We start from the raw sequence: 112,538 nt of genomic DNA on the forward strand, positions 1-112,538 counted from the left end.
CGGCTTGTTCAGCGTGCGGGTGATGTAGCTGGCCTGGGCGCCGCCGGCCAGCAGCAGGAGGGAAAGGGCAAGCAGGGGCGCGAGCAGGCGGGGCATGTGTCAGTCCAGAAGTGAGAGGGTGACCGGGGTCAGGTGGTTGTCTTCGACCCGCACCAACAGCTCGCCTTCGTTCAGGCGGGCGGTCAGGCGCTGGCCATTGCGGGTCTGTTCGGCGCTGCGGATGGCCTGGCCCTGTTCGTCCAGCAGGATGCTGTAGCCGCGGGCGAGGGTGGCCAGCGGGCTGACCACCTGCAGCGTCTGCAACTGGGCCTGGAAGCGCTGGCGGCGGTCCTTGAGCACCTCGCGCATGGCCCGTGGCAGGCGCTCGGCCAGGCTGTCCAGGCGTTGGCCCAGCAGTTTCAGGGTGCGCCCCGGGTGCTGCGCGGAGAGGCGGGTGTCCAGGCGTGCCAGGCGCTCGTGGCGCTGGTTGAGGTTGAGCATGAACGCGCGGCGCAGGCGCATGTCCAGGTCGTCCAGGCGTTGGGCCTGCTGGCGCAGGCGCTCGCCCGGGTGGCGCAGGCGCCGGGTCAGCGACTCCAGGCGCAGGCGGTCGTGGGTCAGGCGGTTCTGCATGCGCAGCAGCAGGCGCCGTTGCAGGCCATCCAGGCGTTGCTGCAGGCCACTGTTGTCGGGGGCCAGCAGCTCTGCGGCAGCAGAGGGTGTGGGCGCGCGCACGTCGGCGACGAAGTCGCTGATCGAGACATCGGTCTCATGGCCCACGGCGCTGACAATCGGCGTGACACAGGCGGCCACGGCCCGCGCCACGGCTTCTTCGTTGAAGCACCACAGGTCTTCCAGCGAGCCGCCGCCCCGGGCCAGGATCAGCGCATCGAACCCCAGGCTATCGGCCAGGCGGATGGCGCGCACGATCTGTGCAATGGCTTCGCGGCCCTGTACTGCGGTGGGGATCAGGTTCAGCTCCACCTGCGGGGCGCGGCGACCGAACACACTGATGATGTCGCGGATCACTGCTCCTGTGGGCGAGGTAATGATGCCGATGCGCTGCGGGTGGGCTGGCAGCGGCTGCTTGCGTTCGGCGCTGAACAGCCCCTCGGCACCGAGCTTTTCCTTCAGTGCTTCGAAGGCCAGGCGCAAGGCGCCATCACCGGCCGGCTCGACGGTGTCGAGAATCAGCTGATAGTCGCCACGCCCTTCGAACAGCGAAACCTTGCCGCGTACCCGCACCGCCAGGCCGTCGCGCAGGGCCTGGCGCACCCGCGTGGCGTTCTGCCGGAACAGCGCGCAGCGCACCTGTGCGCCGCTGTCCTTGAGGGTGAAGTACATGTGGCCGGACGCCGGGCGGGCGAGGTTGGAAATCTCGCCTTCCACCCACACGCTGCGGAACACGTCTTCCAGCAGCACGCGGGCGCGGCCGTTCAGTTGGCTGACGGTAAGGACCTCGCGGTCCAGGCCGAGTCGTTCGAAAGGGTCTCTGATCATGGCGGGCATCATAAAGGACATCGGCCCCGGTTGTCTGTCCCGGCCCTATCGCCGGCAAGCCGGCTCCCACAGGTATCGCGCTGGCTTGGGCCTCATGCTGTCCCTGTGGGAGCCGGCCCAGCCCTTTGGGCTGCGCTGTCGCGTAGATAACTGAAAGTGCAAGCAGTCCGCATACCCTGTGGGAGCGGCTTTAGCCGCGAAGAATCCAACGCGGTGCATGGCACCGGCTGCGCCGGTGTTCGCGGCTAAAGCCGCTCCCACAGGGCACCTGCTAATTCAATGAGTTATGTGCAGTTCTATGGGGGCAGGCCCTTCAGGCCTGCATCGCCGTCACGAACTGGCGCACCATCGAACCTGCATCACGCCTGCAAGCCATCGCCACAGAACTCTCACACCCTCCTTCCAGCACCACGAAGCTGACTGAGGCTGGCGCAATCTCGCGCATGCACGCCGGCAGCAATGCCACCCCAAACCCCGCCTGAATCAGCTGCAACTGGGTGGTCTTGCGCGACAGCACCTGCGCCGCGCGCGGGAAAAAGCCTGCCTCCATGCACATCGAGGCCGACAGGTAGCTCAGCCCGCCACGGTCCCGGTGCGGAATGGAAATGAAGCGCTCCTCCCGCAGTTGTTCCAGTTTCACCTGTGACGCGCTGGCCAAGGGATGCGCGGCGGCGACCGCCAGCAGCAGCGGTTCGCTGAACAGTTCATGCAGCACCACCCCTTCATGCTGGCGCAGCACCGGCAAGCGCAGCAGGCCGATATCCAACCGCCCGGCAGCGATATCCTCCAGTTGCGCCTCCGACGACTGCTGGGCAATTTCCAGCGAAACCCCTGGGTTGTCGCGCAAGTAGCCGCCCAGGCGAGCCAGCAACGGGCCGGTCAGCGGTACGGTGCTGGAGTGGTTCAGGCGCAGGCTGCCCTGCAACCCTTCGCCAATATCGCGGGTAACCCTCTCGGCCTGCGCCAGGTCGGCCAGCAAGCGCCGCGCCCGTTCCAGGAAGGCCTGGCCAGCCAGTGTCAGGCGCGGCAGGCGCGCGGTGCGCTCGAACAGCGGCGTGCCCAGTTGCTGCTCCAGTTCCTTGATCTGCCGGCTCAGCGCCGACTGGGCGATGTACAGCCGCTCGGCGGCAGCGCTGAAACTACCGCATTCGGCGATTTCCACGAAGTAACGCAATTGGCGGATCGACGTCATGTCATGCCTTTTCGAGATGAGTGTGGCGACAAAGGCATATTAGTCGGCATGGCTCATGGCTGGCTAACCTTTGCCTGTCTTCCCAGGAGCTGCTGCCATGCTCGCCCAACTGTCGTTTTCCGGCCTTGACTGGCTGCCCATCCTGCTTGGTGTCGGCGCTGCCTACATCGTCTTCGGCATCGCCGGTTTCGGCACCGCGCTGGTGGCCGGCCCAGTGCTGATCCACTTCATGCCGCTGTCGCGGATCATCCCGCTGCTGGTGCTGCTGGACTTCGTCGCCGCCTTCGGCAACCTGCTGCCCTCGCGCCGCGATGTCGTGCGCGGCGAACTGCTGCGGCTGCTGCCGTTCATGGCCATTGGCTGCACGCTGGGCGTGGTATTCCTGCTACAGCTGAAGTCCGACCTGTTGCTGCTGCTGATGGGCCTGTTCGTCACGGCCTATGCCCTGTACGGGCTGGCGGTGAAGGTGCGGCCGGCCAGTTTGTCGGGTTTCTGGGCAATGCCGATGGGCACGGCAGGCGGGCTGTTCGGTGCCTTGTTCGGCAGCGGCGGCTTCCTTTATGCCCTGTACCTGAGCGCGCGGCTGGAGGTGAAGGAACAGGTGCGCGCTACCCAGAGCGCGCTGATCAGTTGCAGTACGGTGGTGCGCCTGACGCTGTTCCTGATCGCAGGCGTCTATGCCGACCAGAACCTGCTGCTGCTCGCCGCCTGCCTGTTGCCGGTCATGCTCGTCGGCCTCTGGGTAGGGCGCAGGCTCACCCACCGGCTGTCCCGCGAAGCTTTCGTGCGCCTGGTCACCTGGCTGGTGCTGGCCAGCGGCCTGGCGCTGATCGGTCGCTACCTGAGCGCCTGAGCAGGCGGTAGAATTGCGGCAATACCGCAGTTTTTTCAGGCTTGTCCCGTTCATGAACACCCAGAGCATCATCGTTCCCAAGCTGTCTACCGTCCCGGTGCACGAAGCCCGTGCCCGCGCCATCCTGCGCTGGCTGGTGCGCGAGAAAGTCGTCGAGGAACAGTTGACCACCTGTGGCCGCACCGGCAACCGCATGGGCCATGCCCTGGCCGAAGGTGCCCGCAAAGTGGCCCTGCACCCGCAGAAACTGCCCTTCGGCGAGCAGGTCAACGGCCTGGAGGTGATGCTCAAGCGCTGCATCTATACCCCGACCGAAGGTTTCCTCGAAGAGGCCGGTTGCCCCGAGTGCCGGCGCGAGGTGGGTGAGCCGCTGTTTGAAAGCCTGGAAGAATGGATGCCGGCGGTGAGCGACAACTTCACCTGCCCGTTGTGCGGCTTCGAAGATGACATCAATGGCTTCATTTACCTGCAGCCATGTGCCTTTTCCAACCTGGGGTTCATCTTCAACAACTGGGGCGAGGCCGGGTTCACCCAGGCCTTTCTCGACAGCTTCGCCGACTGGCTCGACCAGCCGGTGACCGTGGTACAGGTAAAACTGCCACAAGGCTGACCGAAGGCCCTTATTTTGCATTGAGCGGCGCGCCGTGCATGAGTATAATGGCGCGCTTCCATTTTTCCCGCCCGGGAGCCCCCGCGATGCTGCGTATCAGCCAAGAAGCCCTGACCTTCGACGATATCCTCCTTGTACCTGGCTATTCCGAGGTACTGCCCAATGAAGTCAGTCTCAAGACCCGTTTGACCCGCGGCATCGAGCTGAACATTCCGCTGGTTTCCGCTGCCATGGATACCGTGACCGAAGCGCGCCTGGCCATTGCCATGGCCCAGGAAGGCGGCATCGGCATCATCCACAAGAACATGACCATCGAACAGCAGGCCAGCGAAGTCCGCAAGGTCAAGAAGTTCGAGGCTGGCGTGGTCAAGGACCCGATCACCATCGACGCCGACGCCACCGTGCGCGACCTGTTCGACCTGACCCGCCTGAACAACATCTCCGGCGTTCCGGTGCTGGCGAACGGCGACCTGGTCGGCATCGTCACCTCCCGTGACGTGCGCTTCGAAAGCCGCCTGGACGCCAAGGTCCGCGACGTGATGACCCCGAAAGAGCGTCTGGTCACCGTCCGCGAAGGCGCCGACAAGAACGAAGTCCGCGAGCTGCTGCACAAGCACCGCCTTGAAAAAGTCCTGATCGTTGACGACAAGTTCAACCTCAAGGGCATGATGACCGTCAAGGACATCGAAAAGGCCAAGGCCTACCCGCTGGCCAGCAAGGACGACCAGGGTCGCCTGCGCGTCGGCGCCGCGGTCGGCACCGGCAAGGACACCGGCGAGCGCGTTGCCGCCCTGGTGGCTGCTGGCGTTGACGTGGTGGTGGTCGACACCGCCCACGGTCACTCCAAAGGCGTGATCGACCGCGTTCGCTGGGTCAAGGAAACCTACCCGCAAGTGCAGGTGATCGGCGGCAACATCGCCACCGGCGCTGCCGCCAAGGCTCTGGCCGAAGCTGGCGCTGACGCGGTCAAGGTCGGTATCGGCCCGGGCTCGATCTGCACCACCCGTATCGTTGCCGGTGTCGGCGTGCCGCAAATCAGCGCCATCGCCAACGTTGCCGCTGCACTGGAAGGCACTGGCGTGCCGCTGATCGCCGACGGCGGCATCCGCTTCTCGGGTGACCTGTCCAAGGCCATCGTCGCCGGTGCTTCCTGCGTGATGATGGGTTCGATGTTCGCCGGTACCGAAGAGGCTCCGGGTGAAGTCGAACTGTTCCAGGGCCGTTCCTACAAGGCCTACCGCGGCATGGGCTCGCTGGGTGCCATGGCACAGGCGCAAGGCTCGTCCGACCGCTACTTCCAGGACTCCTCGGCCGGCGCCGAGAAGCTGGTACCGGAAGGCATCGAAGGCCGTGTTCCCTACAAGGGCGCCCTGGCCGCGATCATCCACCAGCTGATGGGCGGCCTGCGTTCGTCCATGGGCTACACCGGCAGCGCAACCATCGAAGAGATGCGCACCAAGCCGGAATTCGTGCGCATCACCGGTGCCGGCATGGCCGAGTCCCACGTGCATGACGTGCAGATCACCAAAGAAGCCCCTAACTACCGCGTAGGCTGAGGCTTCAAGCAATACAAGCATGCGGGGCTGTCATGACAGCCCCGCGTCGTTTCCGATTTCCACTGACGAGATTGAGTCATGGCCCTCGACATTCACGCTCACCGCATCCTGATCCTCGATTTCGGTTCCCAGTACACCCAGCTGATCGCCCGCCGCGTGCGCGAAATCGGCGTGTACTGCGAGCTGCATCCGTTCGACATGGACGATGAAGCGATCCGCGAATTCAACCCGCGCGGCATCATCCTCGCCGGCGGCCCCGAGTCGGTACACGAAGCCAACAGCCCGCGCGCCCCGCAGGCGGTGTTTGACCTGAACGTACCCGTGCTGGGCATCTGCTACGGCATGCAGACCATGGCCGAGCAGATGGGCGGCAAGGTCGAAGGTTCCGACCTGCGTGAATTCGGTTATGCCCGCGTGGACGTGGTCGGCAAGAGCCGCCTGCTCGACGGCATCGAAGACCACATCGACGCCGACGGCGTACTGGGCCTGGACGTGTGGATGAGCCACGGCGACAAGGTCACCCAGATGCCGGGCAACTTCCACGTACTGGCCAGCACCCCGAGCTGCCCGATCGCCGGCATGTTCGACGACGCGCGCGGCTACTACGGCGTGCAGTTCCACCCGGAAGTGACCCACACCAAGCAGGGCGGTCGCATCCTGTCCCGCTTCGTGCAGGACATCTGCGGCTGTGAAGCCCTGTGGACTCCGTCCAACATCGTCGAAGACGCCATTGCCCAGGTGCGTGAGCAGGTTGGTTCGGCCAACGTCCTGCTTGGCCTGTCCGGCGGCGTCGACAGCTCCGTTGTTGCCGCACTGCTGCACCGCGCCATTGGCGACCAGCTGACTTGCGTATTCGTCGACAACGGCCTGCTGCGCCTGCACGAAGGCGACCAGGTGATGGCCATGTTCAAGGAGAACATGGGCGTCAAGGTCATCCGCGCCGACGCTGAAAAGCAGTTCCTCGACAACCTGGCCGGTGAAGCCGACCCGGAGAAGAAGCGCAAGATCATCGGCCGCACCTTCATCGACGTGTTCGATGCCGAAGCCAGCAAGCTGGAAAACATCCAGTTCCTTGCCCAGGGCACCATCTACCCGGACGTGATCGAATCGGCTGGCGCCAAGAGCGGCAAGGCCCACGTGATCAAGTCGCACCACAACGTCGGTGGCCTGCCTGAGGAAATGAACCTCAAGCTGGTCGAGCCGCTGCGTGAACTGTTCAAGGACGAAGTGCGCAAGATCGGCCTGGAGCTGGGCCTGCCGTACGACATGGTCTACCGCCACCCGTTCCCGGGCCCGGGCCTGGGCGTGCGTATCCTCGGTGAAGTGAAGAAGGAATACGCCGACATCCTGCGTCGCGCCGACCACATCTTCATCGAAGAGCTGCGCAAGGCCGACTGGTACCACAAGACCAGCCAGGCATTCGTGGTGTTCCAGCCGGTCAAGTCGGTTGGCGTCGTTGGCGACGGCCGTCGCTACGCCTGGGTCGTGGCCCTGCGTGCCGTCGAGACCGTGGACTTCATGACCGCGCGCTGGGCACACCTGCCGTACGAGCTGCTGGAAACCGTCAGCGGCCGTATCATCAACGAAATCGACGGTATCTCGCGCGTTACCTACGACGTGTCGAGCAAGCCGCCAGCGACCATCGAGTGGGAATGATCCCGCGTCCGGCACTGCCCGGCACGATCTAGCAAAAAATGCCCTGAAGCCCGCGTAATTGCGGGCTTTTGGCATTTTGGGTCTGGCAAATTCGGGTAGCGTTCTGCATCGCCAAGCACGGTGTTTGTGTGGCATGGTACGGGGTATTGACTGCATCTAATGCCATGCATGACGCTCAATACCATGTCCTTTGCCTCAGTGTTGGCATGGTATTGAGTTGGCCTAAAGGCCCGGTTTTACTGGGGATTAGCCCCATTTTTCCGCGCTTTTCAGGGCATGCCGGCGCGGGGCGCCTCCGCCCTGATCGACAATGCCCGTTGGTGCGGCTTCGTCGCCAAAATGACAGAGGAACAGGCCAAGACCCTCAGCGACCGTGCCTATGATCGACAGCCGATCGGCGATGACCGAAGGAGCTTGTTTGTCCGCCTCGGTGTCAGCAAACAGAACTACGACGCCACCCCAGTCGACCAATGGTACAAGCGCCATGACGGCGGTGTCCTTGTGCCAGTGGAACTGCTGGAGACGAAGAAGGGAGGAGCTCTGCACATCGTCAATGGAGGCGACGATGAGCGGTGGTAATGCGGTGACCCCCACTAGTACAAGCGCGCAGGCGCGCGTGATGCTCTATCAACCTAGCCAGCGCCCTCGATTACGGGAAAGTGACTGGACCGATATGTCATTCGGTCGCTGCCGTGTGACAGGCAGACTAGGCCAGAGACACGCCGATATAGTCGAAGCGATCTTGTATTGCGCGGAGCGGCGACGCGATGTTTCTGATGGCGGTGTAGAGCTTCTGGTAGACCCCGCTCGGGTGAGAAAAACACTGTCCGACAGCCGCTACAGCTTTACACAGATCGAAAAGCTGTTGGCCGAACTGCGAGCTGCGACGATCACAATCGAAACGCCACAATTCGATTTTCCAATAATCGGCGGATTGATCGATCACGTTATCCCTTCGCTGATGACGCGGCTTGATCCGCTGACAAGGGGAGAGCGGAATCTGTAGCGGGTGCGGCTTGGCGTAGCACTAGTGATGCTACTTGAGCATGATTTGAGTTTGTACTACGACCCCGCCCCCATTGCCCGCCTCCAGCATGGCATCAGCCAAGCGGTTGCGCGACACGTACTGAGCCACAAGTTCGAGCCGTCGGGTGGCTGGTATCTTGACACCGTCATCGTGGCTGTCGCCGGTGCGGTGCAGAGTAAGGCGATGCGCGATGCGCGATGCGCGGTACAAGTTGAGGGAAGACGCCGCCGAATTGAAAGCGTTAGGCCTGCTTCTGGACGGCGTGAGGGTAAAGAAAAAGGTACTGGTGAAGCTTTAAGCGTCGCATACCCGCCCGATAGCGTCGCACACCCGCTCGAAGTTAGCAGGATATTCAGGATATTCAGTTCTGCGCGGCGCAGCCCACGCTTAGGCGCGGTCCGGCCTTGCTACTCGGCCTGCGGCCGTTGGGCACCAAAAGAAAGGGCGGTTCCGTCGAACACACATCACTTCGAGCACCTGGCACATTGCGCTGGGCTAATCTGTAGTCTTTTAGGATTGAGGTCTCAGCATGGAATGTCACGTTCGTCCCGCCACGAGCAGAGATGCAGCAGCGATTAGTCATGTAGTTCTAGCTGCCCTGCGTGAGTCAAACTCACAAGACTACCCGCCTGATGTGATCGCTCAGGTTGAGCAAAGCTTTTCTCCTGAATCCATCACCACACAACTTGCTAAGCGCAGGGTTTTCGTCGCCTTGCTGGGCGAAAACATTATTGGTACTGCCGGTCTCGACGGTGACGTGGTCAGAAGTGTTTTCGTTGACCCGGCTCACCAAAAAGGCGGTATCGGTAGGCATTTGATGGATGTCATTCATGCAACTGCTGCCAGCGCTGGAATTGGAGTTGTACGTGTGCCGTCGTCGATTACAGCTGAAAAGTTTTATGCCACGTTGGGCTATCAGAAAATCCGCGACGAGTTTCATGGGGCTGAACGCACCATCGTTATGGAAAAACGGCTCTAGGATTAGTCCAGGCTGCTTACCCTACTGATGCGGCAACAAAGTAGTGATCCCACTTGCCCGCTTGTGAAGGACCGATAGAGTCGCTGAGAACGCAGCTCAGGGCCTTTAAGGGGGAGTATCAGGCTGTTCAAAGTCCGTGCGTATTACTAATCATGAAGCCCCGAACTGTAAACGGCCGTTGTCCGTGTTCATGATGATAGTGCTCCCGCGATCCTCCAGGACTCCTTAAGAGGCAGAAGAGGCTAGATGAAGAAAATTAATCCCCGCACTGAGGCGGGGTGTTTGGGAGGCTGGCCAGCGATCAGCGATCGCCGGGGGTTTCTCGCTTCTGTGCTTCCTGCGCAGTCAACTGCGCCCCATAGCCCTTGCTACGCAGCTACCGGCCGAGCACCCACATACCGATGGCCAAGGTCGAGGCGAGTACTACGAATCCAGCGAACATGAGAATGTCATTCATGGTTATTTCTCCTGTTGGTCGTCGCTTGGGGTCATGCTCGTAACGTCGACGCGACCGGGATTGGTGCTGGTGTTCGCATCAGGTCGGATGACGTTTGATTCCGCGCCTACCGTTTCCGCAGGCGGTTCTGCGCTTGTGGTCGATCTGGCTTCGCCGAGAGCTGATGTTGGAACACCAGCACCAAGAGACGCTGAGTGCGCATTCTCCATGCCGGGCACTGACAGCGAGGCGACCACGCCGAGTGCTTTGGTATTGGTGGCACGTACTAGATACTCCGTGTTACAGAACGCGATGGCAGCTGCCATAAATTTGAGGCCGCTGGCGCGGGAGAGCTATTGTTCGAAATTGTGATCCCGGATTTCGCCTAAGCGGTTGAATAAGGCTGCAATCGTCAGCGAATTCCGTTGTGACAAAGCCCCTCAACCCTTACGGAAGGACCCATATGACAAACCCATTCCAGGACCGCGAGCCACACATCGAGAACAACGAACGTATCCGTACGCCCCAGAAAGGCGTGTTCCTCGCGCTGAACGAGGTTTTCGCGGCGGGTGGCGAAGAGCGTGAGTTCGCAGTAATACTGCCGGTCGGATGTGGCAAGTCCGGGAGCATCACGATATCGCCTTTTGCCTTCCGCTCGCGGCGGACGCTGGTGGTCGCGCCAGGCGTGGCCATCGCTCAGCAGTTGGCCGGTGATTTCGACCCGTCCAATCCCAACATGTTCTACCAGAAGTGCGCGGTGCTCGTCGGCGCGCCCTATCCTGAGCCTGTCGAAATCCGAGGGACGACGACCAACCGGGCTGATTTGGACGAGGCGCACGTCGTCATTACTAATATTCAGCAGCTCCAAGGCGGCGACTCGAACCGCTGGCTGCGCCAACTGCCGGCCGACTACTTCGACCTGATTCTCGTCGATGAGGGTCACCACGGTGTAGCCGACAGCTGGCAGGCTCTCAAGGCGCAGTTTCCCGAAGCGCAGATCGTCAACTTCAGCGCGACGCCGATGCGCGCCGATGGCCAGCTCATGGAGGGGCGCGTTATCTATACGTACCCTATTTTCGAAGCTATCCGCGAAGGCTATGTCAAACGCCTTAAGGCCGTGCAGCTGAACCCTCGCACGCTCCGGTACGTGCGCCGTGAAGACGGTCAGGAGATCGAGGTAGGGCTTGACGAGGTACGCAGGCTGGGCGAGGAGGACGCTGATTTCCGCCGCAGCATCGTAACTTCTACCGAAACGCTGAACACCATTGTGGATGCTTCAATCCGTGAGCTGCGCCGGCTGCGCGACGAGACTGGCGAAGTCCGACTGAAGATTATCGCCTCGGCCCTCAACTACGAACACTGCCGACAAGTCGTCGAAGCCTACGTCGCACGGGGCCTGCGCGCTAGTTACGTGCATTCGCGGGAGAACGCGCCGGCGAACCAGAGAGTGATGCAGCGGCTGGAAAGCCACGAGCTCGATGTGATTGTCCAGGTGCGCAAGCTCGGCGAAGGGTTCGACCATCCGCACTTGTCCGTGGCCGCAGTGTTCAGCATCTTTAGCAACCTGTCCCCGTTCGTTCAGTTCGTCGGCCGCATCATGCGCGTCATACGGCAGAACTCTCCCGGCGACGTCCTCAACCAGGGCGTCGTCGTGTTCCATGCTGGCGCGAACATCGCCAGCCGCTGGGCTGACTTCCAAGAGTTCAGTGAAGCCGACCGCGATTATTTCGACCAATTGCTGCCGATAGAGGAAGTCGATCCAGATCATGCTCCCGCTGAGCGACAGGTGGAACCGGTTCCCCATGATCTGGACGGAGTGGAGGTGCGTAGCCAGTCCGATGTGCATATCGAGGAAATTCCACTGCTGATGGACGATGAAGCTTTAGCTGCCCTTCGTGTACTGCAGGAGCGTGGATATACCGCAAATGACGTGGCGGCTGCTTACCAAACTCTGCAGCCACTACCAACAACTCGGGTACGCGAGCGGCAGGCGATGCGTGGCGGGCTTCCGATTAGAGTTCAAACCGCAGCTGGACGGATTCTCGGCGAGCGGGAAATTAACCCGAATGGTCACGAGCTTGATACGCGACGTCTCGGCAGGACGAACTTGATCGTGATGATTGCTGCCATCAATAGTCAGGTAAATACTTTTGTCGGTATGAGAACGGGACAACGGCACGAGTTCTCGCGCGAGATGCTCGAGCGGATTGACCAAGGATTCGACAACATACTCGCGGCAGCTGTAGTGGAGGTGTTCGGTGGCAATTAAGTCGCTCGTTACCCACGTCGAGATAGATACCGCTGGCAAGGCCCATAACTGTCAAGCCAGCGCCAAGCATCGTATCGAGAAGGGCGATGTGCGGCTAAAGGTCAGAAACGGCCGGAGTTGGGATCACTATTGCCTCGACTGTGCGAAGAAAATAATTGGGCGGGACATAGAGAAGCTCAAGGCGATCCAAGACATGAGACCTCCGGCCTAGCTGTATGGAAAGGAGCAGGCCGGAACATGGCAATGCAGTTGGCCCGCCAGGCCTAGCATCGTAAGAGCCGTCGCGCTGAAGTGGCATGCCTAGTTTGCCGCGCTGTGGGAGTCCAGTCACAGCATCAGCAAGGCGGCGAGCTGGCCGGGCTGGAAACGGTCTGCGGTCAGCAGGCCGAAGCGAAGCGCGGGGCGCGCTCGGTGACGATAAGTTGACGAAAACCTCTGCGATGGCTGCGTGGGACAGGATGAACGCCATAGGAACGAGCATAACAAGTGCGCTGAGCCGTTTTTCATCATCGAAGAAGTGGCCTTCTTAGTAGCATAAGGAAGACAAATTTTAAGGAAGTACTATGCAAGAAAGTAAGGATTATATTTCGCTTTACCTAGAGAATGAGTCTTCGAAACTTCGTGCGGAGTTGCTTAAGGAGAACTATGATCTACGTCTCCAGCTTGAGAAAATAAAGTCGGAAACTGTAGAAATTCTTTCTAATGTGAATAGCAGCATCTCAAATGCAGAAGACAAGATCACTGAGAAGGCTATCGATAAGACGCTCGGAATAATAAGTCAAGTAAAAAACTGGCTTGCCATTGCTGCCTTGGTGATTTCTGCAATTTTTGGTTTGGGCGTAATTCTTGGCTATAATAATTTGTCTAATACCTTGATTGCATTGTTTAACGATAAAGTTAATCAGTGGATGCGATTTGAAGATGACCGAAGCGGTGGCAAGCAAGCGCTAGATGAGCTACGAACTGAAGCGATAATTAATGCTTATATGATTCGGTTGGCGAGAAATTACGCCTCGGTTAGTGAGTCACTGTTTCAGTTAAATGGGCCGGAAGAAAAACGGTTGCTTAGTGTTTTACTAGCGCCTGAAAGTAAGTATTCGGATTTTTCCGATGCTTTGACAATTATCATAAAAAATCGTGGGCCGTTCCGGCTTGCACTCTCAGAAGATGATGTAGGTCGGAAAATAGCCTCTCTCCTCACAGTGTCTGATATATCGCCTGAGAAAAAGTGGCTGGTGCTTGAAAAGCTAAAAGGGGATGCCGCGCTATTACCATACTCAAAGTCCATATTGAATGATGAAAGTCAAAGCGTTTACGCGCGCATGGCTGCATGGGAGAACGTTAAGGTTTTCGACAAAGAAATGGCCATAAGTTTTGCTGAGGAAAATGTTGATATTGTCAAGCCTAATCTAAAAAGTGATCTGGTCCTGTATTTGGCAAAAGAGTCGGCGCGCTACGATGCAGCATTGCAGTATGTGCGTGATCAAATTTCTCAGAAGCCTGATTTCTGGGAGTCTGGCGTATTGGGAGTAATATCTGGTCTCGGAGAAACACTTCCGGCTACTCTAGATCCTGGTGCAGAAAAGCTTGCCGACCTTTTCGCAGAAATTGTAAGCCTTGGTGGTAAGATTGAAATTTCGGATGAAAGATTTGGACCTAAACGGATAGCACTTCAGCTTGATGGCGCGTCCAGGATGCTAGAGAAACCTGGGCGTTTATTAAAAAGTTCTAGCTTGGTGAAGGCAGTTATTGCTAAGAGCGATTCGCTTGATTGGGTTTTGAAAAGTACAAGCTTTTTTCAGGTTTCCGATCAAGGTGTTCTGTTGACTACTTTGACCGTTGCGCTTGGAGATAAATCAAGCATCGAAACACAGAATAATTCAAGGCTATCCAATGGTAACGTGCTGGATTCCATCTGGTTGCGAGTTCAAAACTACCCCGGCGGCAGCCTATTGATTGCCACGTGGCGTGACAGAAATACTGGGGTTGTTCAGGTAGACCCTGTTACTAAGTTTAATGAGTTAGAAGACATGAGCTTTCGAATATCCTTTGATGAAAAACTCTTAGAGTCGCTATCTTATGACTACCATTCGCCAACCGACCGCCTGTAGATCATGTTTAAATTAGATGTATGATTGTGAGGGTTAATAGAGGAGGGTATTCGGAGCAAAGCAAAGCACTGGATGCGGCTGTTTGAGAGCTATCGGAAGGCTGTGAGCATTCGCTGGCGTTGACTCTGTCATACCTACGCTAAGGGACGCCAGACAGCGGGCATATCTAGCGCTGATGTGAGCGCTTTATGGTATTTCAATGGTATTTTTTTGTGTCTGCGTAGATCCCGTGTTTTAATATTTTTTTGTCCGCTATTAATGATGGAGTGGGGGTGACCCCTCTTGGCTATAAACAAAAGTCCGCGTAAACAGCGGGCTTTTGTTTTCGTTGTGGTGCAGGAGTTAAATGTTAAGATTCGGGTTTTGGTGCGAGTGCCCCAATGTAAACGTAAGGATCAAGGTTAAACGCCTCTTTTAGCTGGCGAGAATTGTACACTGTGACTTGGGGGGAGTCAGATAGCGCCGACGTCACCATAGCCAATCTCCAGTCTGGGTTAAGCATTAATCCTGTATTGTGTTCGTTGCGCGTAAGGAAAAAGCGCGGTGTCGTGCCGGCCGTACCCTTAACTTCGAGATGCAGCGCTGATTCTCCGCGGGTGAAGATAAAGTCATATCCGCAGGGCAGGTGTGTTGTGCGCTGGTAGCTGTAGCCTTGTTCTATGTAATGTTCAATCACAGCGTCTTCTGCGGCCAACTCCACTGCTTTACGATGTTCAGGGGTACCAAACCCCCGAAGTGGATCGACCTGATCCAGTTCTGGGTCAAAAACGCTGTGTTCATTGGGGTTGTGAATTGCAACTGAGGCCAAGCGATTCATTAAGCTCTCAAGCCGAGCTTGAACCCTTGATTTATTCTCGGTCTTAGTAACGTTAGGACCGTCGAGAAACGAGTATTTCCCCTGTTTCACGGATGGATCCGAGAACGGCAGAATTCGCTCCTCAGGCGGGATGAAGTAAGCGGAATTGCTGGTTATGCAATATGACCAGTCGTAAGCAGGATGAGGGAAAATTTGCTGCCGCGGATCGGCATTATTGGGGCGGACTATCCACTCACCATGAAGCGTTGCATTTTCGTACCAACCAACCACGTGTATGCCTGGAGTTGCCGGATTTTTGGCCAAGCACACAACCGTCCATCCTTCCGGGTCATCGTGATACGGCGCGTAGTTACCTCCTTGTGGGGGCACATAGCAGTAGTAAGTCCCATCGACATCGGGCATAAAGTTGTAGGCTTCATGACCTCGTCCTTCGTTTTCCGTACCCCTGTGCTGATTCAGCCAAGCAAAGTTACCGGCGATGTCGCCACCTCGATAATATTCTGACCACCCAAATTTGACCCACAATACCTTGTTCATGTAATGCCGCTCCTTTGGGCTAGTGTTTTGAGTTTTCGCAATCGAGGCAAATGGTGGAGTGACGATCTGGCGTAAGTTGCCGAACCGAAAATCTGCTCATGGGGCTGGTATTTGAGGTTCGTGGATTTCGACCGGAGCCAAAATAGGCTTTGACGTACTCCAAAAAGTGAGCCCGGCGATGGCAACGGTGCACACTAATGCCAAGCCACACAGTCCGGCCAGGAGCCGACGCTGTTCGCGGCGAAAGCGTAGTTCGCCATTGCTCTGTTCGCTGCGTAAGACATGCAGCTCGGCTTGGTGCTCGGCCCGCTCCTGTTGTCGTTCGTTGCGTTCGTTAAGCAGCGTTTGGGCCTGTTCGGCCAGCACTTCGCGCAGTTCCGAGAGCTGGCGATCCAGGTCGCGGTGCTTCTCGTCCCGCTGCTGCGCTTGGAGGGCCAGGTCGGCATCGAGCCGTTCGGTCTGGCGGGCGGCTTCGCGGCGCTGTTCGTTAAGTGTAGCGAGCAGATCTTGCTCGACAGCCTGGAGACGTTGTTCCAGGGTTGAGTCGACCGCCTGCTGCAACTGCGTGAGGCGCTGTTCCAAGGAGCTCGCCTGCTCATCGATGACTTCCCGGAGTAACTGCTGCTGTTCGTCTAGCGCGTCCTGGATCTGTTGCATGCGATTGTCGAAGTCCGCCAGCAGGCGATCTCGGGTTTCCATTACTTCTTTGGCGATGCTGATCAGTATCTCGCCGTGTTCATCGGTCAGCCCCTGGACTTTCAACAGGTCGGTGACGTATTGGCGCAAGCCAGCGGCCTGGTGCTTGATCACGGCCTGGTGCTGTTCGAGGCGTATGTTCTGTCGGGCCAGTTCCTCGGCCTTGGCATCCAGGGTCTTCTGCTGGTCGGCCAGTTGCACCTGCTGCTCGGTCAGTTGCCGGGCTTGCAACGAGCTGATCACCATCAATTGGGCGAGAGTCTTGGAGAATTCCGCTTGCACTTGCTGGGCGTCGAGCTGGGCGTTCTTCAGTTCGCCGCGATTGAACAGCCGACCGAGAAAGTTACGCTGCTCGTGTTCGTCGCGGACCCGCTTGAAATCGTCGAGGCGCTTGAAGGTGCTGTGGAACTTCTCGTACACCTCAGCGATGTCGATCTGGGCGAGCAGGTCGTCGCTGGGGACGGTGCCGGCAAGTTGGGCAATGACCTTAGACATCCCTTATGTTTCCTTCCTGAACTGCTGAAGCAAAGAACCGAGGCGTTCGTTGAACTGTTTCTTGCTATCGATGGCCTGTGATAGCGAGGCGATAGTCGCCGCCTGTTCTCTTATAGCGCCTTGCGCGTGCTGTACTGAGGCTTGCGCGGCCTCGGTTGCCTGGTCGAAGCGCACGGCAATGCGCTGATTGACTTGGGCCATCATCCGGTAGCGCGCCGAAAGTCGAAATTGCAGCTCTACCTGTTCGATCATGCGCTCGCCCAGTTCGGCGGTGGCTTGCAGGACATCGATCTGCGCGTTGATGAAGTCGGTGCCCTTATCCAGCATCCAATCGATCAGCGAGTCGATGGCGTACATCAGCAGGGCGTTGGCCAGGCCGGTCATCAGGCCGGTGAGCACTGGAGCGATCATGCCGGCCAGCGGTGCGAGCAGCGGGATGCCGACGATGAAGGTGTTCACCGATTGCTCCAGGAGCATGCCGACACCCAGGGTGAACAGGCCGGCTAGGCTCTTGCTGACCGCACGCATGACCTCGGCGCCGGACATCTCCTCGGGCGGCCAGAGCAGCAGTTTGAGGGCTTTGAACAGCTCTTGCATACCTTCGCGGATGATGGTTACGACCTTGGCCGAGGTGGTAATTAGGTTGTTGATCAGGAAGGTCAGCAGATTGCTTACCAGGCCTTGCAGGCCTCCATCGAAGAAGGCTTCGAAGGCTGTTTTTAACTTGCCCTGCACGCGCTTGAGCACGCGCTCCACCCCTGCCACCACTCGATCGAGGAGGGGCTGCTGGTCGTTGCGCTGACTGACCACCTTATGCACTTCGACGAAGCTGCCGTTTACCACTTCGAACAACAGCACACCCATTGCTCGGCGTAGGCCGGTCTTACCGAATTCCTTCGCGCCTGTGATGCCCAACTCCTTGCCGTGGTAAAGCAGGCGGTCCTTGGTATCGGGCTGATGCTGGTCGATGGCCGCGCGGGCCTTATCGATCAGCGGCTTGGTGATGGATTCGTCGTAACCGTTTTCAGCAGAGAGCGCGATCTCAGCGGCGATATCGCTCTTTTCCCGGTTATTTTCGAAGGTAGTGAAATGTAGGTTGTCTTCTTCCGAGGCCAGCTTCTTGCGCTGCTCCGGTGTCAGCATCCAACCGCCTTCCTTATGCGCCTGTTTCAAGGGGATGGTGTGGTCCAGCTCTGCGTTCATCCACGGCTTGTCGCTGGACTTGGTAAACCGTTTGGTCGGTGCTTTCTCATTGGTATAGGCGTCGACAAAGGTCTGCGAGTTCATCGTGCCGTTCTTCACCGCGTCATTCTTCTTCTTCGTTTTCGCGGCGGAGTAGTCGTAGTCGGCTTTTCGGTCGTAATGCTCGGAATTCTTGGCGTAGATGTCCTGGTTGGCATTGTGCTGGGTGGTGACGTTGCCGCCGTCAATATCCGAGAACATCGCTGGGGTCAGGCCGAAGGGGCCGACTACCTGCTGCAGGGCTTCTTCGCGGCAGCGGTCGAGCAGTTCCTGAAGGCGCTTGTCCTTCAGCGCCTCGCGTCCGGAGCGAGGGCCACCGGGCACCTGCAACTGGCGTTGGTCGGCATCGACCACGGAGCTAAGCAGGGCATCGAGGTTGGCGGTGAGCAGCGGATCGACTTGTAGAGTCGGTCGGGAGGTCATGGGGCAGTCCTTGTCGAAAGAAGCCTGTGCAGCAGAGAAAAAGGCGACAAAGACATCATTAGGCCATTATTGATTGCCTTGACACAAGCTGCAGAATTTGGGGGCTGCCGGTCCGTGAATGTTAGAGATTCCCGCACCAGCGCAGTCGAGTCAGTAAAGGGAACTACTCCCGAGAGCGACGGGATAATCTGCGACAGATAAGGGATTATGCGTTGAGATGCGACATGGCATTTTTCATGGTCTTGTGCGGTGAATCCCGCAAGAAGTGCCGTTTTTGCTGAAGCATACCTGTTCGTTAATAATAGAGTGGGAATGATCCCGCCTCGCGGTTAATGAAACGGGCCTGCATTGCAGGCCCGTTTTTTTTGCCAAACCCTACTCGGCCCCGGGAGAATGCCCGAAATACGCCTTGTAGGCATGGCAGAAATTGGCAGGGTTGGCGTAGCCGACATGGTAGGCAACCTGCGATACCTGCCATCGACGCTCCAGCAGAAGGGCGCGGGCCAGTTCCATTCTTTGTTGCCGAACGTATTGCAGGAGCGACCGGCCGTATTCGTGGCTGAACGCGCGGCGCATGGTGGTTTCGCTCACCCCCAATTGGCGAGCGAGGGCTGCAGCAGTGGGCGGGGCGTTCAGGTTTTCGTCGAGCTGGCGGCGCGTTTCAACGGCGAGATCGCGGCGCCCCCGGTCCTGAATCTTCTCGGCAGACCTGTGCCCGATCAGGTGGCTGGCCAGCTCCAGCACGATGGCCAGGCTCAGGCTCTCGCAATGCAGGCGCCTGAGCCCGCCGGTGTAGGGCGACAGATAGAGCTGCTGAAACAGGCGGCTCACCGCTGGGCACTGCGGCAACTGGTCGAAGCGCATGCCATCGGCGACCAGCGCCAGCAGAGGCTTCAGCTGCGCGTCGTCCCGGGCCAGCTCGTGCAGGTAATCGCCAGCAATACGTACCCCGGCCATACGGGCGTGACTGTTGGCGGGCAATTGGTCCTGCGCCTCCAGGCTTTCACCAAGGCCCAGCATGTGCAATTGGCCAGGGGCATAACTGTTGAGCCTTCCGTCCACCGTGTGCTGCCACGCCCCGTCGAACACCTGCACGATGCACAGGCTTTGCGGCAACACCTTGTCGATCCTCAGCGGCTCCGGAAATTGCAGGTTGCAATCGAAGTACTGCAACCCGTCGTGTACCGTCTGCGCCCGATAGTGGCCGGACGCGCTGCCCATCACCCGGGCGCTGTTCGCGTCCAGCACACCGGCCTCGGCGAGTGACCCGGGGCTATCGAATGAAAAGTCGGTGTCGAGGTAGGGGCTGATCGATCGCATGTGCGCTAGGCATCCTTGGCTGAGGGCGGCATGGCCGGAAATGGTAACGCGTGCACATTTTCAGCGACAGCCATTGTGCGCACGGCGCTGTCTGTTGTGCGAACCGGTCAGCGGGGTTGGCTATTCGGACCAGGCTTATTTCAATGGGCGTTTGTTCCGATTCAGGATGGAAAAGACATGCTCGCTTATCGCAAATGGACTGCCCTTCTGGTGGCTGCGCTCAGCCTGTGGCTGGGCCAGGTTCACGCTGAAGAACGGCCGGAAGTGGCTGACCAGGTAATTGCCTACACGGGGACGCAAGGTGCCAAGGTGTGGACGCTGCGCATCGGTGCACGCGCCGCCAACGAAGCGCTGGTACAAATCGAGGGCGTCGATCACGAATGGAACATGCGCATCCAGAAAATGCAGGTGGAGAAAACCAGCAGGGATACCCGTTACTCCACCACCGTGGACGGCAAGAAATACGTTGTGCTGATCATCCAGGGCAACTGGGGCGGCGAACTGTATCTGCCGGGTGAGGCTCAGGCAATGCAGGTCGGCTATTCGGAAGGGCTGTCGCATCAGGGCAATGCCCAGGCATTCCTTACCGATTACCTGGCAGCACAGAACACGGAGGTGCAATGACCATGGGCGAGTTCAACGACCCGCTGTCCGAACTGTCTGGCTCGCTCGGTCAGGACTATGAGCAAAGCCGTGCCGCCCAGCGCGACCGAGTGATCGCTGAGCTCAAGCAAGTGATCGAGCGTGTGCCCGAGCAGAGCGAGTTCACCAACTCCCGGCGTTACCGGGTCTGGGGGCCAATATTGTTGCTGGGTTCCCTGATCATCACGGCCGTGACATTCAACCCTGAGCGCTTGGGGGCGGTTGCAGCCGGTGTCTTCATCACCTTGATTGCAGCAGCGGTGACCTGGCAACACCGTAATGCCGGTACCCAGGTATTCATGCGCCTGACCCGCCGGCAATTGTTTGTCGATACGCTGGATGCACCGGTAGACCTGGCGGAAGTGGAAGACGTTTCGGTCAAGGATGAAGGGCTGGTCATGGTGCAGACGCTGGAAATGAGCAGCGAAGCCGTCCTGCCAAAGCATCATGTGGTGAAACTGCAGTTCTTCGGTAACCAGGCCATGGTGTTGAAGAAACCGCGACCGCAGATCCGCATCATGTCCGCAGGCCTGGCCAGCAACGGACGCAAGCTGGGGAACGAGGAAGTGCTCGCCCTGCTGGCGGCCTACCGCGATGCGGCACATGCGCAACGGCAACTGGATCTGTTGCAGACCGATGGATAACGGCGAACGCGAAGCCCACCTCGCGTACCTGCAGGAGCAGGCTGATGGCCCCACCGACAGCTTCGTACTGCTGGAGCGCTCGCTCGGCAAGGCGCTGGCCTGCGCTGTGATTGGCCTGTTGTTCGGCGCACTGGGAATATGGCTGACCGCTCTGGCGGTGCACTTCAGTCCCGGTGCCAGCAGCGGTGTCATCTGGCTGATGTCTGGTTTCGGCCTCGGCCTGGCCGGCCTCGGGGTGGCGGGACTAGCCTGCGCCGTCGTGCTATACCGCCGGCACGGCAAGCGGGTGCTGAGTGTGACGCCAGATACCCTGTGCTTCGCCAACGCGCAGGCGCCGACCCCACTGCATTCCTTCGACGGCTTCGAGGTCGAGCAGGGTTACTTCACCACCCGGCTGATCTTTACCGTGTCGGCGTTCAGCCATGCACCAGCGCTGGCACCGGCCTGTTTCAGGGCGCTGGCCTCGCCTGACGCGGTGGTCGTCGCGGGCGGCTTGCGCGTCAGGCTGTGGTTGTGCACGCCCGTCGTGGCCGGGCGCCGCCTTGGCCTGCAGGAACTGGTGGATCTGCTTTATGCCTATGTGCAAGCGGCCCAGGCCAGGCGTACGTTGGCGCAGTTGTATCCGGGCGTGGCGCGTCTGGGTGAAGCGGCCAGATGAGCCTGATCGTGACCATTGGCGCTATGGGGCAATGAGGCGCTTCGGTTGGGGCCTGATCCTGCTGCTGTTGCCACTGGTGCTGTTTGGCTGGGGTAAAGTGCAGTACTGGCGGGCTGACACGGCGCAGGATCAGGCCCGGACCATACGGCAATGGCTGGCTGCCCCCAATGAGACGTTGCTACGCCAATTGCCGTGGGAAGCCCGCAAGCAGCTTGCCAGGCATCTCGATCCGCGGCAGGCCCTGCAGCGCCAACTGGACCTGCTCGATGCGGATCGCCACTGGGTAAGCGTACGCAAGATGATGGCCAGTGTGAGCTGCTGGCTGGCAGTGGCCGCTCTGCTGGCAGGCCTCTGGGCCTGGTTCAAGCTGAAGTTGGACGCCTGGCGGGCGCTGCGCTCTGCGGCCTACCTGCATGAGCGCATGATGGCCAGCTGGCAGGGCCTGGGCTGTTGCTTGAGCATTTACATGGTCATGCTTGCCGGTTCGCTTTGCCTGTCGTTGCTCTACGAGGCCAGTTCCGGAGCAAGCCGCGCAGCGCAGGGCGGCATGACGGTGCTGATCGTGGTGCTGCCGCTGGCCTCTGTTCTGGTTGTGTGTGTTCGCCAGGTCTGGCGAATGCGTCGGCAGTGGCCGCTGATGCAGTCTCCGACCGCCAGTTTTCTAGCCCGCCCGCTCGGCAGGCAGGCGACCCCAGCGGTGTGGCAGTGGATCGAGACCTTGGCAACGCAACTGCACGCGCCGGCCCCGGACCATATCGTGGTCGGGCTTGACCAAGGGTTTTTCGTCACCAGCGTTCCGATCCTGCTGCAGCCCGACGGGCAGGTCCTCAGGGGGCGCACATTGTATCTGCCTCTACCTTGCCTGGCCGCCTTGAGCCAGGCCGAGGCGGCCTCGATCATCGGTCACGAACTGGGCCATTTCAGGCGCCGTGATACGGAGCGGGGCAGCGAAACCAGTGCGCGTTTCAGCCTGATGTGCGCGCATTATTCGGCCATGGTCGGCGACGAGGATGCTCCGCGCTGGGTGGTTCGGCCCACCTTGTGGCTGACCGGGCAGTTCTTGCACCATTTCCAGCTTGCGGTTCATCACTGGGGGCGTGCACAGGAATTGCTGGCTGATCGGGCAGGTGCCGAAGTCGCTGGCCCGAAGCTATTCGTACAGGCGCTGTTACGGGTGATGGCCCTGGGCAGGGTGATCGACGGCTTGTTGGTCGCACACGGTGGCAGCAACCTTTTGCAGGCGCTGGCGGCGCACCTGCAAGGCACGCCGTTGCAACTGGGCGAGGAAGTGCTGGGGCTGGCCACTACCCATCCGTTCGATACGCACCCCGACCTCGCCACGCGCCTGAACAACCTGGACATCCTGCTCGACCCGCAATTGCTGCAGGCGGCCTTGCGCGTGCCGTCCGTTGGGGACCAGCAATGGTTCAACGACCTTTGTCTGGCCCCCGACAGCACGTGCGATAGCAAGGCTGCGGGCAGCATCGAAAGAGACTTCACTTAATATTTCCCATTTGCAGGTGTATCGTATTCGCCCTTCATCGTCAGCCATGCTGGCAGCTTGATTGCGCAGAACACGAGGTACCCGCACCGATGTCCTTCACCCGTCGACAAATGCTCAAGGGCCTGACCGGCCTGGTTGTGGTTGGCCTGGGCGCCGGTGGCGCGGCGCGTTACTGGCTGGGCAAGGTCGAAGACGACAATGCCGGCCATGACTACGAGCTGATCGCAGCGCCCTTGGACGTCGAACTGGTGCCGGGGCACAAGACCGAGGCCTGGGCCTTCGGCCCGTCGGCACCGGGTACCGAACTGCGCGTGCGCCAGGGTACCTGGCTGCGGGTGCGCTTCATCAACCACCTGCCGGTCGAAACCACCATCCACTGGCACGGTATCCGCCTGCCGCTGGAAATGGACGGCGTGCCCTATGTGTCGCAACTGCCGGTCAAGCCCGGCGAGTATTTCGACTACAAGTTCCGTGTGCCGGACGCCGGAAGCTATTGGTACCACCCGCACGTCAGCAGCTCCGAGGAGCTGGGCCGTGGCCTGGTCGGCCCGCTGATCGTCGAGGAGCGCGAGCCGACCGGCTTCCAGCATGAGCGCACGCTCAGCCTGAAGAACTGGCACGTGGACGAGCAGGGCGCCTGGTTGCCGTTCAGCATCCCGCGTGAGGCGGCGCGCAACGGCACCGCCGGGCGCCTGATCACCATCAATGGCCAGGCCGATTCGGTCACCGAGCTGCCAGCCGGCCAGGTTGTGCGGGTGCGTCTGCTTAACCTGGACAACACCTGGACCTACCGCCTCAACCTCAAGGGCAACTGCGAGGCAAGAATCTATGCTCTGGACGGCAACCCGGTAACCCCGCGCCCATTGGACGATGACTACTGGCTCGGCCCAGGCATGCGTATCTGCCTGGCTATCCGTATTCCCGAGGCGGGGGAGGAGATCTCCCTGCGCGACGGTTTCGTGCGCCTGGGCACCCTGCGTTCGGTGGCCAGCAACGACGCGCCGAGCGACTGGCCGCCGGCGCTACCGCCCAACCCGATCGCCGAGCCGGACCTGGAGAATGCCGAAAAGCTCAACTTCAATTTCGAGTGGGCGGCGAAAGTCTCGGTCACTACGGACCAGGACAGGCCGTCGAGCATGTGGCAGATCAACGGCCAGGCCTGGGATATCACCGACAAGACTTGCGCCGAGCGGCCGATTGCCACGCTGAAGAAGGGCAAGAGCTACATCTTCGAGCTGAAGAACATGACCCAGTACCAGCACCCGATCCACCTGCATGGCATGAGCTTCAAGGTGATCGGCTCCAACCGCCACGACATCAAGGAGCCGTGGTTCACCGATACCTACCTGCTGGGCAAGAACGAGCGCGCCCAGGTGGCGCTGGTGGCGGATAACCCGGGCACCTGGATGTTCCACTGCCACGTCATCGACCACATGGAAACCGGCCTGATGGCCGCGATCGCGGTGGTCTGATGCGCCCGCAGATCATCGATCGCAGCCGCGATCAGGAATTCATGCGCCTGGCCCTGGCCCTGGCCGCCGAAGGCGCGGCCATGGGCGAGGTGCCGGTGGGCGCGGTACTGGTGCAGCATGGGCAGGTGATCGGGCAGGGCTTCAACCGGCCGATCATCGACAGTGACCCCAGTGCGCACGCCGAGATGGTGGCCATTCGCGCGGCGGCGAAATCCGCCAGCAACTACCGGCTGCCCGGCAGCACCCTGTATGTGACCCTGGAACCGTGCAGCATGTGTGCGGGGTTGATCGTGCATTCGCGGGTGATGCGGGTGGTGTACGGCGCGCTGGAGCCCAAGGCGGGCATCGTGCAGAGCCAAGGGCAGTTCTTCGGGCAGGGCTTCCTGAACCACCGGGTGATGGTGGAAGGCGGGGTGCTGGCGGAGGAGTGCGGGCAGATCCTAAGTGACTTCTTCAAGGCCCGCCGGGCCAAGCGTTAACCTGTCAGGGCCCTATCGCCGGCAAGCCAGCTCCCACAGGATATCTGCAGGCCTGGGGGCAGTGGATAACTTGTGGGAGCTGGCTTGCCGGCGATAGGGCCCTGACAGGCCTACATCGGCGGCGATTGCTCTGCCGGCTTGTCCTTGTTCACCCCGGGCACATGCAGGCTGCCCTCGGCCACCTGGCCTTCGAGCTGCGGCTGGGTCACCCAGGTGAGGATGTCGTAGTAGCGACGGATGTTGGCCACGAAATGCACCGGCTCGCCGCCACGTGCATAACCGTATTTGGTCTGCCGATACCACTGCTTCTGCGAAAGCCGCGGCAGCATCTTCTTCACGTCCAGCCACTTGTTCGGGTTGAGCTTCTCGCGCTTGGCCAGGGTGCGGGCGTCTTCCAGGTGGCCGGTGCCGACGTTGTAGGCGGCCAGGGCGAACCAGGTGCGGTCCGGTTCCTGGATGCTGTCGTCGAGCTCTTCCTTGATCTTCATGAAGTACTTGGCGCCGCCCTGGATGCTCTGCTTCGGGTCCAGGCGGTTGGACACGCCCATCGCCTGGGCGGTGCGCTGGGTCAGCATCATCAGGCCGCGCACGCCGGTCTTGGAGGTGACCTCGGGCTGCCACATCGATTCCTGGTAGCCGATGGCGGCCAGCAGGCGCCAGTCCACCTGCTCGACCTTGGCGTAGCTCTTGAAGTGCTTCTCGTACTTGGGCAGGCGCTGCTGCAGGTGCTGGGCGAAGGTGTAGGCACCCACATAGCCCAGTACGTCGACATGGCCGTAGTAGCGGTCCTTCAGGCGTTGCAGGGTGCCGTTCTTCTGTGCCTTGTCGAGGAACTCGTTGACCTCGTTGAGCAGGCTGTTGTCTTCACCGGCCGCCACCGCCCAGCGCTGGTCGCGGGTGTCGCCCAGGTCGAAGGCAACCCGCACGTTGGGGAAGTACACCTGATTCATCGCCAGCTCGTTGGAGTCGACCAGGGTCAGGTCGATCTGGCCTTCGTCGACCATGCGCAGCAGGTCGACCACCTCGACGGCGTCGGATTCTTCGTATTCCAGGCCCGGGTACTGCTTTTTCAGCTCGGCCAGCTGGTCGGCGTGGCTGCTGCCCTTGAGCACCATGATCTTCTTGCCGACCAGGCCCTTGGCGTTGGTGGGGCGCGTGCGGCCGTTGCGGTAGATGACCTGTGGGGTCACTTCCAGGTAAGGGTGGGAGTACCTGACCTGGGCCTTGCGCCGTTCGCTGGTGACCAGGCCGGCCGCTGCCAGCACCGGGCCGGAGGGCTTGCCGAGGCTGTCGTACAGCTCGTCGAGGTTGTCGGCGGTCTCGATCTGCAGCTTTACGCCGAGATCCTCGGCGAAATGCTGGACCAGCTCGTACTCGAAGCCGGTTTCGCCGTTGCGGTCCTGGAAGTAGGTGGCCGGGCTGTTGCGGGTGATCACGCGCAGCACGCCATCCTCCTTCACGCGCTCGAGGGTGCTGGGTTTTTCAACGCAGGCACCGAGCAGCAGAAAGAGTCCGGTTGCGAAAAGCCATCTGGCGCAACGCTGGCGCAAAGCAGTGTGGGCGAACATAGGTTGCAGTATACGCAAAGGACTGGCCCAACCATATCTCGACAACTGTTAGCTTGTCTGGTAGCGCTTTATGTGCAATGGCGGCCTAGTCCCCTTGTAGGAGCGGCCTTGTGTCGCGATGGGGCGCGCAGCGGCCCCCAGATGTTAAGCTCTGCCGCAGATATCCCTGGGGCCGCTGCGCGCCCCATCGCGACACAAGGCCGCTCCTACAAGGCGAGCGAGGCAGGTGTATTTTTTTGACCCGCAAGTCCGGTTCCGCCGCCCGGCAGGCGTGGCTTAGAGCGGGTGCCGAAACCCTTCGAATTAGGCTAGAATGCACGGCCTCTAAGCACACCCCTTCCTGAGGCTGTCCCGACGATGTTGATCCTGCGCGGCGCTCCTGCCCTTTCTGCCTTTCGCCACGGTAAATTACTCGAGCAACTGAGCCAGAAAGTCCCCGCTGTTACTGGTTTGTATGCCGAATTTGCCCACTTCGCCGATGTCGACGGCGAGCTGACCGCCGACCAGCAGCAGGTGCTGGGGCGTCTGCTCAAGTACGGCCCGAGCGTGCCGGTACAGGAGCCGAGCGGCCGCCTGTTCCTGGTCGTGCCGCGCCTGGGCACCATTTCGCCGTGGGCCAGCAAGGCCAGCGACATCGCCCACAACTGCGGCCTGCAGTCGATCCAGCGCCTGGAGCGCGGTATCGCCTACTACGTTGCCGGCAACCTGAGCGAAGCCGACGCCGAACTGATCGCCGCCGAGCTGCACGACCGCATGACCCAGCGCGTGCTCGGCCAGCTGGAGCAGGCCGCTGACCTGTTCAGCCATGCCCAGCCCAAGCCGATGACCTCGGTGGACATCCTGGCCGGTGGCCGTGACGCCCTGGCCAAGGCCAACATCGACCTGGGCCTGGCCCTGGCCGAAGACGAGATCGACTACCTGGTCAACGCCTTCCAGGGCCTCAAGCGCAACCCGAACGACATCGAACTGATGATGTTCGCCCAGGCCAACTCCGAGCACTGCCGCCACAAGATCTTCAACGCCAGTTGGGACATCGACGGCCAGGCTCAGGAAAAGAGCCTGTTCGGCATGATCAAGAACACCTACCAGATGCACAACGAAGGTGTGCTGTCTGCGTACAAGGACAACGCCTCGGTGATCGTCGGCAACGTTGCCGGCCGTTTCTTCCCGAACCCTGAAACCCGCCAGTACGGCGCGGTGCAGGAGCCGGTGCACATCCTGATGAAGGTCGAGACGCACAACCACCCGACCGCCATCGCCCCGTTCTCCGGCGCCTCCACCGGCTCCGGCGGCGAAATCCGCGACGAAGGCGCGACCGGCCGTGGCGCCAAGCCCAAGGCTGGCCTGACCGGCTTCACCGTGTCCAACCTGCGTATCCCGGGCTTCGAACAGCCGTGGGAGCAGGCCTACGGCAAGCCTGAGCGCATCGTCGACGCCCTCGACATCATGATCGAAGGCCCACTGGGTGGCGCTGCGTTCAACAACGAATTCGGTCGCCCGGCGCTGACCGGCTACTTCCGTACCTTCGAGCAGGCCATCAACACCCCGCACGGTGAAGAAGTGCGCGGCTACCACAAGCCGATCATGCTGGCCGGTGGCATGGGCAACATCCGTGAAGACCACGTGCAGAAGGGCGAGATCACCGTCGGCGCCAAGCTGATCGTGCTCGGTGGCCCGGCCATGCTGATCGGCCTGGGCGGCGGCGCCGCTTCGTCGGTGGCTACCGGTGCCAGCTCGGCTGACCTGGACTTCGCTTCGGTACAGCGCGAAAACCCGGAAATGGAGCGCCGTTGCCAGGAGGTCATCGACCGCTGCTGGCAGCTGGGCGACAACAACCCGATCGCCTTCATCCACGACGTTGGCGCCGGCGGTATCTCCAACGCCTTCCCTGAGCTGGTCAACGACGGTGGCCGTGGTGGCCGCTTCGAACTGCGCAACGTGCCCAACGACGAGCCGGGCATGGCCCCGCACGAAATCTGGAGCAACGAATCGCAGGAGCGTTACGTGCTGGCGGTCAGCGCCGTCGACTTCGAGCGCTTCAAGGCAATCTGCGAGCGTGAGCGTTGCCCGTTTGCCGTAGTGGGTGAAGCGACTGAAGAGCAACACCTGACCGTAAGCGACAGCCACTTCGGCAACACGCCGGTAGACATGCCGCTCGACGTACTGCTGGGCAAGCCGCCACGCATGCACCGTTCGGTTACCCGCGAAGCCGAGCTGGGCGATGACTTCGACCCGAGCAAGCTGGACCTGGACAACGCCGTTCAGCGCGTCCTCAGCCACCCGGCCGTGGCCAGCAAGAGCTTCCTGATCACCATCGGCGACCGCACCATCACCGGCCTGGTAGCTCGTGACCAGATGGTCGGCCCGTGGCAGGTACCGGTGGCCGACTGCGCCGTCACCGCCACCAGCTTCGACGTCTACACCGGTGAAGCCATGGCCATGGGCGAGCGTACCCCGCTGGCTCTGCTGGATGCCCCGGCGTCCGGCCGCATGGCAATTGGCGAGACCCTGACCAACCTGGCTGCCTCGCGCATCGAGAAGCTGTCCGACATCAAACTGTCGGCCAACTGGATGTCTGCCGCCGGCCACCCAGGTGAAGACGCCCGCCTGTACGACACCGTCAAGGCTGTCGGCATGGAGCTGTGCCCGGAACTGGGTATTACCATTCCGGTCGGCAAAGACTCGATGTCGATGAAGACCAAGTGGAGCGACGAGGGCGTCGAGAAGAGCGTTACCTCGCCAATGTCGCTGATCATCACCGGCTTCGCCCCGGTCACCGACATCCGCAAGACCCTGACCCCGCAACTGCGCATGGACAAGGGCGAGACCGACCTGATCCTGATCGACCTGGGCCGCGGCAAGAACCGCATGGGCGCCTCGATCCTGGCACAGACCTACGGCAAGATCGCTGCCCAGGCACCGGACGTCGACGACGCCGAAGACCTGAAGGCGTTCTTCGCCGTGATCCAGGGCCTGAACGAAGATGGCCACCTGCTGGCCTACCACGACCGCTCCGACGGCGGCCTGGTCACCACCGTGCTGGAAATGGCCTTCGCCGGCCACTGCGGCCTCGACCTGCACCTCGACCCGCTGACCGACAGCAAGGGCGACGTGCCGGCCATCCTCTTCAACGAAGAGCTGGGCGCGGTCATCCAGGTTCGCCAGGATGCCACCCCCGATGTACTGGCACAGTTCAGCGCCGCTGGCCTGGGTGAAGGCTGCGTCGCGGTGATCGGCAAGCCGGTCAACAACGGTGAAGTGTCCATCAGCCTGAACGGCGAAGTACTGTTCGATGACGACCGCCGCATGCTGCAGCGCCAGTGGGCCGAGACCAGCTACCAGATCCAGCGCCTGCGCGACAACGCCGACTGCGCCGACCAGGAATTCGACCTGCTGCTCGAGGAAGACAACCCTGGCTTGTCGGTCAAGCTGGGCTTCGATGTCAACGACGACATCGCCGCGCCGTACATCAAGAAGGGCGTGCGCCCGCAAGTGGCCATCCTGCGCGAGCAGGGCGTCAACGGCCAGGTCGAGATGGCAGCCGCCTTCGACCGTGCCGGCTTCGCCGCCATCGACGTGCACATGAGCGACATCCTCGCTGGCCGTGTCGACTTCGAGGCCTTCAAGGGCCTGGTCGCCTGCGGTGGCTTCTCCTACGGCGACGTGCTGGGTGCCGGTGAAGGCTGGGCCAAGTCGGCGCTGTTCAACAGCCGCGCTCGTGACGCCTTCCAGGCCTTCTTCGAGCGTACCGACAGCTTCGCCCTGGGCGTGTGCAACGGTTGCCAGATGATGTCCAACCTGCACGAGCTGATCCCGGGCACCGAGCACTGGCCGCACTTCGTGCGCAACCGCTCGGAGCAGTTCGAAGCGCGTGTGGCCATGGTCGAAGTGCAGAAGTCCAATTCGATCTTCCTGCAGGGCATGGCCGGTTCGCGCATGCCGATCGCCATCGCCCACGGTGAAGGCCATGCCGAGTTCGCCAGCGAAGAAGCACTGCTGGCAGCCGACCTGTCCGGTTGCGTGGCCCTGCGCTACGTCGACAACCACGGCAAGGTCACCGAAGCCTACCCGGCCAACCCGAACGGCTCGCCGCGTGGTATCACCGGCCTCACCAGCCGCGACGGCCGCGTGACCATCATGATGCCGCACCCGGAGCGTGTGTTCCGTGCCGTGCAGAACTCCTGGCGCCCGGATGAGTGGCAGGAAGATGCCGCGCTGATGCGTATGTTCCGTAACGCACGGGTGTGGGTGAACTAAGGCGTGTACAAGCTCGCCTTCTTCGTCCCCGCCAGCCACGTCGAAGTGGTCAAGGCCGCTGTGTTCGCCGCGGGTGGCGGGCGCATCGGTGACTATGACCACTGCGCCTGGCAGACGCTGGGCCAGGGCCAGTTCCGCCCGCTGGACGGCAGCCAGCCGTTCCTCGGGCAAACCGGCCAGGTCGAGGTGGTGGAGGAGTGGAAGGTGGAGCTGGTGGTGGCTGACGACCTGATTGCCCAGGTCGTCGCTGCACTCAAGCAGGCCCACCCGTACGAGACGCCAGCCTACGAAGTCTGGCGGCTCGCCGAGGTCTAGACCGCATCAAGGCTATTCGCGGGTAAACCCGCTCCCACAGGGATCGCACAACCCTCGGATATTGTGCGATCCCTGTGGGAGCGGGTTTACCCGCGAAGAGGCACTACAATCCAGCCACAATCTCCTTGCCCTGCCCAGGCCGCTTCAACCACCCACAAGCCAGCAACCCCGCCTCGAACAGCACCCACATCGGCACCGCCAGCATCGTCTGCGAAAACACATCCGGCGGCGTCAGGATCATCCCCACCACAAAGCAGCCGACGATCACGTAGGGCCTGCTGCGCCGCAATGTAGCCACATCGGCCAACCCCACCCAGACCACGATAAACGTCGCCACCGGTATCTCGAACGCCAGCCCGAACGCCAGAAACAGCGCCAGGATAAAGTCCAGGTACTGGCTGATATCGGTCATCATCGCCACGCCCTCCGGTGTAACGCTGGCAAAGAAGCCGAACATCATCGGGAACACCAGGAAGAAGGCGAAGGCCATGCCGGCGTAGAACAGCACGATGCTCGACACCAGCAACGGCAGGGCAATGCGCCGTTCACGGCGGTACAGCCCCGGCGCCAGAAAGCCCCAGGCCTGGTGCAGCAGCAGCGGCATGGCGACGAACACTGCGCACATCGCGGTCAGCTTGAACGGTGTCAGGAACGGCGAAGTGACGCTGGTGGCGATCATGCTCGCGCCTTCCGGCAAGAAGCGCCGCAGCGGTTCGGAAATCAGCGTGTACAGCGTCTGGGCGAAGGGGAACAGCCCGGCGAACACCAGCGCCACCAGCGCCAGGCAACGCACCAGGCGTTTGCGCAGGTCGCGCAGGTGTTCGGTCAGCGGCATGCTCGCCGCCGGGTCCATGGCAATGCTCATGAAAGGTTTTCCTTGGGGGGAGCGACCGTGGCCGCATCATTGGCCGGCTCCGCTTTCAGGCTGATGCCTTGGCGGATCTCCTGTTCCAGGCGCTGCAAAGGCGCACTGTCGAGATTGGGTAGCTCGACAGCGGGCAGTTCGATCTCCCGCTCCACCTGCGTGCGCAGGGCGTGCATGGCCCTGCGCGCCTGGCCCAGGCCGCGCCCGAGGGTGCGTGCCGCCACCGGCAGGCGCTCCGGGCCTAGAACCAACAGCGCGACGATGCCGACCAGCAGCAACTCGCTGAAGCCTACCTCGAACATCAGGGCTGACGGTCCGCTTGCGGTTGCTGGGTACCCTGACCGGTCAGCGGGCACTGTTGCTGCACCTGCGTATGCGCTGGGGGAGTGGCGTCAGTGTCACCGCCCATGGACTTGCGAAAACCCTGGATCGCCTCGCCCACATCGCTGCCCAGGCCCTTGAGGCGCTTGGTACCAAACAGCAGGAATACGATCAGCAGTACGATCACCAGTTGCCAGATTCCAATGCCACCCATTGCGACCACTCCTGTAAGGTCATGAAAAGGAAAGACAATCCTGCCTCGCGCAGATGACGTACACATGACGAACGGTCACTGCCATCTACCTGCAACACCTGGCGTGTTGACTGGCGTCTTTATTCGGCGACAGAGGCAGGCAAGGATGGGTGGCAGGCAACAGCAGGGCGCGGCCCTGCTGATGGTGATGGTGGTGCTGACGATGCTGGCGGCGGGCATGGCCTGGCTGGTGGAAGATGGCCGCCGCCAGGTCGATGATGTGCGCCTGTTGCACCAGCGGGTGCAGGCGCGAGCGATGGAGCAGGCCGGCCTGGCCTATGCCGAACAGGCCCTGCGTGACCCCAGCTGGCGGCTTAGCCCGCTGTTCTGGCAAGCCTTGCGCGGGCAGCCGTTGAACTACGATTTTGGCGCCGGCCAGGCGCAGTTGCGGGTGCGCGACCAGCACACCTGTTTCAACGTCAATGCGCTGCTTGGCGCTGACGGCGAGCGTGCTGCGCGCCAGTTGCGTTACCTGCTGGGCGACGACATGGCTGCCGAGCGCCTGGTCGATGCCCTGGCCGACTGGCTGGATGCCGACAGCGATACCCGCCTGCAGGGCGCCGAGAGCGCCCAGTACCTGCGCCAGCAACCACCGCGCCTGGCGGCCAACCAGCCAATGCTCGATACCAGCGAGCTGAACTTGCTACTGGAGCCGGACGCCAGCCGCCAGGGCCGTTACCCGATGCTGTGCGCCTTGCCGCAGACCACCGGCTGGCGGCTGAATGCCAATGCCCTTGGGCTGGAGCATCTGCCATTGCTGGAGGCGCTGTATGAAGGGCGCTATCCGCGCTCGTTGCTCAGCCGCATCATCAGCGGTCGCCCGGCGTCGGGGTATGTGGATGCAACTGCGCTACGCCAGGCCCTGGGGGCGGTGGATGACGAAACCTTCGAGCGCTTGAGCGAAGGGCTGCTGCTGAACAGCGGGTACTTCCTGTTGCAGCTGTCGTTCGCGGAGGAGGGGCGGGTGATACGCAGCGAGTTCCAGGTGGAGGCGCTGGGGGTGGTGCAATGGCATGCCCGGGTACCGGCGCAGCAGGTGCGGGTGCGCAGCCGGGAGCCGATGGTGTGGTAGGGCTTGAGATTGCCGGGGCTGCTTTGCAGCCCTATCGCCGGCAAGCCAGCTCCCACAGGAGCTGCACATGACTTGAATCCGATGTGGTCGAGGTGGGAGCAACTGTCTTGCTCAAATTCTAAATGTTGGCGCAATCCCCTGTGGGAGCGGCCTTGTGTCGCGAAAGGGCTGCAAAGCAGCCCCAGCAATTTCAACTATTGCACATCAATCCTGGGGCCGCGTTGCGGCCCTTTCGCGACACAAGGCCGCTCCCACAGGTACAACGACAACCTCGAGAGCAACGCTGTACCTGTGGGAGCTGGCTTGCCGGCGATAGGGCCGCAAATCGATCAGGCGGTGCCGATCTCCCCGCCATCGATACGCTGGATCACCACCGTCGCAGCCCGCGGCCTTACCGTGGCACCTGCCGGGGTGGCATCGGTGGCCTTGTCGGTATACGGCCAGTTCTCCGGGTGCTGGATGTTGACGAACAGCGTCTTGTTGTCCGGGGTAAAGGTAATCCCGGTCACTTCGCAGCCATTCGGCCCGACGAAGAAGCGGCGCAGGTCCACCTGGTTCTGTGCGTTCACCGGCACCTGCTTGCCGCTGGCATCCACCAGGTTGGTGGGGATCACTGCCAGCAGCTGGTCGTTGGTGTAGTCGGTCACGGTGCTCTCGCCGTTGTCGGTCTCGAACCACAACACGCCACGGCTATCGAAGCTCATGCCGTCCGGGCTGGCGAACTGGTTCAGTTCGGTCAGGCCGGAGCGGTTGATGTCGGCAGTGCCGGCAGCGTTGGCGCCGAACACGAAGATGTCCCAGGTGAAGCTCAGCTGGTCGTCGCTGTCGTGCCAGCGGATGATGTGGCCGTGACGGTTCGGGCCGCGCGGGTTGGCTGCATCGACCTTTTCCGGCGTGCGCGCGCTGTTGTTGGTCAGGGTCAGGTACACGTCGCCGTTGAGCGGGTTGACCGTGGTCCATTCCGGGCGGTCCATCGGCGTTGCGCCCACGGCATCGCTAGCACCACGGGTGTTGAGGATGATGCCCGGCAGGTCGCCATACAGTGCGCCCAGGGTACTGCCGCCAGTGGTGGCGGTGGCCACGTCCAGCAGCAGCCATACGCCAGTGCCGTCGGCATTGAAGCGGGCCACGTAGAGCTTGCCCTGGTCAAGGTACTTGGCGCCGGTGGCCAGGCGGTCCGCCGGGTTGGCGTCGGCGGCGTCCCACACCGCAGTGGACACCCACTTGTACAGGTACTCGTTGTTCGAGTCGTCACCCATGTACCACACCAGCGGCTTGCCGGCGACAGGCAGGCCCGGGGCGCAGCCTTCGTGGCGGAAGCGGCCCAGCGCCGTGCGCTTGGTGGCCAGGGTGTTGCTGTTGTACGGGTCGATTTCGACGATGTAGCCGTAGGTGCTGGCTTCGTTGCGGTAGTCGTCTGTGGCGCTGGCGCCTTTGACCGTGACGTCGAAACGGGCGAATTCGTCGGCCACTTCGCTGCTGTCACCGGCTGCGGTTTCCCACTTGTACTGGCCGCTGGAGGTGCCCACGCCAATGCGGCGCTGGTCTTCGGGGCGGGTGCCCTTGTTGACGAAGATGCCTGGCCAGTTCTCTTCACAGGTCAGGTAGGTGCCCCAAGGGGTATAGCCGTTTCCGCAGTTGTTGTTGGTGCCGCGGCAGTGGGTGCCGGCGGTGGAGTACTTGGTCTTGACGTGCTCGGTACCCCGCAGCGGGCCGGTGATTTCCATGCGCGAGGCGGTAGTGAAGCGGCGGTTGAGCGGGTCGTTGTCGACCACCTGCCAGCGGCCGCCGATTTTCTGCAGGCGCACCACGCCGGCGCCGTGGGCGTTGATTTCCTTGCGCACTTCCTCGACCGGGCGCTTGCCGTTCACATCGGTGGTCGGGCCGGCCGGGTGCAGGGCGGCGGTGTCGATGTACTCGAAGTTGATCGCCAGCAGGCCGTCTTCGGAGCTGCCATTGATGGGGAAGAAGTGCATGCCGTCATGGTGCATGCCCATGGCGTTGGCCTGGTCGGTCGAGGTGTTGCTGCCGTCGGACTTCCACGGGTTGCCGTTGCTGTTGATCGGCGTGCCCCAGGGCGCCAGCACGTAGGCGCTGTAGCCGGCGGCAACCACGCAGGCGTCGGTGCGCGAGCCCGGGATGGACTGGAAGCCCAGTGCCAGTTTCGGCACTTCCGGCTCAGTCACGGGTGGCTCGGTGACCGGATCATCGTGATCGGAACCACCACCGTCGAAGCAGCCTGTCAGGCCGGTACCGGCAATCATGGCGATGGCGGCGCCCAGGCTGCCGCGCATCACGCTGCGGCGGCTCAGGTAGGCGTCCATGACGTTGGCCATCGGCAGGTTGCCGCTTTGGTTCCGGTCCAGGTTGTCGCCGGTATCTCGACTCATCAGGGTGTCCTTATGTTGGCTGAGTTAGAGGAAACCGCGACTTTAGTGCGCAAATATGATGATTCATTGGCAGAAATGTTAAGGGGGTTTTAAAACAACTCGCTCTTAGAAGCGTGCTCTACAGATCACTTTGGAATGGCTGTCGGATTTCTGCCATCAAACTGTAATGCCAACGCCGCAACATCCGGGGCCCTGAATGAACATGGATAAGGATGGCGGGTTCGATGGCAAGCAGTGTGCACAGGCGCGAAGTGATCGGCTGGATGGGTATCGGTGCTTTGGCTCCGTTGCTCGGCGCCTGCTCCGCCCTTCCCGGGCAGCAGGGCGGTAATGCCAGCTTCGACCTGCTGTACGTGGCCGACACCCTCGATGCCCGCCAGCCTGGCCAGGCGGTGGTGCCGGCCACCCGCCTGGGGCCGGTCAGCCACCTGGGCCGCGCCCCATGGATGACCGGCATCAGTGCCAGCATCGCCTACCCGCAACTGGCGCCACTGCTCGATGCCAGCCAGGCTGCATCTGCCCAGCTGGGCGGCTATGCGGTGCTGGCGGCGTTGCTCGAGCAGCTGCGCGGCGAGGCTGGGGCGGGCAACAGCCTGACCCTGGAAAACGGCCAGGGCTGGAATGGCAGTGGCCTGGCCTACCTGACTCAAGGCGAAAGCGGCCTGCAGGGCAGCCAGCTGCTGGGCAGTGAAGCGCGGGTCAGCAGCGACGAGCGCGTTCTGTGGCCACAGCGCAGCCCGGCGCTGTATCGCCAGGCTGGCGCCGTTACCCTGGGCGCCGGGCTGGCAGACACGCAACGCCTGGCGTTGGGCCTGGAAGCCTTGCACGTCTTCGAACGCGGCGGTGCACGTATTGCCGTTGTCGGCGTGACCGACCCCTACGCCCAGGACCAGAAAGCCTCCCTTAAACAGTGGTACCAGTCATTGCAGCCGGTGTTCGAACAAGCCCGGCGCGAGGCCGACCTGGTGGTGGCCATGGCCGATGTCGGTACCGGGCCGGGCCTGTGGCTGGCCGAGCGGGTGTCGCAGATCGACGTGCTGCTGTGCGCCCGCGGCCAGGACCTGTGGCCGGCGCCGGTCGAGGTGAGCCAGGCCAGCGGCCGCCGCGTGCCGGTGCTGTTCGCCGGTTGCCGGGGCAGCGGCGCCTTCCGCCTGCGCTGCCAGCGCGTGGCCGGGCTGTGGCAGTTCGACGGGCGTTTCTTCCCGGCCTTTGAGCAACAGCTGGCACCCGCCGCGCAACAGCGCGTCGGGGCATTGCAGGCAGAATTGCGCCAGCAGCGCGCCGGCCACGCGGCCTGGCTCGATCAACCGCTGGCCCGCGCGCCCCAGGCGCTGTGGCGCCGCGATACCCGAGGCGGCAGCTGGGACCGCCTGCTGCATCAGGCCCTGGCCGACGACAGCAGAATGCCGGTGTTGCTGCCGGGCCTGCGTTACGACTACCCGCTGCCCGCCGGGGCGGCCATTACCCGCGAACACCTGATCAGCCTCACCGGTGGCTACCCGGCACCGGTGGTCGAAGCGCCGGCCCGGCAGGTCGAGCAAGTGTTGGAAAACGCCGCGGAGCAACTGTTCGGCGACCCGCTGCTGCTGGACAACAGCCAGGACCTGCCGCGCTGGCAGGGCCAGGCCTGGCGTGTCAGCTACAGCCCGCAAGGCAAGCGCATCAGTGGCCTGGAACCGGTGCAGGGCCTGTGCCGCACCTTTGGCCTGCAATTCGAAACCCAGGCCGGCGAGCCGCTGTGGCAACGGGTCGAAGCCTGGCTCGCCCGCCAGGCGAGCGACTGGCAACTGGCGCCGCTGCAACTGCCCGAAGTGCGCTACGTGCAGGGGCACCCGGGCTGGCACCCAAGGCAACTGGCCTCGTGATGCTCGCCTCGCGCCTGCTGACTGGCGCTGGCCTGACCCTGGCCGGCTGGCTGGCCGCCCAGTGCGTGCTGCAACTGGGCCGCCAGCCGCAACCGGCCACTGCGCCCGCCGCGCCCGACAAGCCGCTGCCTGGCTTGATGGTCGGCCATTGGCAGGTACCCGTCGACGACGGCGCCATCGCCATCACCCGTCTGCCATTGCAATACCTGGGTGGCCTCAAGGCCCAGCCGCTGGCCTCCAGCGTGGTGGTGCTGCGCTATGGCGAGCAGGTGCGCACCTTGGCCCGCGGCCAGCGCCTGGCACCAGGGATCGTGCTGCAGGACATCGACAGCGATGGCCTGATTTTCAACAACCAGGGGCGGCGTGAACGCCTGCCCTGGCCGCCACGCCCCGCCGTGACCGGCTTCAAGCGGCAAGGATGAACGATGCCTGTTAGATATTGCGTGGCGGCCGCGCTGAGCCTGGCCCTGTCCATGGCCTGTGCTGAAGAGCCGGTGTTCGACGACAACGGTACGCCGATGTACGAGGTGAACTTCGTCGACACCGAACTGGGCGAGTTCATCGACAGCGTGTCGCGCATCACCGGCACCACCTTCATCGTCGACCCCCGGGTCAAGGGCAAGGTCACCGTGCGCACCGTCGACCTGCACGACGCCGATGCCATCTACGACATCTTCCTGGCCCAGCTGCGTGCCCAGGGCTACGCCACTGTCGACCTGCCCAACGGCAGCGTGAAGATCGTTCCCGACCAGGCCGCTCGCCTGGAGCCTGTGCCGGTGGAGGCGGGAGGGCAGCAGGGGGAAGGCAGCGACAGCGTGGCCACGCGGGTATTCAATGTGCGCAACGCCGCCAGCGAGCAGGTGCTGGGCATTCTCAAACCCCTGATCGACCCACGGGTCGGTGTGATCACACCTTATCCGGCGGCGCACCAGTTGGTAGTTACCGACTGGCGCAGCAACCTGGAACGTATCGCCAGCTTGCTGCGCCAGCTTGACCGCCCCCAGGACGCACCAGGCAGCGGCAGTACCCAGGTCATCTACCTGCGCCATGCCAATGCTGGCGAAGTGGTCAAGGTGTTGCGCGGGCTCAGCCAGGAAGGCATGGCGCCTTCTGAAGGTGCGGGCGAAGCAGAGGGCAAGGACAGGCCCGTAGTGCCTGTCGCCGGAGGTTCGGGCATCCGCCTGGAATACGAAGAAGGCACCAACGCCGTGGTCATGGTTGGCCCCGACAGCGAGCTGGCCGCCTACCGTGCGATCGTCGAGCAGCTGGACATCCGCCGTGCCCAGGTAGTGGTGGAAGCGATCATCGCCGAGGTGTCCGACAGCAGCGCCCAGGAACTGGGCGTGCAGTGGCTGTTCGCTGACGAGAAGTTCGGTGCCGGTATCGTCAATTTCGGCAGCAACGGGGTAAATATCGCCAGCATCGCCGGGGCCGCTGCCAGTGGCGACAACGAGGCCCTTGGCGATTTGCTGTCCAGCACCACCGGCGCCATGGCGGGTATCGGCCATTTCGGCGGCGGCTTCAACTTCGCCATGCTGGTCAACGCGCTGAAGGGCAAGAGCGGCTTCAACCTGCTGTCCACGCCCACCCTGCTGACCCTGGACAACGCCGAGGCGTCGATCCTGGTCGGCCAGGAAGTGCCCTTCGTCACTGGATCGGTGACGCAGAACAACGCCAACCCGTACCAGACCATCGAGCGCAAGGAAGTCGGGGTGAAGCTGCGCATCAAGCCGCAGATCAATGTCGACAACAGCGTGCGCCTGGACATCGTCCAGGAAGTGTCGTCGATTGCCGACACTACGGCTGCCAGCGACGTGATCACCAACAAGCGCGAGATCAAGACCAAGGTCATGGTCGAGGACAACGGCCTGGTGATCCTCGGCGGCCTGATCAGCGACGAACTGAGCACCAGCGACCAGCGTGTGCCGCTGCTTGGCGATATCCCTTACCTGGGCCGGCTGTTCCGCTCCGACGCCACCAAGAACACCAAGCAGAACCTTATGGTGTTCATCCGCCCGCGCATCCTGCGTGACGGGCCGAGCCTGGCCGGGCTCAGCGAAGACAAGTACCGCACCTTGCAACAGACCACACCGCTGCAGTTGCCCGACCTTGCGGATGCGCAAAACGCTACGCCGTTGCTGCAGGTGTTCCCCTCCAGCCGTGCACGGCTGGAAGGCGGTGACTGGTGATGCTGCCTTATCGCCAGGCACGGCAGAGCGGGGTGGCCATGGCCCCTGCGGAGCAGGGCTGGCAGCTATGGTTGCGGCACGACGCCGACAGCGCCCAATTGCAGGAGCTGCTGCGTGTACACGGCCAGCCCAGTCTGCTCGAATACCTGGAGCCTGCACTGTTCGACGAACGCCTCGGCCAGCTGTACCAGGCCGGCGATGCAGCCACCGAGGCGCTGATCGAAGGCATCGGCGACCAGGTCGACCTGGACAGCCTGATGAGCGAAATGCCGCGCATCGAGGACCTGCTGGAAAGCGACGACGAAGCCCCGGTGATCCGCCTGATCAACGGCCTGTTCGGCCAGGCCCTGCGCCTGCGCGCTTCGGACATTCATATAGAAACCTTCGAGCAGAGCCTGGTGGTGCGCCTGCGGGTCGATGGCCACCTGCGCGAAGTGTTGCGCCCACCGCGTGCGCTGTCGGCCATGCTGGTGTCGCGGATCAAGGTCATGGCCCGTCTGGACATTGCCGAAAAGCGCCAGCCCCAGGATGGCCGCATCACCCTGCGCGCGGCGGGGCGCGAAGTGGATGTGCGGGTCTCGACGCTGCCCGGCATCCACGGCGAACGGGTGGTGATGCGCGTGCTCGACAAGCAGGCCAGCCTGCTGGCGCTGGTCAACCTGGGCATGCCGGCAGCGGTGTTGCAGGGCCTGCGCAGTTGCCTGGCGCGGCCCAACGGCATCGTGCTGTCCACGGGGCCGACCGGTTCGGGCAAGACCACTACCCTGTATGCCAGCCTCAACAGCCTCAACGACGGCAGCCGCAACATCCTCACTGTCGAGGACCCGGTGGAATACGCTATCGCCGGCATCGGCCAGACCGCCATCAACCCGCGTGCCGGGCTGACCTTTGCCAGCGGCCTGCGAGCCATCCTGCGCCAGGACCCGGACGTGATCATGCTCGGCGAAATCCGTGACCAGGAGACCGCGCAGATCGCCGTGCAGGCCAGCCTCACCGGCCACCTGGTGTTGTCCACGCTGCACACCAACAGTGCGGTGGGCGCGGTGACCCGCCTGCGCGACATGGGCATCGAACCGTTCCTGATCGCCTCGTGCCTGCGCGGCGTACTGGCCCAGCGCCTGGTGCGGCGCTTGTGCAGTTGCGCCGTGGCGCACCCGCTGCAGCCGGCGGAACGCGACCTGTGGCCCGAGCTGGCGGCGCTGGGCAGCAGCTACCACGCGGTGGGCTGCGAGAAATGCCAATGCAGCGGGTATGTCGGGCGCCTGGGCCTGTATGAATTCATCGAGCTGGATGCCGGGCTGATCGGCCTGTTGTACGACGGCGCCAGTGAACTGGCCATGCAGGCCTACCTGGCCGAGCGCCGGCAGAGCCTGGTGGCGATGGCCAGCGACTGCCTGGCCCGTGGCGAGACCAGCCTGGCCGAAGTACTGCGCGTGGTGCAGGGCTGAGCCATGCCGACCTATCGCTACCAGGCCGTCGACCTCGCCGGCAAGACCCACAAGGCCAGCTTGCAGGCCGACAGCGAACGCCATGCCCGCCAGTTGCTGCGTGAACAGGGCCTGTTCGCCCGCCGCTTGCAGCGTCACGAAGCCGGCACCCGACAACCACGACGTCAGCGCCTGAGCCGCGCCCAGCTGTGCGAACTGACTCGGCAGCTGGCCACCCTGACCGGTGCTGGCATCCCTCTGGTCGACGCCCTGGCTACCCTGGAACGGCAACTGCGCCAGCCCGCCCTGCACAGTGTGCTGGTGGCCTTGCGCGGCTCGTTGGCCGAAGGCCTGGGCCTGGCCCGCAGCCTGGCGCGTCAGGGGGCACCGTTTACCGGCCTTTACTGCGCGCTGGTCGAGGCCGGCGAGCGCTCCGGGCGCCTGGCCCAGGTGCTGACCCGCCTCGCCGACCACCTGGAGCAGGTTCAACGACAGCAGCACAAGGCACGTACCGCGCTGATCTACCCCACCGTGTTGATGGGGGTGTCGCTTGCCGTGGTGGTAGGCCTGATGACCTTCGTCGTACCCAAGCTCACCGAACAATTCGCCCATGCCGGGCAGAGCCTGCCGCTCATTACATCGCTGCTGATCGGCCTGAGCCAAGGGCTGGTGCAGGCCGGGCCCTGGCTTTTGGGGCTGGCCCTGTTGCTCGGCGCGCTCGGCGGCTGGTTGCTGCGCAAGCCGCACTGGTGCCTGCGCCGCGACCAGCTGCTGCTACGCCTGCCACATATCGGCAGCCTGCTGCAGGTGCTGGAAAGCGCGCGCCTGGCACGCAGCCTGGCAATCCTCAGCGGCAGCGGCGTGGCCCTGCTCGAAGCCCTGCAAGTGGCCACCGAAACCGTCGGCAACCGGCGTATCCGCCTGGCCATGGAGCAGGTGCGCCAGCAGGTGCAGGGCGGCACCAGCCTGCATCGCGCGCTGGATGCCAGCCAGCAGTTCCCGCCGCTGCTGGTGAACATGGTCGGCAGCGGCGAGGCCAGCGGCACTTTGGCCGACATGCTCGAGCGCGTGGCCGACGACCAGGAGCGCGGCTTCGCCCGCCAGGTCGATACCGCCATGGCGCTGTTCGAACCCCTGATGATCCTGGTGATGGGCGCCGTGGTGCTGTTCATCGTGCTGGCGGTGCTGTTGCCGATCATGCAACTCAACCAGGGCCTGCAACTGTGACGACAAGGAGTACTGCCATGCAGCATCGACGTAACCGCCAGCGCGGTTTCACCCTCATGGAAATCATGGTGGTGATCTTCATCATCGGCCTGCTGATCGCCGTGGTCGCGCCCAGCGTGCTGGGCAACCAGGACAAGGCCATGAAGCAGAAAGTGATGGCCGACCTGGCCACCCTGGAGCAGGCGCTGGACATGTACCGCCTGGACAACCTGCGCTTCCCCAGTAGCGAGCAGGGCCTGGCCGCGCTGGTGAAAAAGCCGGCCCAGGAACCGCTGCCACGGGCCTGGCGCAGCGACGGCTACGTGCGCCGCCTGCCGGAAGACCCGTGGGGCACCCCGTACCAGTACCGCATGCCCGGCGAACATGGCCGGGTCGACGTGTACTCGCTGGGCGCCGACGGCCTGCCGGGCGGCGAAGGCCAGGATGCCGACCTGGGTAACTGGGAGCTGTAACGGGTGCGTCGTCAGCGGGGCTTCAGCCTGATCGAATTGCTGGTGGTGCTGGCAATCGCCGGGCTGATGACCGGATTGGCTGTGGCCGGGTTTGGCAACAGCCAGGCCAGTGTCGACCAGGCGCTGCAACGGCTGGCGAGCGAGACCCGGGCGCAGGCCGCGCTGGCCCGGCATGCCGGGCAGCTGCGCGGGCTGCGCTGGAATGGCCAGCGCCCGGAGTTCGTCCGGCGCGAGGGTAATGGCTGGGAGGTCGAAGCTGTCGCCCTTGGTGACTGGCCCAAGGGCTTGCGCCCGGACTGGCCGGCCGGCCCGCAGCCGCGCCTGTTGTTCACCCCGCATGGCTGGGCGCAACCGGGCAACGTGCGCTGGCGCTGGGCCGATGGCAGCCAGCAATGGGCCTGGAGCCGCGATGGCCGCTTGCAGGTGGTGGTCGCCCCATGAAGCGGCATCAGCGTGGCTTTACCCTGCTGGAGGTGACCGTGGCCCTGGCGATTGCCGCGGTGCTGGCGGTGATCACCAGCCAGGTTTTGCGCCAGCGCCTGGCGGTGCAGGACAACCTGCAGCAACACCGCCTTGGCCTGCTATGCGCGCGAGAACTGCAAACCCGCTTTGCCGTCGAGCAGTACTGGCCGGCGGCAAACCAGGCTGGCGGTGAACTGAGCCAGGGCGGCCAGCGCTGCCACTGGCAACTGCAGCTGCGCCGCACCGGCGTACGCGACCTGCGCCGCGGCGAGCTGCTGTTGTTCGCCGACCGCGACCAGCGCCTGCCGCTTGGCCAGTACACCGTGTTCCTGGCGCGGCCATGAGTTACAGAAACCGTGAAGCTTGCGCGGCCCCTGTGGGAGCGGGCATGCCCGCGAAGCCGGCGACTCGGTGTATGGCACCGGCTTCGCCGGTGTTCGCGGGTGAACCCGCTCCCACAGAGGCCCGGTTCCACCCTGCGCAGGTGCCTGCCCCTGGATCCGCCATGAGTTACAGAGATCGTGAAGCTTGTGCTGCCCCTGTGGGAGCGGGCATGCCCGCGAAGCAGGCGACTCGGTGTATTGCACCGGCTTCGCCGGTGTTCGCGGGCGCGCCCGCTCCCACAGAGGCCCGGTTCCACCCCGCGCAGGTGCCTGCCCCTGGATCAGCCGTGAGTGACAGAGATCGTGAAGCTTGCGCTGCCCCTGTGGGAGCGGGTTTACCCGCGAAGCAGGCGACTCGGTGTATGGCACCGGCTTCGCCGGTGTTCGCGGGCGCGCCCGCTCCCACAGAGACCCAGTTCCACCCCGCGCAGGTGCCTGCCCTTGGATTAGCAGTGAGTTACAGAGATCGTGAAGCTTGCGCGGTCCCTGTGGGAGCGGGTTTACCCGCGAAGCAGGCGACTCGGTGTATGGCACCGGCTTCGCCGGTGTTCGCGGGTGAACCCGCTCCCACAGAGGCCCGGTTCCACCCCGCGCAGGTGCCTGCCCTTGGATTAGCAGTGAGTCACAGAGATCGTGAAGCTTGCGCGGTCCCTGTGGGAGCGGGTTTACCCGCGAAGCAGGCGACTCGGTGCATTGCACCGGCTTCGCCGGTGTTCGCGGGTGAACCCGCTCCCACAGAGGCCCGGTTCCACCCCGCGCAGGTGCCTGCCCCTGGATCAGCCGTGAGTGACAGAGATCGTGAGGCTTGTGCTGCCCCTGTGGGAGAGGGTTTACCCACGAAGCAGGCGACTCGGTGCATGGCACCGGCTTCGCCGGTGTTCGCGGGCGCGCCCGCTCCCACAGAGGCCCAGTTTTACCCCGCGCAGGAGCGTGCGCCTGGATCAGCCGTGAGTGACAGAGATCGTGAAGCTTGCGCGGTCCCTGTGGGAGCGGGTTTACCCGCGAAGCAGGCGACTCGGTGTATGGCACCGGCTTCGCCGGTGTTCGCGGGTGAACCCGCTCCCACAGAGACCCGGTTCCACCCCGCGCAGGTGCCTGCCCCTGGATCAGCCGTGAGTGACAGAGATCGTGAAGCTTGCGCGGTCCCTGTGGGAGCGGGCATGCCCGCGAAGCAGGCGACTCGGTGCATGGCACCGGCTTCGCCGCTGTTCGCGGGCGCGCCCGCTCCCACAGGGAGGGCGCATACCCGTCAGCCTTGGACCCAGCCCAGCAAGCACCGCCAGGCCGGCCTTACCCTGATCGAGCTGATGGTCGCCCTGGCATTTACTGCTGTGCTCGGCATCATGCTCTCCGCCCTGGTAAACGGCTGGCTCAAGGTTCGCGAGCGCCTGCAGGTCACCACGCAGGAAACCTCGGTGCTGGACTTTTGCCTGGCCTTGGAGCGTCGCTTCGATAGCCCGGTAATGCGCCGGGTCTACGACCAGCGCCTGCCCTTGGCCAGCCGCTGGCTGGACTGGCAACCGGCAAGCAACCAGTTGCTCTGGGTCGCCAGCACCGGCATGCCGGAAGCCGAGGGCGGCTCGCGCCTGCAGCGCCAGCGCCTGCGCTTCGAGGCCCGCGAGCAGCGCCTGCTGCTGGAAAGCTCGGCCGATCTCTATGCCGCCGCCGCCCCACGCTGGGTCCAGCGCGAGCGGCTCGACCGGGTCAGCGCCATGAATGTTCTTTATTACCAGGGCGGCCGCTGGCTGGCCTGGCCTTCCGACCAACCTGCGCACCCCGGCCGTGGCGTGCGTCTGGAACTGCAGCGTGACGGAGCACCCTATGTCTGCACCTTCGCCCTCCCGTGGGGGCGCTCATGAAGTTTGAATGGCGGCGGCGTAGCCCGGCCCAGTCGTGGTTGTTGCTGCGACCAGGCGTTGTCTGGCACTGGGCGCTGGCCGAGGGCGGCCTTGTGCAACGCCATGGGCAGGGCGAGCCCCCGGCGAACCTGCAGGCCCGTGTGGCGTTGATCCTGCCTGCCGAGGCCTGCAGCTACTTCCGCGTGCCGGCACCGCCGGGGCTCAAGCGTGAAGAATGGCCGTTGTTGCTCGAAGACCGACTGCTGCAGGCCATCGACGAGGTGACATGCGCTTGCCTGGCCCGCGAACCCGGCCATCTTCGGTTACTGGTAGTGGCCCGTCAGCAACTGGAGAACTGGCGCGGGCAGTGCGCCGAATGGGGCTTGCAGGTGGCACGGTGCTGGGCAGAACTACAGCTGCTGCCGCCCCCCGAGTCGGGACATGCCTGGCAATGGCAGCGCACACCCGGCATGTATTTGTACAAAGGGCTGGCCGAAGACAGGCAGGAGCACTGGCTAGCCTGGCCGGACGCATTGGGCGAGGTGCCACGGCAACCGTGGGCGGAGCTGCAAAAGGTCGCGCTGAGCGGCGACTGGCCCAGTACGCTGGCACCGCTCGATACATTGCCAGGCCTGTTCGAGCGTACCCGCAAGGTGCGCTCGCTGCCGGTGATTTCCCGGCCGCAGCAACGGCTGCTCGCGGCCTGTCTGGTACTGGCTGCCGTCTGGGGCGGGCTGTGGTTGAGCAAGCAATGGGCCCAGGCGCAACTCTGGCGCAGCCAGGTCATCGCCGTGACTGGTGAGCAGGCCAGCCCCCGGCACGCCGCGCAGGCCCTCAAGCGCCTGCGCGAAAGTGAATTGCAACAGCAGCTGCGCACGCGCCAGCTCGAAGACCTGCAGACGGCGTTGCAGGCCTGGCTGCGTGACCACCCCGGCTGGCGCCTGCAAGCGGTGCGTTTCGATGGCCAGCGTTGGCACCTGCGTCTGGAGGGTGAAGGCAGTGCGCCGCCATGGAGCGAGATGGCAACAGCTGCCGGGGCCTCGGTCCAGATGCAGGACGGCCAAGTGGTGTTCGACCTGGGAGCAGCCTCATGAACCGGGACTGGATACAGCGTCATCGCTTGAAGTTCGCATGGGCACTGATTGCCCTGTTGCTGACCTCCCTGGCCCTGCGCACAGGCCTTGCGCAATGGCGCGAGCTCAGCCAGTGGCGCGGGCTGGCCGAACAGGCCGCCAGCCTGCAAGGCGGCCCTGGGTTGAGCCTGGAGCGGCTCCGACAGTCTGCCCAGGCGCGGCAGATCGAACTGGCCGAGGTCGATGCGCAGGGCAAGACCTGGCAACTGCGTGGGAATGTGGCCGACGAGCGAGTGCTGCAAGGCTGGTTGCAGACCCTGCGTGCAGAAGGCGTACAGCCATTGCAGTGGGGGCTGGAACAGCATGAAAAGAGATTGCGCTTCGACCTGGTGGTGCGGCCATGAGCCGAAGAAGTGTGGCGTGGGTGCTGCTGGTTTTCGCCGTGACATTGGTGGTGGAGCTGCCGGCCAGCTGGGTGGTGCGGGGGATAGGCCTGCCAGCGCGTGAGGTCAGCGGCAGCCTGTGGCAAGGCCAGGCGCAGCAACTGGGACCGGTCGGGCCATTGCGTTGGGCGGTGCAGCCCTGGCGCTTGCAGGCGAACGCGCAGCTGGGCTTCCAGGGCCAGGCCTGGCAGTTGCGCGCCGAAGGCTGGCCATGGCGCTGGCGGCTGGAGGCGACGGCCATGGGGGCCCAGGCGACGGTGGCGACGGATTACCGCTTGGCCGGCCAGTGGCAGGGCACGTTGCGGGTGCAGGGGGCAGGGCGGCAATGCCGTGCCAGCGAAGGCCGCATGACGGTAACCGACCTTGCCCTGAGCGAGCCCTGGTCACTGGGCTTGGGGCAGGGCTGGCTGGAAATGGATTGCCGCAGCGGCTGGCATCTGCGCGGGCAGCTGGCGCAGCAGGGGCAGCATCAGTTGGCCGTGGATGCCGACCTGCCCGCGCGACGGGCACAGGTGGTGGTCGAGTTGCAGCCGGAGGCGGCGCTGACGCCTTTGCTGCGTGGGGTGCAGTGGCTTGGGCCGCAGGCGCTGGCAGGGCAGCGAGACTTGCGCTGGTAGACTGATGTTATCGCCGGCCAGCTGGCTCGGCGTGTGTAGGAGCGGCCTTGTGTCGCGAAAGGGCTGCAAAGCAGCCCCCGGGTTTCAGCGCATATGCACAAATTGCTGGGGCTGCTTTGCAGCCCTTTCGCGACACAAGGCCGCTCCTACAACCAATCAACTGTCTGGCCCAAATGCTAAAAGAGGGCACGAAGCCCGTGCCCTCCAGCGCGGCGCCTGCTTCAGTTTTTCTTGCCCTGCACACTCGAAGCCCACTGCTCACTGCGATTGTGCCCACTGGTCCTCAACAACCCCAGGTCCAGTGCATTTTCCCCATCCGCCGCACCCTTGCCCTTGGCTAGCTCGGCCACTGCCGTGCCCAGGTCCACCGGTGAGTTGGACGCATCGATCGACACATCCCGGCGATAGTCGTTACCGCTCAGTGTTTCGCGGGTAACCGAGTTGGCGTCGAGCACCACATCGCCTTTGGCCGACTGCAAGCGTGCCCCCACCAGGTGAGCGTTGCCACCAACCTGCAGGTCGATACCGTCGCTACCTTTGAGCGTGGTCTGCTGGCCTACGCTGTCGCGCTGCGCGTGCGACACGTCGAGGCTGAAGGTGGGCGAGAGCCCCGGGTCTGCCTTGCTCAGGGCGGAGCCAGCTTTTTCATTCACCTTGCTCCCCAGCGGCCCTGCCACCGAAGTGGCCGCGTTGACGTAGCCTCGCGGGTTTTTCTCCTGGCTCAGCCGGGCATCGCCTTTCACGCTCAGAGTATTGACGTTGTCCTTGCGGCTGGCGATGCGCAGGTCGCCGTCGATCACTCCATCGATACGCCCCGTCTCCAGGGTGACGCCTTCGAGGCGGGTATCGCCACGGCTTTGCAGGTCGATGCGCTCGGCGCGCAGGTCGCTGGCGTTCCAGGTGAGGTTGTCGCGCTTGTCGAGCTCCACCTTTAGGCGGCCATGCAGGCCGCGGGTGTCGAGCGCGCCCTTGGCCATGTCGAAGCCGGCTCCGGCGGTGATGTCGAGGTTGTCACGTCGCTCCTGGCTGGAGGACGCTTCCACCAGCATGCCGCCATTCGATGCGTCGAGGGTTATCTGTTCGGCCGAGGCCTGCAGGCCTTCAAGGTGCAGGGCGATATCCTCGCGGGCGCTGCTGCCCAGGGTCACTGTGCCGTTGCTGGCGAACAGGGCATTCACCGCCTGGCGTGCCTCTTCTTCCTGCTTGCCGTGGCTGAAGTGGCCGCCGATGGCACCGCCCTTGGTGTTGCCAGCCTTGACCGCCAGCTCCACGCCGCCGCCCATCTTGGCGCCGGTAGCGTTCTGGGTGTCGCTGGCCGCCTTGACCTGCAGCCGACCGCCGCTTTGCAGTTGAATGTCGCCGGTCTTGGCCTCACGGCTGCCAATGCGGGTGCCTTCGAGCAACAGGTCGCCGCCACTGCTCAGCTGTATCTGGCCCTTGGCGTCGATCTGCGCCACCTGGGCCTTGCTCTGTGTGCTCTGGTTCTGGCCGTGGTCGAGGTAGCCCCGGCCATCGACGCCGGTGCTGCCCGGGCGGTTGCCGACCTTGGCCCAGGCATTGCCGTCGAGCTGGCGTGACTGCTGTTCGGTCTGGTCGTTTGCCTGTGGCAATGTCAGCGAACCGGCACTGCTGATGACCACGCTGCCTTCACCGCCATCGATGCGCGTCCCTTCATAATGGCCAGAGCTGCCCAGTTGCACCTGGATACCCTGTTGCCCATACAGGCTGCCGGGTACGGCGCTGCTGGCGCTGTCCTTCTTGTCCAGCGAGCCGCCTTTGCCGGCGGCGCGTGCATTCAGGTCTTCGCCGGTGCTGGTGTCCAGGCGCACATCGCCGCCGTAGGCCAGGCGTTGCACGGTATTTTCCTGGGTGTTCTCGGCCGCCTGCATCTGGTGTTGTCGGGCCTCGATCTGCAGCTTGCCGGCGTTGGCGCGCCAGGCGGTGCCCTGGTCGGTGATGTTGTCGGCCTTGACTTCGACCTTGGCCCCGGCCAACTCGCTCACCTGGGCAAAGCCGCGGCGCTGGTTTTCCAGGCGCTTGAGGTGGTCCACGGTCATGTCGGCGCCAACGCTGGGCGGCGCCATGGCGTCTTCGGGGGAGGCTTGCTGGAAGCGTGCGGCTTCTTCGCCCAGCACCAGGCGTTCGATGGGGCGGGTAAGGTCGCGGTACTCGACACTGGCGCCGAGGCTGCCCGACCAGTCGTTACGGCGTTGTTCACGTTCCTCGGTATCCTGCACCGCGCGGTTGTCGATGCGTTTGGCCGTTACCTGCAGGGTGTTGCCGGCCTTGACGCGTGCGGCCTCTGTGACCAGTTCATCGCCATTCAGCTTCAAGTCGCCGCTGGCCCGCAATGTGCTGCGTTGCACCTTGCTGTCGCGTTCGGTCTGCACCTGGCGGTTGTGATGGCCTTCGAACAAGCTGCCCAGCCGGTCGATGCCGCCGGTCACCGTCAGGCCGCCGCCACTGTTGGTGGTGCTGGTGGTTTTGTCGCGGTCGTTGCGGGTTGCCCCCAGGGTCACCTTTTGGGCCTGCACATCGAGGTCGCCTGCGACGGCCTTCACCGTGGAACCGTTGACTTGCAGGTGAGCCCCGCTGCCAAGGCTCACCGACGCGCCCTCGAGCTCACTGGCAACCTGGCTGGTGGTGCGCTGCTTGCTGCTGGTGGTGGCGACGTCATAGGCAATGCCGGCCGAATATTGGCGGGACTCGGGCTTGCCATCCTCGGCCTCCTGGGTCTGCTTGGCGCTGGCAGTGAAACCACGTTGCTGGTTGCGGGTTTCGCGCTCGTCAACCGCTTGCGCGCTGGTAATCAGCAGGTCGCCCTTGGCCTCTACCTGCAGGTGCCCGCCCGCTGCGACCTTGGCGCCCTGGATGCGCATTTCCTCGGCGCTGGCCAGGCGCAGATTGGTGGCCGAGCTGACGTCGCTGGTAAGTACCTGTTGCGTACGCTCGGTGTTCTCGTGGTCGCTGCCAATCAGGCCGAACAGCTTGCTGTCGCTGGTCCGGTCGGTGGAGGTGGTGCGGCCATGGTCGGCTTCGATGGCCAGTGCACCTTTCGTGCTGTAGAGCACCGCGTCCTCCTTGCCGTGCACGGTACTGCCCTTGATGGCCACCTGGTCAGCTACCACGGCCAGCTTGCCATCCGCCGTGACACTGCTGCCGGCAACGGCCTGGCCTTCGCTGTCGTTACCCTTGCGGTCGGCAAAGAAGGTGCCGGATACCAGATCGCCACGATAGTCGCGCCGGGTACCGCGCTCCTGCAGCGCGGTGGTACCGATGGTTGCCTCCTTGGCTTCGATTGTCATGTCGCCGCGGCTGTGCAGGCTGCTGCCTTTCACATCGACGGTATTCTTGGCCTTCAGCGTCATGCGCTGGGCCTGGAGCGCACTGCCTTGCGCGGTTTCCTTGTACTGGTCGGTATCGCTGTCACCGCGCCACAAATCCTTGCGGTGGCGAACCTGCTCTTCGGTGTGCTGGCTGTCGATGCCGGCAGCGATGGCCAGGTTGGCGCCGCTGTCGAGGGTCAGCTCATTGCCAGCATCCACCTTGGCAGCCACCAGGCGCATGTCGTCAGCGGATTGCAGCAGCACGCCGTCCTTGCCTTGCAAGCTGCTGCCCTGTTGCTGCTGCTGGGTGGTGGTGGTTTCGCGGTTGTAGGTTTCGCGGGTGACGAACAGGAACTTCTTGTTCCAGCTGTCGCTGTCGCGCTCGATGTTCTCGCGGGTCGTGGCATCCAGCGTGAGCTTCTTGCCGGCCTTGGCCTCGATTCGTCGAGCTTGCCCATCGACGGTTTCGAGGGTCAGGTCATCGGCAGCGGTCAGCCGCAGATCACCCTGTTCGCTGTGCAGTTCGACGGGGCTGTCGGCCTTGCCGCTGACTTGCAGGGCGCCGGCCGACTGGATGTCGACCCCGTCGATACCCAGCAGCTGCGATGCCCCCACACGCACACCGGCACCTTCTGCGGTGCTCACCACGCGAATGCGCCCGGCGCGCATGGCGCCGAACAGGCTGGCATCGATGCTGGACGGGGTGCCGGGCAGGTGTTCGACAATTTCGCCGCTGGTGCTGTCGATGCGGTTGCGACCGACGGTGATATCGATGGAGTTGCGCGCCATCAGCAGCCCTTTGCCGTCCACGCGCGGGGCGATCAGCTCGAGGGCGCCGTTGGGGTTTCGCTGGCCGCCCTCGAGCACTTGCAGGGTACCGCTGGCGTTCAGCGTGTCGAGGTACTTCAGTTGCTGGCCCTCGAACTCGGGGCTGCCCACCACGAAGCCGGCGCGTGTGGTGTTGATGAAACTGCCGCCGTTGAGGGTGATGCCGTTGGGGTTGGCCAGGATGTAGTCGGCCGGGCGGCCGAAGATTTCCTGCGGCCCTTCGATCAGCGAGGCGTTGCGGCTGACCACCTCGTTGAGGATGGTCGAGGCGGCCTGGCCCTGGAATTGCGGGTTGGCCGCCAGGGCACCGGCCAGCTCCGACTGCCCGGCCTGGGTGGCATTGTTCAGCACCACCCCGGAGCGGTCGACGTTGTAATCGAGGAACTGGTTGTGCGACAGCCCGTTGGCGTTTGGCGCGACAATATCGATGACCGGGACGCCGTGGCCGTCGTTGATGACCGGTGTGCCGCCGGGGCCGCTGGTTGCTGTCAGGCCGCCCTGGGCCAGTGCGGCGCCGGGCCCGAGAAGGGCGAGGAAGATGGCCCAGCGCAAGGTATCTGGGTGGGAAGACGACTGCGAGAGTGTTTGCATGTTCTCGTTCTCTTTGTTGTGGGTGAATCAGATGTTCAGGGCCAGTTCCACTACCCAGAAGCCGGGTTCCAGCAGCGGGCGGGGCAGGTCGCTGGCGTACAGCGCGCGTTGGTAGCCCAGGCGCAGGTGGCTGCCGGGCAGGCTCAGTTCGGCACCGGCGGTGGCCCCGGCAAGGCGTTGTGAAGGCTTGCCTTCGGCAGTGCGGGTCCAGCCCAGGTCCAGGCCGATGTAGGGGCGTACTTGCAGGGGAGCGGTCCAGCCCTCCGGCAGCGGCTGACTGACGGTGTTGCGCCAGGCGGCGCTGCTGGCACCGGAGTAGGTACGCAGGCGAAACCCGCGCACGGCCGAATCGTCGCTGACCAGCAACTGCTCGACGGCAGGTAGCGGGTCACTGCTGTATTGCAGACTCAGCTCGCTCTGCCAGCGCCATAAGCGGCTGGCCGGGCCCTGGCGCAGGTGCAGCAGGTTGGCGCGGTACTTGCGAAAATCCGGGCGCAGGCGTTCCGCCCCCAGCGGTGAGCGGTCAGCGCCGAAGGCGTCGATACCCTGGGCGACACCGAGGTAGCCATTCCACAGGCCTCCCTGGAGCCAAAGCAGGTTGATACCCGCCTCCACGGAGACCAGGGTGGGGCTCTGCTGGACGATCACCGCGCCAGCGCTGCGGTTGACCATTTGCTTGCGGTCCAGCCGGGCGCTGGCGCTGAGCATGCCTTGCTGGTTGCGCCACAGTACCCGCTCGACGCTCAGGCCCTGGTAGCTGCTACTGCCGTCGGTTACCTGGCGGCTGTGTGGGAGCGGCGCCTCGTAGCGCAGCTCGCTGGCGCTGAGCGCGAAGGTCCAGGCGCCGTAGGGGATGCTGTAGTACAGCGAGATGCCTTGGCTTTGCCCAGGCGCATCGAGCACCGTGCCGTTCAGCGACAGGCGCAGGTCATCATTGAGGCCCAGTGGGCTGTCCAGGCCGAAGCCGAGGTTCAGGCGATGACGCCCGGTCAGGTCGCTGCCGCGGTTGTCGAAGCGGCTGTCCAGGTGCCCGCGCGAGGCCACCTTGCGCGGCTGCACGACAACCCGGGTGCCGCCCTGCAGTTCGCCGGGCAGCAATTCTGCGGACAGGTCATAAGCGCGCAGGCGGTTGAGCTGGTCGAGGCCTTGCTCCAGGGCTGGCAGGTACAGTGGCTGCCCGAGCAGGCCGGGAAAGGCGCCGGGGAGGGACAGGGGCAATTCGGGGCCGGCCATTTCGATGGTCTCGACGAACCCCTCGACGATGACCAGGTTCAGCGGTGCGCCGTCTTGTGGCGGTTGCTGCAGGTAAGGCCGGCTGGTTGGGTATCCGGCTTGTACATAGCGCTGGGTTATGGCTTTCAGCAGCCCGTTGATTTCCGCAATGCCCATGCACGGGGTAATGAACCTGCGAAGGGTTGGCGTTAGCGCCGAGTCGGAAAGCTTGCGGTTGCCGGCCACGCGTACGCCGGTGATGGCCCAGCAGCGCTGGTCGTGCGGGAGGGGGGCGGTGGTGTCGTGGCTTTCAGCCGGGGCGGGCTGGCGCTGCCAGCGTTCCAGCCGCTGTTGCTGTTCCAGCTGTTGCAGCCCGCGCTGCTGATCGCGCAGTTGCTGGCTGGCGGGGTCGTCGGCCAGCGCCCGGGTCGCGGCCAGCAAACCGGACAGGCAGCAGGTGAGCGCCCAGCAGGTGGCGCGGTGAATGTGGAACGGCATTGAAGCACCCCGCAAATGATGTACGGATTTCGTACTCGTCTGCGTGGATGCTAAAAACTAAGGGGTTCGCCTGGATGCAGTACCCGGCCTAAGCGCTTGTAAGGCGCGTTCTTGCCTGGAGGTGGGAAGCTTCCTACAGCATCAGTTGAAAGGCCCGCTATCAGGGCCGAATTTCGATCAACGTGCCATCCCGCACCAGGTCCCACACTTCCTGCATGTCGCGGTTTCGCATGGCAATACAGCCGTCCGTCCAGTCCAGGGTGTGGAAGTACCACTCCGGATACTCGTCGTTGATCGGCGTGCCATGGATCATGATCATGCTGCCGGCGCTCACCCCTTCGCGGGTGGCACGGGCGGCATCGGTGATGTTCGGGTAATTGATGTGCATGGCCAGGTTGAAGCGGTCGCTCTGCTTGCGCCAGTCCAGCCAGTACAGGCCCTCGGGGGTTTTCTTGTCGCCTTCGCGCTCCTTGGCGCCCTTTGGCTGCTTGCCTAGCGAGATACGGTAGGTTTTCAGCGGTTCGCCACGGCTGATCAGCTGCAGGCGGCGCTCGGACTTGATCACCAGTACCTTGTCGATCAGCGGTTGCATGGCCTGCTGCGAAGGCGATGGGGTTTGCGCTGCCGGCTGGGGCTTGCGGATGATGGTCTCGGTGAAGGCCGCCTGGGACACCGAGGTAACGCAAAGGCAGAAAAGGGCAAGCAACCAGCGCATGTAACGGTATCCCTGAAGGCTTCTAGGTAATGGGCGAGACGTTCATCGGCGGCAGGTATTCATGGCCTATGGGGTAGTGCTGCCCGATGCGATCGCGATAGTAGCATTCTAGTGTGCGAGTGACGGTGCGGAAAGCCAGCTCGCCCCACGGTATCTCATGTTCCTCGAACAGCCGCACCTCCAGGCTTTCGACACCGACCGCGAAATCAAGGTCCGCCAGCTCGGCGCGGAAGAACACGTGCACCTGGTTGATGTGTGGCAAGTCGAACAGCTGGTACAGGTTCATGCTGCCGACCCGGGCGCAGGCCTCCTCGACGGTTTCGCGACGGGCGGCCTGATCGAGGGTTTCGCCGTTTTCCATGAAACCGGCAGGCAAGGTCCAGAAACCGCGGCGTGGCTCGATGGCGCGCCGGCACAGCAGCACCTGGCTGCCCCAGGTCGGCAACACGCCGGCGACGATGTTGGGGTTCTGGTAGTGGATGGTCTGACAAGACTCGCAGACATACCGCAGGCGGCTGTCGCCATCGGGGATCCGCTGAGTGACCGGCTGGCCGCACGCGCTGCAGAATTTCATGTGTCGTTCCTTTTTGCTCTGGGCTATCTTGGCGCGCCGGCCGTGCTGCCGCAAGCGCACGGGGCTTGGGTGCTTCGCGCCTTTGGTGCATCATGCAAGGCAGGCCTTGGATACGAGCGTGCGCAATGCTGGACGAGCTACTTCGCCGAATGAGCAACCACCAACCCGCATCACTGGAAACCGACCGGCGGTTCCCCGAAGCGGCGGTCCTCTTGCCCATTACCCGCAGCGAAGCGCCCGAACTGGTCCTGACCCTGCGCGCCAAGGGCCTGTCCACCCACGGCGGCGAAGTGGCCTTTCCCGGTGGCCGCCGTGACCCGGAAGACCCGGACCTGGTGTTTACCGCGCTGCGGGAAGCCGAAGAAGAAATCGGCCTGCCGCCAGGCCTTGTGGAAGTGATCGGCCCACTCAGCCCGCTGATTTCGCTGCACGGCCTGAAAGTGACGCCATTCGTCGGGCTTATCCCCGATTTTGTCGAATACCGTGCCAATGATGCCGAGATCGCGGCAGTATTCACCGTGCCGCTGGAATTCTTCCGCCAGGACCCGCGCGACCATACCCACCGTATCGATTACCAGGGGCGCAGCTGGTATGTGCCCAGCTATCGCTATGGCGAATACAAGATCTGGGGGTTGTCGGCGATCATGATCGTCGAACTGGTCAACCTGCTGTTCGATGCCGGCATAAGCCTGCACCAGCCCCCTGAGCGTTACATCGAAAACTGAGCGGGGCCAACCCCGTCGTCTGCGTTGCAGCCTGAGGAGCAAGCATGAAATACCGCCTGGGCGACCTGCGGGTCGAGAGCCACCCTACCAGTTGGGCCGCACCCAACGCCACGCTGATCGGCAAGGTGCGCCTGCAGGCCGATGCCAGCGTGTGGTTTGGCGCGGTGCTGCGCGGGGACAACGAGCTGATCGACATTGGCGAGGGTAGCAACGTGCAGGATGGCACGGTGATGCACACCGACATGGGCTCGCCGCTGACCCTGGGCAAGGGCGTGACCGTTGGCCACAACGCCATGCTGCATGGTTGCACGGTGGGCGACTACAGCCTGGTTGGTATCAACGCGGTCATCCTCAATGGCGCGCGCATCGGCAAGCATTGCATCATCGGCGCCAATGCGCTGATTGCAGAAGGCAAGGAGATCCCCGACGGTTCGCTGGTGATGGGCTCGCCGGGCAAGGTGGTGCGCGAGCTGACCGAACAGCAGAAGCGCATGCTCGAAGCCAGTGCCGCGCATTACGTGCACAATGCCCAGCGTTATGCACGGGAGTTGGTGGTTGACGATGAGTGATGTGGTAGAGCGGCCGGTGGCCTCGCCGTGCGTGAGTATCTGTGCGCTGGACGAGCAGGATATCTGCACCGGTTGCCAGCGAACCGTGGCCGAGATCGGCCGCTGGGGGCGGATGGACAACGACGAGCGCCGGGCGGTGCTCAAACTTTGCCATGAAAGGGCAGTAGAGGCCGGCCTCATCCTGTAGGGCTGACTCGCCCCCCTGTGGGAGCGGGTTCACCCGCGAACACCGGCGCAGCCGGTGCCATCCACCGTGTTGGATTCTTCGCGGGTGAACCCGCTCCCACAGGCTGCGCGTAGCCCTCGAACCTGATGCTGTACCTTTGAGAGCGGGTTTACCCGCGAACCAGCCAGCGGTAATCTGTGCGGCTTGCCCACAGACTACCCGCCATGTTCTATCTGATTGCCTACATCAGCAGCGTAGTGCTGATCAACTACGCCTTCTCCAGCGCGCCACACCTGGACATCATCTGGTCCGCCTGGGGCGGCCTGGTGTTCATCCTGCGCGACATGGTGCAGACCCGCTTCGGCCATGGCGCCCTGGTCGCCATGCTGGCGGCACTGGTGCTGTCCTATGTCACTTCGGAACCGGCCATCGCCCTGGCCAGTGCCACCGCGTTCTTCATTTCCGAACTGATCGACTGGCTGGTGTTCAGCATCACCCGCCGGCCGCTGCGCGACCGCTTGTGGCTGAGCTCGGCGCTGAGTATCCCGGTGGACACCTTCATCTTCTTCGGCATGATCGGCGCCCTGACCCCAGCCGTGATCGGCACCGCCATGGCCTCGAAATTCGCCGGTGTCACCGCCGTGTGGCTGGCCATGGCATTTCGCGCCCGGCGGGCCGCCGTGGCGGGTTGATGGTGTAGAATAGCGGTCCTTTTTCAGCGGGCGGCGCCAAGCCTGGTGCGGCCCCGGACGCCTTCGAGGACCTGAAATGACCCGTATCGGAACCCCCTTGTCGCCCACCGCGACCCGTGTACTGCTCTGCGGCTGTGGCGAGCTGGGCAAGGAAGTGGTGATCGAGCTGCAGCGCCTGGGCGTCGAAGTGATCGCCGTCGATCGCTACGCCAATGCCCCGGCAATGCAGGTGGCGCACCGCAGCCACGTGGTCAACATGCTCGATGGCCTGGCCCTGCGCGCGGTGATCGAGGCCGAGAAGCCGCACTACATCGTCCCTGAAATCGAAGCCATCGCCACCGCCACCTTGGTCGAGCTGGAAAACGAAGGTTTCAACGTGGTGCCGACCGCCCGCGCCACCCAGCTCACCATGAACCGTGAAGGCATCCGCCGCCTGGCCGCCGAAGAGCTGGACCTGCCAACCTCGCCGTACCACTTCGCCGACACCTACGAAGACTACGCCAAGGCCGTGGCCGATGTTGGCTACCCATGCGTGGTCAAGCCGGTAATGAGCTCGTCGGGCAAGGGCCAGAGCCTGCTGCGCAGCGATGCCGACCTGCAGAAGTCGTGGGACTACGCCCAGGAAGGCGGCCGCGCCGGCAAAGGCCGGGTCATCGTCGAGGGCTTCATCGACTTCGAATACGAAATCACCCTGCTGACCGTGCGCCACGTTGGCGGCACCACCTTCCTCGAGCCTGTCGGCCACCGCCAGGAAAAGGGCGACTATCAGGAATCGTGGCAGCCGCAGGCCATGAGCCCGAAGGCGCTGGCCGAGTCGCAGCGGGTGGCCAAGGCGGTCACCGATGCCCTGGGCGGTCGTGGCCTGTTTGGCGTGGAACTGTTCGTGAAGGGCGACCAGGTGTGGTTCAGCGAAGTCTCGCCACGCCCGCATGACACCGGCCTGGTGACCCTGATTTCCCAGGACCTGTCGCAGTTTGCCCTGCATGCCCGGGCCATTCTTGGCCTGCCGATTCCGGTAGTGCGCCAGTTCGGCCCTTCGGCTTCGGCGGTGATCTTGCCCGAGGGGCAGTCGCAGCAGACCAGCTTTGCCAACCTGGGCGCGGCGCTGAGCGAGCCGGATACCGGCATTCGCCTGTTCGGCAAGCCGGAAATCAACGGTACCCGCCGCATGGGTGTGTGCCTGGCGCGTGACGAGTCGGTTGAAGCGGCGCGTGCCAAGGCGACCCGTGCTTCGCAGGCGGTCAAGGTCGAGTTCTGATCCGGGATCGTAAGGGGCCGCGTTGCGGCCCTTTCGCCGGCAAGCCAGCTCCCACAGGGACTCCACAAGGCTTGAGGGCTGTGGAGGCTTTGTGGGAGCTGGCTTGCCGGCGATGGGCTGCAAAGCAGCCCCTGCTTTCTCAAAGTTCGGTATTGCGGGTCTCTTTCAGGCACAGCACGGCAATCAAGCTGATCACCGCCGCCACCGACACATAGCCCCCCACCCAGCTCAACCCACCCATGCTCACCAGCTTCTGGGCAAAGAACGGTGCCGCCGATGCGCCGACGATGCCGCCCAGGTTGTATGCCGCCGAAGCGCCGGTATAACGCACGTGAGTCGGGAACAGTTCAGGCAGCAGTGCCCCCATCGGCGCAAAGGTCACGCCCATCAGGAACAGTTCGATGGCCAGGAACAGCGCCACGCCTGCGGTCGACCCCGAAGTCAGCAGCGGCTCCATGGTAAAGCCCGAGGCCACTGCCAGCAGGCCGCCGACGATCAGCACCGGTTTGCGCCCGTAGCGGTCGCTGAGCCAGGCCGACAGTGGTGTGGCCAGGGCCATGAACACTACCGCGAAGCACAGCAGGCCAAGGAACGTCTCGCGGCTGTAGCCCAGCGTGGTCACGCCATAGCTCAGCGAGAACACCGTGGAGATGTAGAACAGCGCGTAGCACACCACCATCGCCGCTGCGCCCAGCAGGGTCGGCAGCCAGTATCTGGAAAACAGGTCGACCACCGGCATTTTCACCCGCTCGTGGCGGGCGACGGCCTTGGCGAATACCGGGCTTTCTTCAAGCTTCAGGCGCACATACAGGCCCACCAGTACCAGCGCGGCGCTGAGCAGGAACGGAATGCGCCAGCCCCACTCGCGGAACTGCTCGTCGCTGAGCACCAGGGCCAGGGTCAGGAACAGGCCGTTGGCGGCCAAAAAGCCGATCGACGGGCCCAGCTGCGGGAACATGCCGAACCAGGCGCGCTTGCCTTCCGGCGCGTTCTCGGTGGCCAGCAAGGCCGCGCCCCCCCATTCGCCACCCAGGCCCAGGCCTTGGCCAAAGCGCAGCAGGCAGAGGATGATCGGCGCCCATACACCAATGCTGTCGTAGCCTGGCAGCACGCCGATGGCCGTGGTGGACACGCCCATCAGCAGCAGCGAGGCGACCAGGGTCGACTTGCGGCCGATACGGTCGCCAAAGTGGCCGAACAGCGCCGAGCCCAGCGGGCGCGCCAGGAAGGCGATACCGAAGGTGAGGAAGGCCGCCAGCATCTGCGCGGTGCCTGACCCGGACGGGAAGAACACCGGGCCGATCACCAGGGCGGCGGCAGTGGCGTAGACGTAGAAATCGTAGAACTCGATGGCGGTGCCGATGAAGCTGGCGGTGGCTACCCGCGCGGGCGAGTTGACCGGTGCGGCAGGCGCTTCGGCATAGGTGCTGCTGGTTGTCATTGAATAGGTCCCTGACAGTCTGGTCCGGCTCCATTGGGATAAGCCCCGCGGCGTGCAATGCAAAAGGGCAGGCACGGTGGCGCGGGCGCCGGAGCGTTTTGTTGTTGTGTGCGCCCGACTGACGATAGCCCAAGGGGGATAGGGGCGGGGGCGGGCACTGTTCGGGGTGTTGAAGCAGGACCGCAGGGCGTGTCAGTGGAGCGGACTGGCCGTGGAGCGCCGGGTGCGGGTAGCAGGCGGGACGGCGGGGCTGGGTAAGCGTGACCCGAGTATAGCTATCGGGTCACGGTCCACACCAGTACCTTGCTGGCACAATTGTCCTCTGTTTCAAGGATTTCCAGGCGATAGCGGCCGATCTTCAGGCAAACGGCGCTTTCCGGGATGCTTTCCAGCGCCTCGGTGACCAGCCCGTTGAGGGTTTTCGGCCCGCCGTCGCAGGGCAGGTGCCAGCCCAGGCTGCGGTTGATCTCGCGCAGCGAAGCGGTGCCGTCGATGACGAAGGTGCCATCGGGCTGCGGGTGCACGTGAGGGTTGTCCAGGCTGTGTTCATCCTCGAACTCGCCAACGATCTCCTCGAGGATGTCTTCCAGGGTGACGATGCCCAGCACTTCGCCGTACTCGTCCACCACCACACCCATGCGGCGCTGCTGTTTGTGGAAGTTCAGCAGCTGCATTTGCAGGGGCGTGCTCTCGGGCACGAAATAGGGCTCGTAGCAGGCGCCGAGCAGCATCTCCAAGGTCAGCTCGGCCTTGGGCAGCAGGTGGCTGATCAGCTTGGTATTGAGGATTGCTTCAACCTGGTTGATGTCGCTGTGGTACACCGGCAGGCGGGTGTGGCGGCTGACGATCAGTTGCTCGATGATGCGCTCGATCGGCTCGTCGAGGCTGATGCCGTCGACTTCGTTGCGCGGTACCAGGATGTCGTTGACGGTCATCTTGTCCAGTGACTGCAGGCCGTCGAGCAGGCCGTGACGCGGTGCTTCGTGTTCCTCATCCTCGTCGAACTCGTCGGCTTCCTGCGGGTGCAGGGCCACGGCCGTGGGTTGCACGCGGAACGGACGCAGGATCAGTTTGGCGATGCCATCCAGCAGGTAGGCCAGCGGTTGCAACAGGGCGAGGGGTACTTTCAGCAGGCTGGTGCCGAGGCTGACGAACGCCTGCGGGTTGCGCCGGGCCAGGCGCCGCGGCAGGTATTCGGCAAACACCAGCAGGACGAGGGTGGCGGCCAAACCGGCCAGCCAGAAGCCGTGCTCGCCGCTATGGCGCTGGCCAACCAGGCAGGCCAGGCCCAGCACCAGCAGCTTGCCCAGGCTGGCGCACAGCACCAGGGCCTGGGCCGGCAGCACGGGCTGGCCGTCCTCGCCGGTGCGCAGCGCGCCATTGAGTTGCAGGCGGGCGGCATCCACCGCGGTGAACAGCGCCGACCACAACAGCGCCAGTGCCAGGGTGCCGAATAGCGGTGCGTACGGCAGGGTATCCATGGGCGGCCGTCAGATATGCAGGATGAATTCGCGAACCAGCTTGCTGCCGAAATAGGCCAGCATCAGCAGGCAGAAACCGGCCAGCGTCCAGCGGATGGCCTTGTGGCCACGCCAGCCCAGGCGGGTGCGGCCCCACAGCAGCACGCTGAATACCACCCAGGCGACACAGGCCAGCAGGGTCTTGTGTGCCAGGTGCTGGGCGAACAGGTTGTCGAGGAACAGCCAGCCGGAGATCAGCGACAGCGACAGCAGGCACCAGCCGGCCCAGAGGAAACCGAACAGCAGGCTTTCCATGGTTTGCAGCGGCGGGAAGTTGCGGATCAGCCCGGACGGGTGCTTGTTCTTCAGCTGGCGGTCCTGCAGCAGCAACAGCAGTGCCTGGAACACCGCGATGGTGAACAGCCCGTAGGCGAGGATCGACAGCAGGATATGCGCGAGGATGCCCGGCTCTTCGTTGACCAGCGGCACTGTGCCGGGTGGCGCGAACTGGGCCAGCAGCGCGGTCACCGCGCCCAGCGGGAACAGCAGCACCAGCAGGTTTTCCACGGGTATGCGCAAGCAGGCCAGCAGAGTCAGGGCGATGACCGCCACGGCGATCAGGCTGGCGGCACTGAAGAAGTCCAGGCTCAGGCCCAGCGGGGTGATCAGCTGGAAGAACAGCGCACCGGCCTGGGCGAGTACCGCGAAGGCACCCAGCAGGGCAAGCAGGCGCTTGTCGGCCTTGCGGTTCTGGGCAAGGTAAGAGCCCTGATAGATTGCCGCAGCTATATATAGGCCGGCGGCGATCAGGTTGGGGATGAGGCTGGGTGAGGAGAACATAAGTCCTGGTTGGCGAGCCTTAAAGAGACGGAGTTTGGCATAGATCGCGCTGGTCTAGGAAGACTGGCAGACCGCGGTGCGGCATTCGCGGGTGAACCCGCTCCCACAGGTACGGCGCCGGTTTCGAATGTGGTGCAGACCCTGTGGGAGCGGGTTCACCCGCGAAGAGGCCGGCACAGCCACCGAATATCTACCAGGCCGCCAGCAAGGTGTGCGCCGCCGCCGCACTTCGCTATAATCGCCGCCTTGCTGCGCCCGGCGGGTATGCATTCCCCCCCTGGGCGCCTGACAAACCTCGGCTTTTACTGGGCCTGAAAGGATCACCATGTTCGAAAACCTGACCGACCGCCTGTCACAGACGCTGCGCCATGTCACCGGCAAGGCCAAGCTGACCGAAGACAACATCAAGGACACGCTGCGCGAAGTGCGCATGGCCCTGCTCGAGGCCGACGTTGCCCTGCCGGTGGTCAAGGATTTCGTCAACAGCGTCAAGGACCGTGCAGTCGGCACCGAAGTGTCGCGCAGCCTGACCCCGGGCCAGGCGTTCGTGAAGATCGTCCAGGCCGAACTGGAAAGCCTGATGGGCGCGGCCAACGAAGACCTCGCGCTGAACGCCGCCCCGCCCGCCGTGGTGCTGATGGCCGGCCTGCAGGGCGCCGGTAAGACCACCACCGCCGGCAAGCTGGCGCGCTTCCTCAAGGAGCGCAAGAAAAAGAGCGTGATGGTGGTGTCCGCCGACGTCTACCGCCCGGCAGCGATCAAGCAGCTGGAAACCCTGGCCAACGACATCGGCGTCACCTTCTTCCCGTCCGACATCAGCCAGAAGCCGGTGGCCATCGCCGAAGCGGCCATCCGCGAAGCCAAGCTGAAGTTCATCGACGTGGTCATCGTCGACACCGCCGGCCGTCTGCACATCGACGCCGACATGATGGACGAGATCAAGGCGCTGCATGCCGCGGTCAAGCCGATCGAGACCCTGTTCGTGGTCGACGCCATGACCGGCCAGGACGCCGCCAACACCGCCAAGGCCTTTGGCGAGGCGCTGCCGCTGACCGGCGTGGTGCTGACCAAGGTCGACGGTGACGCCCGTGGCGGTGCCGCGCTGTCGGTGCGTGCCATCACCGGCAAGCCGATCAAGTTCATCGGTATGGGCGAGAAGACCGAAGCCCTCGAACCGTTCCACCCCGACCGCGTCGCCTCGCGCATCCTCGGCATGGGTGACGTGCTCAGCCTGATCGAGCAGGCCGAGCAGAACATCGACAAGGCCAAGGCCGACAAGCTGGCCAAGAAGCTGAAGAAGGGCAAGGGCTTCGACCTCGAAGACTTCCGCGACCAGCTGCAGCAGATGAAGAACATGGGCGGCCTCGGCGGCCTGATGGACAAGCTGCCGAGCATCGGCGGGGTCAACCTGTCGCAGATGGGCAACGCCCAGGGCGCCGCCGAGAAGCAGTTCAAGCAGATGGAAGCGATCATCAACTCCATGACCCCGGCCGAGCGCCGTGATCCGGAGCTGATCAGCGGCTCGCGCAAGCGCCGTATCGCCATCGGTTCCGGCACCCAGGTGCAGGACGTCGGCCGCCTGATCAAGCAGCACAAGCAAATGCAGAAGATGATGAAGAAATTCTCCGCCAAGGGCGGCATGGCCAAGATGATGCGCGGCCTTGGCGGGATGCTGCCGGGCGGCGGCATGCCGAAGCTGTAAACCCTATTCCGGGGGCCTGCCGTTTGTCCGGCAGGCGCCCAGACCCCCCGCCGTGGCGGGGCAATGGCCGCGGATTTCGCGGCTCAACCGGCAGATCTGGACGGCAGGGCAGGGCCTTGCCGAAAAAGTCATTTGCAAATGTCCGTGTATTCCCCGAGAATATGCGGCCTTTTGGGCACCCGTGTGCCTATTTGGCATTCAGATTTGCAGTACCAGCTGCTGTATCAACTGCAGCACCGACTATAGGAACGATGTTCACATGGTAACCATTCGTCTGGCCCGTGGCGGCTCGAAAAAGCGCCCATTCTACCACCTGACCGTGACCAACTCGCGTAACGCCCGTGACGGCCGTTTCGTTGAGCGCGTAGGTTTCTTCAACCCGATCGCTGCTGGCGCCGAAGTCAAGCTGTCGGTCAACCAAGAGCGCGTCAACTACTGGCTGAGCCAGGGTGCACAGCCGTCTGAGCGCGTTGCTCAGCTGCTGAAGGACGCTGCCAAGGCTGCTGCCTGAGTAGTATGAACGCGACGCCAGAAAAGGCTGACGACCTCATCGTCGTTGGCAAGATTTTTTCGGTTCACGGCGTTCGCGGCGAGGTGAAGGTGTATTCCTTTACCGATCCGATTGAAAACCTGTTGGATTATCCGCGCTGGACGCTTCGGCACGAAGGCAAGGTAAAGCAGGTCGAGCTGGTCAACGGTCGTGGCTCCCAGAAGGGCCTGGTCGTGAAACTGAAAGGCCTCGATGATCGTGATGAAGCCCGTCTTCTGAGCGGTTACGAAATCTGCATTCCGCGGAGCCTTTTGCCCAACCTGGCTGCTGACGAGTACTACTGGTACCAGTTGGTGGGCCTGAAGGTCATCAACCAGGACGAACAACTGTTCGGCAAGGTCGATCATCTGTTGGAGACCGGTGCGAACGATGTAATGGTGGTCAAGCCCTGCGCAGGCAGCCTGGATGATCGCGAGCGTCTGTTGCCCTATACGGCGCAATGCGTGCTCGACATCGACCTGGAAGCAGGCGTGATGCGGGTTGAATGGGATGCGGACTTCTAAACGATGGGTAACCTTCGCGTAGACGTCATCACGTTGTTCCCCGAGATGTTCTCGGCCATCACGGAGTACGGCATTACCAGCCGCGCGGTGAAACAGGGGTTGCTTCAGGTGACTTGCTGGAACCCGCGGGACTACACCACAGATCGTCACCACACGGTGGATGATCGGCCGTTTGGCGGTGGTCCGGGCATGGTGATGAAAATCAAGCCTCTGGAAGACGCCCTGGTTAGTGCCAGGCAAGCGACCGGAGCAGCGGCGAAGGTGATCTACCTTTCGCCACAAGGCCGCAAGCTGACTCAGCAGGCGGTCAAAGGCCTGGCCGAACAGGAATCGTTGATCCTGATCGCCGGTCGTTATGAAGGCATCGACGAGCGCTTTATCGAGGCTCATGTCGATGAGGAGTGGTCGATTGGCGACTATGTGCTTTCCGGTGGCGAGCTGCCGGCCATGGTACTGATCGATGCGGTTACACGGCTGCTGCCCGGAGCTTTAGGGCATGTGGATTCGGCGGAAGAAGATTCCTTCACCGACGGTCTGCTCGATTGCCCGCACTACACCCGGCCTGAGGTGTATGCGGATCAGCGTGTTCCCGACGTGTTGCTAAGTGGCAACCATGCACACATCCGGCGTTGGAGAATGAAGCAGTCCCTTGGTAGGACCTTCGAACGACGCGCCGATCTTCTGGAAAGTCGCTCGCTTTCTGGAGAAGAGAAGAAGCTGCTCGAGGAATATCTCCGCGAGCGGGACGATAGTTAAACGTATCGATGGTGGATCACGTATCCATCTTAGGAGCACAGCATGACCAACAAGATCATCCAGCAGCTCGAAGCCGAGCAGATGAGCAAGGAAATCCCGACCTTCGCACCAGGCGACACCGTTGTCGTTCAGGTTAAAGTGAAGGAAGGTGAGCGTTCCCGTCTGCAGGCGTTCGAAGGCGTCGTTATCGCCAAGCGTAACCGCGGTCTGAACAGCGCCTTCACCGTGCGCAAGATCTCCAGCGGCGTTGGCGTAGAGCGTACCTTCCAGACCTACAGCCCGCAAATCGACAGCCTGGCCGTGAAACGTCGTGGTGACGTGCGTAAAGCCAAGCTGTACTACCTGCGCGACCTGTCCGGCAAAGCCGCTCGCATCAAGGAAAAACTGTCCTGAGTGCAGTTTGCCCGGTGGCCAAGGCCGCCTAGCGAGAAAAAAGCAGCCTTCGGGCTGCTTTTTTGCGTTTTGAACCCCCGAAGATGTGATTGCCATGACTACCCGAGACCAGGAAATCCTGCGCCGCACCGAGCTGTCGGTGACCCGCGTGACCAAGGCGGTGTTCCCCAACACCACCAACCACCACAACACCCTGTTCGGCGGCACCGCCCTGGCCTGGATGGACGAAGTGTCGTTCATCGCCGCCACGCGCTTCTGCCGCCTGCCGCTGGTGACCGTGTCCACTGACCGCATCGACTTCAAGCACCCGATCCCGGCGGGCTCGATCGTCGAGTTGGTGGGATCGGTCATCAAGGTGGGTAATACCAGCTTGCAGGTGCAGGTGGATGTGTTCGTCGAGAACATGTACCTGGATGGGCGCGAGCGAGCGATTCATGGGGTGTTCAGCTTCGTCGCCATCGACGAGGACAAGCGCCCGGTGCCGGTTTTGCCCCAGGCCTGAGTTCTCCTGCACTGGCCCTTTCGCGGCTAAAGCCGCTCCCACAGGGATCGCACATACCTCGAGGGCGGTGATATTCCTGTGGGAGCGGCTTTAGCCGCGAAGAGGCCAGTACAGACAACAATTATGCTGCTGTGAAACACTAAGCCATCTCCAACACCCAGCAGCCCCGAATGCCCGCCCTAGACCACCCCCTGATCGACCAGTTCCTCGACGCCCTGTGGCTTGAAAGGGGCCTGTCCGACAACACCCGCATGTCCTACCGCAGCGACCTGGCTCTGTTCAACGGCTGGCTGCAGGAACACGGCGTCAGCTTGCCCGACGCCGGCCGCGACCTGATTCTCGACCACCTGGCCTGGCGCCTCGACCAGGGCTACAAGCCGCGCTCCACCGCACGCTTCCTGTCCGGCCTGCGCGGCTTCTTCCGCTACCTGCTGCGGGAAAAGCTGGTGGCCATCGACCCGACCCTGCAAGTCGACATGCCGCAACTGGGCAAGCCACTGCCCAAGTCGTTGTCCGAAGCCGACGTCGAAGCCTTGCTGCAGGCCCCGGACCTGGGCGAAGCCATCGGCCAGCGTGACCGCGCCATGCTCGAAGTGCTTTACGCCTGCGGCCTGCGGGTCACCGAACTGGTCAGCCTGGCCCTCGACCAGGTCAACCTGCGCCAGGGCGTGCTGCGGGTAATGGGCAAGGGCAGCAAGGAGCGCCTGGTGCCCATGGGCGAAGAGGCGGTGGTGTGGCTGCAACGCTACCTGCGCGATGGCCGCGCCGAACTGCTCAATGGCCGCCCCAGCGATGTCTTGTTCCCCAGCCAGCGTGGCGAGCAGATGACCCGCCAGACCTTCTGGCATCGCATCAAGCACCATGCCCGGGTCGCCGGCATCGACAAACCGCTGTCGCCGCACACCCTGCGCCATGCCTTCGCTACTCATCTGCTCAACCATGGCGCCGACCTGCGCGTGGTACAGATGCTGCTGGGCCACAGTGATCTGTCGACCACGCAGATCTATACCCATGTCGCCAAGGCCCGCCTGCAGCAATTGCACGCCCAGCACCACCCGCGTGGATGAATGTTTTTCATGTTCCGCCGACCGGTCCTTGCAAGGCCCTTCACCGGCGGTGTGATGTGGTAGGCTTGGGCGGTTTGCACCAAGGGCCGCACGGTCACCGCGTATTTTCCGCAGGTGGCGCCCTCCGGCCCCTGTCCGCCTTCAGGAGTTCCCATGCGCGTGACCCAGTTTTTCGCCGCCGCCGCGTTGGCGCTGGCCAGTACCTTTGCCGTTGCTGCGGCAACCGACAGCAATGCCACCGCCGAGCAGGCCATCCGTAAGTCGTTGCAGAACCTCGAGCTGGAAGTGCCCGTCGAAAGCGTGGCCAGCAGCCCGGTCAGTGGCCTGTATGAAGTCAAGCTGCAGGGCGGCCGCGTGCTTTATGCCAGCGGCGACGGCCAGTTCGTGATGCAGGGCTACCTGTTCCAGATCCAGGACGGCAAGCCGGTCAACCTCACCGAGAAGACCGAGCGCCTGGGCATTGCCAAGCTCATCAACGGCATTCCAGCCGCCGAGATGGTGGTTTATCCTGCCAAGGGCGAGACCAAGTCGCACATCACCGTTTTTACCGACACCACCTGCCCGTACTGCCACAAGCTGCACGCCGAGGTGCCCGAACTCAACCGCCGCGGTATCGAAGTGCGCTATGTCGCCTTCCCGCGCCAGGGCCTCGGTTCGCCGGGTGACCAGCAGTTGCAGGCCGTCTGGTGTTCCAGCGACCGCCGTGCGGCGATGGACAAGATGGTCGAGGGTGAGGAAATCAAGGCCGCCAAGTGCGCCAACCCGGTCAGCAAGCAGTTCCAGCTGGGCCAGTCGATCGGCGTCAACGGCACGCCGGCGATCGTCCTTGAAAGCGGCCAGGTCATTCCGGGCTACCAGCCGGCACCGCAGGTCGCCAAGCTGGCACTGGCCAAGTAATCCAATTCAGTACGCCGTCGTCATGGGGTGACGGCATGTTTCACGGTCGGCATAGGTGTCGGCCGTTCAATGGGGAGTTCACAGTGAAACCGGTCAAAGTAGGCATCTGTGGGTTGGGGACCGTCGGTGGCGGAACCTTCAATGTACTTCAGCGCAACGCCGAGGAGATCGCCCGCCGTGCCGGGCGCGGTATTGAAGTGGCACAGATTGCCATGCGCTCGCAGAACCCGAACTGCCAGATTACCGGTACCCCCATTACCGCTGATGTGTTCGAAGTTGCGAGCAACCCGGAGATCGACATTGTCATCGAGCTGATCGGTGGCTACACCGTGGCCCGCGAACTGGTGCTCAAGGCCATCGAAAACGGCAAGCACGTGGTCACCGCCAACAAGGCGCTGATTGCCGTGCACGGCAATGAAATCTTCGCCAAGGCCCGCGAGAAGGGCGTGATCGTCGCCTTCGAAGCGGCCGTGGCCGGTGGCATCCCGGTGATCAAGGCCATCCGCGAAGGCCTGTCGGCCAACCACATCAACTGGCTGGCCGGCATCATCAACGGCACCGGCAACTTCATCCTCACCGAAATGCGTGAGAAGGGCCGTGCCTTCCCGGATGTGCTGGCCGAAGCCCAGGCGCTGGGTTACGCCGAAGCCGACCCGACTTTCGACGTTGAAGGCATCGATGCCGCGCACAAGCTGACCATCCTGGCTTCGATCGCTTTCGGCATCCCGCTGCAATTCGACAAGGCCTACACCGAAGGCATCACCCAGCTGACCACTGCTGACGTGAATTATGCCGAGGCCCTGGGCTACCGCATCAAGCACCTGGGTGTGGCTCGCCGCACTGCCGAAGGTATCGAGCTGCGCGTACACCCGACGCTGATCCCGGCCGACCGCCTGATCGCCAACGTCAATGGCGTGATGAACGCCGTCATGGTCAACGGCGACGCTGCCGGCTCCACCCTGTACTACGGCGCCGGTGCCGGCATGGAGCCTACCGCTTCGTCGGTAGTCGGCGATCTGGTCGATGTGGTCCGTGCCATGACCTCCGACCCGGAAAACCGCGTACCGCACCTGGCCTTCCAGCCGGATTCGCTGTCGGCCCACCCGATCCTGCCGATCGAAGCCTGCGAAAGTGCCTACTACCTGCGCATCCAGGCCAAGGATCACCCTGGCGTACTGGCCCAGGTGGCCAGCATCCTCTCGGAGCGCGGCATCAACATCGAGTCGATCATGCAGAAGGAAGCCGAGGAACAGGACGGCCTGGTGCCGATGATCCTGCTCACCCATCGCGTGGTCGAGCAGCGTATCAACGACGCCATCGTCGCCCTGGAAGCCCTGCAGGACGTGGTCGGCAAGGTCGTGCGCATTCGCGTCGAGCAGCTCAACTAACAATAGTGCCGGCGGGCCGCCAGTGCGGCCCCGGCCCCAGCATCGAAGGTTTGCACCCATGCGCTATATCAGTACCCGCGGCCAGGCTCCGGCCCTCAATTTCGAAGACGTCCTGCTGGCTGGCCTGGCCAGCGACGGCGGTCTGTACGTCCCGGAAAACCTGCCACGCTTCACCCAGGAAGAAATCGCCTCGTGGGCCGGCCTGCCGTACCACGAACTTGCCTTCCGGGTGATGCGCCCGTTCGTCGAAGGCAGCATCGCCGACGCCGACTTCAAGAAGATCCTCGAAGAAACCTACGGCGAGTTCGCCCACGCCGCGGTTGCCCCGCTGCGCCAGCTGAACAGCAACGAGTGGGTGCTGGAGCTGTTCCACGGCCCGACCCTGGCGTTCAAGGACTTCGCCCTGCAACTGCTCGGCCGCCTGCTGGACCACGTGCTGGCCAAGCGCAACGAGCGCGTGGTGATCATTGGCGCCACCAGCGGTGACACCGGTTCCGCCGCCATCGAAGGTTGCCGCCGTTGCGACAACGTCGACATCTTCATCCTGCACCCGCACCAGCGCGTGTCGGAAGTGCAGCGCCGGCAGATGACCACCATCTTCGGCGACAACATCCACAACATCGCCATCGAAGGCAACTTCGACGACTGCCAGGAAATGGTCAAGGCCAGCTTCGCCGACCAGTCGTTCCTCAAGGGCACCCGCCTGGTTGCGGTCAACTCGATCAACTGGGCGCGGATCATGGCCCAGATCGTCTACTACTTCCACGCGGCCCTGCAGCTGGGTGGCCCGGCGCGTTCCGTGGCGTTCTCGGTGCCGACCGGCAACTTCGGCGACATCTTCGCTGGCTACCTGGCACGTAACATGGGCCTGCCGGTCAGCCAGCTGATCGTCGCCACCAACCGCAACGACATCCTGCACCGCTTCATGAGCGGCAACCAGTACGTCAAGGAAACCCTGCACGCGACCCTGTCGCCGTCGATGGACATCATGGTCTCGTCCAACTTCGAGCGCCTGCTGTTCGACCTGCACGGCCGCAACGGCGGCGCCATTGCCGAGCTGATGGCCAACTTCAAGCAAGGTGGCGGCTTCAGCGTCGAGCAAGACCGCTGGACCGAAGCGCGCAAGCTGTTCGACTCGCTGGCAGTGAGTGACGAGCAGACCTGCGAAACCATCGCCGAAGTGTTCGCCGCTACCGGCGAAGTGCTCGACCCGCACACCGCAATCGGCGTCAAGGCCGCCCGCGAGTGTCGCCGCAGCCTGGACACGCCGATGGTGGTGCTGGGTACCGCGCACCCGGTCAAGTTCCCGGAAGCGGTGGAGAAGGCCGGTGTTGGCAAGGCGCTGGAGCTGCCGGCGCACCTCAGCGACCTGTTCAGCCGTGAGGAGCGTTGCACGGTGCTGGCCAATGACCTGAAGGCCGTGCAGGGCTTTGTCAGCCAGCATGGCAACCGCGGCAAGCCGCTGTAACGGCGTTGCTTTCCGGGGCTGCTACGCAGCCCTTTCGCGACACAAGGCCGCTCCTACAGGAGAATCGCGTTCCCCTGTAGGGGCGGCCTTGTGTCGCGATGGGCCGCAAAGCGGCCCCAAAATCTAAGCCTTTTCCCACATCTCCATCAGAAACATCCTATTCGGCCCGCCCAGCGCAAAGCCTAAATTAGCCGGTCCTCCCATAAGGAGCGGCTCATGCACCAGCCCTACGTGTTGATCCATCAGGCTCGCCCATCCCATCAGATCCTCCTGCACCAGGCCCTCAATGCCCAAGGCATGTTCCATGTGCGCATCAGCGAAACCAGCGCAGACCTCGACGCCTGCCTGAACGCCGATCACCGCCCCGATCTGTTGATCCTTGACCACGCCATGCCTACCCGGGCCGGCCTTGCCTTGCTCGAACAGCAGCACCGAACCCTCGCTTTGCTGTTCGTCGGCCAGGCTATCCCCAAGCGCCGCAACCTTGCCCAAGAGGCCAGAAACCGGGGCCTGTGGGTGCTCGCCGAACTGCCCTGGCCGCTGTCGATGCCAAGCCTGCAGCGTGCCCTGCAAGCACTGCAGGTGCGCCCATGGCGGCGTATTCAAACTGTCACGTCCGCCCCGCATGCTCACTGAAGCAGCCGCGGTGTAACGAACTTTCCGCTGCGTCTGTTGGTCAGTTCCTCTATACCCCACCACGCAGCGAGTGATCCGGATGGAAAGAATCTGCAGACTGCTCAACGAAGCCCTGACCCCCTATCAGACCCACCTCGGCGTCGCCGATGCCCAGGGTAATCGCCAATTGACCATTCACGACCGCCTCGCCGGCATCACCCTGCGGCGCACGGTCAGCGAGCGCCAGTTGCAGGAACAAAGCCTGTTGATCGACCTGGTGGATGGCCTGCACCGCGACCTGCAGATCGCCGAAGGGCGTTTGCAGCCCTGTGTGATCGCGGCATTGCAGCAGCGCCAGCAACCCCATGGAACCTTTGCCTGAGTGGCATATCAGACACTGTAAGGGCAGCCGGGCCAGTGCTTTGCTCCGGCGCTGGCAAGGCTGTCACGGGAAGCCCCCAAGGGCTTTCGCTTGGCCCCGGGCGTGTTTCCCCAGCGCCCGGGGTTTCTTTTTTTGGGGGGACAGGCACATATCCTTGTAGGAGCGGCCTTGTGTCGCGACGGGCCGCAAAGCGGCCCCGGCAATCTTCGCGGCGAAGCTGAAAATGTGGAGCCGCTACGCGCCCCATCGCGACACAAGGCCACTCCTACAGGGGCCGATCGGGCAGCTAGTGGTCTTCGAAGAAGCGCTTGCTCTCTTCCAGGTAGTCTTCCTGCAACGCCGGGTCCAGCCAGCGTGCATACAACCCCGGCAACACATCCCGGCGCAAGGCAGGCAGCAGTTGGTCGATGTGCGCAATCGCTTCACGCCCCAGCTCGCTGTTCGAACAACCTACATGCAGAAACTGGTAGCGGTTCACCCCTTGCACAGGATGAAACCGGTAGTCAGCCAGTGCCCCGCCTTGCTGCTCCACCAGGTAGCGCACTTCGGGCCAGTAGCCGAGCACCATGCGCAGGCGCCCCAGCTGTTGCATCTGTAGCAGGTTGGCGGTGGCGTCGTTGCCGTAGTGGCGGCTGAACGCGCTGTCGGGCAACTGGCGCAGGATGGCGTCGATCTGCGTGCCATAGCTGCGCTCGGCGACAACCCCCAGCTTCAGCGGGGCCTTGCTCAGCAGGCCATGCAGGTCTACCTCCTGGCCGTCGAGGTAAGGCGCCACCAGCGCCTCGCTGTCCTTGCGCAGCACCAGGCCGCCACTGAGTACGCCTAGGGATGGCACGGAAAACCGCACATATTCGGCGCGCTCCGGCGTCCACAGCAGGGTAGGGTCGCAGGTGAAGCTATTCAGGTCCTGAAGCATCTGGATGCCGCGGGCGCGGTTGACCCGCACGATGCTGTGGTCGTACTCGGGCATCTGCCTGATCAGCAGGGGCAACAGCTGGTCGATCACCCCTTGGCCTTTCTCCGGCCCTTCCAGAATGGTGAACGGCGGCAGGTCGCGCACCAGCCAGAAGATGCGCTCCTTGGCACTGGCAGGCTGCAACAGCAATGCGGGCAGCAGCCCGCACAGCAGGGCCAGGTGGCGTAGGCAACGGGCAGCGCGCATGGACCAGGGCCGCGCCAGGGTCAGACCGTGCCTGCTGCGCGCAGGCTGGCGATGGCCGCCGCGTCGTAGCCCAGGTTGCCGAGCAGCGCTTCGGTGTGTTCGCCCAGCGCTGGTCCTACCCACTCGGTGGAGCCGGGGGTGTCCGACAGCTTGGGCACGATGCCCGGCATGCGGAATGGCTTGCCGTCCGGCAGCTTGGCCTGCAGGAACATTTCGCGTGCCAGGTACTGCGGGTCGTTGAACATGTCCTCGGCCGAATAGATGCGGCTGGCCGGCACTTCGGCGGTGTTCAGCACCTGTATCAGTTGCTCCAGCGGCAGGCTGTTGGCCCAGCGGTCGATTACCCCGTACAGCTCGTCACGGCGCAGGTCGCGGCCATCGTTGGTGGCCAGGGTCGGGTCGTCGGCCAGGTCGGTGCGGCCAATGGCCTGCATGAAGCGCTTGAAGATCGCATCGCCGTTGGCGCCGATCTGCACATGCTTGCCGTCGGCGCTGGTGTGGATGGAGGAGGGCGTGATGCCGGGCATGATGTTGCCGGTGCGTTCGCGGATAAAGCCGAACACATCGAATTCCGGGACCATGCTTTCCATCATGGCGAAGATCGCTTCGTACAGGGCCACGTCCACCACCTGGCCCTGGCCGCCGTTGACTTCACGGTGTCGCAGCGCCATCAGTGCGCCGATCACCCCCCACAGGGCAGCAATCGAGTCACCGATGGAAATGCCCGTGCGCACCGGTGGGCGGTCGTCGAAGCCGGTGATGTAGCGCAGGCCGCCCATCGACTCGCCCACGGCGCCGAAGCCCGGCTGGTCCTTCATCGGCCCGGTCTGGCCGAAGCCCGACAGGCGCACCATTACCAGGCGCGGGTTGAGCGCGTGCAGCACGTCCCAGCCCAGGCCGAGTTTTTCCAGCACACCCGGGCGGAAGTTCTCGATCAGGATGTCGGCCTCGGCCAGCAGGCGCTTGAGAATCTCGCGGCCCTCTGGGTGCTTGAGGTTGAGGGTGAGCGACTGCTTGTTGCGAGCCTGCACGAACCACCACAGCGAGGTGCCCTCGTACAGCTTGCGCCATTTGCGCAACGGGTCGCCGCCATCGGGCGATTCGACCTTGACCACCTCGGCGCCGAATTCGGCACAGATGCGCGAGGCGAACGGGCCAGCGATAAGGGTGCCGAGTTCGACAACTTTGAGACCGGCGAGGGGTTTGCTGGGCGTAGTCATGGGGCATCCGTGGCAGCTGGGCAGATGCGTGGTTTTATCATAGGTCCGAAGCGGCAGATACTGCTGCGGGGCAACGAAGGGCAGTATCGGTTAGACTGTGTCACTTTTTCTCTGCGCAAGAAGCCCGTCGACCATGGCCCAGCCGTCCACCACCTACAAATTCGAACTGAACCTGACCGACCTCGACCGCGGCGTGTACGAAAACGTCCGTCAGACCATCGCCCGTCACCCTTCGGAAACCGAAGAGCGCATGGCCGTGCGCCTGCTGGCCTACGCCCTGTGGTACAACGAGAACCTGTCGTTCGGCCGTGGCCTGTCCGATGTGGACGAGGCGGCGCTGTGGGAAAAGAGCCTGGACGATCGCATCCTGCACTGGATCGAAGTGGGCCAGCCGGACGCCGACCGACTGACCTGGTGCTCGCGCCGCACCGAGCGCACCAGCCTGCTGGCCTACGGCAGCCTGCGCGTATGGCAGAACAAGGTGGTAGATGCGGTCAAGGGCCTGAAGAACCTGAGCATTGCCGCCGTGCCGCAGGAGGTGCTGGAAACCCTCGCCACCGACATGCCACGCACCATCAAGTGGGACGTGATGATCAGTGAAGGCACCTTGTTCGTCACCGACGACCGTGGCCAGCACGAAGTGCAGCTGGAGTGGCTGCTTGGTGAGCGCGGCTGAAGCACCCCATGCGTATCGAACCTCGCCCGCTGCCGCCGACCCTGCCATTCCTGGGTAACCTGCCACCCTTGCTGACCCGCCTGTACGCCGCGCGCGGCGTGCAGAGCGAGGCCGAGCTGGACAAAAGCCTCGCGCGCCTGCTGCCGTACCAGCAGCTCAAGGGCATCGAGGCCGGCGTGGATCTGCTGGTCGAGGCTATCGACCAGCGCCAGCGCATCCTCATCGTCGGCGACTTCGATGCCGACGGCGCCACTGCCAGTACTGTCGGCGTGCTGGGCCTGCGCCTGCTGGGCGCGGCCCACGTCGACTACCTTGTGCCCAACCGCTTCGAATACGGTTACGGCCTGACCCCGGAAATCGTCGAGGTGGCGCTGCAACGCCAGCCGCAGCTGCTGATCACCGTGGACAACGGCATTTCCAGCGTCGACGGTGTGGCAGCCGCCAAGGCCGCCGGGCTCAAGGTGCTGGTCACCGACCACCACCTGCCTGGCGCGGAGTTGCCCGACGCCAACGCCATCATCAACCCCAACCAGCCGGGCTGCAGTTTCCCGAGCAAGGCGCTGGCCGGGGTAGGGGTGATCTTCTACGTGCTGATGGCCCTGCGTGCGCGCCTGCGCAGCCTGGGGCGCTACGAAACGCAGCCGCAGCCGAACATCGGCGAATTGCTCGATCTGGTTGCCCTGGGCAGCGTCGCCGACGTGGTGCCATTGGATGCCAACAACCGCATCCTGGTGCACCAGGGCCTCGAGCGCATTCGCGCCGGCCGCGCCCGGCCGGGGCTCAAGGCCATTCTTGAAGTGGCCCGTCGCGATCACCGGCGCATCACCTCGACCGACCTTGGCTTCATCCTGGGCCCGCGGCTGAACGCTGCCGGGCGCCTGGACGACATGAGCCTGGGCATCGAATGCCTGCTGTGTGAAGACGCGGCCCTGGCCCAGGACATGGCCCAGCAGCTGGATGACCTGAACCAGGACCGCAAGTCCATCGAACAGGGCATGCAGCGCGAGGCCCTGGCCCAGCTCAAGGACCTGCCTGTCGAGTCGATGCCATATGGCCTGTGCCTGTTCGATGCCGACTGGCACCAGGGGGTTATCGGTATTCTGGCTTCGCGCCTGAAGGAGCGTTACCACCGGCCGACCATCGCTTTCGCCGACGCTGGCGAGGGTATGCTCAAAGGGTCGGCGCGTTCGGTGCCGGGGTTCCATATTCGCGATGCGCTGGATGCCGTGGCGGCGCGCCACCCGCAGTTGATCAGCAAGTTCGGCGGCCACGCGATGGCGGCGGGGTTGTCGTTGCCCGAGGCCAATTTCCCGGCATTTGCCGAGGCGTTCGACGAAGAAGTGCGACGCCAGCTGCGCGAAGAGGACCTGACCGGTCGGTTGCTGTCCGACGGCAGCCTGGCGGTGGAGGAATTCCACCTCGACCTGGCCAAGGCCCTGCGCCATGCCGGGCCCTGGGGGCAGCACTTCCCCGAGCCGCTGTTCCATGGCGTGTTCCAGCTGGTGGAGCAGCGCGTGGTGGGCGAGCGGCACCTGAAGGTGGTGCTCAAGAGCGAGTGCGGCTCGGTGCGGCTGGACGGCATTGCCTTTGGCATTGACCGCGAAGTGTGGCCGAACCCGACGGTGCGTTGGGTCGAGTTGGCGTACAAGCTGGATGTGAACGAGTTTCGTGGCAATGAAAGTGTGCAGTTGATGATTGCCCACATGGAGCCGCGCTGACGGTAGATACCGCCGCTGCTGACGGCCTGGCGCTGGCCCGTTGTGGGAGCGGGTTCACCCGCGAATACCGGCGAAGCCGGTGCCATCCACCGCGTCGTCTGCTTCGCGGGTAAACCCGCTCCCACAGGGCCTGCGGCGGGCTTGAGACTTGCGGTGTACCTGTGGGAGCTGGCTTGCCGGCGATCACCGGCGAAGCCGGTGCCATCCACTGAGTCGCCTGCTTCGCGGGCATGCCCGCTCCCACAGAGCCTGCACCGGGCTCAAGGCTTGCGCTGTACCTGTGGGAGCGGGTTCACCCGCGAACACCGGCGAAGCCGGTGCCATGCACCAAGTCGCATTCTTCGCGGGTAAACCCGCCCACAAGGCTCTGCGGCGGGCTGGCTAATGTGCTCCATGTGCGATCGATGATCACACCAAGCTCAGCGCGCCATACCTAACTCGGCATCATCCATCAGCGCCTTGGCCATCGCACTGAGATAGTGCGCAGCCCAGATCATCATGGGTTTCTCATCCATCAGCCCGACGATGGTCAGTTCCCGTACATAGCCCATCAATTCCGAAGCCTGATCACGGGCGTCTCGGCACGGAATGCCCGCTTCGATGCGAAATAATGGGTGGGTCTGTTTTTCACCCTGAAAGAAAGTGGTCTTGCCGACGGTGAACTGGGTGTCTTCTGTGTTCATTGATCCCTCTCCTGATCATTCTGAGCGTTTTGTCGAAGGAGAAGAAATGAGGGGGGATCAGGGACTGTCATTTTCATATCAATCACTCGTATGGTTGCTGATTGACCGCCTCTCCGATTCCACACGAAGGGTGGCAGTTGTACGCGGTGTGGAATCCAGGCTACGAGTAAACCCGGTAGGCTTTGCGGCCTTCCGCGCACAACTGCCATGACGACAGCTACTCGGTAATTGATCGGGATTCCACCCCCGGCCGCTGAATGCCAGCGACCAGCAAAGGCTAGAGAGTCAGGATTCCAGTAACAATCAGACGCGAGTCGACAGGACTTGTAGGTTATTTCTTCAACCTAGGCTTCACCATATCTGGGCCGTAAGGGATATCTGAAACTCTGATCAGACATGGGGCTGGTAACGCAGAGCCGTTCAACCTCTACCAAATCCCATGGAACCTCCCCCCCAACCATTCTGGTCTAGTCTGAAGTTATGACCGGACCTGGGCCAGGGACGTGCAATTGAGTGTCCGGGCCGGATCACCATTGGAGTCCTTGGGAGGTGCCCTCATGAGCCTGCTGCTCGAGCCTTACACCCTGCGTCAGCTGACCCTGCCCAACCGCATCGCCGTTTCGCCGATGTGCCAGTATTCCGCCGTCGATGGCCTGGCCAACGATTGGCACCTCGTCCATTTAGGCAGCCGCGCCGTGGGTGGCGCTGGCCTGGTAATCACTGAAGCCGTGGCGGTGACCGCCGATGGCCGCATCACCGCTGAAGACCTCGGCCTGTGGGACGACGCTCAGATCGCCCCGCTGCAACGCATCACCCGTTTCATCACCGCCCAGGGGGGCGTGCCCGGTATCCAGCTGGCTCACGCCGGGCGCAAGGCCAGCACCTATCGCCCGTGGCTGGGCAAGCAAGGCAGCGTCAAGCTCGAAGAGGGCGGCTGGCAGCCGGTAGGGCCGTCGAAAATCGCCTTCGACCCGCAGCACACCGCGCCGCGGGAATTGAACAAGGATGAGATCGATCAGGTGATCACCGCCTTCGTCGCCTCCACCGAGCGTGCCCTGAAGGCCGGTTTCAAAGTGGTCGAGATCCACGCCGCCCACGGCTACCTGTTGCACCAGTTCCTGTCGCCGCTGAGCAACCAGCGGCGCGACGAGTACGGCAGTTGCTTCGAAAACCGCATCCGCCTGACCCTGCAGGTGGTCGAGGCCGTGCGCAAAGTCTGGCCTGCCGAGTTACCGCTGTTCGTGCGGGTATCGGCGACCGACTGGGTCGAGGACGGCTGGAACCCGGATGAAACCGTCGAACTGGCCCGCCGCCTGCGTGGTTTGGGCGTCGACCTGATCGACGTGTCTTCCGGCGGCACCTCGGTCAACGCCGAAATCCCCACCGGCCCGGGCTACCAGACGCGCTTCGCCGAGCGTGTGCGCAAGGAATCGGAAATCGCCACCGGCACCGTGGGCATGATCACCGAACCGGCCCAGGCCGAGCACATTCTGCGCACCGGCCAGGCCGACATCATCTTCCTCGCCCGCGAACTGCTGCGCGACCCGTACTGGCCGCTGCACGCCGACGACGACCTGGGCGGCAACAAAGCTACCTGGCCTGCGCAATACCAGCGCGCCACCAGCCGGGCCAACCCGATTCACGAGTCGGACCTGCGGGATTGACCTGACCCAAGCATTACGCGGTCGTTGTAGGAGCGGCCTTGTGTCGCGAAAGGGCTGCGAAGCGGCCCCAGGTTTCCAGCTCTGCCGCTGATATTGCCGGGGCCGCTTTGCGGCCCTTTCGCGACACAAGGCCGCTCCTACACGGTATTGCACCGCCTTTGAATGCGATGCTGTATCTGTGGGAGCGGGCATGCCCGCGAAGAAGGCGACTCGGTGTATGGCACCGGCTTTGCCGGTGTTCGCGGGTGAACCCGCTCCCACAGAGGTCGCGCAAAATCAGGCGTTGATACTTACTCCTGTTCTATTGGCTACTTTGCAGGAAAGCTCCTGGACTGAGGTGCCGGTCTCAGCCCAGGCATTACCCTCAATGCTTGATCATCACATGCCGCACACAGGTGTAGTCCTCCAGCCCATACATCGACATGTCCTTGCCATACCCCGAATGCTTCTGCCCGCCATGGGGCATTTCGCTGACCAACATGAAGTGGGTGTTCACCCATGTGCAGCCATACTGCAGGCGCGCCGCCAGGCGGTGGGCGCGGCCGGTGTCGCGGGTCCATACAGATGAGGCCAGGCCGTAGTTGGAGTCGTTGGCCCATTCCAGTGCCTGCGCTTCGTCGTTGAAGCGGGTCACCGACACTACCGGGCCGAACACTTCGTTACGCACGATTTCGTCGTCCTGCAGGGCGTCGGCCAGCACGGTCGGTTCGAAGAAGAAACCGTCGCCATCAATCGCCTTGCCACCGGTAACCAGGCGAATGTGCGGCTGGGCGATGGCCCGTTGCACCAGCCCTGCGACCTTGTCGCGGTGCTGGGCACTGATCAGTGGCCCCAGTTCGGTGTCCTCGGCTTCCTGCAGGCCCGGCTTGAGGCTGGCCACTGCGGCCCCCAGGCGTTCGACGAAACGCTCGTAGATGCCATCCTGCACGTACAGCCGACAGGCGGCGGTGCAGTCCTGGCCGGCGTTGTAGAAGCCGAAGGTACGGATGCCGTCGATGGCGGCATCGATGTCGGCATCGTCGAACACCAGCACCGGGGCCTTGCCGCCCAGTTCCATGTGCATGCGTTTCACGCTGTCGGCAGTGGCGCTGATGATGTGAGCGCCGGTGGGGATCGAGCCGGTCAGCGACACCATGCGCACCTTGGGGTGGTTGACCAGCGGGTTGCCGACCGTCTGGCCACGGCCGAAGAGGATGTTCAGCACCCCCGGTGGCAGCAGGTTCTGGGCCAGTTCGCCGAGGCGCAGGGCGGTCAGCGGGGTCAGCTCGGAGGGCTTGATCACCACCGTGTTGCCGGCAGCCAGGGCCGGGGCGATCTTCCACGCCAGCATCATCAACGGGTAGTTCCACGGTGCGATCGAGGCCACCACGCCCAGCGGGTCGCGGCGGATCATCGAAGTATGCCCCGGCAGGTACTCGCCGGCTGCCGAGCCGCCCAGGCAGCGCGCCGCACCGGCGAAGTAGCGGAACACGTCGGCAATTGCCGGGATCTCGTCATTCAGCGCGGCGCTCAGCGGCTTGCCGCAGTTCTGCGATTCCAGTCGAGCCAGTTCATCGCCATGGGCTTCGATAGCGTCGGCCAGCGCCAGCAAGGCTTGCGAGCGTTCCTTGGGGCTGTTTTGCGACCAGCTGTCGAAGGCCTGGTCGGCGGCGCGCACGGCGCTGTCCACCTGGGCCTCGCTGGCTTCGTTGATCTGCGCCAGGGCACTGCCCAGCGCCGGGTTGAGCACGGTCCAGGCCGGGCCTTCGCCAGCGACCAGCTGGCCATTGATCAGCATCTGCGTTTGCATCGGGGACTCCTCCAGGGTCATTTGCCACTGCCCGCGACGCTTTCACCGCCACGGGTCAGGTAATAGGCGCCAAGGATCGGCAGCATGGTTACCAGCATCACCAGCATGGCGACCACGTTGGTCACCGGCACGTCGCGCGGGCGGCTGAGCTGGTTTAGCAGCCAGATCGGCAGGGTGCGTTCGTGGCCGGCAGTGAAGGTGGTAACGATGATTTCGTCGAACGACAGGGCAAAGGCCAGCATGCCACCGGCCAGCAGCGCCGAGCCGAGGTTGGGCAGGATGATGTAGCGGAAGGTCTGCCAGCCGTCGGCGCCCAGGTCCATCGAGGCTTCGATCAGGCTCTGCGAAGTACGCCGAAGGCGAGCGATCACGTTGTTGTAGACGATCACCACGCAGAACGTGGCATGGCCGACCACGATGGTGAACACCCCGGGCTCGATCCCCAAGGTCTTGAACGCCGAGAGCAGGGCGATACCGGTGATGATGCCGGGCAGGGCGATGGGCAGGATCAGCATCAGCGAAATGCTCTCCTTGCCGAAAAAGCTGCGCCGGTACAGCGCCGCCGAGGCCAGCGTGCCGAGCACCAGGGCGATCAGCGTGGCCAGGCACGCCACCTGCAATGACAGCTTGATCGCTTCCAGCACATCGGGCCTGGCGAAGGCCACGGCGAACCACTTCAGGGTAAAGCCCTTGGGCGGGAAGCTGAATGCGGCGTCTTCGGTGTTGAAGGCGTACAGGAAGATGATCAGGATCGGGAAGTGCAGGAACAGCAACCCGCCCCAGGCCGCCAGGCGCAGCCCGGTCGAGGCTTTTTCAGAGTGCATCGAAGGCCCCCAGTCGCTTGACGATGGACAGGTACACCGCGATCAGCACGATCGGCACCAGGGTGAACGCGGCGGCCATCGGCATGTTGCCGATCGCCCCTTGCTGGGCATAGACCATGCTGCCGATGAAGTAGCCGGGCGGGCCGATCAGCTGCGGCACGATGAAGTCGCCCAGGGTCAGCGAGAAGGTGAAGATCGAGCCGGCGGCAATGCCCGGGATCGACAGCGGCAGTATCACCTGCACGAAGGTTTGCCCGGGCCGGGCGCCGAGGTCTGCCGAGGCTTGCAGCAGCGATGGCGGCAAGCGTTCCAGCGAGGCCTGGATCGGCAGGATCATGAACGGCAGCCAGATGTACACGAACACCATGAAGCGCCCCAGGTGCGAAGTCGACAGCGTGCTGCCGCCCACGCCCGGTACCGCCAGCACCGTTTGCAGCAGGGCATCCAGGTGCAGTTGCTGGACGAACCATTGGGCCACGCCGCCCTTGGCCAGCAGCAGGGTCCAGGCGTAGGTCTTGACGATGTAGCTGGCCCACATCGGCATCATCACCGCGATATAGAAAAACGCCTTGGTCTTGCCGCTGATATAGCGCGCCATGTAGTACGCGATGGGGAAGGCCAGCACCGCGCTGGCCAGCGACACCGCCAGCGCCATGCCCAAGGTGCGCAGGATGATGTCGAAGTTCGACGGGTTGAACAGCGCGGCGAAATTGCCCAGGGTCAGGTCCGGCGTCACCGCCATGGTGAAATCGTCGAAGGTATAGAAGCCCTGCCACAGCAGGTTCAGCAGCGAACCCAGGTAGATCGCGCCGAACCAGGTCAGCGGTGGGACCAGCAGCAGGGCCAGGTACAGGTTGGGGCGCCGGTACAGCAGGTTGGACAGGCCGCGCAGTGTGCTCATGTCAGCGGCCCTCGGTTTCCTGCAGCACCGTCATGGCTTCGCGGGGCCAGTGCGCCTGTACCCGTTGCCCGGGTTGCCAGGCCTGTGCCTGCGCCTGCCAGCGGTCATTGGCCTGGCTCACCGCCAGCAACTGGCCGCTGTCCAGTTGCAGCTCGTAGCGGGTGGCACTGCCCTGATACTGGATATCGCGCAGCTGGCCGCTGACCTGGACGTGCTGGCCGGCTGTGGCTGGGTCGCCGAGGCGGATGTGTTCGGGGCGGATGGAGAAGGGCGCCGGGCTGCCATTGAGGGCCATGGCCAGTTCGCCACGCACCACATTGGAGGTGCCGACGAATTCGGCGACGAAGGTGGTGGCCGGCTGCATGTACAGGTTGCGCGGGGTGTCGACCTGCTCGATACGGCCGCGGTTGAACACTGCGACGCGATCGGACATCGACAGCGCCTCGGTCTGGTCGTGGGTGACGAAGATGAAGGTGATGCCCAGCTGGCGCTGCAGCTTTTTCAGCTCGCCCTGCATCTGTTCGCGCAACTTCAGGTCCAGCGCGCCAAGCGGCTCGTCCAGCAGCAGTACCCGTGGCCGGTTGACCAGCGCGCGGGCCAGGGCCACGCGTTGGCGCTGGCCCCCGGACAACTGCGCCGGCTTGCGTGCGCCGTAGCCGGCCAGGGCCACCATCGCCAGGGCTTCTTCGGCGCGGCTGTGGCGTTCGGCCTTGGCCACGCCTTTTACCTTCAGGCCGTAGGCGATGTTGTCCAGTACGTTCATGTGCGGGAACAGGGCGTAGTCCTGGAATACGGTGTTGACGTCGCGCTGGTAGGGCGGTACGCCCGCAGCCTCGACACCGTGGATGCGGATCGAACCGCTGCTGGGTTGCTCGAAGCCGGCGATCAGGCGCAGGCAGGTGGTCTTGCCCGAGCCAGAGGGGCCGAGCATGGAGAAGAATTCGCCATCGATGATGTCGATGCTGACCTGGTCGACGGCCTTGACCTCGCCGAAGGTGCGCGAAACCTGGGTGAACTGGACGGCTAGGGGCATGCATAGGCTCCGGACAACTGGCTTACTCCTGTGCCGGCCTCTTCGCGGGTGAACCCGCTCCTACAGGTTCATCACCGCCTGTAAGGGTGGTGTGCTTTACCTGTGGGAGCGGGTTCACCCGCGAAGAGGCCGGCACAGGCATTCAGGCAACCTCAGCGCCCGCCCATGATCGCAATGTAATCCTGGGTCCAGCGGCTATACGGCACGAACTTGCCGCCCTGGGCCTGCGGGGTTTTCCAGAAGGCGATCTTGTCGAAGTTGTCGAAACCGTTGGTCTTGCAGCCCTCGGCCCCCAGCAGCTCGCTGCCGGTGCAGGCCGCCGGCACCGCCGGCAACGAACCGAACCAGGCCGCCACATCACCCTGTACTTTCGGCTGCAGCGACCAGTCCATCCATTTGTAGGCACAGTTGGGGTGCTTGGCCTCGCTGTGCAGCATGGTGGTGTCGGCCCAGCCGGTCGCGCCTTCCTTGGGAATGGTCGAGGCCACGGGCTGCTTCTCGGCCTTGAGGCCATTGACCATGTAGCCCCAGGAGCTGGAGGCAACCACGCCTTCGTTCTTCACGTCGCTCATCTGCACCGTGGCGTCATGCCAGTAGCGGTGGATAAGCGGTTGCTGCTGGCGCAGCAGCTCCAGCACGGCCTTGTACTGCGCTTCGCTCAGCTCGTACGGGTCCTGGATGCCCAGCTCCGGCTTGGCCGCCTTCAGGTACAACGCCGCATCGGCGATGTAGATCGGCCCATCGTAGGCCTGCACGCGGCCCTTGTTCGGCTTGCCGTCGGGAAGGTTCTGCGGCTCGAACAGCACGCCCCAGCTGGTGGGCGCCTGCTTGAATACGTCGGTGTTGTACAGCAGCACGTTCGGCCCCCATTGGTAAGGGGTGCCGTAGACCTGCTTGTCGACCACGTACCAGCCACCGTTCTGCAGCCGTGGGTCGATGTTCTTCCAGTTGGGGATCAAGGCGGTGTTGATCGGCTGTACCCGCTTGCCCGCGATCAGCCGCAGCGAGGCATCGCCCGAGGCGGTGACCAGGTCGTAGCCGCCCTTGGTCATCAGGCTGACCATCTCGTCCGAGGTGGCGGCGGTCTTGACGCTGACCTTGCAGCCGGTTTCCTTCTCGAAGCCGGTCACCCAGTCGTAGGCCTTGTCGCTTTCACCGCGCTCGATGTAGCCGGGCCAGGCGACGATGTCCAGGCGGCCCTCGCCGGGCCCCAGGGCCTTGGGCGGTTCGGCAGCCTGCAGGCTGGCGCTGGCCAGCACGGCGCAGGCGGTTGCGCCGAGCAATGCGGTCTTGTGCACTGACATGGTGTTCCCTCTTCTTGGAGATTTTGGTCGGGGCAGTCATCAAGCAAGCCGTGAAGCGATCGTCATGAACGTGGTGCGGTTAGCGCGGTATTGGCGATATCGAGTCTAGTTGGCTTTTTGCCAGCCAATGCAACATCCGGAAGCAAATCCCCCCATGGCGATCGGGCGGGCAGGGCTTAACCTGACGGCTCCCTTGGCCAACGTGGAGACCGTTTGATGAATACCCGGGGATTGCTCGACCAGTTGCTCAAGTCCGGCCAGGACTTGCTCGCCAGCCAGGCCGGCAAGGGCAGCGCTGGCAAGCCAGGCACCAGTGCCGGCGGCCTTGGCAACCTGCTTTCCGGTGCCGGTGGCGGCGCCCTGGCGGCGGGCGCCATGGGCTTGCTGCTGGGCAACAAGAAGGCCCGCAAATATGGCGGCAAGGCCCTCACCTATGGCGGCCTGGCCGCGCTCGGTGTGCTGGCCTACAAGGCCTACGGCAACTGGCAGGCGCGCCAGCAGGTGGCCGCCACCGAGCCACAGACCGTCGACCGCCTGCCGCCGGCCCAGGCCGAGCTGCACAGCCAGGCGGTACTGCGGGCGCTGGTGGCGGCGGCCAAGTCCGATGGCCATATCGACGAACGCGAGCGTGCGCTGATCGAGGGTGAATTCACCCGCCTGGACAACGACCGCGAGTTGCAGCACTGGCTGCATGCCGAGCTGAACAAGCCGCTGGACCCGGCCGAAGTGGCCCGTGCAGCGCAAACGCCGGAAATGGCCGCCGAGATGTACCTGGCCAGCGTGATGATGGTCGACCAGGAAAACTTCATGGAGCGCGCCTACCTGGACGAACTGGCCCGCCAGCTGCGCCTGGACCCGGCCTTGCGTCAGGAACTGGAAAGCCAGGCAAGGCTTGCCGCCGGCCAGTGATGGGGGCTGCGTTGCAACCCATCGCCGGCAAGCCGGCTCCCACAGGGATCGCACATGGCCTGAGGTCATGCGGTCGAGGTGGGAGCCTGGCTTGCCGGCGATGGGCCGCACAGCGGCCCCAATGGCGTTGGGCACAAATGACCGGTCTGTCGGCAAGGTTACCCGGTTACTCCACATTTCAGCCGCATGAGCACTGGGCGCCTGGGCTATACTTCGGCGATTTTTCCCGCTCGTTGTGAATTCCTGAGGGCTGAATGTGAAGAACTGGACCTTGCGCCAACGGATCCTGGCAAGTTTCGCCGTGATCATCGCCATCATGCTGCTGATGATCGTGGCCGCCTACTCGCGGTTGGTGACCATCGCATCCGCCGAGCAGGCAGTGGGGACCGACAGCATTCCCGGCCTCTACTACAGCTCGATGATCCGCAGTGCCTGGGTCGACAGTTACGTCACCAGCCAGCAGCTGGTGGGGCTGTCCAATCACCGCGAATTCACTTCGGCCGACGCAGAGCTGTTCAAGAGCTTCCAGGACCGCCTGAAAGAGCACATGGACAGCTACCAGGGCACCATTCAGGACGATGACGACCAGGCGCGCTTCGACACCTTCATCCAGATGAAAGATGCCTACCTCAAGATCGTCGACCAGGTGCTGGAAGCCTATCGACAGCGCAACTACGCGGAAGCCCAGCGGTTGATCACCGATGTGCTCACCCCGGCCTGGATCGAAGGCCGCAAGCACCTGAACGAAGTGATCGAGCACAACCGCGCCTCCGCCGACACCGACACCAACGAGATTGTCGGTGCCGTAAGCACGGCCAAGGGCAGCATGATAGTTTCGCTGCTGCTGGCGATCATCGCCGCCGGTATCTGCGGCCTGTTGCTGATGCGCGCCATCACCGCGCCCATGCAGCGCATTGTCCATGCCCTCGACAAACTGCGCTCGGGCGACCTGAGCATGCGCCTGAGCCTGGACCGCAAGGACGAATTCGGCGCCATCGAAAGCGGCTTCAACGAAATGGCCGAGGCCCTGGCCAACCTGGTGGCCCAGGCCCAGCGTTCGTCGGTGCAGGTGACCACCTCGGTGACCGAAATTGCCGCAACCTCCAAGCAACAGCAGGCCACCGCCACCGAAACGGCCGCCACCACCACCGAAATCGGCGCCACCTCGCGGGAAATCGCCGCCACTTCGCGTGACCTGGTGCGCACCATGACCGAGGTCACTTCGGCCGCCGACCAGGCCTCCAGCCTGGCCGGTTCCGGCCAGCAGGGCCTGGCACGCATGGAAGAAACCATGCACCAGGTGATGGGCGCCGCCGACCTGGTCAACGCCAAGCTGGGCATCCTCAACGAAAAGGCCAGCAACATCACCCAGATGGTGGTGACCATCGTCAAGGTCGCCGACCAGACCAACCTGCTGTCGCTCAACGCTGCCATCGAAGCGGAAAAGGCCGGCGAGTACGGCCGCGGCTTTGCCGTGGTAGCCACCGAAGTGCGCCGCCTGGCCGACCAGACCGCCGTGGCCACCTACGATATCGAGCAGATGGTGCGCGAGATCCAGTCGGCGGTGTCGGCCGGGGTCATGGGTATGGACAAGTTTTCCGAAGAAGTGCGCCGCGGCATGTTCGAGGTGCAGCAAGTGGGCGAACAGCTCAGCCAGATCATCCACCAGGTGCAGGCCCTGGCCCCACGCGTGCTGATGGTCAACGAAGGCATGCAGGCCCAGGCCACCGGTGCCGAGCAGATCAACCAGGCGCTGGCCCAGCTTAGCGATGCCAGCACCCAGACGGTCGAATCGCTGCGCCAGGCCAGTTTCGCCATCGATGAGCTGAGCCAGGTGGCCGCTGGCCTGCGTGGCGGCGTGTCGCGCTTCAAAGTCTGACTGCGATGAACGAATTGCAACCGCGCGCCGCGCGGGCGGTCAACGCCAAGGGGGCGTTGTACCTGCAGTTTCGCATCCGGGAGCAACGCTTTGCCCTGAGCGTGCACGAGGTGATCGAGGTGCTGCCGCGCCAGCCGCTCAAGCCGATCGCCAAGGCGCCTGCCTGGGTCGCAGGCATCCTTGCACACCGGGGCTTGCTGGTACCGGTGGTCGACCTGGCGGCATTGAGCTTCGGCCAGCCGGCGGCGCAGCGCACCAGTACCCGCCTGGTGCTGGTGCACTATCGAGGTGGCCTGCAGCTTGGCCTGATCCTGGAACAGGCCACCGAAACCCTGCGTTGCCACCCCGACGAGTTCCAGCCGTATGGCGTGGACAGCGGTGAAGCCCCGTACCTGGGGCCGGTGCGTCAGGACGAGCAGGGCTTGTTGCAGCGCATCGAAGTCAACGATCTGCTGCCCGATGCCGTGCACGAGTTGCTGTACGCGGATGACCCGACAGGGATGCCGACATGAACGAACAGCATTTTTTCCGCTTCCTGCGTGAACGCATCGGCCTGGACGTGGAGTCGGTGGGCGCGCCCATGGTCGAGCGTGCGCTGCGCCAGCGCTGCGTGGCCGTGAACGCTGCGGACCTGGATGATTACTGGCTGCACCTGCAGCAGTCGATGGATGAGCAACAGGCGCTGATCGAAGCGGTAATCGTCCCGGAAACCTGGTTCTTCCGTTACCCCGAATCCTTCACCGCCTTGGCCAGCCTGGCGCACAAGCGCCTGGCCGAGCTGGCCGGGGCGCGCCCGCTGCGTTTGCTCAGCCTGCCTTGCTCGACCGGCGAGGAACCCTATTCGTTGGCCATGGCCTTGCTCGATGCCGGTATCGCGCCGGGGGCGTTCATGATCGACGGCATGGACATCAGCCCCAGTTCCGTGGCCAAGGCCGAGCAGGCCGTGTACGGGCGCAATGCCTTCCGTGGCAGCGACCTGGGCTTTCGCGAGCGTTACTTCGATGCCCTCGAAGAAGGCCACCTCCTGCATGAGCGGGTGCGCGAGCAAGTCAGCCTGCAGGTGGGCAATGTGCTCGACCCGGCGCTGGCCAGCCGCGATGGCCTGTACGACTTCGTGTTCTGCCGCAACCTTCTGATCTATTTCGACGTGCCGACTCAACAACGGGTGTTCGAAGTGCTCAAGCGCTTGTTGCACCCACAGGGTGTGCTGTTCATCGGCCCGGCCGAAGGCAGCTTGCTGGCGCGATTGGGCATGCGCCCGCTGGGGATTGCCCAGTCGTTCGCCTACGTACGCCAGGAGGGTGGCGGCGCTGCGCTGGCTACGCCCCCGGTCCAGCCCTTGCGGCGCACATCGCCAGCACCGGCCAAGCCAGGCTATCCGTTACCGAGCGCAGCGTCGCCGCGCCCACTGCGGGTGCTGCCCGTGGCCGCCAAGCCAGCGCCGGTGCGCGAACACAAGCGTGAGGAGGCAAGCGAGTTGCTGGCCAGCATTGCCCGGCTTGCCAATGCCGGCGCCAGCGAGCAAGCCCGTGCCGAATGCCAGCGCTACCTGGGCCAGTTCGCGCCTTCGGCGCAGGTTTACTACTGGTTGGGGCTGCTCAGCGATACCGAAGGCGATGCGCAGCAGGCACTGACCCACTATCGCAAAGCCCTGTATCTGGAACCGCAGCACCCCGAGGCGCTGGTGCACCTGGCGGCCTTGCTGGCGGCCCAGGGTGACCTGGCCGGTGCCCGGCGCCTGCAGGAGCGCGCCGCACGGGTTGGCAGGGAGTCTGAACGATGAAGGAATCCGCGATGCAATTGCTCGCCGAGGATGACGCGCACATCGACGACTGCTGGAACCGCATTGGCGTGCACGGCGACAAGCAGTGCCCGCTGCTGGAACGTCACGTTCACTGCCGCAACTGCGAGGTATATGCCGCAGCGGCCACACGCCTGCTCGACCGCTACGCGCTGATGCAGGACCACCAGGCTGCCGCGGCGCCACCGGTCGAGGAGAACACCGGCCGCTCCATGCTGCTGTTCCGCCTGGGCGAAGAGTGGCTGGCGCTGGCCACCGCCTGCCTGGCCGAAATTGCCCCGCTGCAGGCGGTGCATTCGCTGCCGCACCAGCGCTCGCGGGTGTTGCAGGGGGTGGCCAACGTGCGCGGTGCGCTGGTGCCGTGCCTGTCACTGGCCGACCTGCTGGGTGTGCAGGCCAGCGCTGCCGAGCAACGTGGCGGCCGGGCGATGCCACGCATGCTGATCCTGGCTGCGGATGGCGGGCCGGTGGTGATGGCGGTCGAGGAAATCGACGGCATTCACCGGCTCGACCCGCTGCTGCTGGGCAGCGGCCAGGACGCCTCCCACTTCACCGCAGCGGTTCTGCAATGGCGTGGCCGCAGCGTGCGGGTGCTGGACGATCAACACTTACTGTCTGCCGTGCAGCGGAGCCTGTCATGACCCCAGAGCAAATGCGCGACGCATCGTTGCTCGAACTGTTCAGCCTGGAGGCCGAGGCGCAGACCCAGGTGCTCAGTGTCGGCCTGATGGCGCTGGAGCGTAATCCCACGCAGGCCGACCAGCTCGAGGCTTGCATGCGCGCGGCCCACTCGCTGAAGGGCGCGGCGCGGATTGTCGGGGTGGACGCTGGCGTCAGCGTCGCCCACGTCATGGAGGACTGCCTGGTGGCCGCCCAGGAGGGCCGCCTGCGGCTGAGCGCCGAGCATATCGATGCCCTGTTGCAAGGCACCGACCTGTTGATGCGCATCGCCACGCCTGGCGATGCCGGGGCGCAGGCGACCCTGCCGGTGTTCCTTGCGCAAATGGCCAACCTGCTCGACCCGGGGGCGGCAGCCGTCCCCCCCGCGCCACCAGCCGTGCCAGCGCTGCCGGAAGCGCCGGTGCAAACCGTGCAAGCCGAACCTTTGCCGCTGCCTGTCGAACCCTTGGAGCCTGAGCCCGAGCCCGAGCAGGCCCCACGTCGCAAGGCCGGCAAGCGCACCGGCGAAGGTACGGAGCGGGTGCTGCGGGTCACCGCCGACCGCCTCAACAGCCTGCTCGACCTGTCCAGCAAGTCGCTGGTGGAAACCCAGCGGCTCAAGCCTTACCTGGCCACTCTGCAGCGCCTCAAGCGCATGCACGGCCAGGGCATGCAGGCGCTTGATGGCCTGCGCATGCAACTGGAGGACAGTGGCCAGAGCAGCGAGGTGCTCGAAGCCCTGGCACAGACCCAGCGCCTGCTGGCGGAAACCCAGCAGATCCTGCAGCAGCAGGCTGCCGACCTGGACGAGTTCGGCTGGCAGGCCAGCCAGCGCGCACAATTGCTGTACGACACCGCGCTGGCCTGCCGGATGCGGCCGTTTGCCGATGTGCTGACCGGCCAGAGCCGCATGGTGCGCGACCTTGGCCGTTCGCTGGGCAAGCCGGTGCGGCTGCTGGTGGAAGGGGACAAGACCCAGGTCGACCGCGATGTGCTGGAAAAGCTCGAAGCACCGCTGACCCACCTGTTGCGCAATGCGGTCGACCACGGCATCGAGCTGCCCGAGCGGCGCCTGCTGGCGGGCAAGGCGGAGGAGGGGGTGATCCGCCTGCGGGCCTCGCACCAGGCCGGAATGCTCAGCCTGGAACTGATCGACGACGGTGCCGGCATCGACCTCGAGCGCCTGCGCAGCAGCATTGTCGGGCGTGCCCTGTCGCCCGCCGACACGGTGGCGCGGATGAGCGAGGCAGAGTTGCTGACGTTCCTGTTCTTGCCCGGTTTCAGCCTGCGCGACAAGGTCACCGAGGTGTCCGGGCGCGGCGTGGGCCTGGATGCGGTGCAGCACATGATCCGTGAACTGCGCGGTTCTATCGAGCTGACCCAGCTGGCCGGGCAGGGCTGCCGGTTCCACCTGCAGGTGCCACTGACCCTGTCGGTGGTGCGCAGCCTGGTGGTCGAGGTGGGCGGCGAGGCCTATGCCTTCCCGCTCGCTCATATCGAACGCACACTGGAAGTGAGCGCCGAAGAGATCGTGCAGATCGAGGGGCGTCAGCACTTCTGGCACGAAGGCCGGCACATCGGCCTGGTCGCGGCCAGCCAACTGCTCAACCGCCCGGCCGGGCAAACGCAGGAGAGCAGCCTGCGGGTAGTGGTGATCCGCGAGCGCGAGCAACTGTACGGCGTGGCCGTGGAGCGGCTGGTGGGCGAGCGGGTGCTGGTGGTGATGCCGCTCGACCCACGGCTGGGCAAGGTGCAGGACATTTCTTCCGGCGCCTTGCTCGACGATGGCTCGGTGGTGCTGATCGTCGATGTCGAGGACCTGCTGCGCTCGGTAGAGAAACTGCTCAGCACCGGCAGCCTGGAACGCATCGAACGCGGCAGCAGCGGCGCCCGTGGCGTGGCGCGCCAGCGCATCCTGGTGGTCGACGATTCGCTGACCGTGCGTGAACTGCAGCGCAAGCTGCTCGGCAACCGTGGCTATGACGTGGCCGTGGCGGTGGACGGCATGGACGGCTGGAACGCCTTGCGTGGCGAGGACTTCGACCTGCTGATCACCGACATCGACATGCCGCGCATGGACGGCATCGAGCTGGTCACCCTGGTGCGCCGCGACCAGCGCCTGCAATCGCTGCCGGTGATGGTGGTGTCCTACAAGGACCGTGAGGAAGACCGACGGCGTGGCCTGGATGCCGGCGCCGACTACTATTTGGCAAAGGCCAGTTTCCATGACGATGCGTTGCTGGATGCTGTGGTTGAGCTGATCGGAGGTGCTCAGGGATGAAGATCGCCATCGTCAACGACATGCCCATGGCCGTGGAGGCGCTGCGCCGGGCGGTCGCCCTGGAGCCGGCGCACGAGGTGGTATGGGTGGCCAGCAATGGCGCCGAGGCGGTGCAGCGCTGCACCGAGCAGCAGCCAGACCTGATCCTCATGGACCTGATCATGCCGGTCATGGATGGCGTCGAGGCCACCCGGCGGATCATGGCCGAAACCCCATGCGCCATCGTCATCGTCACAGTCGACCGCAAGCAGAACGTGCACCGGGTGTTCGAGGCCATGGGCTACGGCGCCCTCGACGTGGTAGATACGCCGGCGCTGGGCGCGGGCGATCCCCGTGAAGCGGCGGCGCCACTGCTGCGCAAAATCCTCAATATCGGCTGGCTGATCGGCCAGCAACGTTCGCCTGCCGCCCGCCCGGTGGCCACGCCGCTGCGCGAGGCTTCCCAGCGCCGCGGCCTGGTGGCGATCGGCTCGTCGGCAGGTGGCCCGGCGGCGCTGGAAGTGTTGCTGCAGGGCCTGCCGGCGGCGTTTCCGGCGGCCATCGTGCTGGTCCAGCATGTGGACCAGGTGTTTGCCGCGGGCATGGCCGAATGGCTCAGCAGCGCTGCCGGGCTGCCGGTGCGCCTGGCCCGTGAAGGCGAGCCGCCGCAGCCGGGGCAGGTGTTGCTGGCAGGCACCAATCACCACATCCGCCTGCTACAGAACGGCCAACTGGCCTACACTGCCGAACCTGTCAATGAAATTTACCGGCCCTCGATCGATGTGTTCTTCGAGAGTGTGGCGCGCTATTGGACCGGCGATGCGGTGGGCGTGTTGCTTACCGGCATGGGCCGCGATGGTGCCCAGGGCCTGAAGCTGATGCGCCAGCAGGGCTTCCTGACCATTGCCCAGGACCAGGCCAGCAGTGCGGTGTACGGGATGCCCAAGGCCGCTGCGGCCATCGATGCCGCAGTGGAAATCCGCCCGCTGGAACGCATAGCCGGGCGCTTGATGGAATTTTTCGCAAAATGACGAAGTGTATTGAATCACGCCGCCAGGCCGGCAGTGATCGGGTGAACAGGTATGAATGATTTACCGATCGAAGGTTTCACGACCCCCAACGAGAACTCGGCGATGGTGCTGCTGGTCGACGACCAGGCCATGATCGGCGAGGCGGTGCGGCGTGGCCTGGCCCATGAAGAGAACATCGACTTCCACTTCTGCGCCGACCCGCACCAGGCGGTGGCCCAGGCCGTGCGCATCAAGCCCACGGTGATTCTGCAGGACCTGATCATGCCTGGCCTGGACGGGCTGACCCTGGTACGTGAATACCGCAACAACCCGGCGACCCAGGACATCCCGATCATCGTCCTGTCGACCAAGGAAGACCCGCTGGTCAAGAGCGCGGCCTTTGCTGCCGGGGCCAACGATTACCTGGTCAAGCTGCCGGATACCATCGAGCTGGTGGCGCGCATCCGCTATCACTCGCGTTCCTACCTTACCCTGTTGCAGCGCGACGAGGCCTACCGCGCCCTGCGCGTCAGCCAGCAGCAACTGCTCGATACCAACCTGATGCTGCAGCGGCTGATGAACTCCGATGGCCTGACCGGGTTGTCCAACCGCCGCCACTTCGACGAGTACCTGGAACTGGAATGGCGCCGGGCCATGCGTGAGCAGCAGCAGTTGTCGCTGCTGATGATCGACGTGGACTACTTCAAGGCCTACAACGACAGCTTTGGCCACCTGGCCGGTGACGAGGCCTTGCGCCAGGTGGCCGAGGCGATCCGCGGCTCGTGCTCGCGGCCGACCGACCTGCCGGCGCGCTATGGTGGCGAGGAATTCGTCCTGGTATTGCCCAACACCACGCCGGGCGGGGCACGCCTGGTGGCCGAGAAGCTGCGCCAGACCGTGCTCGGCCTGGGCATCCCGCACACCGCGCCGGTGCCTGACTCGTATCTGACCGTGAGCATTGGCCTGGCCACCCAGACTCCGTCCATCGGCAGCCATAGCCGGCAACTGATTTCGGCTGCGGACAAAGGTCTGTACCAGGCCAAGAATGGCGGGCGCAACCAGGTTGGTATCGCCTGACAGGGCCTCATCGCCGGCAAGCCAGCTCCCACAGGTACAGCGTATGCCTGAGACCTGCGCTGTACCTGTGGGAGCTGGCTTGCCGGCGATAGGCCGGGGCAGGCGTTCACCTCATTCTGCCGACACCACTTCTACCGCCCGGCGGGTCTGCCGCCCTGCGGCGGACTCGGTTATACTCGCAGGCTTTTCACCGAATTCGTGCGAGTAGCCAGCCCATGGAAATCCAACCGATCCTGAACACCATCAAGGACCTCACCGAGCGTTCCCAGTCCATTCGGGGGTATCTTTGACTACGATCACAAGCATGACCGCCTGATCGAAGTCAACCGCGAGCTGGAAGACCCCAACGTCTGGAACAAGCCCGAGTACGCCCAGGCCCTGGGCCGCGAGCGTGCCATGCTGGCACAGGTCGTCGAGACCCTGGACAAGCTGTCCGGCGGCCTGGCCGACTGCCAGGACCTGCTCGACATGGCCGTCGAGGAAAATGACGAAGGCGCCGTCGGCGACGTCGTGACCGAACTGGAAGGCCTGGAAGAAAAACTGGCCCAGCTCGAGTTCCGTCGCATGTTCAGCGGCGAGATGGACATGAACAACGCCTACCTGGACATCCAGGCCGGCTCCGGTGGTACCGAGGCGCAGGACTGGGCCAACATCCTGCTGCGCATGTACCTGCGCTGGGCCGACAAGCGTGGTTTCGATGCCACCATCATCGAGCTTTCCGAAGGTGAAGTCGCCGGCATCAAGGGCGCTACCGTGCATATCAAGGGCGAGTACGCCTTCGGCTGGCTGCGCACCGAGATCGGCGTGCACCGCCTGGTGCGCAAGAGCCCGTTCGACTCCGGTGCCCGTCGCCACACCTCGTTCTCGGCGGTGTTCGTGTCGCCCGAGATCGACGACAAGGTCGAGATCGAGATCAACCCGGCCGACCTGCGTATCGACACCTACCGTTCCTCCGGTGCCGGTGGTCAGCACGTGAACACCACCGACTCGGCGGTGCGTATTACCCACGTACCGACCAACACCGTGGTGGCTTGCCAGAACGAACGCTCCCAGCACGCCAACAAGGACACCGCCATGAAAATGCTGCGGGCCAAGTTGTACGAGCTGGAAATGCAGAAGCGCAATGCCGCCTCGCAGGCGCTGGAAGACAGCAAGTCGGACATCGGCTGGGGCCACCAGATCCGCTCCTACGTGCTGGATGACTCGCGTATCAAGGACCTGCGTACCGGTGTCGAGCGCAGCGACTGCCAGAAGGTGCTGGACGGCGACCTCGACCAGTACCTGGAAGCGAGCCTCAAGCAGGGGCTGTAAACCGCACACAACCGCCGCGGTACCTGGCCTGGGGCCGGTATCGCGTGCCCTGCCCGAAAGGGGCACCGAACACCTGATGGAAAGAATGACGAAATGAGCGACCTCAAGACCGAAGCGCAAGACCTGCAACAGGAAGAAAACGCCCTGATCGCCCTGCGCAAGGAAAAGCTTGCCGCCGAGCGCGCCAAGGGCAATGCCTTCCCCAATGACTTCCGTCGCGACAGCTACTGCAACGACCTGCAGAAGCAGTATGCGGACAAGACCAAGGAAGAACTGGAAGCTGCAGCGATTCCGGTCAAGGTTGCCGGCCGCATCATGCTCAACCGCGGCTCGTTCATGGTCATTCAGGACATGACCGGCCGTATCCAGGTCTACGTCAACCGCAAGACCCTGCCGGAAGAAACCCTGGCCGCGGTCAAGACCTGGGACCTGGGCGACATCATCAGCGCCGAAGGCACCCTGGCCCGTTCCGGCAAGGGCGACCTGTACGTCGAAATGACCAACGTGCGCCTGCTGACCAAGTCGCTGCGCCCGCTGCCCGACAAGCACCACGGCCTGACCGACACCGAGCAGCGCTACCGCCAGCGTTACGTCGACCTGATGGTCAACGAAGAAACCCGCCACACCTTCCGTGTGCGTTCGCAGGTGATCTCGCACATCCGCAAGTTCCTCATCGAGCGCGACTTCCTCGAAGTCGAGACACCGATGCTGCAAACCATCCCGGGTGGTGCTGCGGCCAAGCCGTTCGAAACCCACCACAACGCCCTGGACATGGCCATGTTCCTGCGCATTGCGCCGGAGCTGTACCTCAAGCGCCTGGTGGTTGGTGGCTTCGAGAAGGTGTTCGAGATCAACCGCAACTTCCGTAACGAAGGCGTTTCGACTCGTCACAACCCTGAATTCACCATGCTCGAGTTCTACCAGGCCTACGCCGACTACCGCGACAACATGGACCTCACCGAGGAACTGTTCCGCGAGCTGGCGCAGCTGGTACTGGGCACTACCGACGTGCCGTACGGCGACAAGGTGTTCCACTTCGGCGAGCCGTTCGCCCGCCTGTCGGTATTCGACTCGATCCTCAAGTACAACCCGGAGCTGACCGCTGCCGACCTGCAGGACGTCGACCGCGCCCGCGACATCGCCAAAAAGGCCGGTGCCAAGGTGCTGGGCCACGAAGGCCTGGGCAAGCTGCAGGTGATGATTTTCGAAGAGCTGGTCGAGCACAAGCTGGAGCAGCCGCACTTCATCACCGAGTACCCGTTCGAAGTGTCGCCGCTGGCCCGTCGCAACGACGACAACCCGGCTGTTACCGACCGTTTCGAGCTGTTCATCGGTGGCCGCGAGATCGCCAACGCCTACTCCGAGCTCAACGATGCCGAAGACCAGGCCGAGCGCTTCCTGGCCCAGGTGGCCGAGAAGGACGCCGGTGACGATGAAGCCATGCACTACGACGCCGACTTCGTTCGCGCCCTGGAGTACGGCATGCCGCCGACTGCAGGTGAAGGCATCGGCATCGACCGCCTGGTGATGCTGCTGACCAACTCGCCGTCGATCCGCGACGTGATCCTGTTCCCGCACATGCGTCCGCAGGCCTGAGTGAATTGAATGAGCCGCCTTTCGAGGCGGCTTTTTCTTGCCCGTACACTTGAATTGCCTGTACCGGCCCTTTCGCGGCTAAAGCCGCTCCCACAGGGACCCCACTACCCTCAGGCTGGTGCGGTCCCTGTGGGAGCGGCTTTAGCCGCGAAGAGGCCGGCACTGACGAAACACTGTCCATGAGGTACCCTCCGTGACACCCGCAATGCCTCACCAGGGCGCCGCCGGCATCGCCACCGCCGTCGCCGAAAGCGTGCAATACCAAGGCCGCAAGACTGCCCGCCAGGGCAGCGAGCAGCGTCGCCAACTGATCCTCGACGCCGCCATGCGCATTGTCGTGCGCGATGGCGTACGCGGTGTGCGCCATCGCGCCGTCGCCGCCGAGGCCGGTGTGCCACTGTCGGCCACCACCTACTACTTCAAGGACATCGAGGACCTGCTGACCGATACCTTCGCCCAGTATGTCGAACGCAGCGCCGCCTACATGGCCAAGCTGTGGGCCAATACCGAGGTGGTGTTGCGCCAGTTGCTGGCCGAGGGTGACGGCAGCCCGCAGGCGCGGGCACGCCTGGCTGACGAGGTAGCGCGCATGACAGCCGACTACGTGCAGCGGCAACTGCTGAACCGCCGCGACTTCCTGATGGCCGAGCAGGCCTTCCGCCAGGAGGCGCTGCTGTGCCCGCGCCTGGCTCAACTGGTGTGCGCCCATGAACAGATCCTGCTGCATGGCACCCGCCAATTGCTGCAGGTGGTGGGCTCGCAGCAACCGGAACAGGACGCCCAAATGTTGACGGCGATTATCGAGCAGATGGAATATCAGGGCCTGCTCAAGGATGCGAACGCGCAAGCCGATGGGCAGATGCTCGCTATGCTTAGCCGATACCTGCAGCTGGTGCTGGCATCGGCCTGAGCCGAGACCGACTTTTCAAGGAGAACCTGATGAAAGCCTGGCGTGTGGTGTTGTTGACTTTGTCATTCCTGCTGCTGGGCGGTTGTCTGGTGACCTTCCACGAGCCCTTGCCGAGCAACCAGGCGGCGCCCAAGGCCCTGCTGGGCAAGTGGAGCAGCAAGGACGCCTGGGGCGAGCCGCTGAAGCTGGTGATCAGCCGTAGCGGCGGCGATTCCTACAAGGCAGTGGCCACGGCCAAGGGCAAGGCCCCCGAGGAATACGTGTTCACCGTGTCGCGCCACGGCAACCGCTGGTACCTGTCGGCTGGCGTGCCGAAGCGCCTGGGTGGCAACTTCCTGATCGGCGGTTTCGATATCGTCGATGGCAAGGAACTGGTGGTCTACAACCTGGATGTCGAGCAGGTGCAGCAGGCGGTGGACAAGAAGGAGCTGACCGGGCGCAGCACCGAGGTGCCGGAGGACAACGGCGACGGCGTGCTGATCGACAGCCCGTCGGCGCGGGTGCTGGCATACCTGGACGACCCGGCCAACTCCGACCTGTTCGTTGAAGTGGCGCGGTTCCAGCGCTCCGGCAAATGACCGTGCTGGCTTCTTCGCGGCTAAAGCCGCTCCCACAGGGATCGCATCGGTTTCGAGCCTGATGCAGTACCTGTGGGAGCGGCTTTAGCCGCGAAGAGGCCGGTACAGGTTTCTTGTACTAGAAAGGAGTCCCCGGTGGACGAATACCAGCAAACCATCCGTGCCCTGTCCGACCGCATCGTTGCGGCACAGACCCCGATCCGGGTCCTGGACGCGGTGAAGTGGGACGACAACATCCGCCAGGGTTTCCTCAAGGCCAAGGGCAAGGAGCCGCCGGCCGTCGACCGTGCCTACTACCAGTCGCGCCCGCTGGCGTTCGACTCCAGCGCGGTCAAGGCCGAGTTCCAGGGCATCGAGCGCGACATCATTCGCCAGCTCGGCCAGTTCAACCCGGTCGGGCAGATCATGAAGCGCATGTGCCGCGAATACCGCATGGTGGTGCGCATGCTCGAAGCGCGCGGCACCGAGGATTTCGGCCTGATCTCCCAGGAGTTGTACGGCGCTGCCTCGGATGCCTTCCACGCTGGTGATCCGACCTTGGCCGACCTCGGCCTGATGCTGTCGGACTACCTGAACAACATCGATGGCCGTGGCGACCTCAAGGACGAACCGAAGAACCTCACTGCCAAGGAGGCCGTGGAAATCCTCCAGCACCGCCTGAACAAGGTGTTCGGCGAGGCAGAGGGGACCATCCGTGTGTTCGAGTCCGACGGCATCGTCGCCGATGCCGCGGCCGGGGCCGACTACATCAAGGTGCGTGCCGACGCCATGTTCAACGCCCGTGACGTGCGCGCCCTGGAGGTGCACGAAGGGCTGGTGCATGTCGGCACCACGCTCAACGGCCTGAACCAGCCGATCTGTACCTTCCTGGCCAAGGGCCCGCCCTCGTCGACGGTGACCCAGGAAGGCCTGGCCATCCTCATGGAGGTGATCGCCTTCGCCTCCTACCCCAGCCGCCTGCGCAAGCTCACCAATCGCACCCGCGCCATCCACATGGTCGAGGAGGGTGCCGATTTCATGCAGATCTACAACTTCTTCCGCGAGCAGGGTTTCGAGATGGCGCAGAGCTACAGCAACGCCAGCCGGGTGTTCCGTGGGTCGGTGCCCAATGGCCTGCCATTTACCAAGGACTTGTCCTACCTCAAAGGCTTCATCATGGTTTACAACTACATTCAGTTGGCCGTGAAGAAGGGCAAGCTCGAACAGATCCCGTTGCTGTTCTGTGGCAAGACCACCCTGGAAGACATGCGTACCCTGCGACAGCTGGTCGAGGAAGGCCTGGTCGAGCCGCCCAAGTACCTGCCCGAGCAGTTCCGCGACCTCAACGCGCTGTCGGCCTGGATGTGCTTCTCCAACTTCCTCAACCACCTGAGCCTGGACCGCATTGAAGCCGATTACGCGAACATTCTCTGAGTGCTGCCGCCTGCTGGCCCTGGGTTTGATCCTGCTGGGCCTGGGCGGTTGCAGCAGCCTGCTGTTCTATCCCGAGCGCGGCCAGCCGTTCACGCCCGAGCGGGCCAAGCTCGAGTACCGCGATGTCACCTTGACCACTGCTGATGGCATCCGCCTGCACGGCTGGTGGTTGCCGGCCAAGGCCGGGGTCGAGGTCAAGGGCACGGTGCTGCACCTGCATGGCAATGGCGGCAACCTGCCTGGGCACCTGGGCGGCAGCTACTGGCTGCCGGAGCAGGGCTACCAGGTGTTGATGATCGATTACCGCGGCTATGGCCTGTCCCAGGGCGAGCCGAGCCTGCCCGAGGTGTACGAGGACATCGCCGCGGCCATGGCCTGGCTGGAGCAGGCGCCCGAGGTCAAGGGCAAGCCACTGGTACTGCTGGGGCAGAGCCTTGGCGGGGCCATGGCCATTCACTACCTGGCGGCCCAGCCGGAGCAGCGCCAGCGTTTCAGTGCCCTGGTGTTCGACGGTGTGCCGGCCAGTTACCGTGCAGTCGGGCGCTTTGCCCTCAGCACCTCCTGGATGACCTGGCCGCTGCAGGTGCCGCTGTCGTGGCTGGTGCCGGACGGTGACAGCGCGATCCGCTCGATCGAGCAGCTGAGCAGCCCGCCCAAGCTGTTCTTCCACAGCATCGACGACACCCTGGTGCCGATGGACAACGGCATACGCCTGTACCAGCACGCGCCAGCGCCGCGGGTGCTGCAACTGACCCGCGGTGGCCACGTGCAGACCTTCGCCGACCCGACCTGGCGCCAGGTGATGCTGCGTTTCCTCGACGACCCCAGCCATTTCAACGGCCTGCGGCGGCTGGCCGAAGTACCCAATTACCCTGACGAGAAGAACAAGCAATGAGTGAAGAACGCAACGCCATCCCGCTGATCCTGACCGGTGTCGGCAGCATCATCGTGACGGTGGGGGCCTTGTGGTACTACGGTTACCTGCATTTTGCCAAGCCCGAGGATGCCCTGTTGCTGCAGGACTTCACCATGCTCAAGACCATCCCCGGCGAGGACTACAAGGTCTCGCTGGACCCGGCGCCACAAGTGGCCCAATGCGTCGATGGTGTGCTGGTGCTGTTCGACACCCAGCAGAAAGGCCTGACCGGGGTGCTGGTGGACAACCGCAAGCGCGCGGTGCGTTGCATGGGCGAGGAAACCCCGCAGCAGGTGCAGTGAGCCATTATCTTTGCTGCCTGTACTGGCCCTTTCGCGGCTGAAGCCGCTCCTACAGGGACCGCGCCAGTCACTGTGGGAGCGGCTTTAGCCGCGAAGAGGCCGGAACAGGCAAAAGAAAGCCCCGCTTCGATCGCGGGGCTTGTCAGTTCAGCTAGCCAGCCTTACTGCTGTACCTGGCTCACCGAGCGCGGCGCCACCGGCTGGTTGTCGTTGGAGATGGTCACCTCCACCCGACGGTTCTGCGCACGCCCCGAATTGCTCGAGTTGTCCGCTACCGGATACTCCTTGCCATAGCCCTGGGCGACGATGCGCGCCGGGTCGACGCCGGCACGTACCAGTGCCATGCGCACGCTGTTGGCGCGGCGCTCCGACAGGCCCTGGTTGTAGTTGGCCGAGCCGACGCTGTCGGTGTAACCCTCGACGATCACCTTGCGTTCCGGGTTTTCCTGGAGGAACTGTGCCAGCTTGGTGACGTTCGGGTAGGCGTTGCTCTTGAGTTCGGCCTTGTTGAAGTCGAACAGCACGTCACCGAAGGTGACCAGCGTGCCGCGGTCGGTCTGCTTGGCGTTGAGGCTGTCCTGCAGCTTGGCGATCTGTGCGTCGCGGGCGTCCAGCTTGGCCTGGGCGCGCTGGGCCGAGGCGTTCTTTAGTTCGCCTTCGGCAGTGCGCAGGGCGATGGTCTGCTTGGCCACTTCGACGCGCTGGTTGGTCAGGTAGGCCAACTGGTCGACCTTCTTCTCGTCTTCACGGTCCATGTAGGCCTTGTCGGCCTTGTTCAGCCAGTCCTGGGCGTCCTTGGTCTCCAGCGCGGCAACCTTGCTCGATTGCGGGTCGCTCTGCAGCGAGGAGAAGTTGGTGCGGGCCGATTCGAGGTTGGCGTTAGGGTCGTGCGAGCAGGCAGCAAGGCCGACGCTCAGGGCCAGCAGGGCGGGAATCATGACGTAGTTGCGCATAGTGTTCATCCTTTGATCGTGTGCGAAGGCCGAGGTGGGCGGGGCAGGGCTCACTGAGCGCTGCGCAGGCCTTCCTCACGTACGTCCTGAACGCCCTGGCGGGCATCCTGCACGGCCTTCTGGGCCTTGGCCGCCTGGGCCTTGCGTTCGGCGAGGCGGGCGTCCCACTCGGCCTGTTCGGCCAGGCGCCTGGCGTCGTCGTACTTCTTGTCATGCATGGCGATCTCGGCCTGCTTGAACTTGTCCTGTGCCGCTTTCATTTCCACGGCGGCGAACTCGGTGCCGCCAGCGCTGACGGCGGAGTTCACGGCGGACTGGGTGACTGCATACTGCTCGGTGGGCGGGTTGCCCGCACAGCCGGCCAGGACCAGGCTGCTGCCCAGGGCCAGCGCTGCCAGCTTGAACCCGCGCACATGAGTGGATGAGGGTTTGTAGATGCGGGTGTTCTTGGTGGTCAGTTCCATTGGATCACTCCTGTTTACGACGTTGTCCGTAGCAGTCCATCGCTCGTTCCCTGACACGTGCACGCGCTTCAGCTCAACGGTGCACAACGGCAGGTGTGCAGGGTTTTAGCGTGATGGCTATTGGCTGTGACTGGCGCGTTTTTCGGATAGTTCAGAAAAAATCATCCTGAGCGGATAACTATTTCTGACTAATCGGTCAGTGCGATTCGCCCGGAACTTTCGCGGGGCGTAGCGGTATTCCGGGCCTTTGCCAGGCCCGGAGCGGGGGGCAGTGGGTTACTTCTCGCTGTCGGCTGCTGGGTTGCTCAGGGCGTGCAGATGCTGCCGCGAAAGTGACAGAAAGCGCGGAGTAGGACCGATGTCCTCGTACAGCGGGTCGCCTTCCTCGTCGGTGGCAATGACCTGGCGGCCTTGCACATAGGGGAAGCTGGCTTCCAGTTCCTCGAGGGCTGCCGCGACCAGCTCACCGAGCAGTTCCTCGGCGGTGCGCTTGGGGTACATGTCGATCAGCGCGGCCAGGCGCGCTTCGGACTCAAGGTCCAGATGCAGGACATGGCCCGTGGGGCTGAGGGTACCGGCGGCATTCTGTTCCCAGTGCTGGGCGAGTTCACGGATTTTCATGCTGACCTCTGTTGACGCCTGAAAGGGCTGCAATGCATGGGAGTGTCGTGCTTTCACTTTAGTTTGCTTTGGCCGATCACGGCTTGCCATCGGCGCCTGGCTGTGGGCACTCTTGGGGCGAACACCGCGCACCCCTGTGGGAGCGGGTTCACCCGCGAACACCGGCGCAGCCGGTGCCAGGCACCGCGCTGGATGCTTCGCGGGTGAACCCGCTCCCACAGGGGCTCGCGTAAAGGCTGAAAAGGGATGCAATGCGCCAGAGCCGCGCCGGAGAGAGGGCCAATGACCGATATCGATGTGCGTTTGCGTGAAGATGTCCATGTGTTGGGTGAGCTGCTCGGCGATACCATTCGCCAGCAGCATGGCGAGGCGTTCCTGCAGAAGATCGAGGACATCCGCCACAGTGCCAAGGCCGACCGCCGCGGTGCCGGCGAGCAACTGAGCTCGACCCTGGCGGACCTGGCCGATGAAGACTTGCTACCCGTGGCCAGGGCCTTCAACCAGTTCCTCAACCTGGCCAACATGGCCGAGCAGTACCAGTTGATCCGCCGCCGCGACGCCGACCAGCCCGAGCCGTTCGAGGCCCGGGTGCTGCCCGAGCTGCTGGCGCGCCTGAAGCAGGCCGGGCACAGCAATGATGCCCTGGCCCGGCAATTGGCCAAGCTCGACATCCAGCTGGTGCTCACTGCGCACCCCACCGAAGTGGCCCGCCGCACCCTGATCCAGAAGTACGACGCCATCGCCGGCCAACTGGCTGCCCAGGACCACCGCGACCTGACCCCGGCCGAACGCCAGCAGGTGCGCGAGCGCCTGCGCCGGCTGATCGCCGAGGCCTGGCACACCGAAGAAATCCGCCGCACCCGACCGACGCCGGTGGACGAAGCCAAGTGGGGCTTTGCGGTGATCGAGCATTCGCTGTGGCACGCCATCCCCAGCCACTTGCGCAAGGTCGACAAGGCCCTGCTGGAGGCTACCGGCCTGCGCCTGCCGCTGGAGGCGGCGCCGATCCGCTTCGCCTCGTGGATGGGCGGTGACCGTGATGGCAACCCCAACGTGACCGCAGCGGTCACCCGCGAAGTCCTGCTGCTGGCGCGCTGGATGGCTGCCGACCTGTTCCTGCGCGACATCGATGCGCTGGCGTCCGAGTTGTCCATGCAGCAGGCCGACGATGCCCTGCGCGAGCGGGTCGGCGACAGTGCCGAACCCTACCGTTCGCTGCTCAAGCAACTGCGCGATCGCCTGCGGGCGACGCGCGCCTGGGCGCATTCGGCATTGACCAGCAGCCAGCCGGCCAGCGCCGAGGTGCTGGTGGACAACCGCGACCTGATCGCGCCGCTGGAGCTGTGCTACCAGTCCCTGCACGCCTGCGGCATGGGTGTGATCGCCGAAGGCCCGTTGCTCGACTGCCTGCGCCGCGCCGTGACCTTCGGCCTGTTCCTGGGCCGCCTGGACGTGCGCCAGGACGCCGCCCGCCACCGTGATGCGTTGAGCGAGATTACCGACTACCTGGGCCTGGGGCGCTATGCCGACTGGGATGAAGAGCAGCGCATCGAGTTCCTCCAGGCTGAGCTGAAAAACCGCCGGCCACTGCTGCCCGCGCACTTCAAGCCGCAGGCCGATACCGCCGAGGTACTGGCCACCTGCCGCGAAATTGCCGCTGCGCCAGCCGCCTCGCTGGGCTCTTACGTCATCTCCATGGCCGGTGCTGCCTCGGATGTGCTGGCGGTGCAGCTGCTGTTGAAGGAGGCCGGCCTGACTCGGCCCATGCGCGTGGTGCCGCTGTTCGAGACCCTGGCCGACCTCGACAATGCCGGCCCGGTGATGCAGCGCCTGCTCGGCCTGCCAGGCTACCGCGCCAACCTGCGCGGCCCGCAGGAAGTGATGATCGGCTATTCCGACTCGGCCAAGGACGCTGGTACCACGGCTGCAGCCTGGGCGCAGTACCGGGCCCAGGAAAACCTGGTGCGTATCTGCGCCGAGCACCAGGTCGAGTTGCTGCTGTTCCACGGCCGTGGCGGCACGGTAGGCCGCGGCGGCGGCCCGGCCCACGCAGCGATCCTGTCGCAGCCACCGGGGTCGGTGGCGGGGCGCTTCCGCACCACCGAGCAGGGCGAGATGATCCGCTTCAAGTTCGGCTTGCCGGGTATCGCCGAGCAGAACCTGAACCTTTACCTGGCTGCGGTGCTGGAAGCCACCTTGTTGCCACCGCCCCCACCGCAGCCGGCCTGGCGCGAGGTGATGGACCAACTGGCCGCCGATGGCGTCAAGGCCTACCGCGGCGTGGTGCGGGAGAACCCCGATTTTGTCGAGTACTTCCGCCAGTCCACCCCGGAGCAGGAACTGGGGCGCCTGCCGCTGGGCAGCCGCCCGGCCAAGCGTCGCGCCGGTGGCATCGAAAGCCTGCGGGCCATCCCCTGGATCTTCGGCTGGACCCAGACCCGCCTGATGCTGCCGGCCTGGCTTGGCTGGGAAACGGCATTGAACAATGCCCTGGCCCGTGGCCAGGGTGAACTGCTGGCGCAGATGCGCGAGCAATGGCCGTTCTTCCGCACCCGCATCGACATGCTCGAGATGGTGCTGGCCAAGGCCGATGCGCAGATCGCCGAGGCCTACGACGAACGTCTAGTGCAACCGCACCTGCTGCCTTTGGGTGCGCACCTGCGCGACCTATTGTCGCAGTCGTGCCAGGTGGTACTGGGCCTTACCGGGCAGCCGGTGCTACTGGCGCACAGCCCCGAGACGCTGGAATTCATCAGCCTGCGCAATACCTACCTGGACCCGTTGCACCGCCTGCAGGCCGAGTTGCTGGCCCGCTCGCGCAGCCGCGAAGCCGCTCTGGACAGCCCGTTGGAGCAGGCCTTGCTGGTGACTGTGGCGGGTATTGCAGCCGGCCTGCGCAACACCGGCTGAGGGTAGGCCCGGGGCGCACAGGGCAGGTGCCGTGCGGGGGATGCAAGTGGGCGAAGAGGGTGGTTGCGCCGGGCGCAACCGCCTGCCAGGCCAGCCGTAGGTGGCGCATTCCTGCAACTTTGGGACGCTTGTCTGGCTGCCGGGCGCTGTGTATCTTGAGCAGCCTTCTGACCGATTTATGGTCATACCCGATTTTCCGGACTTGGCCCTGGTCGCCGAATCCATTGAATTTCATAAAAAAATTTGAGGAGCACGAGATGCGCGTAATTCTGCTGGGAGCTCCCGGGGCCGGTAAAGGTACTCAGGCAAAGTTCATCACCGAAAAGTTCGGTATCCCCCAGATTTCCACCGGTGACATGCTGCGTGCCGCCGTCAAGGCCGGTACCCCGCTGGGCCTGGAACTGAAGAAAGTCATGGATGCCGGCCAGCTGGTCTCCGACGAGTTGATCATCAGCCTGGTCAAGGAGCGCATCGCCCAGCCTGATTGCGCCAAGGGCTGCCTGTTCGACGGCTTCCCACGTACCATCCCGCAAGCCGAAGCCATGGTAGCTGCCGGTGTCGACATCGACGCCGTCGTGGAAATCGCCGTGGACGACGAGGAAATCGTCGGCCGCATGGCTGGCCGCCGCGTGCACCTGGCCTCGGGCCGCACCTACCACATTCAGTACAACCCGCCGAAAGTGGAAGGCAAGGACGACGAGACGGGTGAAGACCTGATCCAGCGTGATGACGACAAGGAAGAGACCGTTCGCCATCGCCTGTCGGTCTACCACAGCCAGACCAAGCCGCTGGTGGACTTCTACCAGAAGCTGTCCGCCGCCAATGCCGGCAAGCCGAAGTACAGCCACATCGAAGGCGTCGGCTCGGTCGAAGCCATCACTGCCAAGGTCCTGGCAGCCCTGAGCTGATCCAGCGCCCGACGCACCTCGACAACGGCCCGCTTGCGGGCCGTTGTCGTTTGTGGCCCTGTTGCCACATGCGATCCCTGTAGGAGCGGCCTTGTGTCGCGATGGGGCGCGCAGCGGCCCCAAAAACTCAGCTTCGCCGCGAAAATTGCAGGGGCCGCTTTGCGGCCCATCGCGACACAAGGCCGCTCCTACAGGGACCGCGCCAGCCGAGCGGGCAATGGCCGTACAGCTGCCCCTTCGGGACACAACGCCGCCGCTGCTCTATACTGCCGCTCTTTTCCCCCTAGTACCTGGATACCCGTTCGATGACCACCCTCCTGGCCCTGGATACCGCCACCGAAGCCTGTTCCGTCGCACTGCTGCATGACGGCAAGGTAACCAGCCATTACGAGGTGATCCCGCGCATGCATGCCCAGAAGCTGCTGCCGATGATCAAGCAGCTGCTGGCCGAGTCCGGCGTGGCGCTGAATGCGCTGGATGCCATCGCCTTTGGTCGTGGCCCGGGCGCGTTCACCGGCGTGCGCATTGCCATCGGTGTGGTCCAGGGCCTGGCCTTCGCCCTGGAGCGCCCGGTTTTGCCGGTGTCCAACCTGGCCGCACTGGCTCAGGGCGCGTTGCGCGAGCACGGCGTGCAGCAAGTGGCGGCCGCCATCGATGCGCGCATGGATGAAGTGTATTGGGGCTGCTACAAGGCCGCCGACGGCGAAATGCGCCTGGTCGGCCAGGAGGCAGTGCTGCCGCCCGAGCAGGTGTTGCTGCCGGCGGGCAGCGCTGGCGAGTGGTTCGGTGCCGGTACCGGTTGGGGCTATGCCGAGCGCCTGGCGGTGCAGGTGGCAGCCAGCAATGCCAGTGCCTTGCCCAACGCCCTGGACATCCTCAGCCTGGCCAGCTTTGCCTGGGCACGCGGTGAGGCGATCGTTGCCGAACAGGCACAACCGGTCTACCTGCGCGATAATGTAGCGACACCCAAGAAGCGCTGAGTGTTGTTCGTCGGTTATCGCCGATGACACTAAAACCTTTTGCGCGATCTGTGGTCCAGTTATCACTCGAGCATTAGCGATGGAACCCTGATGCTGCTAAATTGCCATCATTGGTTCTGAGTGCTCATGCCATGCGTATCGACGGTTTCTCATCGCAGTCCTACCCGATCAAGCGCACCCCACGCAAGGCAGCGGTGCGTGACGAGGCCATCGATGATGCCGAGGTGATCGAGGAGGTCGAAACCGCCCCTCAGGAAGCCACCGCCCGCCGTCGCAGCGGTGGCCTGCCAGCCCGCCAGCAGGACATGATCTTCCCCCGCGCCCGTGACCGCCGCACCGCTACCGCATTGGCCAGCTACCTGAGCACCGCCGGTTTTACCGACTGGGACATGGAAGTACTGGGGCTCGACCTGTACATTTAGTGGATGAGTCCATCACCACTGCCTTATTTTCTCGGTTGCCCGTCCTGGAGCGAAAACGCCTGGCGCGACTACCTGTATCCCGCCGACGCCAACAGCAGTGAAATGCTCGGCTACTACAGCCAGGTGTTCAACGCCGTCGAGGGCAATACCACTTTCTACGCACGTCCCGCACCCGGCACCATTGCGCGCTGGGCGCAGATCATGCCCGAACACTTCCGCTTCACTGCCAAGTTCCCCCGGGACATCAGCCATGAAGGCGACCTGCGCGATCAGCTGGAACCGGCCTTTGACTTCACCCGCCTGATGGCCCCGCTGGGCCAGCGCGTAGCGCCGTACTGGCTACAGTTGCCGGCCCAGTTCAGCCCCGCACGGCTGGGCGAGCTTTGCCACTTCCTTGACGAAGTCGGAGTGCCGGTGGCCGTGGAGGTGCGCAACCAGGCCTTCTTCGCTAAGGGTGAAGAAGAGCGGTTGCTCAACCGCCTGCTGCATGAGCGTGGCGTGGAGCGTATCTGCCTCGACCCGCGCGCCTTGTTCAGCTGCACCTCTCGTGACCCCGCCGTGCTGCATGCGCAGGCGAAGAAGCCCAAGGTGCCGCCACGCCCGGCAGCCTTCAGCCAGCACCCGCAGGTGCGCTTCATCGGCCACCCGCAGCTGGAGGCCAACGAGGCCTTTCTTACCCCCTGGGTGGACAAGGTCGCCGCCTGGGTCGAGGAAGGCCGCAACCCCTACATCTTCCTGCACACCTCGGACAACCGCCTGGCAGCGGCGTTGGCCCAGCGCTTTCACCAACGCCTGATGCAGCGCCTGCCGGGCCTTGCCGCGTTGCCGGAATTGCCGCGCACCCCCGAGGTCGAACAACTGGGGCTACTCTGACCTTTCCCTGACTGCCGGAGGTTGAACCATGGATGTGCAAACCCTGCGAGCCGAAGCCTTCAAGGCCCTGCACGAGCGTGACAGCGCCTTCGTCATCCCCAACCCGTGGGATGCCGGCTCGGCCAAGGTGCTGGCCAGCCTGGGCTTCGAGGCGCTGGCCACCACCAGTGCCGGCCTGGCTTTCAGCCTGGGCCGTCCGGACGCCGAAGGCGCCTTGAGCCTGGACGATACCCTCGATAATGCTGGCGAGATTGTCGACGCTACCCCCTTGCCGGTGGCCGCTGACCTGGAGAACGGCTTTGGCGACCTGCCCGAAGATTGTGCCCAGACCATTCTGCGGGCCGCAGAAGTCGGCTTGGTGGGTGGCTCTATCGAGGATGCCAGTGGTCACAGCGATACGCCGATCTATGATTTCGGGCTGGCAGTAGAGCGTGTGCGCGCAGCCGTGCAGGCCGCACGCAGCCTGCCGTTCCCGTTCACCCTGTGCGCCCGGGCAGAGAACCTGCTGCACGGGCGCATGGACCTGGACGACACCATCCTGCGCCTGCAGGCCTATGCCGAGGCTGGGGCTGATGTGCTCTATGCGCCCGGGCTGCGTACTGTCGAGGAAATCCGCGCGGTGGTGCAGGCCGTCGCGCCGCGGCCGGTGAATGTGCTGATGGGCATGGCGGGCGTGCCGCTGAGCGTCAACCAGTTGCAGGACCTGGGTGTACGCCGCATCAGCGTCGGCTCGTCGCTTGCCCGTGCCGCGTTGGGGGCCTTCCACCGGGCCGCGCTGGAGATTCGCGATGAGGGCACCTTCGGCTACGGTGAGCAGGCGCTGCCGTTCGCCCAACTCAACGACCTGTTCCGCCGTTGATGAAGGCCGTGCTGGCGTTGCTGGCCGGCCTGTCGGTGCTTGCGGGGCTGGCCTGGCACCTGGGTTGGCGGCTGCCCGCCGCGTGGAACCCGTGGGCGCCGCTGGACGTGCGTCAGCCCCCCAACCTGCTGACCCCCTACAAGCTGTCCCGCCTTCGTGATGACCCGACGCTGTGTCGCCTGGCACTTCAAACCAGCCAGCTGCGCTACCGGGCACAAGCCGACAGTTCGGCTGCTGCCGACTGCCCATTGCGAAACGTATGGCGTATCGACGGTGGTCAGGCGCGGCTCGGCGGCAGCTTCCTGGCCAGTTGTCCGTTGGCAGTGGCGTATGCACTGTTCGAAAACCATGGCCTGCAGCCTGTGGCGCAACGGGTGTTGGGGCAGCCGGTGGCTCAGGTCGACCACCTGGGCAGTTTTGCCTGCCGCAATGTCTATCACCGCAAGCAGGGCCGGCTGAGCCAGCACGCCACGGCCGATGCCTTGGACATCAGTGGCTTTCGCCTGCGGGACGGCCAGCGCATCGTCCTTGCGCGGGACTGGCAGGCGGGCGGGCAGAAAGCGGAATTCCTTCGCCAGGTGCGGCAGGCGGCCTGTGACAGCTTCAGCACGGTACTGGGGCCGGACTACAACGCTGCACACCACAACCACTTTCATGTGGACATGGGCCGCTGGCAGATCTGTCGTTGAGCGTGGGCCCGATCAGGCGTGGGCGCGCACG

102 protein-coding genes and 1 pseudogene (2 of these 103 cut by a window edge) are annotated in these 112,538 nt (G+C 63.9%); 72 read left to right on the forward strand and 31 right to left on the reverse strand.

Features of this window, described 5'->3' with window-relative positions; all coding sequences use genetic code 11:
• The 3 genes from CAG46_RS17870 to CAG46_RS17880 form a co-directional block, all read right to left on the reverse strand.
• Window positions 1–96, reverse strand: partial view of a M23 family metallopeptidase gene (locus tag CAG46_RS17870; RefSeq protein ID WP_085616742.1) — the beginning only. The gene continues 732 nt to the left of window position 1, outside the view; the window shows 96 of its 828 coding nt (coding positions 1–96); the start codon lies at window positions 94–96; the stop codon falls past the left edge of the window.
• Between the two features lie 3 nt (window positions 97–99).
• Window positions 100–1,479: an exodeoxyribonuclease VII large subunit gene (gene xseA / locus CAG46_RS17875; protein WP_038407944.1), complete on the reverse strand. Its 1,380-nt coding sequence runs from the start codon at window positions 1,477–1,479 to the stop codon at window positions 100–102.
• A gap of 313 nt (window positions 1,480–1,792) precedes the next feature.
• Window positions 1,793–2,671, reverse strand: a complete 879-nt coding sequence (locus CAG46_RS17880) for a LysR family transcriptional regulator (RefSeq protein WP_085616740.1) — start codon at window positions 2,669–2,671, stop codon at window positions 1,793–1,795.
• Between the two features lie 97 nt (window positions 2,672–2,768).
• On the opposite strand from CAG46_RS17880, the gene CAG46_RS17885 reads away from it, so the two are divergent.
• From CAG46_RS17885 to CAG46_RS17930, 9 genes and pseudogenes are all read left to right on the forward strand, one after another.
• Complete coding sequence (locus CAG46_RS17885; RefSeq protein WP_025337879.1) at window positions 2,769–3,524, forward strand: sulfite exporter TauE/SafE family protein; 756 nt, start codon at window positions 2,769–2,771, stop codon at window positions 3,522–3,524.
• Window positions 3,525–3,576: 52 nt separating this feature from the next.
• The gene (locus CAG46_RS17890; RefSeq protein ID WP_075043909.1) at window positions 3,577–4,134 is read left to right on the forward strand and encodes a sugar ABC transporter ATPase; all 558 of its coding nucleotides are present in this window, start codon (window positions 3,577–3,579) and stop codon (window positions 4,132–4,134) included.
• 86 nt (window positions 4,135–4,220) lie between these two features.
• Window positions 4,221–5,690 (forward strand): IMP dehydrogenase, encoded by a 1,470-nt coding sequence (gene guaB, locus CAG46_RS17895; RefSeq protein WP_013971138.1) that lies wholly within the window; start codon window positions 4,221–4,223, stop codon window positions 5,688–5,690.
• Window positions 5,691–5,768: 78 nt separating this feature from the next.
• Window positions 5,769–7,346: a glutamine-hydrolyzing GMP synthase gene (gene guaA, locus CAG46_RS17900; RefSeq protein WP_013971139.1), complete on the forward strand. Its 1,578-nt coding sequence runs from the start codon at window positions 5,769–5,771 to the stop codon at window positions 7,344–7,346.
• Window positions 7,347–7,616: 270 nt separating this feature from the next.
• Window positions 7,617–7,925: pseudogene (locus CAG46_RS29130) on the forward strand (replication protein A); the annotation flags it as partial.
• Complete coding sequence (locus tag CAG46_RS29135) at window positions 7,912–8,352, forward strand: hypothetical protein (RefSeq protein ID WP_256575098.1); 441 nt, start codon at window positions 7,912–7,914, stop codon at window positions 8,350–8,352. The pseudogene CAG46_RS29130 and the gene CAG46_RS29135, both read left to right, overlap by 14 nt.
• Window positions 8,353–8,902: 550 nt before the next feature.
• Entirely contained in the window at window positions 8,903–9,352 is a 450-nt protein-coding gene (locus CAG46_RS17915) for a GNAT family N-acetyltransferase (RefSeq protein ID WP_085616738.1), read from the forward strand.
• Window positions 9,353–10,251: 899 nt separating this feature from the next.
• Window positions 10,252–12,057, forward strand: a complete 1,806-nt coding sequence (locus CAG46_RS17920; protein WP_085616736.1) for a DEAD/DEAH box helicase — start codon at window positions 10,252–10,254, stop codon at window positions 12,055–12,057.
• Window positions 12,058–12,620: 563 nt separating this feature from the next.
• Window positions 12,621–14,168: a hypothetical protein gene (locus tag CAG46_RS17930; protein WP_085616732.1), complete on the forward strand. Its 1,548-nt coding sequence runs from the start codon at window positions 12,621–12,623 to the stop codon at window positions 14,166–14,168.
• A gap of 349 nt (window positions 14,169–14,517) precedes the next feature.
• Here CAG46_RS17930 and CAG46_RS17935 read toward each other — a convergent pair whose 3' ends face one another.
• The 4 genes from CAG46_RS17935 to CAG46_RS17950 all read right to left on the reverse strand — a co-directional run bounded on the left by CAG46_RS17935 (window position 14,518) and on the right by CAG46_RS17950 (window position 19,698).
• The gene (locus CAG46_RS17935) at window positions 14,518–15,522 is read right to left on the reverse strand and encodes a DUF3883 domain-containing protein (protein ID WP_085616730.1); all 1,005 of its coding nucleotides are present in this window, start codon (window positions 15,520–15,522) and stop codon (window positions 14,518–14,520) included.
• A 96-nt stretch (window positions 15,523–15,618) separates the two neighbouring features.
• A complete protein-coding gene (locus CAG46_RS17940; RefSeq protein WP_085616728.1) occupies window positions 15,619–16,713 on the reverse strand; it encodes a hypothetical protein in 1,095 nt (364 codons plus the stop codon).
• A gap of 3 nt (window positions 16,714–16,716) precedes the next feature.
• Window positions 16,717–18,378, reverse strand: coding sequence for a hypothetical protein (locus tag CAG46_RS17945; RefSeq protein WP_085616726.1), 1,662 nt, complete (start codon window positions 18,376–18,378; stop codon window positions 16,717–16,719).
• A 375-nt stretch (window positions 18,379–18,753) separates the two neighbouring features.
• Window positions 18,754–19,698 (reverse strand): helix-turn-helix transcriptional regulator, encoded by a 945-nt coding sequence (locus CAG46_RS17950; protein WP_085616724.1) that lies wholly within the window; start codon window positions 19,696–19,698, stop codon window positions 18,754–18,756.
• 177 nt (window positions 19,699–19,875) lie between these two features.
• On the opposite strand from CAG46_RS17950, the gene CAG46_RS17955 reads away from it, so the two are divergent.
• From CAG46_RS17955 to tadA, 6 genes are all read left to right on the forward strand, one after another.
• Window positions 19,876–20,322 (forward strand): hypothetical protein, encoded by a 447-nt coding sequence (locus CAG46_RS17955; RefSeq protein WP_085616722.1) that lies wholly within the window; start codon window positions 19,876–19,878, stop codon window positions 20,320–20,322.
• Window positions 20,323–20,324: 2 nt separating this feature from the next.
• Entirely contained in the window at window positions 20,325–20,984 is a 660-nt protein-coding gene (locus tag CAG46_RS17960; RefSeq protein WP_081742338.1) for a hypothetical protein, read from the forward strand.
• The gene (locus CAG46_RS17965; protein WP_085616857.1) at window positions 20,944–21,642 is read left to right on the forward strand and encodes a hypothetical protein; all 699 of its coding nucleotides are present in this window, start codon (window positions 20,944–20,946) and stop codon (window positions 21,640–21,642) included. Before CAG46_RS17960 ends, CAG46_RS17965 begins: the two co-directional genes overlap by 41 nt.
• Before the next feature lie 31 nt (window positions 21,643–21,673).
• Window positions 21,674–23,146 carry a M48 family metallopeptidase gene (locus CAG46_RS17970; RefSeq protein ID WP_085616720.1) on the forward strand — a complete coding sequence of 491 codons (1,473 nt, stop codon included), beginning with the start codon at window positions 21,674–21,676 and terminating at the stop codon, window positions 23,144–23,146.
• Between the two features lie 89 nt (window positions 23,147–23,235).
• The gene (locus tag CAG46_RS17975) at window positions 23,236–24,618 is read left to right on the forward strand and encodes a multicopper oxidase family protein (protein WP_085616718.1); all 1,383 of its coding nucleotides are present in this window, start codon (window positions 23,236–23,238) and stop codon (window positions 24,616–24,618) included.
• Window positions 24,618–25,097, forward strand: coding sequence for a tRNA adenosine(34) deaminase TadA (tadA, locus tag CAG46_RS17980; protein WP_085616716.1), 480 nt, complete (start codon window positions 24,618–24,620; stop codon window positions 25,095–25,097). The genes CAG46_RS17975 and tadA overlap by 1 nt, the downstream gene beginning before the upstream one ends.
• 110 nt (window positions 25,098–25,207) lie before the next feature.
• Here tadA and mltF read toward each other — a convergent pair whose 3' ends face one another.
• Window positions 25,208–26,665, reverse strand: a complete 1,458-nt coding sequence (gene mltF, locus CAG46_RS17985) for a membrane-bound lytic murein transglycosylase MltF (RefSeq protein WP_013971158.1) — start codon at window positions 26,663–26,665, stop codon at window positions 25,208–25,210.
• A gap of 357 nt (window positions 26,666–27,022) precedes the next feature.
• Between mltF and purL the strand changes: the two genes are divergently transcribed.
• Window positions 27,023–30,922: a phosphoribosylformylglycinamidine synthase gene (gene purL, locus CAG46_RS17990; RefSeq protein WP_075043917.1), complete on the forward strand. Its 3,900-nt coding sequence runs from the start codon at window positions 27,023–27,025 to the stop codon at window positions 30,920–30,922.
• Window positions 30,923–30,925: 3 nt separating this feature from the next.
• Window positions 30,926–31,237, forward strand: coding sequence for an NGG1p interacting factor NIF3 (locus CAG46_RS17995; RefSeq protein ID WP_085616714.1), 312 nt, complete (start codon window positions 30,926–30,928; stop codon window positions 31,235–31,237).
• Between the two features lie 103 nt (window positions 31,238–31,340).
• On the opposite strand, the gene tatC is transcribed toward CAG46_RS17995, so the two are convergent.
• The 3 genes from tatC to tatA are packed head-to-tail and all read right to left on the reverse strand — an operon-like array spanning window position 31,341 to window position 32,637.
• Window positions 31,341–32,102 (reverse strand): twin-arginine translocase subunit TatC, encoded by a 762-nt coding sequence (tatC, locus tag CAG46_RS18000; protein ID WP_085616712.1) that lies wholly within the window; start codon window positions 32,100–32,102, stop codon window positions 31,341–31,343.
• On the reverse strand, window positions 32,099–32,404 hold the full coding sequence (gene tatB / locus CAG46_RS18005) for a Sec-independent protein translocase protein TatB (RefSeq protein WP_085616710.1): 306 nt from the start codon (window positions 32,402–32,404) through the stop codon (window positions 32,099–32,101). Before tatB ends, tatC begins: the two co-directional genes overlap by 4 nt.
• On the reverse strand, window positions 32,404–32,637 hold the full coding sequence (tatA, locus tag CAG46_RS18010) for a twin-arginine translocase TatA/TatE family subunit (RefSeq protein WP_013971163.1): 234 nt from the start codon (window positions 32,635–32,637) through the stop codon (window positions 32,404–32,406). The genes tatB and tatA overlap by 1 nt, the downstream gene beginning before the upstream one ends.
• Before the next feature lie 145 nt (window positions 32,638–32,782).
• Here tatA and gspK point away from each other — a divergent pair, with 145 nt between their 5' ends.
• Complete coding sequence (gene gspK, locus CAG46_RS18015) at window positions 32,783–33,748, forward strand: type II secretion system minor pseudopilin GspK (protein WP_085616708.1); 966 nt, start codon at window positions 32,783–32,785, stop codon at window positions 33,746–33,748.
• Between the two features lie 329 nt (window positions 33,749–34,077).
• Here gspK and CAG46_RS18020 read toward each other — a convergent pair whose 3' ends face one another.
• Complete coding sequence (locus CAG46_RS18020; RefSeq protein WP_085616706.1) at window positions 34,078–36,138, reverse strand: PhoX family phosphatase; 2,061 nt, start codon at window positions 36,136–36,138, stop codon at window positions 34,078–34,080.
• A gap of 224 nt (window positions 36,139–36,362) precedes the next feature.
• On the opposite strand from CAG46_RS18020, the gene CAG46_RS18025 reads away from it, so the two are divergent.
• From CAG46_RS18025 to CAG46_RS18120, 12 genes are all read left to right on the forward strand, one after another.
• Entirely contained in the window at window positions 36,363–38,003 is a 1,641-nt protein-coding gene (locus CAG46_RS18025) for a lipoprotein UxpA (protein ID WP_085616704.1), read from the forward strand.
• Window positions 38,000–38,425: a pilus assembly protein PilZ gene (locus tag CAG46_RS18030; protein ID WP_176240886.1), complete on the forward strand. Its 426-nt coding sequence runs from the start codon at window positions 38,000–38,002 to the stop codon at window positions 38,423–38,425. Before CAG46_RS18025 ends, CAG46_RS18030 begins: the two co-directional genes overlap by 4 nt.
• A gap of 3 nt (window positions 38,426–38,428) precedes the next feature.
• Window positions 38,429–40,192, forward strand: coding sequence for a type II secretion system secretin GspD (gene gspD, locus CAG46_RS18035; RefSeq protein WP_178080713.1), 1,764 nt, complete (start codon window positions 38,429–38,431; stop codon window positions 40,190–40,192).
• Window positions 40,192–41,640 (forward strand): GspE/PulE family protein, encoded by a 1,449-nt coding sequence (locus CAG46_RS18040; RefSeq protein WP_085616700.1) that lies wholly within the window; start codon window positions 40,192–40,194, stop codon window positions 41,638–41,640. The genes gspD and CAG46_RS18040 overlap by 1 nt, the downstream gene beginning before the upstream one ends.
• A gap of 3 nt (window positions 41,641–41,643) precedes the next feature.
• A complete protein-coding gene (gspF, locus tag CAG46_RS18045) occupies window positions 41,644–42,846 on the forward strand; it encodes a type II secretion system inner membrane protein GspF (RefSeq protein WP_075043926.1) in 1,203 nt (400 codons plus the stop codon).
• 17 nt (window positions 42,847–42,863) lie between these two features.
• The gene (gene gspG / locus CAG46_RS18050) at window positions 42,864–43,298 is read left to right on the forward strand and encodes a type II secretion system major pseudopilin GspG (RefSeq protein WP_013971171.1); all 435 of its coding nucleotides are present in this window, start codon (window positions 42,864–42,866) and stop codon (window positions 43,296–43,298) included.
• A 3-nt stretch (window positions 43,299–43,301) separates the two neighbouring features.
• Window positions 43,302–43,739: a type II secretion system minor pseudopilin GspH gene (gene gspH / locus CAG46_RS18055; RefSeq protein ID WP_085616698.1), complete on the forward strand. Its 438-nt coding sequence runs from the start codon at window positions 43,302–43,304 to the stop codon at window positions 43,737–43,739.
• Entirely contained in the window at window positions 43,736–44,104 is a 369-nt protein-coding gene (locus tag CAG46_RS18060) for a type II secretion system protein GspI (RefSeq protein ID WP_085616696.1), read from the forward strand. Before gspH ends, CAG46_RS18060 begins: the two co-directional genes overlap by 4 nt.
• Before the next feature lie 1,346 nt (window positions 44,105–45,450).
• A complete protein-coding gene (locus CAG46_RS18105) occupies window positions 45,451–46,002 on the forward strand; it encodes a type II secretion pathway protein XcpW (RefSeq protein WP_158090804.1) in 552 nt (183 codons plus the stop codon).
• Window positions 45,999–47,075 (forward strand): type II secretion system protein GspL, encoded by a 1,077-nt coding sequence (gene gspL, locus CAG46_RS18110; RefSeq protein ID WP_085618214.1) that lies wholly within the window; start codon window positions 45,999–46,001, stop codon window positions 47,073–47,075. Before CAG46_RS18105 ends, gspL begins: the two co-directional genes overlap by 4 nt.
• Window positions 47,072–47,458: a type II secretion system protein GspM gene (gene gspM / locus CAG46_RS18115; protein ID WP_085618216.1), complete on the forward strand. Its 387-nt coding sequence runs from the start codon at window positions 47,072–47,074 to the stop codon at window positions 47,456–47,458. The genes gspL and gspM overlap by 4 nt, the downstream gene beginning before the upstream one ends.
• The gene (locus tag CAG46_RS18120) at window positions 47,455–48,114 is read left to right on the forward strand and encodes a general secretion pathway protein GspN (protein WP_085618218.1); all 660 of its coding nucleotides are present in this window, start codon (window positions 47,455–47,457) and stop codon (window positions 48,112–48,114) included. Before gspM ends, CAG46_RS18120 begins: the two co-directional genes overlap by 4 nt.
• 221 nt (window positions 48,115–48,335) lie before the next feature.
• Here CAG46_RS18120 and CAG46_RS18125 read toward each other — a convergent pair whose 3' ends face one another.
• The 4 genes from CAG46_RS18125 to CAG46_RS18140 all read right to left on the reverse strand — a co-directional run bounded on the left by CAG46_RS18125 (window position 48,336) and on the right by CAG46_RS18140 (window position 55,858).
• Window positions 48,336–52,859, reverse strand: coding sequence for a hemagglutinin repeat-containing protein (locus CAG46_RS18125; RefSeq protein ID WP_085618221.1), 4,524 nt, complete (start codon window positions 52,857–52,859; stop codon window positions 48,336–48,338).
• Between the two features lie 27 nt (window positions 52,860–52,886).
• Window positions 52,887–54,569 (reverse strand): ShlB/FhaC/HecB family hemolysin secretion/activation protein, encoded by a 1,683-nt coding sequence (locus CAG46_RS18130; protein WP_085618223.1) that lies wholly within the window; start codon window positions 54,567–54,569, stop codon window positions 52,887–52,889.
• Between the two features lie 160 nt (window positions 54,570–54,729).
• Window positions 54,730–55,284, reverse strand: a complete 555-nt coding sequence (locus CAG46_RS18135) for a murein L,D-transpeptidase family protein (protein ID WP_025337906.1) — start codon at window positions 55,282–55,284, stop codon at window positions 54,730–54,732.
• Window positions 55,285–55,306: 22 nt separating this feature from the next.
• On the reverse strand, window positions 55,307–55,858 hold the full coding sequence (locus tag CAG46_RS18140; protein WP_085618225.1) for an NUDIX hydrolase: 552 nt from the start codon (window positions 55,856–55,858) through the stop codon (window positions 55,307–55,309).
• Window positions 55,859–55,983: 125 nt separating this feature from the next.
• Here CAG46_RS18140 and CAG46_RS18145 point away from each other — a divergent pair, with 125 nt between their 5' ends.
• The 5 genes from CAG46_RS18145 to purT all read left to right on the forward strand — a co-directional run bounded on the left by CAG46_RS18145 (window position 55,984) and on the right by purT (window position 59,268).
• Window positions 55,984–56,583 carry a CoA pyrophosphatase gene (locus CAG46_RS18145; RefSeq protein WP_003252125.1) on the forward strand — a complete coding sequence of 200 codons (600 nt, stop codon included), beginning with the start codon at window positions 55,984–55,986 and terminating at the stop codon, window positions 56,581–56,583.
• 44 nt (window positions 56,584–56,627) lie between these two features.
• Window positions 56,628–57,152 (forward strand): gamma carbonic anhydrase family protein, encoded by a 525-nt coding sequence (locus CAG46_RS18150; protein WP_015269134.1) that lies wholly within the window; start codon window positions 56,628–56,630, stop codon window positions 57,150–57,152.
• A complete protein-coding gene (locus CAG46_RS18155) occupies window positions 57,145–57,339 on the forward strand; it encodes a DUF1289 domain-containing protein (RefSeq protein WP_024086383.1) in 195 nt (64 codons plus the stop codon). Before CAG46_RS18150 ends, CAG46_RS18155 begins: the two co-directional genes overlap by 8 nt.
• 203 nt (window positions 57,340–57,542) lie before the next feature.
• Window positions 57,543–58,010 carry a VUT family protein gene (locus tag CAG46_RS18165; RefSeq protein WP_003252131.1) on the forward strand — a complete coding sequence of 156 codons (468 nt, stop codon included), beginning with the start codon at window positions 57,543–57,545 and terminating at the stop codon, window positions 58,008–58,010.
• 76 nt (window positions 58,011–58,086) lie between these two features.
• Window positions 58,087–59,268: a formate-dependent phosphoribosylglycinamide formyltransferase gene (purT, locus tag CAG46_RS18170; RefSeq protein ID WP_085618228.1), complete on the forward strand. Its 1,182-nt coding sequence runs from the start codon at window positions 58,087–58,089 to the stop codon at window positions 59,266–59,268.
• Between the two features lie 139 nt (window positions 59,269–59,407).
• Here purT and CAG46_RS18175 read toward each other — a convergent pair whose 3' ends face one another.
• From CAG46_RS18175 to CAG46_RS18185, 3 genes are all read right to left on the reverse strand, one after another.
• On the reverse strand, window positions 59,408–60,709 hold the full coding sequence (locus CAG46_RS18175; protein ID WP_025337910.1) for an MFS transporter: 1,302 nt from the start codon (window positions 60,707–60,709) through the stop codon (window positions 59,408–59,410).
• 275 nt (window positions 60,710–60,984) lie between these two features.
• The gene (locus CAG46_RS18180) at window positions 60,985–62,190 is read right to left on the reverse strand and encodes a transporter associated domain-containing protein (protein ID WP_085587600.1); all 1,206 of its coding nucleotides are present in this window, start codon (window positions 62,188–62,190) and stop codon (window positions 60,985–60,987) included.
• 9 nt (window positions 62,191–62,199) lie between these two features.
• Window positions 62,200–63,009: an inner membrane protein YpjD gene (locus tag CAG46_RS18185; RefSeq protein WP_025337912.1), complete on the reverse strand. Its 810-nt coding sequence runs from the start codon at window positions 63,007–63,009 to the stop codon at window positions 62,200–62,202.
• Between the two features lie 325 nt (window positions 63,010–63,334).
• On the opposite strand from CAG46_RS18185, the gene ffh reads away from it, so the two are divergent.
• The 12 genes from ffh (at window position 63,335) to CAG46_RS18245 (ending at window position 73,232) form a co-directional block, all read left to right on the forward strand.
• On the forward strand, window positions 63,335–64,711 hold the full coding sequence (ffh, locus tag CAG46_RS18190) for a signal recognition particle protein (RefSeq protein ID WP_013971189.1): 1,377 nt from the start codon (window positions 63,335–63,337) through the stop codon (window positions 64,709–64,711).
• Window positions 64,712–64,970: 259 nt separating this feature from the next.
• A complete protein-coding gene (rpsP, locus tag CAG46_RS18195; RefSeq protein ID WP_003259424.1) occupies window positions 64,971–65,222 on the forward strand; it encodes a 30S ribosomal protein S16 in 252 nt (83 codons plus the stop codon).
• A 5-nt stretch (window positions 65,223–65,227) separates the two neighbouring features.
• Window positions 65,228–65,764 (forward strand): ribosome maturation factor RimM, encoded by a 537-nt coding sequence (rimM, locus tag CAG46_RS18200; protein WP_025337913.1) that lies wholly within the window; start codon window positions 65,228–65,230, stop codon window positions 65,762–65,764.
• A 3-nt stretch (window positions 65,765–65,767) separates the two neighbouring features.
• A complete protein-coding gene (trmD, locus tag CAG46_RS18205; protein WP_003252146.1) occupies window positions 65,768–66,520 on the forward strand; it encodes a tRNA (guanosine(37)-N1)-methyltransferase TrmD in 753 nt (250 codons plus the stop codon).
• Window positions 66,521–66,562: 42 nt separating this feature from the next.
• Window positions 66,563–66,913, forward strand: a complete 351-nt coding sequence (rplS, locus tag CAG46_RS18210; protein ID WP_003252148.1) for a 50S ribosomal protein L19 — start codon at window positions 66,563–66,565, stop codon at window positions 66,911–66,913.
• Between the two features lie 94 nt (window positions 66,914–67,007).
• Entirely contained in the window at window positions 67,008–67,415 is a 408-nt protein-coding gene (locus CAG46_RS18215; RefSeq protein ID WP_025337914.1) for an acyl-CoA thioesterase, read from the forward strand.
• Between the two features lie 170 nt (window positions 67,416–67,585).
• A complete protein-coding gene (gene xerD / locus CAG46_RS18220) occupies window positions 67,586–68,482 on the forward strand; it encodes a site-specific tyrosine recombinase XerD (protein WP_085618231.1) in 897 nt (298 codons plus the stop codon).
• 153 nt (window positions 68,483–68,635) lie between these two features.
• Window positions 68,636–69,379: a thioredoxin fold domain-containing protein gene (locus CAG46_RS18225; RefSeq protein WP_025337916.1), complete on the forward strand. Its 744-nt coding sequence runs from the start codon at window positions 68,636–68,638 to the stop codon at window positions 69,377–69,379.
• A gap of 83 nt (window positions 69,380–69,462) precedes the next feature.
• Window positions 69,463–70,767 carry a homoserine dehydrogenase gene (locus CAG46_RS18230; protein ID WP_046616085.1) on the forward strand — a complete coding sequence of 435 codons (1,305 nt, stop codon included), beginning with the start codon at window positions 69,463–69,465 and terminating at the stop codon, window positions 70,765–70,767.
• A gap of 58 nt (window positions 70,768–70,825) precedes the next feature.
• Entirely contained in the window at window positions 70,826–72,235 is a 1,410-nt protein-coding gene (gene thrC / locus CAG46_RS18235) for a threonine synthase (protein ID WP_010952565.1), read from the forward strand.
• 216 nt (window positions 72,236–72,451) lie between these two features.
• Window positions 72,452–72,871, forward strand: coding sequence for a response regulator transcription factor (locus CAG46_RS18240; RefSeq protein WP_085618233.1), 420 nt, complete (start codon window positions 72,452–72,454; stop codon window positions 72,869–72,871).
• Between the two features lie 79 nt (window positions 72,872–72,950).
• Window positions 72,951–73,232, forward strand: coding sequence for a DUF3509 domain-containing protein (locus CAG46_RS18245; protein WP_025337919.1), 282 nt, complete (start codon window positions 72,951–72,953; stop codon window positions 73,230–73,232).
• 286 nt (window positions 73,233–73,518) lie between these two features.
• Here the strand turns inward: CAG46_RS18245 and CAG46_RS18250 are convergent, their stop codons facing one another.
• Both CAG46_RS18250 and CAG46_RS18255 read right to left on the reverse strand, forming a co-directional pair.
• Window positions 73,519–74,394 carry a TIGR02285 family protein gene (locus tag CAG46_RS18250; RefSeq protein ID WP_085618235.1) on the reverse strand — a complete coding sequence of 292 codons (876 nt, stop codon included), beginning with the start codon at window positions 74,392–74,394 and terminating at the stop codon, window positions 73,519–73,521.
• Between the two features lie 20 nt (window positions 74,395–74,414).
• Window positions 74,415–75,614 (reverse strand): CaiB/BaiF CoA-transferase family protein, encoded by a 1,200-nt coding sequence (locus CAG46_RS18255; protein WP_085618237.1) that lies wholly within the window; start codon window positions 75,612–75,614, stop codon window positions 74,415–74,417.
• 133 nt (window positions 75,615–75,747) lie between these two features.
• Here CAG46_RS18255 and CAG46_RS18260 point away from each other — a divergent pair, with 133 nt between their 5' ends.
• Window positions 75,748–76,290: a YaeQ family protein gene (locus CAG46_RS18260; RefSeq protein WP_013971198.1), complete on the forward strand. Its 543-nt coding sequence runs from the start codon at window positions 75,748–75,750 to the stop codon at window positions 76,288–76,290.
• Window positions 76,291–76,298: 8 nt separating this feature from the next.
• Window positions 76,299–78,008, forward strand: a complete 1,710-nt coding sequence (gene recJ, locus CAG46_RS18265; protein ID WP_085618239.1) for a single-stranded-DNA-specific exonuclease RecJ — start codon at window positions 76,299–76,301, stop codon at window positions 78,006–78,008.
• Window positions 78,009–78,427: 419 nt separating this feature from the next.
• On the opposite strand, the gene CAG46_RS18275 is transcribed toward recJ, so the two are convergent.
• A complete protein-coding gene (locus tag CAG46_RS18275) occupies window positions 78,428–78,691 on the reverse strand; it encodes a DUF3077 domain-containing protein (RefSeq protein WP_085618241.1) in 264 nt (87 codons plus the stop codon).
• A gap of 557 nt (window positions 78,692–79,248) precedes the next feature.
• Between CAG46_RS18275 and CAG46_RS18280 the strand changes: the two genes are divergently transcribed.
• The gene (locus CAG46_RS18280; RefSeq protein ID WP_075043949.1) at window positions 79,249–80,355 is read left to right on the forward strand and encodes an NADH:flavin oxidoreductase/NADH oxidase; all 1,107 of its coding nucleotides are present in this window, start codon (window positions 79,249–79,251) and stop codon (window positions 80,353–80,355) included.
• 364 nt (window positions 80,356–80,719) lie between these two features.
• Here CAG46_RS18280 and CAG46_RS18290 read toward each other — a convergent pair whose 3' ends face one another.
• From CAG46_RS18290 to ydcS, 5 genes are all read right to left on the reverse strand, one after another.
• The gene (locus CAG46_RS18290) at window positions 80,720–82,144 is read right to left on the reverse strand and encodes a gamma-aminobutyraldehyde dehydrogenase (RefSeq protein WP_085618243.1); all 1,425 of its coding nucleotides are present in this window, start codon (window positions 82,142–82,144) and stop codon (window positions 80,720–80,722) included.
• 17 nt (window positions 82,145–82,161) lie between these two features.
• Entirely contained in the window at window positions 82,162–82,968 is an 807-nt protein-coding gene (locus CAG46_RS18295; protein ID WP_025337926.1) for an ABC transporter permease, read from the reverse strand.
• A complete protein-coding gene (locus tag CAG46_RS18300; RefSeq protein WP_085618245.1) occupies window positions 82,958–83,869 on the reverse strand; it encodes an ABC transporter permease in 912 nt (303 codons plus the stop codon). Before CAG46_RS18300 ends, CAG46_RS18295 begins: the two co-directional genes overlap by 11 nt.
• A 1-nt stretch (window position 83,870) precedes the next feature.
• Window positions 83,871–84,902, reverse strand: coding sequence for an ABC transporter ATP-binding protein (locus CAG46_RS18305; protein WP_085618247.1), 1,032 nt, complete (start codon window positions 84,900–84,902; stop codon window positions 83,871–83,873).
• Between the two features lie 152 nt (window positions 84,903–85,054).
• Entirely contained in the window at window positions 85,055–86,206 is a 1,152-nt protein-coding gene (gene ydcS, locus CAG46_RS18310) for a putative ABC transporter substrate-binding protein YdcS (protein ID WP_075043954.1), read from the reverse strand.
• A 216-nt stretch (window positions 86,207–86,422) separates the two neighbouring features.
• Here ydcS and CAG46_RS18315 point away from each other — a divergent pair, with 216 nt between their 5' ends.
• The 15 genes from CAG46_RS18315 to CAG46_RS18380 all read left to right on the forward strand — a co-directional run bounded on the left by CAG46_RS18315 (window position 86,423) and on the right by CAG46_RS18380 (window position 102,828).
• Complete coding sequence (locus CAG46_RS18315; RefSeq protein WP_085618249.1) at window positions 86,423–87,115, forward strand: tellurite resistance TerB family protein; 693 nt, start codon at window positions 86,423–86,425, stop codon at window positions 87,113–87,115.
• Window positions 87,116–87,371: 256 nt separating this feature from the next.
• Window positions 87,372–88,994, forward strand: a complete 1,623-nt coding sequence (locus CAG46_RS18320; RefSeq protein WP_085587625.1) for a methyl-accepting chemotaxis protein — start codon at window positions 87,372–87,374, stop codon at window positions 88,992–88,994.
• Between the two features lie 5 nt (window positions 88,995–88,999).
• Window positions 89,000–89,506, forward strand: coding sequence for a chemotaxis protein CheW (locus CAG46_RS18325; protein WP_085618251.1), 507 nt, complete (start codon window positions 89,000–89,002; stop codon window positions 89,504–89,506).
• On the forward strand, window positions 89,503–90,777 hold the full coding sequence (locus tag CAG46_RS18330; RefSeq protein ID WP_085618253.1) for a protein-glutamate O-methyltransferase CheR: 1,275 nt from the start codon (window positions 89,503–89,505) through the stop codon (window positions 90,775–90,777). Before CAG46_RS18325 ends, CAG46_RS18330 begins: the two co-directional genes overlap by 4 nt.
• Window positions 90,774–91,436 carry a chemotaxis protein CheW gene (locus tag CAG46_RS18335; protein ID WP_085618255.1) on the forward strand — a complete coding sequence of 221 codons (663 nt, stop codon included), beginning with the start codon at window positions 90,774–90,776 and terminating at the stop codon, window positions 91,434–91,436. Before CAG46_RS18330 ends, CAG46_RS18335 begins: the two co-directional genes overlap by 4 nt.
• Window positions 91,433–93,736, forward strand: a complete 2,304-nt coding sequence (locus tag CAG46_RS18340) for a hybrid sensor histidine kinase/response regulator (RefSeq protein ID WP_085618257.1) — start codon at window positions 91,433–91,435, stop codon at window positions 93,734–93,736. Before CAG46_RS18335 ends, CAG46_RS18340 begins: the two co-directional genes overlap by 4 nt.
• Window positions 93,733–94,746: a Wsp signal transduction system protein-glutamate methylesterase WspF gene (gene wspF, locus CAG46_RS18345; protein WP_025337935.1), complete on the forward strand. Its 1,014-nt coding sequence runs from the start codon at window positions 93,733–93,735 to the stop codon at window positions 94,744–94,746. Before CAG46_RS18340 ends, wspF begins: the two co-directional genes overlap by 4 nt.
• A gap of 51 nt (window positions 94,747–94,797) precedes the next feature.
• On the forward strand, window positions 94,798–95,802 hold the full coding sequence (gene wspR / locus CAG46_RS18350) for a Wsp signal transduction system regulator diguanylate cyclase WspR (protein ID WP_085618259.1): 1,005 nt from the start codon (window positions 94,798–94,800) through the stop codon (window positions 95,800–95,802).
• Between the two features lie 215 nt (window positions 95,803–96,017).
• Window positions 96,018–97,113 (forward strand): peptide chain release factor 2 gene (gene prfB, locus CAG46_RS28315; protein WP_108480361.1). Its coding sequence is split into 2 segments (ribosomal slippage): window positions 96,018–96,089 and window positions 96,091–97,113, totalling 1,095 coding nucleotides; the frame shifts between segments, so codons are not numbered across the junction.
• A gap of 93 nt (window positions 97,114–97,206) precedes the next feature.
• Window positions 97,207–98,709, forward strand: a complete 1,503-nt coding sequence (gene lysS / locus CAG46_RS18355) for a lysine--tRNA ligase (RefSeq protein WP_013971217.1) — start codon at window positions 97,207–97,209, stop codon at window positions 98,707–98,709.
• Window positions 98,710–98,914: 205 nt separating this feature from the next.
• Window positions 98,915–99,619: a TetR/AcrR family transcriptional regulator gene (locus tag CAG46_RS18360; RefSeq protein ID WP_025337938.1), complete on the forward strand. Its 705-nt coding sequence runs from the start codon at window positions 98,915–98,917 to the stop codon at window positions 99,617–99,619.
• A gap of 29 nt (window positions 99,620–99,648) precedes the next feature.
• Window positions 99,649–100,197, forward strand: coding sequence for a hypothetical protein (locus CAG46_RS18365; RefSeq protein WP_085618261.1), 549 nt, complete (start codon window positions 99,649–99,651; stop codon window positions 100,195–100,197).
• A gap of 135 nt (window positions 100,198–100,332) precedes the next feature.
• A complete protein-coding gene (locus CAG46_RS18370; RefSeq protein WP_085618263.1) occupies window positions 100,333–101,610 on the forward strand; it encodes a flavohemoglobin expression-modulating QEGLA motif protein in 1,278 nt (425 codons plus the stop codon).
• A complete protein-coding gene (locus CAG46_RS18375) occupies window positions 101,582–102,505 on the forward strand; it encodes an alpha/beta hydrolase (protein WP_085618265.1) in 924 nt (307 codons plus the stop codon). Before CAG46_RS18370 ends, CAG46_RS18375 begins: the two co-directional genes overlap by 29 nt.
• Window positions 102,502–102,828 (forward strand): hypothetical protein, encoded by a 327-nt coding sequence (locus CAG46_RS18380; RefSeq protein WP_003252219.1) that lies wholly within the window; start codon window positions 102,502–102,504, stop codon window positions 102,826–102,828. The genes CAG46_RS18375 and CAG46_RS18380 overlap by 4 nt, the downstream gene beginning before the upstream one ends.
• 161 nt (window positions 102,829–102,989) lie before the next feature.
• Here the strand turns inward: CAG46_RS18380 and CAG46_RS18385 are convergent, their stop codons facing one another.
• The 3 genes from CAG46_RS18385 to CAG46_RS18395 form a co-directional block, all read right to left on the reverse strand.
• On the reverse strand, window positions 102,990–103,781 hold the full coding sequence (locus CAG46_RS18385) for an OmpA family protein (RefSeq protein ID WP_025337942.1): 792 nt from the start codon (window positions 103,779–103,781) through the stop codon (window positions 102,990–102,992).
• A 50-nt stretch (window positions 103,782–103,831) separates the two neighbouring features.
• Window positions 103,832–104,245 carry a DUF4398 domain-containing protein gene (locus CAG46_RS18390; protein WP_003258911.1) on the reverse strand — a complete coding sequence of 138 codons (414 nt, stop codon included), beginning with the start codon at window positions 104,243–104,245 and terminating at the stop codon, window positions 103,832–103,834.
• Between the two features lie 276 nt (window positions 104,246–104,521).
• Window positions 104,522–104,866 (reverse strand): type 1 pili tip component, encoded by a 345-nt coding sequence (locus tag CAG46_RS18395; RefSeq protein ID WP_013971223.1) that lies wholly within the window; start codon window positions 104,864–104,866, stop codon window positions 104,522–104,524.
• A 282-nt stretch (window positions 104,867–105,148) separates the two neighbouring features.
• Between CAG46_RS18395 and ppc the strand changes: the two genes are divergently transcribed.
• The 7 genes from ppc to CAG46_RS18435 all read left to right on the forward strand — a co-directional run bounded on the left by ppc (window position 105,149) and on the right by CAG46_RS18435 (window position 112,507).
• Window positions 105,149–107,776 carry a phosphoenolpyruvate carboxylase gene (gene ppc / locus CAG46_RS18405; RefSeq protein ID WP_085618267.1) on the forward strand — a complete coding sequence of 876 codons (2,628 nt, stop codon included), beginning with the start codon at window positions 105,149–105,151 and terminating at the stop codon, window positions 107,774–107,776.
• Between the two features lie 257 nt (window positions 107,777–108,033).
• Window positions 108,034–108,684: an adenylate kinase gene (gene adk / locus CAG46_RS18410; RefSeq protein WP_003259830.1), complete on the forward strand. Its 651-nt coding sequence runs from the start codon at window positions 108,034–108,036 to the stop codon at window positions 108,682–108,684.
• A 305-nt stretch (window positions 108,685–108,989) separates the two neighbouring features.
• Window positions 108,990–109,664: a tRNA (adenosine(37)-N6)-threonylcarbamoyltransferase complex dimerization subunit type 1 TsaB gene (tsaB, locus tag CAG46_RS18415; RefSeq protein ID WP_085618270.1), complete on the forward strand. Its 675-nt coding sequence runs from the start codon at window positions 108,990–108,992 to the stop codon at window positions 109,662–109,664.
• 131 nt (window positions 109,665–109,795) lie between these two features.
• Window positions 109,796–110,086 carry a hypothetical protein gene (locus tag CAG46_RS18420; protein WP_025337946.1) on the forward strand — a complete coding sequence of 97 codons (291 nt, stop codon included), beginning with the start codon at window positions 109,796–109,798 and terminating at the stop codon, window positions 110,084–110,086.
• Between the two features lie 3 nt (window positions 110,087–110,089).
• Entirely contained in the window at window positions 110,090–110,959 is an 870-nt protein-coding gene (locus CAG46_RS18425) for a DUF72 domain-containing protein (RefSeq protein WP_085618272.1), read from the forward strand.
• 28 nt (window positions 110,960–110,987) lie between these two features.
• Complete coding sequence (locus CAG46_RS18430; RefSeq protein WP_085618274.1) at window positions 110,988–111,818, forward strand: oxaloacetate decarboxylase; 831 nt, start codon at window positions 110,988–110,990, stop codon at window positions 111,816–111,818.
• Complete coding sequence (locus tag CAG46_RS18435) at window positions 111,818–112,507, forward strand: extensin family protein (RefSeq protein ID WP_085618276.1); 690 nt, start codon at window positions 111,818–111,820, stop codon at window positions 112,505–112,507. Before CAG46_RS18430 ends, CAG46_RS18435 begins: the two co-directional genes overlap by 1 nt.
• Window positions 112,508–112,519: 12 nt before the next feature.
• Here CAG46_RS18435 and CAG46_RS18440 read toward each other — a convergent pair whose 3' ends face one another.
• Window positions 112,520–112,538: the end of a hypothetical protein gene (locus CAG46_RS18440; protein WP_025337950.1), read on the reverse strand. 602 nt of this gene lie beyond the right edge of the window; only the last 19 of its 621 coding nucleotides appear in the window; the start codon falls outside the window, past its right edge; its stop codon occupies window positions 112,520–112,522.

Source organism: Pseudomonas sp. B23(2017) (assembly GCF_002113725.1).
Taxonomy (GTDB): Bacteria; Pseudomonadota; Gammaproteobacteria; order Pseudomonadales; family Pseudomonadaceae; genus Aquipseudomonas; species Aquipseudomonas putida_Z.

What these genes read in the sequence shown, in the direction of transcription:
- xseA (WP_038407944.1), bottom strand. Translation starts at nt 1,479, where the DNA reads ATGATCAGAGACCCTTTCGAACGACTCGGCCTGGACCGCGAGGTCCTT.
- CAG46_RS17880 (WP_085616740.1), bottom strand. Translation starts at nt 2,671, where the DNA reads ATGACGTCGATCCGCCAATTGCGTTACTTCGTGGAAATCGCCGAATGC.
- CAG46_RS17885 (WP_025337879.1), top strand. Translation starts at nt 2,769, where the DNA reads ATGCTCGCCCAACTGTCGTTTTCCGGCCTTGACTGGCTGCCCATCCTG.
- CAG46_RS17890 (WP_075043909.1), top strand. Translation starts at nt 3,577, where the DNA reads ATGAACACCCAGAGCATCATCGTTCCCAAGCTGTCTACCGTCCCGGTG.
- guaB (WP_013971138.1), top strand. Translation starts at nt 4,221, where the DNA reads ATGCTGCGTATCAGCCAAGAAGCCCTGACCTTCGACGATATCCTCCTT.
- guaA (WP_013971139.1), top strand. Translation starts at nt 5,769, where the DNA reads ATGGCCCTCGACATTCACGCTCACCGCATCCTGATCCTCGATTTCGGT.
- CAG46_RS29135 (WP_256575098.1), top strand. Translation starts at nt 7,912, where the DNA reads ATGAGCGGTGGTAATGCGGTGACCCCCACTAGTACAAGCGCGCAGGCG.
- CAG46_RS17915 (WP_085616738.1), top strand. Translation starts at nt 8,903, where the DNA reads ATGGAATGTCACGTTCGTCCCGCCACGAGCAGAGATGCAGCAGCGATT.
- CAG46_RS17920 (WP_085616736.1), top strand. Translation starts at nt 10,252, where the DNA reads ATGACAAACCCATTCCAGGACCGCGAGCCACACATCGAGAACAACGAA.
- CAG46_RS17930 (WP_085616732.1), top strand. Translation starts at nt 12,621, where the DNA reads ATGCAAGAAAGTAAGGATTATATTTCGCTTTACCTAGAGAATGAGTCT.
- CAG46_RS17935 (WP_085616730.1), bottom strand. Translation starts at nt 15,522, where the DNA reads ATGAACAAGGTATTGTGGGTCAAATTTGGGTGGTCAGAATATTATCGA.
- CAG46_RS17940 (WP_085616728.1), bottom strand. Translation starts at nt 16,713, where the DNA reads ATGTCTAAGGTCATTGCCCAACTTGCCGGCACCGTCCCCAGCGACGAC.
- CAG46_RS17945 (WP_085616726.1), bottom strand. Translation starts at nt 18,378, where the DNA reads ATGACCTCCCGACCGACTCTACAAGTCGATCCGCTGCTCACCGCCAAC.
- CAG46_RS17950 (WP_085616724.1), bottom strand. Translation starts at nt 19,698, where the DNA reads ATGCGATCGATCAGCCCCTACCTCGACACCGACTTTTCATTCGATAGC.
- CAG46_RS17955 (WP_085616722.1), top strand. Translation starts at nt 19,876, where the DNA reads ATGCTCGCTTATCGCAAATGGACTGCCCTTCTGGTGGCTGCGCTCAGC.
- CAG46_RS17960 (WP_081742338.1), top strand. Translation starts at nt 20,325, where the DNA reads ATGGGCGAGTTCAACGACCCGCTGTCCGAACTGTCTGGCTCGCTCGGT.
- CAG46_RS17965 (WP_085616857.1), top strand. Translation starts at nt 20,944, where the DNA reads ATGCGCAACGGCAACTGGATCTGTTGCAGACCGATGGATAACGGCGAA.
- CAG46_RS17970 (WP_085616720.1), top strand. Translation starts at nt 21,674, where the DNA reads ATGAGGCGCTTCGGTTGGGGCCTGATCCTGCTGCTGTTGCCACTGGTG.
- CAG46_RS17975 (WP_085616718.1), top strand. Translation starts at nt 23,236, where the DNA reads ATGTCCTTCACCCGTCGACAAATGCTCAAGGGCCTGACCGGCCTGGTT.
- tadA (WP_085616716.1), top strand. Translation starts at nt 24,618, where the DNA reads ATGCGCCCGCAGATCATCGATCGCAGCCGCGATCAGGAATTCATGCGC.
- mltF (WP_013971158.1), bottom strand. Translation starts at nt 26,665, where the DNA reads ATGTTCGCCCACACTGCTTTGCGCCAGCGTTGCGCCAGATGGCTTTTC.
- purL (WP_075043917.1), top strand. Translation starts at nt 27,023, where the DNA reads ATGTTGATCCTGCGCGGCGCTCCTGCCCTTTCTGCCTTTCGCCACGGT.
- tatC (WP_085616712.1), bottom strand. Translation starts at nt 32,102, where the DNA reads ATGAGCATTGCCATGGACCCGGCGGCGAGCATGCCGCTGACCGAACAC.
- tatB (WP_085616710.1), bottom strand. Translation starts at nt 32,404, where the DNA reads ATGTTCGAGGTAGGCTTCAGCGAGTTGCTGCTGGTCGGCATCGTCGCG.
- tatA (WP_013971163.1), bottom strand. Translation starts at nt 32,637, where the DNA reads ATGGGTGGCATTGGAATCTGGCAACTGGTGATCGTACTGCTGATCGTA.
- gspK (WP_085616708.1), top strand. Translation starts at nt 32,783, where the DNA reads ATGGGTGGCAGGCAACAGCAGGGCGCGGCCCTGCTGATGGTGATGGTG.
- CAG46_RS18020 (WP_085616706.1), bottom strand. Translation starts at nt 36,138, where the DNA reads ATGAGTCGAGATACCGGCGACAACCTGGACCGGAACCAAAGCGGCAAC.
- CAG46_RS18025 (WP_085616704.1), top strand. Translation starts at nt 36,363, where the DNA reads ATGGCAAGCAGTGTGCACAGGCGCGAAGTGATCGGCTGGATGGGTATC.
- gspD (WP_178080713.1), top strand. Translation starts at nt 38,429, where the DNA reads ATGCCTGTTAGATATTGCGTGGCGGCCGCGCTGAGCCTGGCCCTGTCC.
- CAG46_RS18040 (WP_085616700.1), top strand. Translation starts at nt 40,192, where the DNA reads ATGCTGCCTTATCGCCAGGCACGGCAGAGCGGGGTGGCCATGGCCCCT.
- gspF (WP_075043926.1), top strand. Translation starts at nt 41,644, where the DNA reads ATGCCGACCTATCGCTACCAGGCCGTCGACCTCGCCGGCAAGACCCAC.
- gspG (WP_013971171.1), top strand. Translation starts at nt 42,864, where the DNA reads ATGCAGCATCGACGTAACCGCCAGCGCGGTTTCACCCTCATGGAAATC.
- CAG46_RS18060 (WP_085616696.1), top strand. Translation starts at nt 43,736, where the DNA reads ATGAAGCGGCATCAGCGTGGCTTTACCCTGCTGGAGGTGACCGTGGCC.
- CAG46_RS18105 (WP_158090804.1), top strand. Translation starts at nt 45,451, where the DNA reads ATGGTCGCCCTGGCATTTACTGCTGTGCTCGGCATCATGCTCTCCGCC.
- gspL (WP_085618214.1), top strand. Translation starts at nt 45,999, where the DNA reads ATGAAGTTTGAATGGCGGCGGCGTAGCCCGGCCCAGTCGTGGTTGTTG.
- gspM (WP_085618216.1), top strand. Translation starts at nt 47,072, where the DNA reads ATGAACCGGGACTGGATACAGCGTCATCGCTTGAAGTTCGCATGGGCA.
- CAG46_RS18120 (WP_085618218.1), top strand. Translation starts at nt 47,455, where the DNA reads ATGAGCCGAAGAAGTGTGGCGTGGGTGCTGCTGGTTTTCGCCGTGACA.
- CAG46_RS18125 (WP_085618221.1), bottom strand. Translation starts at nt 52,859, where the DNA reads ATGCAAACACTCTCGCAGTCGTCTTCCCACCCAGATACCTTGCGCTGG.
- CAG46_RS18130 (WP_085618223.1), bottom strand. Translation starts at nt 54,569, where the DNA reads ATGCCGTTCCACATTCACCGCGCCACCTGCTGGGCGCTCACCTGCTGC.
- CAG46_RS18135 (WP_025337906.1), bottom strand. Translation starts at nt 55,284, where the DNA reads ATGCGCTGGTTGCTTGCCCTTTTCTGCCTTTGCGTTACCTCGGTGTCC.
- CAG46_RS18140 (WP_085618225.1), bottom strand. Translation starts at nt 55,858, where the DNA reads ATGAAATTCTGCAGCGCGTGCGGCCAGCCGGTCACTCAGCGGATCCCC.
- CAG46_RS18145 (WP_003252125.1), top strand. Translation starts at nt 55,984, where the DNA reads ATGCTGGACGAGCTACTTCGCCGAATGAGCAACCACCAACCCGCATCA.
- CAG46_RS18150 (WP_015269134.1), top strand. Translation starts at nt 56,628, where the DNA reads ATGAAATACCGCCTGGGCGACCTGCGGGTCGAGAGCCACCCTACCAGT.
- CAG46_RS18155 (WP_024086383.1), top strand. Translation starts at nt 57,145, where the DNA reads ATGAGTGATGTGGTAGAGCGGCCGGTGGCCTCGCCGTGCGTGAGTATC.
- CAG46_RS18165 (WP_003252131.1), top strand. Translation starts at nt 57,543, where the DNA reads ATGTTCTATCTGATTGCCTACATCAGCAGCGTAGTGCTGATCAACTAC.
- purT (WP_085618228.1), top strand. Translation starts at nt 58,087, where the DNA reads ATGACCCGTATCGGAACCCCCTTGTCGCCCACCGCGACCCGTGTACTG.
- CAG46_RS18175 (WP_025337910.1), bottom strand. Translation starts at nt 60,709, where the DNA reads ATGACAACCAGCAGCACCTATGCCGAAGCGCCTGCCGCACCGGTCAAC.
- CAG46_RS18180 (WP_085587600.1), bottom strand. Translation starts at nt 62,190, where the DNA reads ATGGATACCCTGCCGTACGCACCGCTATTCGGCACCCTGGCACTGGCG.
- CAG46_RS18185 (WP_025337912.1), bottom strand. Translation starts at nt 63,009, where the DNA reads ATGTTCTCCTCACCCAGCCTCATCCCCAACCTGATCGCCGCCGGCCTA.
- ffh (WP_013971189.1), top strand. Translation starts at nt 63,335, where the DNA reads ATGTTCGAAAACCTGACCGACCGCCTGTCACAGACGCTGCGCCATGTC.
- rpsP (WP_003259424.1), top strand. Translation starts at nt 64,971, where the DNA reads ATGGTAACCATTCGTCTGGCCCGTGGCGGCTCGAAAAAGCGCCCATTC.
- rimM (WP_025337913.1), top strand. Translation starts at nt 65,228, where the DNA reads ATGAACGCGACGCCAGAAAAGGCTGACGACCTCATCGTCGTTGGCAAG.
- trmD (WP_003252146.1), top strand. Translation starts at nt 65,768, where the DNA reads ATGGGTAACCTTCGCGTAGACGTCATCACGTTGTTCCCCGAGATGTTC.
- rplS (WP_003252148.1), top strand. Translation starts at nt 66,563, where the DNA reads ATGACCAACAAGATCATCCAGCAGCTCGAAGCCGAGCAGATGAGCAAG.
- CAG46_RS18215 (WP_025337914.1), top strand. Translation starts at nt 67,008, where the DNA reads ATGACTACCCGAGACCAGGAAATCCTGCGCCGCACCGAGCTGTCGGTG.
- xerD (WP_085618231.1), top strand. Translation starts at nt 67,586, where the DNA reads ATGCCCGCCCTAGACCACCCCCTGATCGACCAGTTCCTCGACGCCCTG.
- CAG46_RS18225 (WP_025337916.1), top strand. Translation starts at nt 68,636, where the DNA reads ATGCGCGTGACCCAGTTTTTCGCCGCCGCCGCGTTGGCGCTGGCCAGT.
- thrC (WP_010952565.1), top strand. Translation starts at nt 70,826, where the DNA reads ATGCGCTATATCAGTACCCGCGGCCAGGCTCCGGCCCTCAATTTCGAA.
- CAG46_RS18240 (WP_085618233.1), top strand. Translation starts at nt 72,452, where the DNA reads ATGCACCAGCCCTACGTGTTGATCCATCAGGCTCGCCCATCCCATCAG.
- CAG46_RS18245 (WP_025337919.1), top strand. Translation starts at nt 72,951, where the DNA reads ATGGAAAGAATCTGCAGACTGCTCAACGAAGCCCTGACCCCCTATCAG.
- CAG46_RS18250 (WP_085618235.1), bottom strand. Translation starts at nt 74,394, where the DNA reads ATGCGCGCTGCCCGTTGCCTACGCCACCTGGCCCTGCTGTGCGGGCTG.
- CAG46_RS18255 (WP_085618237.1), bottom strand. Translation starts at nt 75,614, where the DNA reads ATGACTACGCCCAGCAAACCCCTCGCCGGTCTCAAAGTTGTCGAACTC.
- CAG46_RS18260 (WP_013971198.1), top strand. Translation starts at nt 75,748, where the DNA reads ATGGCCCAGCCGTCCACCACCTACAAATTCGAACTGAACCTGACCGAC.
- recJ (WP_085618239.1), top strand. Translation starts at nt 76,299, where the DNA reads ATGCGTATCGAACCTCGCCCGCTGCCGCCGACCCTGCCATTCCTGGGT.
- CAG46_RS18275 (WP_085618241.1), bottom strand. Translation starts at nt 78,691, where the DNA reads ATGAACACAGAAGACACCCAGTTCACCGTCGGCAAGACCACTTTCTTT.
- CAG46_RS18280 (WP_075043949.1), top strand. Translation starts at nt 79,249, where the DNA reads ATGAGCCTGCTGCTCGAGCCTTACACCCTGCGTCAGCTGACCCTGCCC.
- CAG46_RS18290 (WP_085618243.1), bottom strand. Translation starts at nt 82,144, where the DNA reads ATGCAAACGCAGATGCTGATCAATGGCCAGCTGGTCGCTGGCGAAGGC.
- CAG46_RS18295 (WP_025337926.1), bottom strand. Translation starts at nt 82,968, where the DNA reads ATGCACTCTGAAAAAGCCTCGACCGGGCTGCGCCTGGCGGCCTGGGGC.
- CAG46_RS18300 (WP_085618245.1), bottom strand. Translation starts at nt 83,869, where the DNA reads ATGAGCACACTGCGCGGCCTGTCCAACCTGCTGTACCGGCGCCCCAAC.
- CAG46_RS18305 (WP_085618247.1), bottom strand. Translation starts at nt 84,902, where the DNA reads ATGCCCCTAGCCGTCCAGTTCACCCAGGTTTCGCGCACCTTCGGCGAG.
- ydcS (WP_075043954.1), bottom strand. Translation starts at nt 86,206, where the DNA reads ATGTCAGTGCACAAGACCGCATTGCTCGGCGCAACCGCCTGCGCCGTG.
- CAG46_RS18315 (WP_085618249.1), top strand. Translation starts at nt 86,423, where the DNA reads ATGAATACCCGGGGATTGCTCGACCAGTTGCTCAAGTCCGGCCAGGAC.
- CAG46_RS18325 (WP_085618251.1), top strand. Translation starts at nt 89,000, where the DNA reads ATGAACGAATTGCAACCGCGCGCCGCGCGGGCGGTCAACGCCAAGGGG.
- CAG46_RS18330 (WP_085618253.1), top strand. Translation starts at nt 89,503, where the DNA reads ATGAACGAACAGCATTTTTTCCGCTTCCTGCGTGAACGCATCGGCCTG.
- CAG46_RS18335 (WP_085618255.1), top strand. Translation starts at nt 90,774, where the DNA reads ATGAAGGAATCCGCGATGCAATTGCTCGCCGAGGATGACGCGCACATC.
- CAG46_RS18340 (WP_085618257.1), top strand. Translation starts at nt 91,433, where the DNA reads ATGACCCCAGAGCAAATGCGCGACGCATCGTTGCTCGAACTGTTCAGC.
- wspF (WP_025337935.1), top strand. Translation starts at nt 93,733, where the DNA reads ATGAAGATCGCCATCGTCAACGACATGCCCATGGCCGTGGAGGCGCTG.
- wspR (WP_085618259.1), top strand. Translation starts at nt 94,798, where the DNA reads ATGAATGATTTACCGATCGAAGGTTTCACGACCCCCAACGAGAACTCG.
- lysS (WP_013971217.1), top strand. Translation starts at nt 97,207, where the DNA reads ATGAGCGACCTCAAGACCGAAGCGCAAGACCTGCAACAGGAAGAAAAC.
- CAG46_RS18360 (WP_025337938.1), top strand. Translation starts at nt 98,915, where the DNA reads ATGCCTCACCAGGGCGCCGCCGGCATCGCCACCGCCGTCGCCGAAAGC.
- CAG46_RS18365 (WP_085618261.1), top strand. Translation starts at nt 99,649, where the DNA reads ATGAAAGCCTGGCGTGTGGTGTTGTTGACTTTGTCATTCCTGCTGCTG.
- CAG46_RS18380 (WP_003252219.1), top strand. Translation starts at nt 102,502, where the DNA reads ATGAGTGAAGAACGCAACGCCATCCCGCTGATCCTGACCGGTGTCGGC.
- CAG46_RS18385 (WP_025337942.1), bottom strand. Translation starts at nt 103,781, where the DNA reads ATGCGCAACTACGTCATGATTCCCGCCCTGCTGGCCCTGAGCGTCGGC.
- CAG46_RS18390 (WP_003258911.1), bottom strand. Translation starts at nt 104,245, where the DNA reads ATGGAACTGACCACCAAGAACACCCGCATCTACAAACCCTCATCCACT.
- CAG46_RS18395 (WP_013971223.1), bottom strand. Translation starts at nt 104,866, where the DNA reads ATGAAAATCCGTGAACTCGCCCAGCACTGGGAACAGAATGCCGCCGGT.
- ppc (WP_085618267.1), top strand. Translation starts at nt 105,149, where the DNA reads ATGACCGATATCGATGTGCGTTTGCGTGAAGATGTCCATGTGTTGGGT.
- adk (WP_003259830.1), top strand. Translation starts at nt 108,034, where the DNA reads ATGCGCGTAATTCTGCTGGGAGCTCCCGGGGCCGGTAAAGGTACTCAG.
- tsaB (WP_085618270.1), top strand. Translation starts at nt 108,990, where the DNA reads ATGACCACCCTCCTGGCCCTGGATACCGCCACCGAAGCCTGTTCCGTC.
- CAG46_RS18420 (WP_025337946.1), top strand. Translation starts at nt 109,796, where the DNA reads ATGCGTATCGACGGTTTCTCATCGCAGTCCTACCCGATCAAGCGCACC.
- CAG46_RS18425 (WP_085618272.1), top strand. Translation starts at nt 110,090, where the DNA reads ATGAGTCCATCACCACTGCCTTATTTTCTCGGTTGCCCGTCCTGGAGC.
- CAG46_RS18430 (WP_085618274.1), top strand. Translation starts at nt 110,988, where the DNA reads ATGGATGTGCAAACCCTGCGAGCCGAAGCCTTCAAGGCCCTGCACGAG.
- CAG46_RS18435 (WP_085618276.1), top strand. Translation starts at nt 111,818, where the DNA reads ATGAAGGCCGTGCTGGCGTTGCTGGCCGGCCTGTCGGTGCTTGCGGGG.